This window comes from Aquimarina besae (assembly GCF_042434905.1).
In the GTDB taxonomy this organism is placed as follows: domain Bacteria; phylum Bacteroidota; class Bacteroidia; order Flavobacteriales; family Flavobacteriaceae; genus Aquimarina.
The window spans coordinates 2,423,755-2,539,097 of record NZ_CP170199.1 but is presented as its reverse complement, the minus strand read 5'-3'; the positions used below and the strand labels follow the sequence as shown (position 1 = coordinate 2,539,097).

General features: G+C 33.6%; 109 protein-coding genes and 1 pseudogene (1 of these 110 running past the window's edge). 64 read left to right on the top strand and 46 right to left on the bottom strand.

Annotated features, from left to right (window positions below; all coding sequences use genetic code 11):
- Positions 1-635 carry the 3' portion of a DoxX-like family protein gene (locus tag ACE94K_RS11085; RefSeq protein ID WP_378184117.1) on the top strand. 262 nt of this gene lie to the left of the window's left edge, so only the last 635 of its 897 coding nucleotides appear in the window; its start codon lies off the left edge, out of view; it ends in the stop codon at positions 633-635.
- 146 nt (positions 636-781) lie between these two features.
- On the opposite strand, the gene ACE94K_RS11080 is transcribed toward ACE94K_RS11085, so the two are convergent.
- Positions 782-3,982 carry a M36 family metallopeptidase gene (locus ACE94K_RS11080; RefSeq protein ID WP_378184115.1) on the bottom strand — a complete coding sequence of 1,067 codons (3,201 nt, stop codon included), beginning with the start codon at positions 3,980-3,982 and terminating at the stop codon, positions 782-784.
- A 505-nt stretch (positions 3,983-4,487) separates the two neighbouring features.
- Here ACE94K_RS11080 and ACE94K_RS11075 point away from each other — a divergent pair.
- The 7 genes from ACE94K_RS11075 to ACE94K_RS11045 all read left to right on the top strand — a co-directional run bounded on the left by ACE94K_RS11075 (position 4,488) and on the right by ACE94K_RS11045 (position 9,215).
- On the top strand, positions 4,488-4,970 hold the full coding sequence (locus ACE94K_RS11075; RefSeq protein ID WP_378184113.1) for a YdeI/OmpD-associated family protein: 483 nt from the start codon (positions 4,488-4,490) through the stop codon (positions 4,968-4,970).
- Between the two features lie 333 nt (positions 4,971-5,303).
- The gene (locus tag ACE94K_RS11070; protein WP_378184111.1) at positions 5,304-5,465 is read left to right on the top strand and encodes a hypothetical protein; all 162 of its coding nucleotides are present in this window, start codon (positions 5,304-5,306) and stop codon (positions 5,463-5,465) included.
- Between the two features lie 239 nt (positions 5,466-5,704).
- On the top strand, positions 5,705-6,226 hold the full coding sequence (locus tag ACE94K_RS11065; protein WP_378184109.1) for a hypothetical protein: 522 nt from the start codon (positions 5,705-5,707) through the stop codon (positions 6,224-6,226).
- A 120-nt stretch (positions 6,227-6,346) separates the two neighbouring features.
- Positions 6,347-7,090, top strand: a complete 744-nt coding sequence (locus tag ACE94K_RS11060; RefSeq protein WP_378184107.1) for an LVIVD repeat-containing protein — start codon at positions 6,347-6,349, stop codon at positions 7,088-7,090.
- An 86-nt stretch (positions 7,091-7,176) separates the two neighbouring features.
- On the top strand, positions 7,177-7,779 hold the full coding sequence (locus ACE94K_RS11055; RefSeq protein ID WP_378184105.1) for a superoxide dismutase family protein: 603 nt from the start codon (positions 7,177-7,179) through the stop codon (positions 7,777-7,779).
- A gap of 101 nt (positions 7,780-7,880) precedes the next feature.
- Positions 7,881-8,411 carry an RNA polymerase sigma factor gene (locus tag ACE94K_RS11050; RefSeq protein ID WP_378184103.1) on the top strand — a complete coding sequence of 177 codons (531 nt, stop codon included), beginning with the start codon at positions 7,881-7,883 and terminating at the stop codon, positions 8,409-8,411.
- Between the two features lie 3 nt (positions 8,412-8,414).
- Positions 8,415-9,215 (top strand): anti-sigma factor domain-containing protein, encoded by an 801-nt coding sequence (locus tag ACE94K_RS11045; RefSeq protein WP_378184101.1) that lies wholly within the window; start codon positions 8,415-8,417, stop codon positions 9,213-9,215.
- 208 nt (positions 9,216-9,423) lie between these two features.
- On the opposite strand, the gene ACE94K_RS11040 is transcribed toward ACE94K_RS11045, so the two are convergent.
- The 20 genes from ACE94K_RS11040 to ACE94K_RS10945 all read right to left on the bottom strand — a co-directional run bounded on the left by ACE94K_RS11040 (position 9,424) and on the right by ACE94K_RS10945 (position 27,798).
- Positions 9,424-9,963 carry a hypothetical protein gene (locus ACE94K_RS11040; protein WP_378184099.1) on the bottom strand — a complete coding sequence of 180 codons (540 nt, stop codon included), beginning with the start codon at positions 9,961-9,963 and terminating at the stop codon, positions 9,424-9,426.
- A 93-nt stretch (positions 9,964-10,056) separates the two neighbouring features.
- Positions 10,057-10,434 (bottom strand): DUF2200 domain-containing protein, encoded by a 378-nt coding sequence (locus ACE94K_RS11035; protein WP_378184097.1) that lies wholly within the window; start codon positions 10,432-10,434, stop codon positions 10,057-10,059.
- Positions 10,435-10,575: 141 nt separating this feature from the next.
- On the bottom strand, positions 10,576-11,190 hold the full coding sequence (locus tag ACE94K_RS11030; protein ID WP_378184095.1) for a hypothetical protein: 615 nt from the start codon (positions 11,188-11,190) through the stop codon (positions 10,576-10,578).
- Between the two features lie 133 nt (positions 11,191-11,323).
- Positions 11,324-12,808, bottom strand: coding sequence for a serine hydrolase domain-containing protein (locus ACE94K_RS11025; protein ID WP_378184093.1), 1,485 nt, complete (start codon positions 12,806-12,808; stop codon positions 11,324-11,326).
- Positions 12,809-12,868: 60 nt separating this feature from the next.
- Entirely contained in the window at positions 12,869-13,696 is an 828-nt protein-coding gene (locus ACE94K_RS11020; RefSeq protein WP_378184091.1) for a helix-turn-helix domain-containing protein, read from the bottom strand.
- A gap of 623 nt (positions 13,697-14,319) precedes the next feature.
- On the bottom strand, positions 14,320-14,802 hold the full coding sequence (locus tag ACE94K_RS11015) for an SRPBCC family protein (protein WP_378184089.1): 483 nt from the start codon (positions 14,800-14,802) through the stop codon (positions 14,320-14,322).
- Positions 14,803-14,857: 55 nt separating this feature from the next.
- Positions 14,858-15,463 (bottom strand): SRPBCC family protein, encoded by a 606-nt coding sequence (locus tag ACE94K_RS11010; protein ID WP_378184087.1) that lies wholly within the window; start codon positions 15,461-15,463, stop codon positions 14,858-14,860.
- Positions 15,464-15,532: 69 nt separating this feature from the next.
- Positions 15,533-16,036, bottom strand: a complete 504-nt coding sequence (locus ACE94K_RS11005) for an SRPBCC family protein (RefSeq protein WP_378184085.1) — start codon at positions 16,034-16,036, stop codon at positions 15,533-15,535.
- Positions 16,037-16,170: 134 nt separating this feature from the next.
- Positions 16,171-17,043, bottom strand: a complete 873-nt coding sequence (locus ACE94K_RS11000) for an RNA polymerase sigma factor (protein ID WP_378184083.1) — start codon at positions 17,041-17,043, stop codon at positions 16,171-16,173.
- A 180-nt stretch (positions 17,044-17,223) separates the two neighbouring features.
- Complete coding sequence (locus ACE94K_RS10995; RefSeq protein ID WP_378184081.1) at positions 17,224-18,387, bottom strand: cyanophycinase; 1,164 nt, start codon at positions 18,385-18,387, stop codon at positions 17,224-17,226.
- A gap of 162 nt (positions 18,388-18,549) precedes the next feature.
- Positions 18,550-19,251 carry a hypothetical protein gene (locus ACE94K_RS10990; RefSeq protein ID WP_378184079.1) on the bottom strand — a complete coding sequence of 234 codons (702 nt, stop codon included), beginning with the start codon at positions 19,249-19,251 and terminating at the stop codon, positions 18,550-18,552.
- A gap of 174 nt (positions 19,252-19,425) precedes the next feature.
- Positions 19,426-20,181, bottom strand: coding sequence for a hypothetical protein (locus tag ACE94K_RS10985; RefSeq protein WP_378184077.1), 756 nt, complete (start codon positions 20,179-20,181; stop codon positions 19,426-19,428).
- Between the two features lie 228 nt (positions 20,182-20,409).
- The gene (locus ACE94K_RS10980) at positions 20,410-21,489 is read right to left on the bottom strand and encodes an HpaII family restriction endonuclease (protein WP_378184075.1); all 1,080 of its coding nucleotides are present in this window, start codon (positions 21,487-21,489) and stop codon (positions 20,410-20,412) included.
- On the bottom strand, positions 21,486-21,686 hold the full coding sequence (locus tag ACE94K_RS10975) for a DNA cytosine methyltransferase (protein WP_378184261.1): 201 nt from the start codon (positions 21,684-21,686) through the stop codon (positions 21,486-21,488). The genes ACE94K_RS10980 and ACE94K_RS10975 overlap by 4 nt, the downstream gene beginning before the upstream one ends.
- Before the next feature lie 60 nt (positions 21,687-21,746).
- On the bottom strand, positions 21,747-22,514 hold the full coding sequence (locus tag ACE94K_RS10970; RefSeq protein WP_378184073.1) for an HNH endonuclease: 768 nt from the start codon (positions 22,512-22,514) through the stop codon (positions 21,747-21,749).
- Positions 22,514-22,699 (bottom strand): hypothetical protein, encoded by a 186-nt coding sequence (locus tag ACE94K_RS10965; RefSeq protein ID WP_378184071.1) that lies wholly within the window; start codon positions 22,697-22,699, stop codon positions 22,514-22,516. The genes ACE94K_RS10970 and ACE94K_RS10965 overlap by 1 nt, the downstream gene beginning before the upstream one ends.
- A 21-nt stretch (positions 22,700-22,720) precedes the next feature.
- The gene (locus ACE94K_RS10960; protein WP_378184069.1) at positions 22,721-23,518 is read right to left on the bottom strand and encodes a DNA cytosine methyltransferase; all 798 of its coding nucleotides are present in this window, start codon (positions 23,516-23,518) and stop codon (positions 22,721-22,723) included.
- Positions 23,490-23,921 (bottom strand): very short patch repair endonuclease, encoded by a 432-nt coding sequence (locus tag ACE94K_RS10955; RefSeq protein WP_378184067.1) that lies wholly within the window; start codon positions 23,919-23,921, stop codon positions 23,490-23,492. Before ACE94K_RS10955 ends, ACE94K_RS10960 begins: the two co-directional genes overlap by 29 nt.
- Before the next feature lie 325 nt (positions 23,922-24,246).
- Positions 24,247-26,478 carry a TonB-dependent receptor gene (locus ACE94K_RS10950; protein ID WP_378184065.1) on the bottom strand — a complete coding sequence of 744 codons (2,232 nt, stop codon included), beginning with the start codon at positions 26,476-26,478 and terminating at the stop codon, positions 24,247-24,249.
- 27 nt (positions 26,479-26,505) lie between these two features.
- Positions 26,506-27,798, bottom strand: a complete 1,293-nt coding sequence (locus ACE94K_RS10945; RefSeq protein WP_378184063.1) for a cell surface protein — start codon at positions 27,796-27,798, stop codon at positions 26,506-26,508.
- A 43-nt stretch (positions 27,799-27,841) separates the two neighbouring features.
- On the opposite strand from ACE94K_RS10945, the gene ACE94K_RS10940 reads away from it, so the two are divergent.
- Complete coding sequence (locus ACE94K_RS10940) at positions 27,842-28,000, top strand: hypothetical protein (RefSeq protein WP_378184061.1); 159 nt, start codon at positions 27,842-27,844, stop codon at positions 27,998-28,000.
- A gap of 29 nt (positions 28,001-28,029) precedes the next feature.
- Here ACE94K_RS10940 and ACE94K_RS10935 read toward each other — a convergent pair whose 3' ends face one another.
- Together ACE94K_RS10935 and ACE94K_RS10930 are read right to left on the bottom strand one after the other, a co-directional pair.
- Positions 28,030-28,623, bottom strand: a complete 594-nt coding sequence (locus ACE94K_RS10935) for a DUF4331 family protein (RefSeq protein WP_378184060.1) — start codon at positions 28,621-28,623, stop codon at positions 28,030-28,032.
- Between the two features lie 52 nt (positions 28,624-28,675).
- Positions 28,676-29,350: a DUF4331 family protein gene (locus ACE94K_RS10930; protein WP_378184259.1), complete on the bottom strand. Its 675-nt coding sequence runs from the start codon at positions 29,348-29,350 to the stop codon at positions 28,676-28,678.
- 169 nt (positions 29,351-29,519) lie between these two features.
- Between ACE94K_RS10930 and ACE94K_RS10925 the strand changes: the two genes are divergently transcribed.
- Positions 29,520-30,701 carry an LETM1-related biofilm-associated protein gene (locus ACE94K_RS10925; protein WP_378184059.1) on the top strand — a complete coding sequence of 394 codons (1,182 nt, stop codon included), beginning with the start codon at positions 29,520-29,522 and terminating at the stop codon, positions 30,699-30,701.
- 149 nt (positions 30,702-30,850) lie between these two features.
- On the opposite strand, the gene ACE94K_RS10920 is transcribed toward ACE94K_RS10925, so the two are convergent.
- Together ACE94K_RS10920 and ACE94K_RS10915 are read right to left on the bottom strand one after the other, a co-directional pair.
- Positions 30,851-31,474, bottom strand: coding sequence for a hypothetical protein (locus tag ACE94K_RS10920; protein WP_378184057.1), 624 nt, complete (start codon positions 31,472-31,474; stop codon positions 30,851-30,853).
- A 2-nt stretch (positions 31,475-31,476) separates the two neighbouring features.
- Complete coding sequence (locus ACE94K_RS10915; protein ID WP_378184055.1) at positions 31,477-31,971, bottom strand: RNA polymerase sigma factor; 495 nt, start codon at positions 31,969-31,971, stop codon at positions 31,477-31,479.
- A gap of 209 nt (positions 31,972-32,180) precedes the next feature.
- On the opposite strand from ACE94K_RS10915, the gene ACE94K_RS10910 reads away from it, so the two are divergent.
- On the top strand, positions 32,181-33,479 hold the full coding sequence (locus tag ACE94K_RS10910) for an NAD(P)/FAD-dependent oxidoreductase (protein ID WP_378184052.1): 1,299 nt from the start codon (positions 32,181-32,183) through the stop codon (positions 33,477-33,479).
- A gap of 10 nt (positions 33,480-33,489) precedes the next feature.
- Here the strand turns inward: ACE94K_RS10910 and ACE94K_RS10905 are convergent, their stop codons facing one another.
- Positions 33,490-34,353 carry a GLPGLI family protein gene (locus ACE94K_RS10905; protein WP_378184050.1) on the bottom strand — a complete coding sequence of 288 codons (864 nt, stop codon included), beginning with the start codon at positions 34,351-34,353 and terminating at the stop codon, positions 33,490-33,492.
- Between the two features lie 28 nt (positions 34,354-34,381).
- A complete protein-coding gene (locus ACE94K_RS10900) occupies positions 34,382-35,182 on the bottom strand; it encodes a GLPGLI family protein (RefSeq protein WP_378184048.1) in 801 nt (266 codons plus the stop codon).
- A 183-nt stretch (positions 35,183-35,365) separates the two neighbouring features.
- On the opposite strand from ACE94K_RS10900, the gene ACE94K_RS10895 reads away from it, so the two are divergent.
- Positions 35,366-37,519, top strand: coding sequence for a TonB-dependent receptor domain-containing protein (locus tag ACE94K_RS10895; RefSeq protein WP_378184046.1), 2,154 nt, complete (start codon positions 35,366-35,368; stop codon positions 37,517-37,519).
- 102 nt (positions 37,520-37,621) lie between these two features.
- Positions 37,622-38,047, top strand: a complete 426-nt coding sequence (locus ACE94K_RS10890) for a DUF2141 domain-containing protein (RefSeq protein ID WP_378184044.1) — start codon at positions 37,622-37,624, stop codon at positions 38,045-38,047.
- Positions 38,048-38,089: 42 nt separating this feature from the next.
- Here ACE94K_RS10890 and ACE94K_RS10885 read toward each other — a convergent pair whose 3' ends face one another.
- Positions 38,090-38,836, bottom strand: coding sequence for a GLPGLI family protein (locus ACE94K_RS10885; RefSeq protein WP_378184042.1), 747 nt, complete (start codon positions 38,834-38,836; stop codon positions 38,090-38,092).
- A 241-nt stretch (positions 38,837-39,077) separates the two neighbouring features.
- Between ACE94K_RS10885 and ACE94K_RS10880 the strand changes: the two genes are divergently transcribed.
- The 22 genes from ACE94K_RS10880 (at position 39,078) to ACE94K_RS10775 (ending at position 59,189) form a co-directional block, all read left to right on the top strand.
- A complete protein-coding gene (locus ACE94K_RS10880; protein WP_378184040.1) occupies positions 39,078-39,698 on the top strand; it encodes a tetratricopeptide repeat protein in 621 nt (206 codons plus the stop codon).
- 6 nt (positions 39,699-39,704) lie between these two features.
- Positions 39,705-41,063: a 2TM domain-containing protein gene (locus tag ACE94K_RS10875; RefSeq protein WP_378184038.1), complete on the top strand. Its 1,359-nt coding sequence runs from the start codon at positions 39,705-39,707 to the stop codon at positions 41,061-41,063.
- The gene (locus ACE94K_RS10870; RefSeq protein ID WP_378184036.1) at positions 41,056-41,400 is read left to right on the top strand and encodes a 2TM domain-containing protein; all 345 of its coding nucleotides are present in this window, start codon (positions 41,056-41,058) and stop codon (positions 41,398-41,400) included. Before ACE94K_RS10875 ends, ACE94K_RS10870 begins: the two co-directional genes overlap by 8 nt.
- Positions 41,401-41,414: 14 nt before the next feature.
- Positions 41,415-41,726: a 2TM domain-containing protein gene (locus ACE94K_RS10865; RefSeq protein ID WP_378184035.1), complete on the top strand. Its 312-nt coding sequence runs from the start codon at positions 41,415-41,417 to the stop codon at positions 41,724-41,726.
- 12 nt (positions 41,727-41,738) lie between these two features.
- A complete protein-coding gene (locus ACE94K_RS10860; RefSeq protein WP_378184033.1) occupies positions 41,739-42,053 on the top strand; it encodes a 2TM domain-containing protein in 315 nt (104 codons plus the stop codon).
- 219 nt (positions 42,054-42,272) lie between these two features.
- Positions 42,273-42,587, top strand: coding sequence for a 2TM domain-containing protein (locus ACE94K_RS10855; RefSeq protein ID WP_378184031.1), 315 nt, complete (start codon positions 42,273-42,275; stop codon positions 42,585-42,587).
- The gene (locus tag ACE94K_RS10850) at positions 42,559-42,927 is read left to right on the top strand and encodes a 2TM domain-containing protein (RefSeq protein WP_378184029.1); all 369 of its coding nucleotides are present in this window, start codon (positions 42,559-42,561) and stop codon (positions 42,925-42,927) included. The genes ACE94K_RS10855 and ACE94K_RS10850 overlap by 29 nt, the downstream gene beginning before the upstream one ends.
- A 119-nt stretch (positions 42,928-43,046) precedes the next feature.
- The gene (locus tag ACE94K_RS10845) at positions 43,047-44,177 is read left to right on the top strand and encodes an amidohydrolase family protein (protein WP_378184027.1); all 1,131 of its coding nucleotides are present in this window, start codon (positions 43,047-43,049) and stop codon (positions 44,175-44,177) included.
- Positions 44,178-44,314: 137 nt separating this feature from the next.
- Entirely contained in the window at positions 44,315-45,070 is a 756-nt protein-coding gene (locus ACE94K_RS10840; protein ID WP_378184025.1) for a LytR/AlgR family response regulator transcription factor, read from the top strand.
- A gap of 157 nt (positions 45,071-45,227) precedes the next feature.
- Positions 45,228-46,820 (top strand): tetratricopeptide repeat protein, encoded by a 1,593-nt coding sequence (locus ACE94K_RS10835; protein WP_378184023.1) that lies wholly within the window; start codon positions 45,228-45,230, stop codon positions 46,818-46,820.
- Between the two features lie 499 nt (positions 46,821-47,319).
- Positions 47,320-47,472, top strand: coding sequence for a hypothetical protein (locus ACE94K_RS10830; RefSeq protein WP_378184021.1), 153 nt, complete (start codon positions 47,320-47,322; stop codon positions 47,470-47,472).
- 266 nt (positions 47,473-47,738) lie between these two features.
- The gene (locus ACE94K_RS10825; protein ID WP_378184020.1) at positions 47,739-47,939 is read left to right on the top strand and encodes a hypothetical protein; all 201 of its coding nucleotides are present in this window, start codon (positions 47,739-47,741) and stop codon (positions 47,937-47,939) included.
- Between the two features lie 688 nt (positions 47,940-48,627).
- Positions 48,628-48,810: a hypothetical protein gene (locus ACE94K_RS10820; RefSeq protein WP_378184018.1), complete on the top strand. Its 183-nt coding sequence runs from the start codon at positions 48,628-48,630 to the stop codon at positions 48,808-48,810.
- A 166-nt stretch (positions 48,811-48,976) separates the two neighbouring features.
- Positions 48,977-49,396 (top strand): hypothetical protein, encoded by a 420-nt coding sequence (locus ACE94K_RS10815; protein ID WP_378184016.1) that lies wholly within the window; start codon positions 48,977-48,979, stop codon positions 49,394-49,396.
- 107 nt (positions 49,397-49,503) lie between these two features.
- Positions 49,504-51,234, top strand: coding sequence for a helix-turn-helix domain-containing protein (locus ACE94K_RS10810; RefSeq protein ID WP_378184014.1), 1,731 nt, complete (start codon positions 49,504-49,506; stop codon positions 51,232-51,234).
- A 540-nt stretch (positions 51,235-51,774) separates the two neighbouring features.
- Positions 51,775-52,257, top strand: coding sequence for a hypothetical protein (locus ACE94K_RS10805; RefSeq protein ID WP_378184012.1), 483 nt, complete (start codon positions 51,775-51,777; stop codon positions 52,255-52,257).
- Between the two features lie 591 nt (positions 52,258-52,848).
- Entirely contained in the window at positions 52,849-53,421 is a 573-nt protein-coding gene (locus ACE94K_RS10800) for an RNA polymerase sigma factor (RefSeq protein WP_378184010.1), read from the top strand.
- A gap of 364 nt (positions 53,422-53,785) precedes the next feature.
- Positions 53,786-55,258, top strand: coding sequence for a T9SS type A sorting domain-containing protein (locus ACE94K_RS10795; protein WP_378184008.1), 1,473 nt, complete (start codon positions 53,786-53,788; stop codon positions 55,256-55,258).
- Positions 55,259-55,275: 17 nt separating this feature from the next.
- The gene (locus ACE94K_RS10790) at positions 55,276-57,411 is read left to right on the top strand and encodes a hypothetical protein (protein WP_378184006.1); all 2,136 of its coding nucleotides are present in this window, start codon (positions 55,276-55,278) and stop codon (positions 57,409-57,411) included.
- 66 nt (positions 57,412-57,477) lie between these two features.
- Positions 57,478-57,993, top strand: a complete 516-nt coding sequence (locus tag ACE94K_RS10785; protein ID WP_378184004.1) for a hypothetical protein — start codon at positions 57,478-57,480, stop codon at positions 57,991-57,993.
- A gap of 51 nt (positions 57,994-58,044) precedes the next feature.
- The gene (locus tag ACE94K_RS10780; protein ID WP_378184002.1) at positions 58,045-58,578 is read left to right on the top strand and encodes a hypothetical protein; all 534 of its coding nucleotides are present in this window, start codon (positions 58,045-58,047) and stop codon (positions 58,576-58,578) included.
- 137 nt (positions 58,579-58,715) lie between these two features.
- Complete coding sequence (locus ACE94K_RS10775; protein WP_378184000.1) at positions 58,716-59,189, top strand: hypothetical protein; 474 nt, start codon at positions 58,716-58,718, stop codon at positions 59,187-59,189.
- A gap of 199 nt (positions 59,190-59,388) precedes the next feature.
- Here ACE94K_RS10775 and ACE94K_RS10770 read toward each other — a convergent pair whose 3' ends face one another.
- Together ACE94K_RS10770 and ACE94K_RS10765 are read right to left on the bottom strand one after the other, a co-directional pair.
- Positions 59,389-60,225, bottom strand: a complete 837-nt coding sequence (locus ACE94K_RS10770; RefSeq protein ID WP_378183998.1) for an NmrA family NAD(P)-binding protein — start codon at positions 60,223-60,225, stop codon at positions 59,389-59,391.
- Positions 60,226-60,316: 91 nt separating this feature from the next.
- The gene (locus ACE94K_RS10765; protein ID WP_378183996.1) at positions 60,317-61,168 is read right to left on the bottom strand and encodes a helix-turn-helix domain-containing protein; all 852 of its coding nucleotides are present in this window, start codon (positions 61,166-61,168) and stop codon (positions 60,317-60,319) included.
- Between the two features lie 420 nt (positions 61,169-61,588).
- Between ACE94K_RS10765 and ACE94K_RS10760 the strand changes: the two genes are divergently transcribed.
- Positions 61,589-62,044: a lipocalin family protein gene (locus tag ACE94K_RS10760; protein WP_378183994.1), complete on the top strand. Its 456-nt coding sequence runs from the start codon at positions 61,589-61,591 to the stop codon at positions 62,042-62,044.
- Between the two features lie 81 nt (positions 62,045-62,125).
- On the opposite strand, the gene ACE94K_RS10755 is transcribed toward ACE94K_RS10760, so the two are convergent.
- Positions 62,126-62,929 (bottom strand): lysophospholipid acyltransferase family protein, encoded by an 804-nt coding sequence (locus tag ACE94K_RS10755; protein ID WP_378183993.1) that lies wholly within the window; start codon positions 62,927-62,929, stop codon positions 62,126-62,128.
- 163 nt (positions 62,930-63,092) lie between these two features.
- Positions 63,093-63,692, bottom strand: coding sequence for an NUDIX hydrolase (locus ACE94K_RS10750; RefSeq protein WP_378183991.1), 600 nt, complete (start codon positions 63,690-63,692; stop codon positions 63,093-63,095).
- 38 nt (positions 63,693-63,730) lie between these two features.
- On the opposite strand from ACE94K_RS10750, the gene ACE94K_RS10745 reads away from it, so the two are divergent.
- A complete protein-coding gene (locus ACE94K_RS10745; RefSeq protein WP_378183989.1) occupies positions 63,731-64,489 on the top strand; it encodes a peptidylprolyl isomerase in 759 nt (252 codons plus the stop codon).
- Between the two features lie 410 nt (positions 64,490-64,899).
- On the opposite strand, the gene ACE94K_RS10740 is transcribed toward ACE94K_RS10745, so the two are convergent.
- Entirely contained in the window at positions 64,900-65,061 is a 162-nt protein-coding gene (locus tag ACE94K_RS10740; RefSeq protein ID WP_378183987.1) for a hypothetical protein, read from the bottom strand.
- Positions 65,062-65,142: 81 nt separating this feature from the next.
- Positions 65,143-65,871 carry an RDD family protein gene (locus ACE94K_RS10735; RefSeq protein ID WP_378183985.1) on the bottom strand — a complete coding sequence of 243 codons (729 nt, stop codon included), beginning with the start codon at positions 65,869-65,871 and terminating at the stop codon, positions 65,143-65,145.
- 39 nt (positions 65,872-65,910) lie between these two features.
- On the opposite strand from ACE94K_RS10735, the pseudogene ACE94K_RS10730 reads away from it, so the two are divergent.
- The 7 genes and pseudogenes from ACE94K_RS10730 to ACE94K_RS10700 all read left to right on the top strand — a co-directional run bounded on the left by ACE94K_RS10730 (position 65,911) and on the right by ACE94K_RS10700 (position 72,695).
- A pseudogene (locus ACE94K_RS10730) lies at positions 65,911-66,878 on the top strand (stage II sporulation protein M).
- Positions 66,859-67,782 (top strand): hypothetical protein, encoded by a 924-nt coding sequence (locus ACE94K_RS10725; protein WP_378183983.1) that lies wholly within the window; start codon positions 66,859-66,861, stop codon positions 67,780-67,782. Before ACE94K_RS10730 ends, ACE94K_RS10725 begins: the two are co-directional and overlap by 20 nt.
- Positions 67,748-68,497, top strand: a complete 750-nt coding sequence (locus ACE94K_RS10720; protein WP_378183982.1) for a hypothetical protein — start codon at positions 67,748-67,750, stop codon at positions 68,495-68,497. Before ACE94K_RS10725 ends, ACE94K_RS10720 begins: the two co-directional genes overlap by 35 nt.
- Positions 68,490-69,674 carry a DUF4350 domain-containing protein gene (locus ACE94K_RS10715; RefSeq protein WP_378183980.1) on the top strand — a complete coding sequence of 395 codons (1,185 nt, stop codon included), beginning with the start codon at positions 68,490-68,492 and terminating at the stop codon, positions 69,672-69,674. The genes ACE94K_RS10720 and ACE94K_RS10715 overlap by 8 nt, the downstream gene beginning before the upstream one ends.
- Before the next feature lie 5 nt (positions 69,675-69,679).
- Positions 69,680-70,672, top strand: a complete 993-nt coding sequence (locus ACE94K_RS10710; RefSeq protein WP_378183978.1) for an AAA family ATPase — start codon at positions 69,680-69,682, stop codon at positions 70,670-70,672.
- Entirely contained in the window at positions 70,672-72,006 is a 1,335-nt protein-coding gene (locus tag ACE94K_RS10705; RefSeq protein ID WP_378183976.1) for a DUF58 domain-containing protein, read from the top strand. Before ACE94K_RS10710 ends, ACE94K_RS10705 begins: the two co-directional genes overlap by 1 nt.
- A 269-nt stretch (positions 72,007-72,275) precedes the next feature.
- A complete protein-coding gene (locus ACE94K_RS10700) occupies positions 72,276-72,695 on the top strand; it encodes a DUF2141 domain-containing protein (RefSeq protein WP_378183974.1) in 420 nt (139 codons plus the stop codon).
- Between the two features lie 81 nt (positions 72,696-72,776).
- Here the strand turns inward: ACE94K_RS10700 and ACE94K_RS10695 are convergent, their stop codons facing one another.
- Positions 72,777-73,079: a hypothetical protein gene (locus ACE94K_RS10695; RefSeq protein ID WP_378183972.1), complete on the bottom strand. Its 303-nt coding sequence runs from the start codon at positions 73,077-73,079 to the stop codon at positions 72,777-72,779.
- A 53-nt stretch (positions 73,080-73,132) separates the two neighbouring features.
- A complete protein-coding gene (locus ACE94K_RS10690; protein ID WP_378183970.1) occupies positions 73,133-73,453 on the bottom strand; it encodes a hypothetical protein in 321 nt (106 codons plus the stop codon).
- A 164-nt stretch (positions 73,454-73,617) separates the two neighbouring features.
- Between ACE94K_RS10690 and ACE94K_RS10685 the strand changes: the two genes are divergently transcribed.
- Positions 73,618-74,568 carry a LysR family transcriptional regulator gene (locus ACE94K_RS10685; protein WP_378183968.1) on the top strand — a complete coding sequence of 317 codons (951 nt, stop codon included), beginning with the start codon at positions 73,618-73,620 and terminating at the stop codon, positions 74,566-74,568.
- 17 nt (positions 74,569-74,585) lie between these two features.
- Here ACE94K_RS10685 and ACE94K_RS10680 read toward each other — a convergent pair whose 3' ends face one another.
- The 3 genes from ACE94K_RS10680 to ACE94K_RS10670 form a co-directional block, all read right to left on the bottom strand.
- On the bottom strand, positions 74,586-74,783 hold the full coding sequence (locus ACE94K_RS10680) for a hypothetical protein (RefSeq protein ID WP_246615842.1): 198 nt from the start codon (positions 74,781-74,783) through the stop codon (positions 74,586-74,588).
- Between the two features lie 131 nt (positions 74,784-74,914).
- Positions 74,915-75,715, bottom strand: coding sequence for a TIGR00266 family protein (locus ACE94K_RS10675; protein WP_378183966.1), 801 nt, complete (start codon positions 75,713-75,715; stop codon positions 74,915-74,917).
- Between the two features lie 124 nt (positions 75,716-75,839).
- Positions 75,840-76,295, bottom strand: coding sequence for a DUF4442 domain-containing protein (locus tag ACE94K_RS10670; protein WP_378183964.1), 456 nt, complete (start codon positions 76,293-76,295; stop codon positions 75,840-75,842).
- A 154-nt stretch (positions 76,296-76,449) separates the two neighbouring features.
- On the opposite strand from ACE94K_RS10670, the gene ACE94K_RS10665 reads away from it, so the two are divergent.
- The 8 genes from ACE94K_RS10665 to ACE94K_RS10630 all read left to right on the top strand — a co-directional run bounded on the left by ACE94K_RS10665 (position 76,450) and on the right by ACE94K_RS10630 (position 82,978).
- On the top strand, positions 76,450-76,902 hold the full coding sequence (locus ACE94K_RS10665; protein ID WP_378183962.1) for a DUF4870 domain-containing protein: 453 nt from the start codon (positions 76,450-76,452) through the stop codon (positions 76,900-76,902).
- Positions 76,903-76,908: 6 nt separating this feature from the next.
- Positions 76,909-77,442, top strand: a complete 534-nt coding sequence (locus tag ACE94K_RS10660; protein ID WP_378183960.1) for a hypothetical protein — start codon at positions 76,909-76,911, stop codon at positions 77,440-77,442.
- Between the two features lie 55 nt (positions 77,443-77,497).
- Positions 77,498-77,839: a PadR family transcriptional regulator gene (locus ACE94K_RS10655; protein WP_378183958.1), complete on the top strand. Its 342-nt coding sequence runs from the start codon at positions 77,498-77,500 to the stop codon at positions 77,837-77,839.
- Positions 77,836-79,590, top strand: a complete 1,755-nt coding sequence (locus ACE94K_RS10650; RefSeq protein ID WP_378183956.1) for a PspC domain-containing protein — start codon at positions 77,836-77,838, stop codon at positions 79,588-79,590. Before ACE94K_RS10655 ends, ACE94K_RS10650 begins: the two co-directional genes overlap by 4 nt.
- A 64-nt stretch (positions 79,591-79,654) precedes the next feature.
- Complete coding sequence (locus tag ACE94K_RS10645) at positions 79,655-80,374, top strand: head GIN domain-containing protein (RefSeq protein WP_378183954.1); 720 nt, start codon at positions 79,655-79,657, stop codon at positions 80,372-80,374.
- 153 nt (positions 80,375-80,527) lie between these two features.
- On the top strand, positions 80,528-81,064 hold the full coding sequence (locus ACE94K_RS10640; protein WP_378183952.1) for a hypothetical protein: 537 nt from the start codon (positions 80,528-80,530) through the stop codon (positions 81,062-81,064).
- Positions 81,065-81,127: 63 nt separating this feature from the next.
- Positions 81,128-81,904: a DUF4440 domain-containing protein gene (locus ACE94K_RS10635; protein ID WP_378183950.1), complete on the top strand. Its 777-nt coding sequence runs from the start codon at positions 81,128-81,130 to the stop codon at positions 81,902-81,904.
- Positions 81,905-82,117: 213 nt separating this feature from the next.
- Positions 82,118-82,978, top strand: a complete 861-nt coding sequence (locus ACE94K_RS10630; RefSeq protein WP_378183948.1) for a GIN domain-containing protein — start codon at positions 82,118-82,120, stop codon at positions 82,976-82,978.
- Between the two features lie 57 nt (positions 82,979-83,035).
- On the opposite strand, the gene trxB is transcribed toward ACE94K_RS10630, so the two are convergent.
- Entirely contained in the window at positions 83,036-84,004 is a 969-nt protein-coding gene (gene trxB / locus ACE94K_RS10625) for a thioredoxin-disulfide reductase (protein WP_378183946.1), read from the bottom strand.
- A 172-nt stretch (positions 84,005-84,176) separates the two neighbouring features.
- Between trxB and ACE94K_RS10620 the strand changes: the two genes are divergently transcribed.
- On the top strand, positions 84,177-84,797 hold the full coding sequence (locus ACE94K_RS10620) for a trimeric intracellular cation channel family protein (RefSeq protein ID WP_378183944.1): 621 nt from the start codon (positions 84,177-84,179) through the stop codon (positions 84,795-84,797).
- A 338-nt stretch (positions 84,798-85,135) separates the two neighbouring features.
- Positions 85,136-86,329 (top strand): enoyl-ACP reductase FabV, encoded by a 1,194-nt coding sequence (gene fabV, locus ACE94K_RS10615; RefSeq protein WP_378183942.1) that lies wholly within the window; start codon positions 85,136-85,138, stop codon positions 86,327-86,329.
- Between the two features lie 85 nt (positions 86,330-86,414).
- Here fabV and ACE94K_RS10610 read toward each other — a convergent pair whose 3' ends face one another.
- Positions 86,415-88,721: a tetratricopeptide repeat protein gene (locus ACE94K_RS10610; RefSeq protein ID WP_378183940.1), complete on the bottom strand. Its 2,307-nt coding sequence runs from the start codon at positions 88,719-88,721 to the stop codon at positions 86,415-86,417.
- 241 nt (positions 88,722-88,962) lie between these two features.
- Here ACE94K_RS10610 and ACE94K_RS10605 point away from each other — a divergent pair, with 241 nt between their 5' ends.
- The 9 genes from ACE94K_RS10605 to ACE94K_RS10565 all read left to right on the top strand — a co-directional run bounded on the left by ACE94K_RS10605 (position 88,963) and on the right by ACE94K_RS10565 (position 103,347).
- The gene (locus ACE94K_RS10605; RefSeq protein ID WP_378183938.1) at positions 88,963-90,846 is read left to right on the top strand and encodes an OstA-like protein; all 1,884 of its coding nucleotides are present in this window, start codon (positions 88,963-88,965) and stop codon (positions 90,844-90,846) included.
- Between the two features lie 105 nt (positions 90,847-90,951).
- Positions 90,952-92,151 (top strand): aspartate aminotransferase family protein, encoded by a 1,200-nt coding sequence (locus tag ACE94K_RS10600; RefSeq protein ID WP_378183936.1) that lies wholly within the window; start codon positions 90,952-90,954, stop codon positions 92,149-92,151.
- Positions 92,152-92,566: 415 nt separating this feature from the next.
- On the top strand, positions 92,567-93,964 hold the full coding sequence (locus tag ACE94K_RS10595; RefSeq protein ID WP_378183934.1) for a tetratricopeptide repeat protein: 1,398 nt from the start codon (positions 92,567-92,569) through the stop codon (positions 93,962-93,964).
- Positions 93,965-94,086: 122 nt separating this feature from the next.
- A complete protein-coding gene (locus ACE94K_RS10590; RefSeq protein WP_378183932.1) occupies positions 94,087-95,052 on the top strand; it encodes a DUF368 domain-containing protein in 966 nt (321 codons plus the stop codon).
- 4 nt (positions 95,053-95,056) lie between these two features.
- Positions 95,057-96,085, top strand: a complete 1,029-nt coding sequence (locus ACE94K_RS10585) for a DUF368 domain-containing protein (RefSeq protein ID WP_378183930.1) — start codon at positions 95,057-95,059, stop codon at positions 96,083-96,085.
- Positions 96,082-96,810 (top strand): shikimate dehydrogenase family protein, encoded by a 729-nt coding sequence (locus ACE94K_RS10580; protein WP_378183928.1) that lies wholly within the window; start codon positions 96,082-96,084, stop codon positions 96,808-96,810. Before ACE94K_RS10585 ends, ACE94K_RS10580 begins: the two co-directional genes overlap by 4 nt.
- Before the next feature lie 141 nt (positions 96,811-96,951).
- Positions 96,952-99,012, top strand: a complete 2,061-nt coding sequence (locus tag ACE94K_RS10575; RefSeq protein ID WP_378183926.1) for a DUF349 domain-containing protein — start codon at positions 96,952-96,954, stop codon at positions 99,010-99,012.
- Positions 99,013-99,021: 9 nt separating this feature from the next.
- The gene (locus ACE94K_RS10570) at positions 99,022-99,648 is read left to right on the top strand and encodes a class I SAM-dependent methyltransferase (RefSeq protein WP_378183924.1); all 627 of its coding nucleotides are present in this window, start codon (positions 99,022-99,024) and stop codon (positions 99,646-99,648) included.
- A gap of 255 nt (positions 99,649-99,903) precedes the next feature.
- Positions 99,904-103,347, top strand: coding sequence for a starch-binding protein (locus ACE94K_RS10565; RefSeq protein WP_378183922.1), 3,444 nt, complete (start codon positions 99,904-99,906; stop codon positions 103,345-103,347).
- A gap of 221 nt (positions 103,348-103,568) precedes the next feature.
- Here the strand turns inward: ACE94K_RS10565 and ACE94K_RS10560 are convergent, their stop codons facing one another.
- From ACE94K_RS10560 to ACE94K_RS10540, 5 genes are all read right to left on the bottom strand, one after another.
- Entirely contained in the window at positions 103,569-104,930 is a 1,362-nt protein-coding gene (locus tag ACE94K_RS10560; protein WP_378183920.1) for a RagB/SusD family nutrient uptake outer membrane protein, read from the bottom strand.
- A 12-nt stretch (positions 104,931-104,942) separates the two neighbouring features.
- Complete coding sequence (locus ACE94K_RS10555) at positions 104,943-107,918, bottom strand: SusC/RagA family TonB-linked outer membrane protein (RefSeq protein WP_378183918.1); 2,976 nt, start codon at positions 107,916-107,918, stop codon at positions 104,943-104,945.
- Positions 107,919-108,593: 675 nt separating this feature from the next.
- Positions 108,594-110,000 (bottom strand): RagB/SusD family nutrient uptake outer membrane protein, encoded by a 1,407-nt coding sequence (locus tag ACE94K_RS10550; RefSeq protein ID WP_378183916.1) that lies wholly within the window; start codon positions 109,998-110,000, stop codon positions 108,594-108,596.
- A gap of 26 nt (positions 110,001-110,026) precedes the next feature.
- Positions 110,027-113,050 carry a SusC/RagA family TonB-linked outer membrane protein gene (locus ACE94K_RS10545; protein ID WP_378183914.1) on the bottom strand — a complete coding sequence of 1,008 codons (3,024 nt, stop codon included), beginning with the start codon at positions 113,048-113,050 and terminating at the stop codon, positions 110,027-110,029.
- A 352-nt stretch (positions 113,051-113,402) separates the two neighbouring features.
- Entirely contained in the window at positions 113,403-114,836 is a 1,434-nt protein-coding gene (locus ACE94K_RS10540) for a helix-turn-helix domain-containing protein (protein WP_378183912.1), read from the bottom strand.
- Positions 114,837-115,343 lie beyond the last annotated feature (507 nt).

Below are 115,343 nucleotides of genomic sequence, written 5' to 3'. Positions count from 1 at the left end.
TTATTAAAAAAACGAACTTTAGATTATATAGATTACCCATTCTTTTGGGTGGCGTTAGTTTGGTCATACTTACCCTTTTAATGACCAAAGAAAAATTCTATCACGTTGCACAGTTTTTTGAACATAGTATCCAATTTGGATTACCTTTTATGCTACTCTATAGTTATTCTAACAAAATAAAAACAAATCGATTCATCGTATCACTCAAGGTTCTAACCGCTGTTACTTTTTTCTCACACGGATTGTATGCTTTTGGATTTTATCCCGTCCCCGGAAAATTTATAGATATGACCATTCATATATTTGGTTTTTCTGAATCTACTGCTATTGCTTTTTTATATGTAGCTGGTCTTTTAGATTTCATCATTGCAGTTTTAATTTTTATCCCGAAAATTAATACGTATGCTTTATGGTATGCTGTGCTTTGGGGATTACTTACAGCCTTTGCAAGATTGGTGGCAAACTTTTATTGGGAGTTCCCCTTGCAATCCGTTCATCAGAATTTATATGAAGTTTTATATCGACTACCACACGGATTGACTCCTTTACTGATTATTTTGATTTCTATAAAACACGGAACAGAAGTAAACAATCTTCCTCTCAAGCTTCGTGATATGAATCAAAAATCCCATTGAAAAATCAGGATAAACCTGCCTACCAACAGACAAATAGGTTCAGCTATATTTTTGGAATACACTATTATACAACGTTTCAAAACAGAGTTTTACAAATAAAAAGGCTGTCCGTTATGGACAGCCTCCCTACTAACTCAAGTTGTAATTTACTTAATTACAAATCTTTGTGTTTCACCTTGTACTTGTAGTAAATACATACCTGCTTCAAGGTTTCCAACGTTGATAGTTTTACTAGCGCTGATAATTCCTTGTCCAACAACCTGTCCTACCATATTCATAATAGTATAAGGGTTATTAGTGTTCTTAGCAGTTTTCATAGAAACCTGTAACGCTCCCCCTCTTTGCAATGGATTAGGCGCAATTGTAAATCTAGAGATATCCTCTTCATCTTCTGTTCCTAATATCGGAGTGGCAGGACCAAAATCAGTAGCCACCACTGCAGATCCACATGAACCTTCATAAATCTTCACATTAGAGAATATAGAGTTATTTCCTGATCCGGCATCGTTATCATTAATGAATACCAATCGATCCATACTTCCTGTGTAGAAAGTTCCAACCGGAATTACATACGTAGTTGTTCCTCCTGCGTAGTTATCATAATTTGTTACTCCATAATTTTGAGTACCATGAACTTTGAAATATCTATTAGCTGTTAATGTATTATCATTTTCGAAACCAACTGCATGAATTTCTCCCTGAGAGGTACTACTAAAGTCAAATTCTATAACCGTATTAGAAGTGACTGTATAATTTAGTGCAATATACTTCCAGGTGTTATTAGACATTGATAATCCAGCTCCTCCATTAACGATAGAGAAATTACCTGCCGCATCTTGGTTAGAGAATGGAGTGATTGAGAAATCATTAAAATTAATAGCATCACAAGTAGGACCCGGATCAACTGTACCATTGGTAATACTTAAACCATCAATAGTAACATCACCTTGCCAGCTTGTTCCTGTAACTGTGTTAAGACGTAATTGTACACTTGCGTTTCCTGCATAGGCAGAAAGATCAATATTAGCAGTATTCCAGTCAGTTCCTTGAGCTCCTGATCTACTAAACACACTTGTCCAATCTCCGGTATTATCTGTTCTTGCTTCTACATCAAATGTACCAACAGCGTTTCCTACCATATGGTATTGGAAACTTAGTGTGGGCGATGTTAATCCACTGAAATCTAAACAAGGAGAATTTAAAATCGCTCTCTTATTAGGATATCCTGTCCCATTTCCAGAAGCTTCTACATAGATATATGAGTTCCCATCAATAGCACTACTTGGTCCTGTTCCATTAGAAGGAGTACCGTTAGAATCTACAGTCCAATCTAAATCATCCCCAGAACCTTGAGACCAATCTCCGATATTTCCTTCAAAACTTTCACTGTAAGGGAATGAAGCGATGTCTCCTGTGCACTCATCACCACCTGGACCAGGTCCTCCTCCATCACAAGGATTCACGAAGGATACTGTCTGGTCTGTTTGACCATTCGAACCACCGTTATTATTTTCATTAGCATCCTGACCCACTCCACGTTCTGCAAATGCTTTCCAAATAATACACTCATATTGTCCTCCGTAAAGATCTTGATCTGCTTGTAGAATACCATCTCTACCTGATACAAATCCAGGATTATTAGCAGTGTTCTTTAATCCTTCTATAACTAGGGCCATTGCGATATTATTACCACCTGTTCCGTTATAAAAGTCAGGATCAAATCCTTCAGCATCAATAAGTCCCCAAGTCATGTCCCATAGAATAGTAGCAAAAGCATACCCTACTCCGTGCGGTCTTGCCAATCCACCTATATCTGCGTAATCTGTGTTATTAACTGATCTATCAATAGAATAAGGAGTCGGACGAATACCATCTCCGGTAGTTGGTTGATTTAATGCATAAGTTCCGATTCCTCTAGAGTCTGTTCCTGTATCTCCAGCTTTCATAGTTAGCATTAATCCAAACCAATCAGACCATCCTTCACCCATTTGCTCAGAACCTCCTAGTGTATTAGAAGCTGGACCACCTACCAATCTTATAGAGATACCGTGCCCATACTCGTGAGCGATGATTCCATTATCCAAATCTCCATCTCTGTCAGGGTTTGGACTTGTCCATAAAAACATCTGCATTCTGGGATTACCACCGTCGCCCGGTGTGGCAAAATTTGCATTATTGCTTCCACTACCATCTTGTGCGTCAGCGTTTACAGAATCGCCTCCGGCTCCACCTCTACCATAGTTGTTTTCCTGGAAGTTACCACTAGCTTCATCAAAACCGTACTGATAAAACACATCGTGCATGATGTTGTTCCAATAGAACAGATTTGTTATAGCCGCATCGTCATAAGTTATAGGACCTTGGGTAAGATCTATCGGGAAATTAAAATCTAAGCTTGCTCCGCCATCTGGGGAGAAACCAGTTCCGTTATTTCCATTTCTATCTTCTTGTGCCCATACATTGTTTCCTCTGGTAATGGTAAACTCTGCACCTGCACTACCATTAGTATCGTGCCATCCAAATGGAGATGCAGTTGGGTCAGCAGGATCTGTTACTATAGAACGATTTCCGTGACTAGGACTTTCTACGGGCATTGCATATACATTATACGAATCCGGAGCTAATGCAGCGTTTGCTTCTGCTTCTGTTGGTACCGTTGGGATCGCTTTATCAAATAACACAGAGTCCCCGTGATTATGAGATTCGTGATCAGGGGTTCCAAAGTTACAGGTAATTACCCAATCCTCTGTATATAAAATTTTACCTGTAGCTGCGTCCACATTAGCATTCCACCAGTGCTGACCATCTTTCTGATAAATGCTCACCCGCCAAGTTAAAACTAGTTGATCATCTTGTTTAAGGTATACCTGTTGTGCCTTTATGGGCTCTAATGAAATACCGGAATTATCATAAACCAATGCCCCATCAGTGGTACTTTTTGATCTTACCAATTGAGGAGATTGTAAATTATGTGCCCTCGCAACATTCATAATTGCATTCTCAGGAGAAAGTGATGCTTTTGCAGAAATTACTTTGGATTTAACATCCTTTACAAACTGATCTATTTCCCAGGTTACTTTCTCCTTATTTTTTACAGTAAGTTTATAAGTCGCATACTGTATTGGAATTCCTTGATAATACTGCTGAACATAAACGTGCTGTATCGCAGGATTTAATGATGGAACTACATCGGTTACTTTCCACTCTGACACATCTTCTGTGGTCAGAGATGATTTAGCTGTCGTGCTGTTGAGATGATTTTTCACAATACCATCCATGATGTTTTGTGCAAACATTGTTTGTCCTATAAAAAGTGCGAATAGAACAAACGAGTACATTTTTTTCATATGTATAAATTTTGAATTTGTGTTAACTAAAATTAACAAAATCAAAAGTATTAATCACATAAATACCATATCATTGAAATAAGTTTAACGATTTCACATTTTTGATGAATTTTTTTCACGCTTAAAAACTTGTTTTTTTAATCTAACTACCAATTGTTAGTTAGCCTACATAAACACTAGAGTTTATAAATTTTTTTCAATCAAATTATCTATAAAGCCTGAAAATCAGAATAATAACTATACCTTTTGTTTATTACGGGATATCAGTAGTATTTTTTTTAACTTTTTTTTAAAAATCGATACTTTTGAAGCACTTTATCCGTCTTTTGATTAACGAATCAAAAAAATAATTAAACAACTTATTCTTGACGTAAATCTTTTAGCCTTAAAATATTTCTATATTTTTAGGTTTGTATAATGGTGAAATATCTATTTAATTTGACAATAACTAGAAATTACTGAAGATGATTTATATTTCCATTAAGAACATCCTATATTCCTAAAAATGAAAAGTCCCGTCTTTGAATCTTGCTTACAATCCACTCACAGCATATTGATTCCCAATGAAATTGTTACACCCTTTGTGATCCAGAAACATAGAAGAATAGTTGTTTACATTCAGTTTGAAAGTAGATCGGTTCAATTTCACGCCGCTTTGCAAAGAAGAAACGAGCTGTACTTTGTTATGTTCAGTAAAAAAAATCAAAAACAATTAGATATTTTTCCAAGTGATTATTTTAAGGTTCAATTGCTTGAAGACACCTCAAAATATGGCGTAGAAATGCCGGAAGAATTGGAAGCTGTATTACAAAGTGATCCTGAAGCTTCTGAAATTTTCGAATCTTTTACCGATGGTATGAAAAGAAGTTTGATTTACTATGTACTAGGATTTAAAAATTCCCAAACCCGTATTGATAAAGCTTTAATGATCACAGAAAATATAAAGCTTGGTATCAGAGATAAAAAACAGATTCTAAAAAAAATATAATGAACATTAGTTAAGATTTACATATTAAAATACTATTCTATGACTAATGATAAAAAAGGAATTCATTTTAATGGAAGCATACAAGAATATTTATCCCTTGGATATTTTTTTACCGTTACTGGGGATCGTTAGCAATTCCATTTATTATGGTTTGATTGGTATCAACATTATCAGCTATTCAAATATTTTAGATGTTTTGTTAAGTCCAGTAATTATTTTTAAGTAGGACATTGCAGTTCCTTTAGCCATTATTGGTTTTACCATTATAATCTATCTTCTGATCTATCCATCGCAAAAAAATCCATTAAAAAGAAAGAAAAAATGCTTGCCAAAATGGGAAAAGAAAAATACGATACATTACTATTACAATTAAAAGGTTTGAAATCTACTTTTCCTGCCATCATTCTTTTCAGTTTTTATATTGGTTATGCTACTGGAGGAGGTGCCAAAACCAGAAGTAAAATAGAAAACAAGACCTATAAACCGACCATCTAATTACCTTCACAGATGGAGAGACAACAGACATAAAGCTTATTGGTCAGAACAGTTTTTATCTATTTTATATTCGGGAGAACTCTTCAGATATTATTATTTCGCCAATAGAAAGTAACATTAAAAAAATCCATAAAAAGAAAACTAAAGAATGATCTTTTTATAACTGGATGATATACAGGAAGTAATTCCTAACGCAACCATTCTAACCTTTTTTCATCTTCCTTTTAAACAATCAAAAGATGAAAAAAACAAAATTATTAGTATTAAGCGTACTCATAGTATGTTTACAAAGTTGTTGTCCTTTCCTTGTGGATTGCCAAAACGATGACGATTTTCCTATAGAACCAAGATTTACCCAATATGAACCCGTATTACTAGATCGTAGCGATTTTGAGAGCTCAGTTGTTCTTGAAGATCCTATGGCTATAGAAACTTCTGGAAAAATCTACATTAAAGACAATTTACTTTTTATTAATGAAGTCCACAAGGGATTTCATATTTATGATAATACAGATCCAACATCACCAACTCCAATAAAATTTCTTAAAGCTCCGGGGTCTACAGATCTAGCCGTTAGAGATAATATGATATATATCAACCAAGCAACAGATCTAATTGCCGTAGAATATAGTAGCACAAATGAAATAACGCTCACAAAAAGAGTAGTTGATGTATTTCCGGAGTTGCGTTCTCCAGACGGTTTTTTACCCTATGGTACCCCTGAAAATAATGTAGTAATAGGGTGGACACGAATTAATTAATAAACAAAAAAATGGAATGAATTGTGGTTACTAAGTTGATACTGATTGTAATGATTTTTGACCAATCCCATCTGCCCGTCGATAGCAGGTTCACTAAACAAAAACTTTAAAAATAAACCAATGAAAAAATACATCTATATGATCCTCACTTCCTTTATCGTATTCAGTTGTGATTCTGAATCTAGCGGTGATTCTTCTACTCCTACTTCTGATGGTCAAGGGGGATCGTTAGCCACTTTTACATTAAAAGGAGACTATTTATATACCGTTGATAATACTGATCTTACAGTTTTTAATATCACCGACATCAAAGATCCCGTACAAGTCAATACGATCCCCATTGGATTTGATATTGAAACACTATTTAGTTATAAAAACTACTTATATATTGGATCAAGAAATGGAATGTTCATATATGGACTAACAAACCCAGAATTTCCAGAAAAACTATCTCAGGTAGAACATTTTACAGCCTGTGATCCAGTAGTTGCAAATGATACACACGCTTTTGTCACACTACATTCTGATACATTTTGTGGCAATAATATCAATGTTTTAGAAATATATGATGTTACCTCAGTGACAGAGCCGATCCTGATTAATTCCAGAAATCTTAACTTTCCCAGAGGGCTTGGTCTTTACGGTGATTTTTTAATAGTTTGCGATGATGAAATCAAAGTATTCGACATATCAAATCCTGCAACATCCAACTTGGTAACGTCTATTGATCAAAATGCGTTTGATGTGATTATTTCTGGAGATCTCCTTATCGCTATAGGAGAAACCGGTTTGTATCAATACAGGCTTGCTCCAAATACAAATTCTGGTATGAGTATAACAGAATTAAGTACGATTAACATATAACAAAATCTAAAAACCTCTTAAATCCTTTGCTTTGAGCTAAAACTGCACTATATTGGTTACTCTAAAACTTAACAAATCATTAAATTATGAAAACGCTAAACCTAGTAGTAATTACTATTTTATCGACGGTAATTCTTGGCTGTAAAGGAGATAAGAAAGAAGGAAAAGAATACGAAAACAAAGTAAATGAGGTAATAACAGAAGAAACTACTCAAGAAAAAGAAGAAATTAGTGACGCAAAAACATTAGCTATTTCGCTTTCTCCAAAAAGTGAAAGTAATGTCTCAGGTAACGTAACTTTTACTGAAGATGGAGGGATGGTAACTATGGTGGCGTATTTAAGTGGATTATCTGAAGGAGAACACGCAATCCATATCCACGAAAAAGCAGATTGCTCTTCTGAAGATGGTAAATCTACTGGAGGACATTGGAATCCGACTATGGAACCCCACGGAAAATGGGGCGCTTCTGAAGGGTATCACAAAGGTGATATAGGAAATTTTAATGCTGCAGCGGATGGTAAAGGTTCTATTACTTTTGCTACCAATGAGTGGTGCATTGGATGCGGAGACGATAAAAAAGATATTGTTGGAAAGGCAATCATTGTTCATCAAGGAACTGATGACTATACATCTCAACCATCAGGTGCCGCTGGAAGCAGAGTAAGCTGCGGAGGCATTATTCAATAAAATACCTATTAAATAAAAAAAAGAGTATATGCATCCAGATGATATACTCTTTTGGCTTTTTTATAAAAACAAATTAATAGTAGTATCCTAACCAATTTTACATGCAGCCCAACGAATTAATCTCGCAATTACAACAAAAAAATGAAAAAGCTTTTCAACGTATTTACGAAATGTATGCAGAAAACATTTTTGGTGTAATTTATACTATTTTAAGAGATGAAACTTTATCTGAAGAAGTGCTGCAAGACGTATTTGTAAAAGTGTGGGATAAAGCAGATTCTTACTCAGAAAAAAAGGGGCGTTTCTTTACCTGGATATTAAACATTGCCCGTAATGCAGCTATCGATAAAACAAGATCTGTAGCGTTTAAAAATGCAAAACAAAACCAAAGTGCTGATTATTTCGTAGATATATTAGAAGAGAAAAGTAATTTTTCAAATAAGATAGATGCAATTGGTATCAAAAAATACATAAACGTGCTTGAACCAATTTGCAAAAAAGTAATTGATTTATTGTTTTTTAAAGGATTCACACAAAAAGAAGCCTCAGAAGAATTAGACATTCCTCTGGGAACAATTAAAACACGGAACAGAATTTGCATTAATAAATTAAGAGAAGTCTTAGCTGTATAACTTATGGACATAAAACAATACATATCATCAGGAATATTAGAGCTCTATGTGTATGGTGCATTATCAGAAAAAGAAAATGCCGAAGTTTACAAAGCATTAAAAGAACATCCGGAAATTGAGGGTGAAGTAAGAGAAATAGAAAAATCTCTTATGCAATTATCCACTGCTACTGCTCCATATAATCCAGAATCTGTTTTTAATCGGATAAAAGATAAGTTGAGTTTTACTGACCGTGAAGTAGATGTGATTCCAATAACACGAAAACGTACTAATTGGCCGGCATTTATTGGTTGGGCTGCATCTGTTGCATTACTCATTGGACTATTCTTACAGTTTAATAAGAATAAAGAATTACGTCAACAAATAGTAGAATCACAAATAGAACAAAACTTATTAGAAGGGAAAATAAATGTTGCCGAAGAAGATTTATCTAAAGCTAAAACATTGTTAAGCGTGCTTCGTGATAAGGACATACTTCAGATCCCATTACAGGCTCAGAAAGTAGATCCAACCGCATATGCTGCGGTATATTGGGATAAAGAAAAACAAACCGCTTATATTGATGTAGCCGGATTACCTACTCCTCCACCCGGCAAAGTTTATCAAGTATGGTCTTTAAAACTGGATCCGCTTACTCCTACCAGCTTAGGAATATTGGATAAATTTTCTGAAGAGGAAACAAAAATCTTCTCTCTTACAAATACAAATGAATCTGAAGCTTTTGGAATCACTTTAGAACCCGAAGGAGGAAGCGAATCACCTACCTTGGAACAATTATACACGCTAGGTGTTGTAGAATCATAGGTTATCTTTGACTTATAAAAAATGTTTTGATTAAGCATCTTTGGGAGAGATTATCAGCTCAATGTTAGAGAGAGAGCTAGATAGATTACCGATTTCAGTGTTTCTGTCTATTCATTTTAGATAACTATCAAAAAAGAACCAAATAATTTTCTTTAGATAATTCACGTTTTAGACTTTCTTTTTTAGCTTGGTTTACTATTGTTCACTTTTAATTATCAATATCTTGTATCTCATCTGTAATCCAACCATAGAATTTTTTCTTTTTCTTAGAGTTGTATAGTAATCCGAATCTTCCGGTAATCTTTTTCTTTTGCTTCGGATTTTCAAGAACTGCTTTAAAATATACGGTGTTTAATCGCACCGCATCATAATGCACTTTTTTGATAATTGCTGTATTTAAGAAATCATAGTGAAGAGAATCCTTTAGTAACACCGTGGTATTAGAATCGATTAATATATCTTTATTCAGTTTTTCGGATGTTGCTATGTTTGGAATATCATGAAGTAAAATTAAAAAATCACTATCGATCAATTTTCGATTTTTAAATGTTCTAACACCTATAACGCGTATGGTTCCTTTATCATTACCGATCCCAACAGGAAAGGTCTCATCAATCGTATCCATCACAATTTTGTTAGATACTATCGGATCTTGTTCATAGGTTTTAGAATCTTCTTTTTTAGTACCGGATCTACTCGAACAGGAAACTAAAAAAAAAAGACCTATAATTTTAATGATAAGTTTCATACATCCTGAATTTTATGTACAGCACTATGGTTTATTTTGAAATCCAGTAGCAACAATAGTGTACTGTTTAATTCACAAAAACACTTTAATTGTTCATTTCTTTTCTTCTCGTAAAATTTTCTCCATTTTACGACCTTTTGCCAATTCATCAATCAGTTTTTCCATCTGTCTACATTGTTTGTATACTTCAAATTCATCCTCTATATCCTCAATTCTATAACCACAAACGACTCCTTTAATCATATGTGCGTTCTGGTGTATTTTTGCTTTTTGAAAAAATGTTCTAAAAGTTACTTTTTCGTCAATCAATCTTTGTAATTTTTCTTCATCAAAACCTGTAAACCATTCTATTACCTTATGGAATTCTTCTTTTGTTCTACCATTCTTCTCCAGTCTATTCCAGTAGAGTGGATAAATGGATGCAAATATCATATTGGCAACTTTTTCATTTTTTTCGACTGTAACTTTCATTTGTATTCGTTTAGAATTGAATTATGCTATAGCTTAGCGCTAAAATTATAATAGGTATTTCCAAAAGAAGATTTTCGGAGAATTACTAAGGTAGGAAATATGTAATAAATGTTCAGGATTTAATTGAGCATGTTACTATTTTTATTTTTCCTTTTTTTCGTTCTCTATATAGTTTTTAATCAACTCTAGGAACTGTTTTTTTGTATAAAATTGATTCAGAAATTCTTCAAAAGTTCCTTCGTTTGTTATTTCTTCAAAATATACTTCGTGATCAGTTCCAAATACAGTTGGGTTATCGGGGTTTGGATCAGACAAACAAATATAATATCCATCAGGAAAACCGTAAGAGAATGCAATTTCCATAAATTCCATGGTACCATCTCCAACAATTTTTTTGATTTCAGTAAGATTGGTCATTTCTTCATCTTCAAAATCAGCGCCCCATTCATTAAAATCATTTGTACCTTTGGTGAGCGGAGTAAATATTCTTTTTCTATAAAAAGTTTGTCCGTAAGGTATTTCATGGTCAGAAAAGAAATGAGAAACCAAACTTTTATAAAACTCTTTTTTATTCTCTTCATAAAGATCTTTGTATTTCTCATAAAAATCATCTACACCGTATAGCTCCTCGCCCCAGGGTTCTTTAGGGTATAAAGGGTGCTTAAATTCTATGCCCTCGATATATTCTCGTAATGAAGTTCCTTTTTTGAAGCTTCCTCCCAAATCTGTAATTCTATCCAGTATTTCTTTTTTCATTTATTATTATCGCCTAAGGTTTACTAGAACAAAGATGACTAATTTTTAAAAAAACATTTACATCTAAGTACTCTATCATTTTTATAGGTATATATAAAGAATGATACCACTTTTATTTGGTATTCTTTTGAGGTTATATCTTGGTATAGTTATATTTATCATCATAAATTGCACCTAAAACCTTATCCCCGTCAATTTTGAATTCAATCTTATTACCATCAATACCGTCTATAAAGACATTTTTTGAAATTGGAACCAAGGGATATTCATAAGTGTTTTCTTCATCAAACTCTTGATAATACAATTGCCCATTTTTTATAAGAACCTTGATCAAATAATCTTCTTCTTCGTTATCTTCTTTATAATCTCCAATATAATTTTTGTATTCTTTTATGTCGATGTCAATTCTCGTAATTTTCTTAGGTTTCCAAATGTCAAAATGAAAAGTATTAGCGGTAGCACGTAACATTTCTCTAAATAAGTCATCAACTCCATCGGAGTTTACTAACATCACAAATCCGTTTCCTTTTTTTGGATCCATAGCCATAAAGCTATAAAATCCAGGAACTCTACCAGAATGAGAAAAGAGAAAAAGATTATCCTTTTTTATTAGATCAAACCCCAAACCGTATTCATTTCCTTCTAATATTTGCTTAGCTGTTTCTGGTTTTAAAAATGTGTCATTACCATTAACAATATGAGCAACTTTAACACAGAATTTTGCTAAATCATGAGACGTCGAAAACAATCCTCCTCCACATTTTTCAATAGTGTTTTTATATAAACTCTCATGCACGACTTCATCTTTATATGCGTAACAAAAACTAGTATTGCCAGCATCTGGAAATACTGTCTCAAAAGTACTGTTCCGCATATCAAAAGGAGTTAAAACTAATTGATGGGCAATATCTATAAATGATTTTCCTGTTATATCTTCTAACACCTTTTGAATTAAATTATACCCTTGATTAGAATATTTAAAAGTGTCTCCCGGTTTGGTGTCAAAAGATACCGGCTGTAATGGTGACTTACCGTCTAACATTTCATTGAGCGTGTATATTTTAGCACCTTTTGCAAATCCTTGATCTCCAAGTTTCATACGTTGTTGTCTTTTTAAACCAGATGTGTGTTGAATAAGTGTTCTTAGTGTAACAGGAGTGTCTTTAATGAACTCACTATCTGGCAACTCCCAGGTCTTTAGATACTTTTTAATATCTGTATCTATGTCTAAAACCCCATTGTCCTGAAGTTTTAAGATAACCATTGCGGTTACGGATTTACTAATGGATCCAACTCTAAAAACCGAACTATCTTCGACTGCTATTGAATTTTCTTTTTGACATAATCCATAACCTTTTGTCGCCTCAATCTTAAAATCTTTTATGGTAGTTAAGGAGAAACCAACTGCTCCATAATGCTTCATTCTATCTACTAGCTGATAATACACAAGATCGTTTTCGATTTGAACGGTCGGAATTAATCCATTTTCTATTTTAGATAAATAAGTGCTTTCCTTTTTTTTAGTTTCTTGACTATCGCAGGAAATACTGAAAAAGAAAATAACAGTGAAAAAGAAGGTGAGAGTAGCGTTACATTTGATAGTTGTAAAAGTATTCATAATAAGTGTTTTTTGTAAACTTAAAACATCTTTAATATTTATAATTGGAGAATTGAGACACTATTCTATTATTTGTTTTAGCTTCCAGAAGTAACTAGTCGTATCAGGATTATTTGCAATATATTTTAGTAGTTTTTTAGGAGATTCTCCGGCCAGAGTTTTGAAATGATTTATAAAATCAGATTGATCATAATAGGCTATATCAGCTATTAAATCAGAAGTGTTTCTGTTCTGACCAGAAAAATTTTGGATAGCTAATCTAAATCGAACCGTATTTTTGTAATCTTCAAATGAGCAAAATAGATATTTTTTAAATTGTCTTAAAATCGTTCTTCTACTCAAACTTACTTGATTTTCTAGCTCATTCATTCTAATGTTTCCTTTCGACTTGTGTATTAGTTTTATTATCCTTGAAAGTTTATCTAATTTACTGTCTCTATTTTTATAGGTATTCTGAAAAAAACTTTCTAAAGCATCAATTCTGTTTTCAATACCTTTTGTTAAACTAACTTTATTAAACTCTTTACTATTACCAAAACCAAATAGACCAACTTCAATCATTGAAAGCATTTTAACATCAAAAAAATTATGAATGGCCAGAGGGAAAAATTGTATACCGATTATATCATATGCATTATTTATTAGAGCAGTTCTAAACTTTGTTTTAGCAGCAGATAAAATTACTGTGTTCTTGTTTTGTTCCTTTTCTACATTAAATACGTTGTCACTAATGTTGACCGAAGAATCAGAGAAGATATTTATGGTTTCAATAAAATGCGGATAATAAATAAATTCTGTTCTTTTATTATCCTTTGATTTGATGAAATAAAAGGAGTTAATATATTTTTTTAATAAATCTGATTTAGGTTTAAATTCTTCGATTACCATAGTATGATTTATAATTTGATTTTCAGAAAAATCAACTCAACTTATTACCTGCGTCGTCAAATCTATGAATCAGGTTAAGGCAAGTATGCCCGAAACATTCAATATAAGCTCAACTACCTTAAAGATGGTGCAGGCAGATAATGATTCTTATTTCTTGTTTAATTTATAAAAATTTGGCACTACTGAAAAAAGCAAATGACTTTTTAATTTTGTAGTTAAAAAGTATGCCTGATCTGAAGTGTTATATTTAGACATTTTTAGATAATGAATTTTTCCGATTCAGACACAGAAATTTCATATTCAATTTTATCAAATACAAGTGGTTGAAGACTCATTTTATTATCGGGCTTGTCACCTGTTTCTGGATATCCATCACTCCAAATGAAATGAGTCCATTTAACAATATTTTCAGTTTCTTAAATTTGAAACATTGGTACTCCGCAGCTTTTATGCTGAGATTCTGCACAGAAATTAGAGATAAATAATTTATCACTTATTCAGTTTTTTTGAAGTTTTAAAACTACCGTTCTTTCAGTTAAGATGAAAGTATAAAAAAAGCATAAGTTTTAATGACTTATGCTTGATTTGCTTTTCATACGATACTACCTAGTTTTGATCTGGCTTTATTTCACCAACTTAATTATATTTTCAACCATTTCTGCTCTTGCAGTAGTTAAAAAATTATTGAATTGGTCTTTAGTCATATTAGGATTTTCAATAAATTCAAAACTTGATGTCCAAACAATCATTGATTTCTCATAACCTAAATCTACTACTTTGATCATATTGTTCATATTCTTTGCCGGAACACCTTCAACAACTTGATAAGAATAAGTTCTTGTTTCATCATTGAAACCTGTAATTTTTTCTTTAAAATAACCGTTTCCATCTGAAGAAGTACAAACTCTTTCGCCACCTATTCCTTTTGGTCCTTTCCATTGCACTTTAGATACAAAAGACGACAACTCATCAATGTTATCCATTTTACGAATTTGTTCCCAGACTTCATCTGCAGAACTTTCTATTTTAGTTACTAAAGGGATTTGTGCTTGTAATACATTAGTAGTAGAAATTAATAGGATAAATAAAATTACTGCTTTTTTCATTGTATTGATTTTTAGGATGTTATTAAAATTATTTGGTTTTTGTAATTTGAGTGGTTTAAGTTTTTATTACTGTAGCCTTTGGGTAGTTCTTCTTTATTTTTTTGTATTTGTCAGTTCCACCGGTAACGCGTTCCCCTGTCTCTATATAGTGCTTTAGACCAACAAGAGTTCCAGACATTTGCTTTTTAAACCCTCCTTTTGCAATGATCCCGAGAAAGGCAGGTTTTGTTCTAAATTGAAACTCGTAGGATGCTGTTGATGTACCATCCCCATTATCTTTTACTCTATAAAAAGCTTGAGAATTATCAAAGTTTAAAGGAAGTTTTGCTCCGTCGATAACTACATTACGCATTACCATATTCTCGTTGTCAATTTCAGCGATACGTTCTTTAGACCATTGTGCCCCTTTTGCATCGAAATTACATTTACGCTCTGCACCTAATTCCCCTTTTAGAGATCCATTGGTATATTCTGAAGTAAAGATATAGGGTGAAAAATTTGATATTTCTCCATAATCCAAAACCATCGCTTCCCATACTCGTTCGGGTATTGCGTTTATTTTCATTTCTACTTTAACTGTACGGAATTTCTTTTCCATACTTTGAGCTGATACATTAATATTCATGATGCTCATAAGAGCGATTACAAATATTGATTTCATTGTGATTTTCATGATTTAAAATTTAAATACTAATTCTTTGATACCGTATTTGAATTGGTGTTACAAAACTTAAGCAACTTTCTGTGACAATTTTTGCTGTTCTTTCTCTTTGTTTTGACTTGGTTTTCCTGTTTCGACAAAGTGCTTTAAATCGTTAGGAATATGTACAAGCTGTTTGTTCAATTGCATTCTCATCATAGGATTCATGATACTACCTATTAATCCCCTGGTTTTTACAACTAAATGCATCTCCACTTGAGTTCTATCAGCGCTTATCTTGGTGAGTTGCCAGTTGTTGATTGCTGTATCTACAAAAAATGGAAAGCCTTCGATAACTTCATATTCCAGGATATGTTTATTAGCATCAAATTCTCTGATGACTTCCTTAATTTTGCCAGATGGTAATTCGCAAGAACGATTATTTGATGGTGCACCATTGATTGTCGGAGGACTGAATGCTTTAGAATGATTTAGCCCTGACGCCCATTTATAGGCATCACCAAATTGATTCCCCAGTACATCCCAAACGGCTTCTATTGGTTTGTTGATGATGATTTCTTTTTTAAATTCCATATCAATAAATTTTTAAATGAATAAATATTTACTGTTTTGATGCGAGAATATTGAATGTGTTACAAAAGCAAAAAAAGTTGCTCCAAAATGAAGCAACTTTTTTAACTGATGAATACAAAAGAAAGGATCTCTGGTTATAATCTGAAATATCCTGATAACTTATCATTATTTATAAGTTCTTTAATAATTGTATCCTTATCAAAATTATCCTTAACTGGGTGTTCCTGAAACAATTTGGTATATGTGCTTGTAAAATCATCTAAGGCTTCTACGTGATTCTCCTCTACAAAATCTTTTACTTTCGTTTTAGTTTTAATATTGAATAGCATTTTTTCATCATCCAGAACTCCCATTTGTTTTAAAGCTTTTGCTTTTTTAGGACATCGACATGGATTATCTTTATTTACTAATCCACACTTATTGTTCATATAGTTGAACAAATCTTTTCTCGCTCTGTGAAGTTTTATCCTAAAATTTTGAGGACTTATGTCAAAAATAGCTGCTCCAAGAGCATGGTCAATTCCAAAACTTCCACCTAGAATAAATATGAGACGTTGTTCTCTGTTTAAACACATAATCATACCACTCATACACTGAATTTGCATTTCTTTCGATAATTCTTGATAGTTAATTTCTTCCTCAATACTTAGATCAGGATTTGGAACTTGCTCTAAACGTTCTCCATAATCATCAAAATCAGAAAATTGAGTTTCACCTTTTCTTCTTTTAGATTGCAAAAATTCATTAACGACAATACGATATAGCCAGGTTCTAAATTTACTTTTGAAATTGAACTGACCTAATTTGGTTATCACTTTAATCAGAACTTCTTGAGTTAAATCCTGCGCATCTACAGGATTATGACACATTTTCCAGGCCACGTTATAGATAAAAGGTTGATGATAGCTTATAATTTCATTCAAAGCTTCTTTATTACCATCAATAGCTTGTTTCACCAAGATTTGCTGTTCTGTATCCGAATATGTTTTACTGAAAGGAAACTGCATAATAATAAGAGTTTTTTTGGTTTGATACAGAATAGTTGAAAGTGTTACAAAAGTTCGTAATTTTTAGCAACTACTCAACAATTTGAATGTAGTTAACATTGAAAAAGATCTTTCTTTTAAACAGCAACCTGAAATCAATTATACCGTTTATTGACAATAGTTACTTTTCGTCAAGAATTACTACTGTTTTATCCATTCTGTTAAGCCATGTTGAAATTGAAAAAATGTAAAAGCATTGATAAGACCATTTTTGTTTTTTGTAAAATGATATGCTGAAATACTATTTGGCCGAAAAAATGTAGTCAAATAATGGTATTCTACTTTATACTTTGTATTATTCCAAGATTGTTCAAAATACAAATCATTTTTTTCAAAAGTCACTATTATTTTTAAATCTTGACCGTGCTTTAGTCCTTCAGTTTGCTGATAGGTTCCAGTAATATTTTTAATCATCTCTTCATCGTAAGATGCTATCTCTCTATCTTTTTTACTAATGAATTTTCTTTTGGTTATGTCATATTCATAACCTCTAGAGAGCGTATAAAATTGTTTGTTATTTTTTTCTAATGGATAGATCGTATCTCTTTCTTCAGACCATCTCGTAGCATCATATATGGTAACATAACTTTTACCTATCACTCTAAATTTATTTTCATTTAAAATAATACCAGTGTTTTGATCAATTCCAATACCTAAAATATCTGGTCTTTTATTTTTTAATTCAAACATATCAAATTGTCTATTTCTAGCAATATGATGCTGGTCAATAGCAAAATTGCTGATGAACCCAAATCCCGTTTGATAATCTCCTAGCATCTTGGTTGAATCCTTAGAATCACCTCTAACAAGAATATCCCCCATAACAGAAGCTCCAGCGGAAGTACCTGCAACAACTTTTCCTTGATTTAAAAGTGATTTTAGAGAACGTTGAATTTTTGTACCGTTATAGGCCATGGCCAAACGCCATTGCCTACCACCGGTGATCCAAACTCCATCAGCAGATAATAGTATTCTATTTAGGGAGTCACTGTTGGCAACATCAAATTCTCTGGTATGAACAACATTAATGTTTTTAAAACCAATATCCTTAAATGGTTTTTTCAAAAAGTCCATATCGCGTTCTGAGTCGATATATTTATCTTCCATCGCTGTAGGAATGATAACTATATTGCTCTCAATGCCACCTGCTAGACCTGCAAATTCTGAAATAAAGAAATCGTTGGTACAATCACCACCCATAATTAGCATAGTACCCCTTGTTGTCATTGCGCTGTTCTTTTGAGAAAACAACGATATGGAAACTAGCGTAGTAATAACCAATAATACCAAATGCGTGAATTTCATTTTTTTTAATTATAGTTTACGCATTCGTGTGCGGTTTGTTACCTATTGTATACAACTAAAGTAGCAAATAAATTCGAATAAAAAATCCACAAAGATTTTAGTACATAGACTAGCACTAGTAATGAAATATATGTAATGTAATATAATCAATAACCTTAAAATTTAATAATAAATGGTCCTTTCAGATTTTGAAAGGGTCAATGCATTATTTCCAGGATAAAAACCATTCATAGTAGGTAACGTTTCCAATTTTCTAATCATTTCTTCTTTCTCTATTTTTGAATTTTCATTCTCACAATCTTCGGTTTCTTTTTTGTAATGTATCTTACCATTTGATAGATTATAGTCAAAAATGAAAAAATAATCACAGGGAGAACCAAAATTTACGGTTGCTCCGATTAACTCAAAAGCTCCATTTTGATATCTAAATCGATGCGTGTAATTCCATTTTTGACGACTTCCTCCAAAATGATTAATTACAATACAATTTCTTTCAACTGAAATTCCTACAAAAGGATCTCCCATCATTCCGCCGTGTTCACTGGGTAATATTGCTCCAACTGATTTTTTCCATAATTGCCATCTGTCCTTGTTTTTCTTGTAAATATATATTTGTCTCTCTGTTCCAAAATCAGTGTTCTTTTCTGTATCGTAGACTATCACTTTTTCAGGAATTTCATCTTTGTCTAAATCGCCTTCTGTTTCATCAAGAATTCTAAAGTATTTTGGTGTATTTATGGTTTCATTTTTTTCATTTTCCTGACTTATACAAGGTAAAAACGAAAAAATGAATAGTATTAAAATAGATGTGGATATTCGTTTATTCATGTAATTGGCTGCACTTAAATATTTTAAAGTAATCATTATGAAGTAATTAAGACAAAAATTTCAACAATAAGAAAGTAAGCTATTGATTTTTGAGAATAAAATTCAATAAAGCAATCCCAAAAAAATAAAAACGAAATTTTATTATTAACGTTCTGAATTTGACTTTTGTCATATTATTGCAAACACTTTGTTTGTGAATAGAGTATTATCTTATCCTAAGGGATTATTAAAAGTTTTCCAATCAGTTGTTTTCAAAGACTTTCCGTCTATGTTCATTGGCGTAAACCTTACTTTATATTTACCTTTACTTTTATAGGTAAACGCTCCTGAACACATTCCGTGTCCAACGTTAAGTTTGCCATTTGATTCTTTAAGATAAAATACATTTTTACTATTGGTGCTTAAGTCAACAACCTCTGTCTTATACCAAATTTCAGAATTCGATTTGTTTTTCACATTAAAGATCGCATTGACAGATGGACCACCACCATAATAGATAGCTTCGGTCTTTTCAAATTCAAGATTCAGATTGGAATTAAGCGGTTCAAATGTTTTTTTTTCCGTTGTTTTCCAGTAAACTTTTTCTCTTTCTTTTTTATCACTACCATATTCTCTAATTGCGACCCTTTCATTTTCTTTGTGGTCAGAGTATTTAAGAAAGTAAGTTGTATTGGGTTTTAATTCGGAAACCGGTCGAAAAATGGCTTGAGTCAGTCGCATTTGTCCTTTTAAAATTTCTTGAAGGTCTAACTCAATTAATTGACCATTTTCACTTTGAAGGTAAATTGTTGTGGTTTTAAAACTATTAATTGTCTTTTGGCTTAAAGCATAACCTTGAATAATAAACATCGAATTCAAGCTAATTTCTTTTGTTGAAGGAAAGAATTGCATACCCGTACCCATACAATCCGCAAAAGCAGATTTTGCACCCAAAGTAAAGAACAAAATAAAAATGATTTTTTTCATGATGTTAGTTTTCTAACTTTTATCAAATATCGTTCCATTTAAATTATGTCTTACATCGATTGTCCGTTGCGTTTGCTTTCATAAGGGAGCAAATGAACTATATACCTTGTATGCTTGCTGTTTTCATTCTCGGTGAGCGTTAGCAAAGACATACTTATTGGCAAGTTTAGTTTTGAGTGGTTGATTACTATGGAACTTGCAATATGTATGGCTTTTAGCGTAGGTAATTTATTTAATAAACCTGATTTGCAAATTCAATTTGAAAAAGATTTGTGCATCTTCTTTGTAAATCAAACCAAAGTCGTGTCTGGTGCTACTTGCAGTTTCAAGTTTAGTATTGCTTAGCAAATAATCTTCAAATTCGTTTCTATTATAAATATGATAGCATAAAATCTCTCCGTCCTCTTTTACAACCAAGTATCCTCCAGTTGCATCAAGTTCTCCTTTCCATACTTTTGATGGCATCATTCCTAAGGCTATGTCAGTTAAAAAACGTTTGATTTTGTATAAATAGAAAGGATGATTTGTTTCAAGATTGTAGCCAAGTGGATTTTGGGATGAAATTTCAGTAACTAAGTCAACTGTTTTAGAATTCATTGAAGTAAAGAAAGTATAGATTATCTCAGAAAGAATTCTCGGAAGAGAACTGTCAATTAATGTCAAATTGTTGCCAAATACTGAACTTTCAGTTCTTGTGAAAACTAAAGTTCCCGATAAGTCTTTAATCTTCTCAATTCGGTCTTTTATTTTACTTCTGGTATCTATTGCATTGATTTCATCAATTTGTGTTCTTGATAGATTTGTTCCGTTAATTTTATAGATAAAATTAGTTGTCTTTCCCGCGTTCAAAAGGGTAGAAGCACCTCCAAGTTGAGATTTAATACTAAAACCTAATTCAGGAGTTGTACCTGTTCTTTGATCGTGAATTACAATACGAATATCACTTTTAACAGATGACTTGGCTTTAAGGGAAAAACAACTAAAAGAATGGATGAAAGTTTCAATTTCAGGAATTGAAAAAGTAGCTGATGTTGTTTCCTTTAGTTTTGAAAGTAAGAAAACAGTTTGTTCCTGAAATTCACTAATAGGTATTCTAAATTCTTCCTCATTACCTGAAATTATGACTAAATCATTATCATATGTGTAACAATAAGTTCCGTTTGATTCGTCAGGGAGAATTTTTATGATAGGAAAAATTAGGTTTTCAATTTTGTTCAAGTCGCTATCTCCAGCGCAAAGTTTTTTGTCTGATATTATTTTGAGAAGTGCATAAATTTCGCTCCACTCGCCTTTATTACCTGTAATCATTTACCGTTTAATTTATCAATGATTTTTTCCGCTGTTGCCTGAATGGCTGGAACGGCAACTGAATTACCAAATTGTTTGTAAGCTTGAACGTCTGATACAATTATTTTGAAGTTATCAGGGAATCCTTGAAGTCTTGCCCACTCTCTTGGGGTCATTTTTCTAAAATACTTGGGGCGTGCCCAAAAGGGTCGGGCTATCCGCTACAAGTCCTCGCTCGTACCTCGCTGTAGGCTTTCCACTAATATCCCTCACGCAACTTATCCGCGAAAAATATTGTCAGAATGATATTTAAGGAACTCTTGAGAAGGCAAGAATTTATCGGGAAGTGAGATTTTTTGTTTGTTATATTTCAGAAAAAAATCTGCAATTGATTCATTTTCTTTGTTTTCAAAGATTGCATCAGAAATTTTAACCTCATAATCAGAAGTTACGGTTAAAAATCCTTTATCAAAGGCCTGGTCGTGGATAGAATTCAAACACAAGCCATTTCTAGGGTTCATTCTTTCTTCTTTTTTTATTCGCCAAGGAATAATATGGCTAGCAACTAAAAATTCCGAAATATTGATGCCTGTTATGCAACATTTTTGGTAATAAGAAGATAAAACTGAAGAACGAAAAAAGTTTTGGTTTACTCTAGTTTTTACAAGTCGTTCGAAATCTTTTCCCTCTGGCAAATCTATTAGGTCAATTTCATTAGTTTCAAGTATAGTTTTATTTTGAAATTCAGAAATTAACTTTTCGCTTTCATAAGCCAAATCATCCCAATTACCGTGAAATTCATCCCAAATAATTTCTTCTAATTTACTGCCATTTGCAAGACCTTTAATTCCTCTTTTTTTTAATTCAGGGTCTAATCTACCAAAATTACCAACTTTCATATTTAAAGCTGATGGCGAACGACCTATGATATTGGCATATTTTATTATTTTTGGATGTGTTTTGCTACTGTTTTTAAATGGAATTTTACAGTAAACATTAAATGCTACAATAGTTTGTTCTCTTGTCCAATTATTTGACTTTACCATTATTTAACTTGACTTACTTCTAAATTACTTACTTGATAGTCACTAATTAACTCGTTTAAAAGTTCTTTTGTAATATCTGAACCACCTGGAAGTATTTGTAGAAATATTTCAATTCTATCATCAGCTGAAAGTGTGCTTAACTTTTCATCATCACGAAAGAAATTCATAAAATCTTCTCTAGTCATATTTTTTTAACTTATCGTTCATTATGCTGCGAGTTTTAGCGTTAGGGATTGTAGAGGAAATCCTTTTTGTGAGGAAAGAGCTAAAAGATTGGAACGGAAAGCACGAACCGATAGGGTAACGCCTAAATCTTCACGAAGCGCATTTAAAATCGTTGCTAATGTTTTTCCTTTGTCGTGGTTTCTTAGTCCTTTAACTTTTTCTAAGAAGAACGCTTTCGGTTGTTTTTTCTTTATTATTTCTGCTACATCAAAAAACAAAGTACCTCTCGTGTTTTCAAATCCACCTCTTTTTCCGGCTATTGAAAATGCTTGGCAAGGGAAACCGGCACATAAAACATCAAATCCATCTGGTATGTAGCTTTTTGTTTCAGGCTTAGTTATATCGCCAAATGGAACTTCTCCGAAATTAGCTTCATATGTCTTTTTCGAGTATTTGTCCCACTCGCTTGTGAAAACGCATTTTCCACCTAAGTTTTGCAAAGCCATTCTAAATCCGCCAATGCCTGCAAATAGGTCAATAAACTTGAATTTTTGCGTTTTTGGTTCTGGGAAAGGAACAGAATTTTTGAAGTCAAAAAGTAAGTATTGTAACGCTTCCTCGGCAACTTTATTAGTAATGTTGCTTTCTGGATACTTGTAGGACAAAATTTCTTTTACATATTCTATTGCGTCTTTTTTATAGAATTGAGAAACTCCATTTTTCTGATTGTGCAAGTAGTGGGTAAAAGCAGATTTATTCTGGTTTTCGGGCTCTACAATACGAATTTTGAATGGTTGTCCGCTAAAATCTTCAATCGTTATTTTTTCTTTTAGCTTCATTTATTGTTGTTTCAATTTTATTTACGCAAGATACCAAGTCTTGTTCAATTTCTTTACCCCAGAAACGAATAACTTTCCAACCGTTTTTTAACAATTCAGCATTTACCTCTTTGTCCCTTTCAATGTTCCTTTCAATCTTTTGATGCCAAAATTTGATATTGCTCTTATGGTCGTGTTTTTTCGTTTCCCAATTCTTACCGTGCCAAAATTCACTGTCACAAAAGATGGCAATTTTTAGTCCCTTAAAAGTCAAGTCTGGTTTCCCGAAAACAGTTTTATCATTCTTTCTATACCTGTGTCCTTTTTTCCAAAGAGCATTTGCTAGTTTCTGTTCAATTTTTGAGCCTTTGCTCTTGACAGCTTGCATATTTTTTCTACGTTGCTCTTTCGTCAATTTGTCCATATCACAAAGTTAAAACTCTTTTGAGCGTTAGACAAAATTTAAGTTCTCTTGGTTTTCAAGATTGGTTTTTGTGTTGCAAACTAAATCTTCTTAAATGTGTGGTTGGCAATTCTTCACTTGCATATAACACTGTAATATTACACATATTTCTCTTATATATCCAACTACAACTGTTTACAAACGTATAAACCTACGACTAGATTTTTAGATGAATAAGAAAAACTTGTTTGCTACCACACAAACAAGCTCTTCTTAACAACATCAAAAAAACAAAACCAATCACCTCAAGACTTTTTTCTTATCTTCATTTATATAAGATTTACAATCAAAACTTATAGCTAATGCCAGCTTTGGCAAAAAATGGTGTACCGGGTGTGAAATGGATTTCTTCCACCGATTGGGTTTCATTAGCTAATCTGGATTCTGTAGCAAATTGTGTTTCATTCCACTCGGTATCAAACAGATTTTCAATACTTACCAAAAAATCAAACTGCTTCCATCTATAATTTAATGACATATCTACTACAGTATATCCTTCTGCGACAATACTATTATTTTCGGTTGCAGCACGATCTCCCAAATATCGGTATCGTATCCCTCCAGAAAAATTGCGAAAATTCTCTATGCTTATTCCTCCTGCAGCAGTCACTTTTGGCGCTAATGGAATATAATCTTCTCCATTGGGCGCTTCAATACTTCTGGCGTGAGTATAGGTTACATCTGTGTCTAAAAACAACCAGTCGTTCACCTGATATCTTCCACTAAAATCTACTCCAACTCTTCTTGTTTCACCACTAGGTTCCACCACTCCTTCGTCTCCTACATACACAAATTCTTGTTCCAAACCTAAGTACCAAAGTGTAGTGTTTAGAAACACTTTCGAGAAAGGCTTCCAATTCGCACCCACATCTATTCCATAAGACTTAGGTAAAATTTCATTCCCTTCTTGTGCTACTACTACTCGGGTATCGTTACCGTGAAAACCAATTCCTGATTTTGCAAAAAGATGTAAATTATCTGTTGGATCATAGGAGATTCTTAATTTTGGTGTAAAAATGGCCTTCGTTTCAGATTGGATCTGAAATGGTATTAATAGTGCATCTTCATAGATATACTTAAAATAATCTAAACGAGCGATTGGTGTAATTTTTAGTTTCCCGAAATCAAAAGTAATGTCTGCAAAAGCATAGGCATTTGTTTCGTTGACGTCTCCCAAACTTACATTTTCTAAAGTTTCATTTCGATTTGCAGTTCTGGACAACTCATTGTCTTTTACCGCATCATTTCTTAGACCGATTCCGGCATTAAACTCTAATTCAATATCGTCCAGATATTTTCTGGAGCTGAAAACACTATTGAAACCAAATAAATTTCTTTGTTCTCTTTGTCTTATCTGATCTCCGTTAACAGGATCGTTCAGAAAAAAAGTGAAGTTAGAATACAACTCAAAATTATAAAGGTTATAGAACACATTGGTTCTAAATGAAGTATCATCGTTTATAAATTTGTTATAGGTGATATTAAAATTCGTTCGGGATGTATTTCCTCCTTCGGTATCATCGATAGCGCCGAAGCGGTTAATAATTCCTTGTTCCACCGCTCTATTTGGTATTTGACCAGAAGCGTCCCACCGACTACTAAAATGTGAAGCTGCCAGCGATAATTTAGTATTGTCCCTTAACTGAACAGTATATTTACCAGCCATATTGATCCTATTAAAGTTTTGAGGAGACTCAAATGGGCCATCACTTTCTAAATATTCTAATGCCAGGGTTGCGCTTTCTTTTTTTGAGGCTTCCAAAAAATTAAATAATCCAACTGTTCTGACCGTATTAAAATTACCTGCTTCTACTTTAATCTCATTATCAGCGAATCTTTCTTTTGTTTTGAATGCCACGAATCCGGCGGTATTAAAATTCCCTTGATCGGCGGTATAAGCACCTTTTCCAAAACGTATCTTGTCGATGGTTTCAGGAATGATAAAATGTAAATCCGCATATCCCTGTCCGTGTGCGTGAGATACCATATTGATAGGCATACCATCAACAGAGATAGAGACATCTGTTCCGTGATCGACATCAAAACCCCTTAAAAAAATTTGTTCTGCTTTTCCTCCTCCGGCGTGTTGACCAATGAATAAGCCCGGGACTTTCTGTAATAACTCTTGAGAAGAATTTACCGGATTTACATTCATATCCAGCTTATTGATCAATTGTAATGGATTGATTTCTTGGGTAAGTACCAACTCATCCAACTGGAATATTTTATCTTCTAACACAATGATAATACCACTTTCAAAATCTTCTTTCCTTGTGATGATAGATTTAGTTTCAAAACCTAATAAACGTATTGTTAATGTATCGCCCGCATCAATTTTAGTAAGCACAAAAGTTCCATTTTCTAGGGTATGAGTATGACTATCTTTCTGATTATTATACACGTATGCTTCAGAAAGCGAGTTACCAGAAGCGTCAACGATCTTTCCTTTCAACGTTTGATTTTGAGCGTAGCCATATACACCGAATATCAGTGTAAATAATATAAGAATGTTTTTCATGGGATGTTAATTAGAGATTGGGGATATCTACAGATTCATTATTTTTTGAGAAGTAACAGGTCCTAGCTCGAAACTGCTTTCCATCAATTCCCCAATGATTGGTTTTGCTTTTACCTGCAAATTATTTGCTTTATAAATCTGTGCAATATGCAGGTTTACCATCGGTTCAAAGGTTTTATTGACAATATATTTTTCAGCGATATCCAATGCTTTTTTATGCTCACCTTTTAAATAAAGTATATATGCCTTTAAATCGTAGGATTGTGGCGTAGGACGATTTTGGATTTCTTCTTCTGCAATTTCCAATGCTTTATCAAATGCCTGATGCTCTTCTGCCATTAATAGCGCTGTGTGCGTATGATACATACTTCCGTATGCTTCATTTTCTACTGCAACTTGATATCTCTTTAGGTTTACATTTTTGATAATTTCTTTTTTCTGAAATTCTGCTATTTCTGCTTTTAACAAAAAATAATCAGGACTGTGATAACTCTTTGTCGTGATATCTAAAATTCTCATAGCCTCTTCCGGGTTGTTCTCATAAGAATATACAATCCAGGCTATTCCTTTTTTAGCGTAGGCATTTGAGGGATCTATTGCTAATGCTTTTAAATAATGATCATACGATTCTTTAATTCTTCCTGCATGACCATAATAATCGGCCAAATTGGTATATGACCATAAGATCAAACTTGGTTTTTTACTGCTTTCTGCAATCTTTTTGGCTTTTTCCATATTTCTGATGGTAGCATCCAGATTACCTTTATAGTCATTCCATTTTGCCAAACGGATCAAAAAATTAAAATCACTATGGTTTACTAAGCTTTCTAAATATTTCTCGGCGCTTTCATATTCACCTAATTCCATAGCAACATCAAAAAGTACCATCTCTGCAGCCTTTGTACTCGTTTTTAAAGAATAAGCTTCTATCGCAGCTTTTTTAGCTTCTTTAAATCTATGCTGAGAAATATAATTACGTGCCAAAGCCAATAGATGTCCTGATCGTCCAACAACTGCCACGTCTGAGGATTTACGCAATGCTATTTCTGCTTTTTTGAGATGTTGTACAGCCCCTGTTGATTTAAATAGTTGTGAATATGCTTCAGCGGCTGGCAATAATGCGGTAATCTGCAGACTGTCTTCTTTGATTTTAGAATTCCAGAACTGAAGCCTTTTTGAGGCGGCATCCACTAGATTGTTTTGATATTGATCCAGATATATATTATAATCTTTGGCATTCGTGATCTTATTCTCGGTGGTGTTGCAAGACGTAATGATTAAACTTATCAATACGACTTTTATGATAGTGTAGAATTTCATTTTTTATGGTTTTGTTTTTTTGAAATTTGATTATAAGGTTCTAATGAACTCTTGTCTTAAATCGACGATGGTAGAGAATTCATTAGACCCGGAGCTGTTGCACATATCTTATGTACAAACTGGTCTTGATGTATTTGCCAGAGTCTGCCCAAATAAATTAGGGCAAAAATCACTTACGACATATGGCCAGGCAGACTCTTAAGACAAATAAAAATTATAAATGAGTTGGCTTTATAGGCTATGAGGAGCTTCTAAATAAGGAAAAATTGCTAAAGGTGTTTCTCCCGATGCACTTACTCCATCCGTCACTAAAATGGGTAAAGTACCACCGTTGCCATCGTCCTGACCGTTAAAACGATCTCCGTTTTGTCCTCCAAACAATAATATCAAAGAGATATCGATAACATCATCTGTAAGGTTTCTTCCGGTTAACACATTAGTTCCGTCAAAATATGTTGTAGGAGCATCGGGTGCCACTTGCAATACATCTGAAGCTAAAATCGTAGTTAACGTAGTTGCATCTAATCCTAAAATATTCGTTTCATACTCTGCTCCGAAAGCGGCGTGTAATGCAACCGCCTGATCTAAAAAAGATTGTTGGAATGCGGCTCCTTGTTCTGAGGGTATGGTAACATTAAAATCGTTTTTAACAGATCCACCTAAGACGGTATTAATACCAGGACGTCCCATTTGATCTTCCTGTGCAAAATTTCCGCTAAAATCTACAGAAGTTACCACCCCACCATCATCATCACTACTACAACTGGACAGACCTATAATTACTGTGACTACTGCTGCTATATATTTTAAACTATTACGTTTCATATTTTTTATTTTTATGTTGTACTATTCTTTTTGATTTTACTTATTTCCTTTTCTATTGTTTTCTTTTGGCTTCTACCCAGGCATTAAATACTTGTACTCCTGTTCCTGCTGGATGGGCAAATGTGCTTCCCAATAAAGAATTAGGAACCTCTACAGTAATTGATAACACATTAGTTCCATCAAAATCATCATTTCCCGGATTATTAAATCCATTAGGTGCCATTCCACCTACAACTGCATTAAACTGATTGAAATCAAAGAAAAAAGCATCTTCTCGTACACCAGCAAAATAAGAAATACCATTATTAGAAGAGGTAGTGGCTGTGGCTCCTGTACTGATCGCAACCTGCCCTTGATATTGAGTGTTATCGTCAATAGAACTGTTCAAACCAGTTTGTGAAGGTGCATAAGGACCAAAGAAATACATCACTCCGTTTCTGGGAATTGCCTGTATTACTAAATCTTCCACCAGATCCCCATCATTATCGATATTAATTTCTACCAATACGTTTTCATCAAATGTTGCCGAACTTCCTGCCGGAGCTAAAGAACTTTGTACATTGGCAACAAAAACCGTGTTATCCGGATTGGCTCCTTCAAAAGCATAAAAATCCGTAATATCTGCCGTAGTCCCTCCTACTGCTGGAGCATCTAAATGATCTGCTGCCATTAACACTACTCCTAAACCGAATAATCCGCCAAGGAGAAATAAATTTGTTTTTTTAATCTTGTTCATTTTATAAAGTTTTAAATGTTTACGACGATACTTACGAGGGTTAGACGGCATTGGTTTTCTTAAGGGTGTTAAATATTTGTTAACAACAAAATTTTCAATTTGAATAAAAGCAACAGTATTTTTATAAAAAAAAGTAACTTTGTTATAAACTAATTGACCAATGAACCCTTCAACTTCTGGTTGGATCGATAAATTTTTAAGAGATTTTGATATAGACGCTCTTTCTCTATATTCGTTGGATTCGCTATATCCTAAACTTAGAGACGTCGGGTTCATATATGGGACATCTGTGGATATTGTCTTAGTACAAGATTCTGAAATCATTTATTCTGAAGCAGAAAAAACAAAGATTAACCTTTTTGCTGCATTGGTAGTTACCTATTATGAAACTATCGATCGTGGAGATGCTAAAGACTGTGTAAAGGCACTTATTGAGTTTTACGAATATTTGGATACAAAAAAATCCTTCTTTTCTTTTATTAATTCATTAGCTACCGGTAAGAGTGAAAAGTTAGAAAAGATAATTAATACACGTATTCAAACCAATGAATCCATTTTTAAGAAAAACTTTAGTCATTTATTAACCAATGCTTTGTTGTTTATTGATGTATTGGCTTTTGAACACTTTCTAATTCACGATAAGAATCCTATTGAATATGCAGCAGCATTAGAAGAAACATTAACCAATATTGTTTTTCTGGCTTTAAACTCTAAAATTGAAAAGGATAATTATGACGAGCTTCTTGTTAAGTTGTTTGCCTCTTCTGTACGCTATACTCAGGTAAATACTGAAGAAGATGCTAGCTTTGATCAAATCAACCTAGAAGAATACACCGATGAGTTAGAAAAACGATATATTCTTGATCTCACCAGCCTGGCGGTATGGAATGATAAAGAGATTGATCTTGGAGAACAGGATTTTATCCGCGCATTGGGTGCAGAATTAAAATTATCAAATCAATGGGTGATGGAATCTTTGCATTCTGTACAATCTTTTGTAAAAGAACATAAAGAGGATATTTCTTTTTTCAATTATTCTAATCCAGCTCATCACTTTTACAAGCAAACATCAAGAACGGTAAGCGTGTTGATTCTTAGAAATAAAAAACGACTGATTAAAGAAATTTCTGAAAGTAAGGATTTAATGATTTTATTAGGGCAATCTGCGGTTAGGGACTTATCTAAAGAAGAAAAACAAAAGGTAAAACAACAACTTCTGGATGTTTGTAAAACAATACCATCACTTGCCATTTTTATATTACCCGGTGGAAGTTTATTAATGCCCTTATTGATTAAGTTTATTCCTCAGTTATTACCATCAGCTTTTAATGAGAATAAATAAAAGAGGTTGTCTAAAAAAGCCTTTAACACCTGAAATTGTCAGTATGAGCCTGTCGAAGACATTTTGAAAATCAAAAAGTTAAAACTTCGACAGGCTCAGTTTGACATTGTAAAATTACTTTTTATACCTTAATTTTTTAGCTTATATTTTTACACTTCCAGTTTTTGAAGCTCATCATAGTTTTTCTTAAGTTTTCTTGTCAGAATACCATATATCAATCTATATAATAGTGCAAGAAGTCCAAGAAAGGCTGCTATCATAAACAGTGAAGTAGCAATGATCAAATAGGTCGGCACTTCTTTACCCTCAGACTGGCTCGTATAAACATCTGTATAAAACGTCATGTACGTTATTATAATCAAAGTAGTCAGCGCCAAAAAACCAATATTTATCCAAACATATTGTTTTACTGTTTTTCTGGTCTTCAGTATATTTTTCATCAATACCGAAGCAGAATCTGTTGTTTGTATGTTTCTATAATTCAAATAAAACCGGACCATAAAATAGATCAAGATTCCATAAGATAATACTGTTGATATTACAGAGAAAACTTCTAATCCGTGAACCTCGAGTTCATCATAATGACCAGTTAGTCTAACGATTATATCTATAGAAGACCATAAAATAAATTCTAGTACACTAATGATAAAAATCCATTTTACCATAGACGATGATTTCTTTAAAATCATCTTATAGATTTCGTTATATGATAATTTTGGAAGCCCTTCGTCCTGATTCTTCCAGTCTTTTTTTAATAATTCTAATTCATCCATGCTTATGGGTTTAATATTTTTTTCAATTTCGTTTTCACCCTATTCATTTTCACTCTTGCATTTACTTCAGAGATTCCCATCGTCTCTGCAATTTCTTTATATGATTTGTCTTCCAGATATAAGAAAACTAGTGCCTTCTCAATATCATTCAATTGTTTTACTGCCGCATACATTAGCTTAAGTTGTTCCTCTACCTCATCATCATATTCTTCTGTTTTAATTCTAAAATCCATAGCATCAAAATCAGTAGTTTTAATGCTTCTCTTCGATTTCCGATATAGGGTTATCGCCGTATTTAAAGAAACCCTATACATCCAAGTACTAAATTTAGAATCTCCTCTAAACTTAGGGTATGCTTTCCATAATTGAATCGTTATCTCCTGAAACAAATCATTGTGCGAGTCCGGATCATTAGTGTATATCCTACAGACCTTGTGCACAATATTTTGATTTTGCTCAAGATTCGTTACAAAACTATGTTCTAATTTTTTATTCACTTTGGTCAGTTACATCTTATAAGTAGACAATAAAATAAATCTGTTACACATTAAAAATTATTTTTTTTACCGCTCAATAATTCTATTTAAAAAAATAACGGATTTATTATTTGATTACCAGATATTTACACAGTAGTATTTCACAAAAACAAATATTATGTGGTCTAAGTAACTTTATCATTTTATCTTTGTGACACAACATCATATTTATGAACATTCCTTATACTAATTTACCAAGATTAGTGATCATCGGAGGTGGTTTTGCAGGGGTTGCACTAGCCAGAAAAATGGTAAAAGAAAATGTACAACTCATCTTGTTAGATCGACATAATTATCACACGTTTCAACCTTTATTATATCAAGTTTCCACGGCTTCTTTAGAACCGGATTCTATTGCATATCCGCTTCGGAAAATTGTAAAAAGAGGTAAGAATACGTATTTCCGTATGACAGAAGTGACTTCTATTGATCCAGCAACAAAAAAGGTTCATACATCAATTGGCAGTATTACCTACGATTATCTGGTGATCGCTACAGGTGCCAAGACCAATTTCTTTGGAAATGAAACCATCGAAAAAAATGCGATGCGGATGAAAAATTTACCGCAGGCATTGAATTTAAGAAGTTTGATGTTGGAAAATCTGGAACAGGCAGTCATCACAACGGATGCTGAAAAAAGAAAAGAATTATTACGTTTTGTATTAGCTGGTGCCGGTCCAACCGGAGTGGAGTTAGCTGGTGGAATTGCTGAGCTAAAACTTAACGTACTACCACGTGACTATCCCGACATGGATTTTAGTGAGATGGAAATTCACTTAATCGAAGGTGCCGATCGCGTTTTACCTCCTATGAGCAAAAATGCTTCAGAGAAAGCAGCTGGTTTTTTAAAAAAGATGGGGGTGCATATTCACACAAATACCCAAGTAACGAATTATGAAGCAAACCTGGTTTCCACCAATACAGATCTCCAATTAAAAACAGCCACTTTTATTTGGTCTGCTGGTGTTACCGGAGCTCCTGTAGAAGGTCTGAAGGCAGATGCCCTGATACCAAGAGCTAATCGATACAAAGTAAACCAGTTTAATCAAGTTGAAGGATATAATGATATATATGCGCTGGGTGACATTGCTCTAATGGAAACCGAAGATTTCCCAAAAGGACATCCTATGGTAGCACAACCGGCCATACAACAGGGAAATCATTTGGTAAAAAACCTAAAACGACATCTAAAAGGAAAACCTATGGTTCCGTTTACGTATTTTGATAAAGGATCCATGGCGACTATTGGTCGTAATAAAGCTGTAGTGGATATTGGTAAATTTCGTTTTGGAGGCTTCTTTGCCTGGTTTATATGGATGTTTATCCATCTTTGGTTTTTAGTAGGGTTCAGAAATCGGTTGGTTACATTTTTTAACTGGACCTATAATTACATTAATTATGATAAAGCAGCAAGATTAATTGTACGACCTTTTAAGAATAAAGATGAAAAAGCTTTAGAAAGAGTATAATTATTATTTGCTAATACTGATTAAAGAGTTTAGCAGGTAGATCTTCCAATTCTTGTCTGGTTATTTTCTCACCTTCTGTGGGCGGTCTTACTTCAAAACCTTCTTCAGGAGCTAAATGAATTTTATGAAAACGAACCGTTTTTTTACCTTCTGTTAGTTCTAGAATCAGCCCTGGCAATCCATAATAGCCTTTTGGTCCGTGACTAGCTTTGATATCTTTGGTATACCAGGCTTCTATCTTTTTATCTATGTTTTTCAACACTGCTTTATAACATAGATATTGATCAATTTGTTTGGTTTCCTCGGTCAAGATCCATTCTAAGTCTTCCAATTCTTCATCTATTAAAAATTCTCTATCCCTTTGATCAAACTCATATACCTTCAATAAGCTAACCTTTCTCTTTTCGGACATATCCAAGAATATGATTTCGGAGTTATTAAAATGGATACGTTCTCGTTTAAACTCTCGGCCTTTTTTATTGGTTCTTGTCTCTGATACTGTATCATTACCAACTTTTTCCTGAGGATAGTATAAAGATTTCTCTTTATCAATTTTTAAAACGGTTATATAGTCATACGCGGGAATCTCTAATGGTTTACGTTTTATTTTCTTAGAATCTGCAGACATTTTATCTGCTATCTCCTGTATACGCTTTCGGTTATATTCAATTGAATCTTTATCCTTATCAGCGTTAATAGCAGCCTTGATCATGGCGATTTCTACTGCGTATTTATCAAATAGATCCATATCGGGTGCCTCCTCTCTAGTAGACACTTGAGCGGGTTTTCTTTTTTCTTTGTAAAATACTGTGAATTCTTGACTCTTTGCAGAGAAAGTAAAAAGCATCAGTACAATAAATAGTTGAATTCTCATAAGTTAAGCTTACAATAAATATAAATTATTAATGTTTATTAAACATTAACATAGGAATATCCTCTAAACCTTCTCTGGTAATTTTTTCTCCTGTTTCCGGTGGTTTTACTTCAAAACCGTCTAAAGAAAATAATACTTTATCAAGACTTATTACTGCATCATCTTCTACGACCTTTACAATCAATCCAGGTAATCCCCAATATCCGGAAGGGCCAAATTTACTCGATATTTCTTCTGTATACCAAATTACAATTGGTTTTTTATTTTTAGTTAAATATTCCCCATAAACACCTGTAAAATGTACTTCCTCTTGTTTATGGAGCAAAGCTTTTTTACACCTATAACCAAACATTGTCTTTGTTTCATTAGTAATTTCCCAGGATTCTTTGGATAACTCCTCCTCTATCAAGTACTCCTTTCCATAAGCGTATTCTACACTGGATTTCTGATTAGATTTTAAATCGATATAAACGATTTTATATTCTTTTTCAGCAGTTTCCCGACTGATAAAAATCTGCTTTCCCCCGTTACCATACATCACAGAACTATTGATAGTATCGTTGTACTGTCGTTCTAATGGATAGTATATAGATTTATTATTTGATATCCTTAACGCACTCTGGTATTCATATTTAGCAAGCTCTTTACTATGATCGCGAGCCTTGTCTTTGATAAGAGCTAAATCTTCTTCTTTAGTTGTTTTAGCAAAAACATAAGATCGTAATTGATGATAATCAGCTTTTCTTTCCTCCTTATAAAAAACACTCATCTCTTGAGCGTTTGTCATTGAAAAGCACATAAAAGTGACTAGTAGGTATCGTTTTTTCATTTTTTGATTGACTTCGATTGTAAAACTAAAAAATTAGTTGAATAATTCAACTAATTTTTTAGTTTATTTTTTTACCGCTTTACAATCCGTCCTATTTTTTCTACAGTTCGGTCGTATTCAATTTTATCCTCTCATTCTTTGTTTGACTTTTGAACCATCAATCAAAACGATAAAAACGACTAAATGAAATCAATACTAACCATCCTACTACTCTTCACCCTAACAATTTTAAACGCACAAACCACAGTTTCAGGAATTGTCACAGAATCATCAGGAATTCCAATTCCGGGCGCTAATATCTATCTGGACGGAACCTATGATGGTGCCTCTTCTGCAGATGACGGAACTTTCAATTTTTCTACTTCAGAAACCGGCGAACAAACTTTGGTCATTTCCTTTCTTTCCTTCGAAACCTATTCATTACATACCTCGGTAACCCAAATGAAAGATCTTAAAATCACTTTGAAAGAAGACGTAAATTCATTAGGAAGCGTAGTTCTTAATGCCGGTACTTTTTCGGCAGGTGACAATAGTAAAGTTTCTGTATTAACGCCCTTAGACATTGTTACCACCGCAGGAGCCGCCGGTGATTATATCGGTGCGTTTCAAACATTACCGGGCACTTCTACAGTTGCCGAAGATGGTAGACTATTTGTACGAGGTGGAGATGCTAATGAAGCAAACGTATATATTGATGGATTGCGAGTGTTTCAGCCTTTTGCAGCAACAGCTAATAATATTCCAACACGTGGTCGCTTCTCGCCTTTCTTATTTAAAGGAACTAATTTTTCTACCGGTGGATACTCTGCAGAATATGGTGATGCTTTGTCGAGTGTGTTACTGCTGAATACTATCGACGAGCCAGAGCAGGAAAAAACGGATTTATCTTTCATTAGTGTGGGGTTTGGCGTGGGAAACACCCAGAAATGGAAGAAAAATTCACTGAGCATCAATGCCTTTTATCTCAATCTAAAACCTTACCAGGAAATTATCTCACAGCGTGTGGATTGGGTAAAACCTTTTGAATCGCTATCTGGAGAAGCTGTGTACAGACACCAATTAGGTAATGGGCTGTTCAAACTATATGGCGGGTTAAATTATACAGATTTTGAATTAAATCAAGAAGATATCAATATCCCTGAGGGTATAAATTTTGGACTCAAAAACAGGAACTTATACATCAATGCGTCTTATAAAGGTGATTTAGGAAACGATTGGACCCTAACCACCGGAGCAAGTTTTGCCAATGATCATAACGATATCAAAATCGAAGAAACCAATGTCGATAATGATGACAATGCAGCGCATCTAAAAGTAAAACTGAGAAAAAGATTTAGCAATCGTTTTAAACTAAGCTTTGGTGCGGAACAATTTCTTGGAAATTTTAAAGAAGAAGCGACAGATATCTCGTTTGGAAGTTTCCAAAATACCTTTAAAAATAATAGCACCGCCGCATTTTCTGAAGCTAACATATTTTTTAATAAGAAACTGGCAATGCAAGCAGGAATACGAGTAACACATAATGCATTACTAGACTTTACAAAAATATCACCAAGAACTTCGTTAGCTTATAAAATCACCTCAACATCACAATTTTCTCTGGCGTACGGAGACTTTTATCAAGCCCCACAACAAGATATTCTAAAGTATGATAGCAATCTAGATCCCGAAAAATCATCTCACTACATTCTTAATTATCTCTATCAAAATGACGGAAGAACCTTACGAGCAGAAGCGTATTATAAGGGATATAACAGACTTGTAAAATTCGACACCCAAGTACCTGAGTTTAGCAGTATATATTCTAATGATGGTGACGGATATGCTACAGGATTAGATTTATACTGGAGAGATAATAAATCGATTAAAAACTTTGAATACTGGGCTAGTTATTCATATCTGGATACAGAAAGAGATTACAGGAATTATCCGGAACGCGCTACTCCAAATTTTGCTGCCAAGCACAATTTATCTGTAGTGGGTAAATACTGGTTACCGGATTGGAAGTCGTTAATCGGAGCTACGTATAATTTTGCTTCCGGTCGACCTTATACGGATCCAAACACAGGCAACTTTTTGGCAGAAAAGACAAGAACATTTAATGCTCTTAATCTCAATTGGGCATATTTGATAAGTCAACAAAAAATTCTTTATGTATCTGTAACTAATGTATTAGGGTTTGATAATGTGTTTAATTATCAATATGCTAATACTCCCAATGCAGATGGCAATCTTGCCAGACGAGCTATCCGTCCCACAGCGGATCGTTTTTTTATTGTAGGGTTCTTCTGGACGATCAGTGATAACAAAACCAATAATCAGTTGGATAACCTTTAGGAGTATCTCTTTTAATTCATAAACACGACCAAAATTATTCATAAAAAGCAACACATATCAATCACTTAATAAAACATATGCTTAATTTTATAAAAAAAAGTAATGAAAACAGTAAACTATTTCACCTTCTTCCTATTTTCTTTTCTATTAATTTCTGAAGTAAAAGCACAAAACAATACGAGTATTCAAATACGTATTTCCAATATTGAATCATCAAAAGGAACCATATTGATTGGTTTATATAATAGCGAAAGTAATTTTTACAAAAAAACATTCAGATCAGCAGCTGTAAAAGCAAAAAAAGGATCTATACAAACTTCATTTGAAGATATTCCTGCCGGAGAATATGGGATCACTCTTTATCACGATGAAAATGACAACAAAATACTAGATACTAACTTTTTAAAAATACCTAAAGAACCTTACGGTACTAGCAACAACGCAAAAGGAAATTTTGGACCACCTAAATGGGAAGACGCTAAATTTTCTGTATCAAATACTGAGGTAGTTCAATCTATTAAACTGTAGAATAATTTATCTACAAATCCATTTATGTTTTAAGGGTACTATTTAGTTTTTTTTCACATTACCAGATTCGACCTCGATAATTCTTGTGGACACACTACCATCCTTATTTTTGGTATAAATAAAGGTTGTTCCTTCAGGATATTTGTACTGGTCTGCTACAATTTTGTTATACTCGGCTCTACTTATGCTAGTTCCCCAATCTGGTTGTTTAATGTTAACCTCTTTATCAAAATCAATTTCTTCTACAAAGAGATGACTGCGTGCTAGATGATATTCTAGTATAAGTCCGGGTAAACCTGTGAGTCCGTTTGGATTGGTTGAAACCGGGATTTCTTCTGTAAACCAAGCTTCGATTGGAAATCCGTTTTTTTCAGAAATTGCTAAACGACAGTTATAGCTCTTGATCTTTTTGGTTTCATTTGTAATCTCCCACTTCATTATTTCCAGCGGTTCCTTAACCATATAATCCTTTCCTGCAAAATGATGAATCGTGGTTTTTTCCTTAGCATTCACATCCATATAATAAACTTCATAATTTATATAGTGTGTTGAAGGAGCTTTATACCTTTCTCCCATTACTTCGAATTCCTTTGTCCAAGAGGTATCTCTTATTTTACCAACGGGTCTATATAAAGAAATATCATCGTTTATTTCTAAAATCCAATCAGCTTCCGAATTAAAATCTTCGCGGTCAATATTGATAATCTTCTTGTTATATTCTATTGAAATTGACTGTGAATGTATTAATAGACCATACATTACCATAGAAAGAAAAAGAAACTTTTTCATCATAAATCTTTACGCATTAAAATGCCAATATACCCTTTTCTTTTTTCAATGTCATCTTCATAACACAATTCATCCATCATAAACTACAGTTCGGTAAGATATACTTCTAAAACCCTCTGTTTTGAAGGATCTTTACACTGTAAAACAAAAACAGCTGTCACACTGAGCTGTCACACTGAGCTGTCACACTGAGCCTGTCGAAGTGTAATCAATAATTAAACAAAACCTTAAAACACAACAAATGAAAACAATTATCATCATACTAAGCTTCTTTACAATCACAGCCGTAAATTCTCAAGCAGCTTACGAAAAAGGAATGGGAAAAGCCTTTGAGTTATGGGGAAATCAAAAAAACGACGAAGCTGCCAATTTATTCGAACGTATTGGTAAAGCAGAAAAAGACAACTGGTTACCATATTATTATGCTGCACAAATACATATTGTAAAGACTTTTAATACCAAAGATGCCGAGGAAATAGAATCTCGTTTAATGAAAGCACAGAATTACCTTAATGAGGCTAAAACTTTTTCTAAGGACAATGCAGAAATCCTGATTATGGAAGCTATGTTAAATACAGCCTATGTAGTATATGACGGTGCAAAATATGGGATGACACATTCTGGAAAAGTGGAAGAATTATACCAAAAAGCTAAAATTATAGAACCTGAAAACCCAAGAGCTATATTATATCATGCAGAATGGCAAATGGGTGCTGCAAAATTCTGGGGTAAAGACCCAAAAGCCTTTTGTTCTGAGATAGAAAAAGCTATCTTGTACTTTGAAAAAGAACCTTCTAGCATACCATTTTACCCGGATTGGGGAAAAAACCAGATCGCAAGGATTCAGGAAAATTGTAAATAAAAATAAATGAACATTTTTAAAGAAATAGGAAAAGGTATTTTAATCGGAACCGCAATATTTATAGCATTCCTCATTGTATATTATTTCAAAGGGATCGAAATAAATTTTGACCGAGAGTTACTAAATGAGTACTTAGAGAATGTGATGTTTTCTATTATCATTTACATCGCCAATGTATACCTGTTCTTATATCGAAGAGAAAAATGTAAAGAAAAGTTTTTTAGTGTAAGAAATTTAACCGTAAACATCATTCTTGCAACACTGGTATCGGTGATCGCAATATTTATTGCTAGACTATTTTACCACGTATTTGTTTATGAAAAAGGATTATTTGAGTTTTTGAGTGCAGAGAGGCCTCAGTATTATTTGGTTTCTCTTTCTATAGCGACCGTAGTAACCTTTCTGTTTTATGGAGCCTTCTATTGGAAACACAGACAGGAAACCAAAGTTACCGAACAAAAAATAATAGCAGGAACAGCCTCGGCTAAGTTTGCCGCTTTAAAAAATCAGTTGGATCCACACTTTTTGTTCAACAGCCTAAATGTATTGACATCGCTAATAGATGAAAATCCAAGAATGGCGCAAAAGTTCACCACTTCGTTGTCTAAAGTATACCGATATGTTTTAGAACAAAAAGACAAAGAATTAGTAACGGTAGATGAGGAATTAAAATTTGCAAAAACCTATATGACCTTATTAAAATTAAGGTTTGAAGACAGTATTATTTTTGAGATACCAGAGCAAGCCTCTAATCCCGAAGCCAGAGTGGTGCCATTGTCTTTACAGATTTTATTAGAAAATACCATTAAACATAACGTGGTCATGCCAGACAGGCCATTGCATATTAAAATTTATGAAGATGACGGTTTTCTAATTGTAGAAAACAACCTGCAGCCAAAAGAAGTAATTAAGCAAAGTAGCGGTGTAGGTTTAGGAAACGTAAAACAACGATACGGATTACTGACAAAAAGAGAGTTCTCTGTATTTAAAACAGAAAATGCTTTTATCGCTAAGCTACCCATATTAACTAAAAGAATAACATCAATCGATATGACAACATCTCAAAACATAGCAATCGCAAAAGACCTTAAATATAAAAGGGCTAAAGATCGAGTAAAGAAAATGAAAGAATTCTATGGTAGTTTAACCGCTTACTGTATTGTGATTCCATTTTTAATATTTATCAATTACAGAACTACAGGCTTTGACCTACCCTGGGTTATTTTTCCTATGGCAGGCTGGGGATTAGGGTTACTCTTCCATTATGGAGAAGCCTTTGATCGACACCCAATATTTGGGAAAGACTGGGAAAAAAGAAAAATCAGAAAGTATATGGAAGAATCTAAAAGAGGTAATTATGAATGATTTTGAGAAAAGAAAAGCCTACAAAATAGCAGAAAAAAAGATCCAAGAAGAAAGAGGTTTCTACACACACCTAACAGTATACGTGGTAATGAATATCGTAATCTTCATTTTTAAAATACAAATTGGTGATTATGTGAATAGCGAAGGATACCATAACTATCTACCGTGGAACTTGATTATCACTCCGATTTTATGGGGATTGGGTCTTATAGGACACGGATTATGGACATTCAGAGATAACAACGGATTAGGAAAAATCTTTAATCGATCTATTTTTAGTAAAAAATGGGAAGAACAAAAGATTAAAGAGTTTATAAATAAGAATAACTACTTCTGATAAAGAATAAAACAATGGAAAATTCTGAACAGCTAAAAAATTATAAAAGAGCCGCAAAAAGGGTAGCAGAAGAAAGAAACTTTTATACACATCTGGCAGTGTACATAGTTATTAATGTTATCATATTTGTAGTTATCCTTCAGCTCAAAGAGCATATCTATGATGGTTACTTATGGATAAATTTACTTAGTACTCCGGTACTATGGGGAATTCCTCTATTAATTCACGGAGTATGGGCATTTAGAAAAGGAAACAAATTTACACTTTTCAAAAAATGGGAAGAACGAAAGATCGAAGAATACATGAATGAACAGGATAATTTTTAAAAGAATAAAGTGATGGAAAATTCAGAGCGAAATAAGAAATATATCAGAGCCAAAAAAAGAGTGCAAGAAGAAAAAGGGTTTTACAGTCATCTCACAGCTTATGTAATTGTAAACATTTTTTTACTATTTATAAATTCAAACTTTATAGACGAAGGATTTAACAACTGGTTAGAATGGAATTTATATCTCACTCCTTTGTTATGGGGAATAGGATTATTTTTTCATTGGGTGAAAGTTTTTAATCCTAATATCATTTTTAGTAAACAATGGGAAGAGCGAAAAATCAAAGAAATTATGGATAACGATGATACTAAGGATTTTTTATAGATGGTGACTTCAATAAAGTGATTGAGAGAAAGTGGTATTTACAATGAAATTGATACTTCTCATATCTTTTTTAGTTTGCTTGTCTCCAAAATAAGATTTATTACAAAAGAAATAGATTCCGGCCTTAGCCGGAATGGCAGAAAAAGTAAAAAACAATAGATTGTTGTCATTCCAGCGTAGGCTGAAATCCAAAAAACAACCATTTAAAAACCAATCATCATGCAAGATTCTGAAGAAGAAAAAAGATATAAAATCGCTAAAAAAAGAGTAGACGATGAACGAGGATTTTACACTCATCTCTCTATTTACATTGTTATTAATCTTGTGATACTTTTTATCAATACTAATTTCAAAAGTCAGGGATTCAAAAACTGGGGTCAATGGCATCTCTATATCACTCCCGCTCTTTGGGGCATAGGACTATTGTTTCACGGATTAAGTGTTTTTAAACATAATTTTATTTTTGGAAGAAACTGGGAACAACGTAAAATCAAACAATTAATGGATGAAGATGATACGATGGACGTATTATAACATCAATCAAAACATAAACAAAAAACTAATCATCATGAAAGATTTTGAAGAACAAAAAAGATATGAACGAGCAAAAGAACGCGTAGACGAGCTTAAGAAGTTTTATAACAACCTTTTTTCTTATGTATTAATTATTGGATTCTTGGCAGGGCTCAACTATTATGTAAACGAATGGCGATATGCGTGGTTTCTATGGGCTGCTTTTGGATGGGGAATCGGACTGGCATTTCACGCGGTAAAAGCATTTAGAATTAATCCTATGTTTGATAAAGATTGGGAAGAACGCAGAATCCGAAAGTATATGGACGAAGAGGATAAAGAAAAACAATTGTGGGAGTAAAACGATTATTAGATTCCTGAATTAGTAAATTATTGGTTTACAAGGATACAAGTTCAACGAATCAAATCAATCTAAAGATCTAAAAATTTAAGAATCTAGTATCGAAAAAACTTAAGAACATGAAAAAACACATTCATCTTATCTTTTTATTCTGTATAGCCTTACTTCAAGCACAGGAATCTTTTGTAATAAAAGATGTGACACTTTTTGATGGCAAAAATGTAGTGAACAAAACATCAATACTTGTAGAAAATGGAATAATTTCTAGAATAGGGCCATCAATTAGCAAAGACGTTCCGGTAATTGATGGAACCGGAAAATTTTTAATGCCTGCAATGACCAATTGCCATGTTCATGCCTGGGTACCAAACGCTCTAGAACAAGCAGCAAGAGCGGGTGTATTAAACGTATTGGATATGCACGGAGTAGAGCCCTATCAGAAAATGATGAAATCCTTGAAGGATTCTACCATTTATGCTCGCTTTTTTGTGGCAGGATATGCGGCTACTGCACCAGAAGGACACGGAACCCAATATGGGTTTCCCGTTCCAACACTAACAAAACCAGAGGATGCTGTAAAGTTCGTTGAGGACAGAGTCAAGGCAGATGTGGATCACATAAAAATCATTGTAGAACCATGGAAACCAACGCTATCTCACGAAACTGTAAAAGAGATTATAAATGAAGCCCATAAAAACAATAAAAAAGCAGTAGTTCATATTTCTAAGGTCGAAGATGCTTTTCAAGTACTTACTAATAATGCAGATGGTTTGGTACATATCTGGACTGATAAACCAATGACAGATGATCAACTGAACCAATTGGTAAAAGACAAAGACTTTTTTGTGATTCCTACCTTACTGACCAATATTTTAGTACAAAAAGTATATTTTAAAAAAAGTGATGAAGAAACAGATAAAGTTGAGAAGTTTCTTAAAACCGAAGTAAAAAGACTATACGATGCAAAAGTGCCAATATTAATGGGGACAGATCCACCAAACGCTAATATTAATCACGGTACTGATCTGTATAAAGAATTAATTTTAGTTTCTGAAGCAGGTGTTCCTAACACAGAAGTTCTTAGGGGAGCTACCTCTTATCCTGCTGATCGATTTGGTTTAGGAAAAATAGGATATATAAAAGAAGGATATATTGCAGATATTTTATTACTTGGTAAAAACCCTATAAACGATATCCAAAATATTAAAACTATTGAAACCATTTGGAAAGCAGGAAAGAAAATAGAATGAGTTAGATTATTTAGATTCTTGGATCGTTGGATTCTTTAAAACTTTGATTCTCTATACCTAGCAACGCTCTAACTCTGAAACTTTGTAACTTTACAGCGTTGTGACTGTTTAACCATATAACTTTGTAACTTAAAAACATGAACGTACTAATCATAGAAGACGAAAAACCAGCTGCCAGAAGATTAAGTAGAATGCTGGATGATTTGGACATTAAGGTGAATACCATGTTACATTCTGTGAGTGAGTCTATAGAATGGTTTTCTAACAATGAACATCCTGATCTTATATTTCTGGATATCCAATTAAGTGATGGCTTGTCATTCGAAATATTTGACACCATTACGATCAAAAGTTCTATCATTTTTACAACCGCTTATGATGAATACGCATTAAAAGCTTTTAAACTTAATAGTATTGATTATCTCCTCAAGCCAATTGATGATGAAGAATTAGAAGCTGCAGTGACAAAATATAAAAACCAACTCCCTTCTACCCAATCGCTAAAGGTTGATTTTGAGGATATCAAAAAATTGCTAATTAATCCTATGGATCGGGTGTATAAAAAACGGTTTACAGCTCGAGTGGGTCAACATCTCAAAATATTCTCTGTAGAGGATATTGAATGTTTTTATTCTGAAAACAAAGGCACCTATTTACATACGACGGATAATCGAAATTACCTTATAGATACAACTTTAGAATCATTAGAAGATGAACTGAATCCTCAGCAATTCTATCGGGTAAACCGCAAGTTCTATATTAATATTAATGCCATTAAAGATATTATATCTTATACCAATTCCAGACTACAGATCAAACTACATCATTTTAATGAACAAGAAATCATTGTAGCCAGAGAACGTGTCAAGGATTTTAAAGAATGGTTGGAGTAATCGATACATCCATTTCTTATCCGTTCTACGCTCTTTTACTTCTTACCTTTTTAAACGTAAATACCAGCGTAGGGTGGTAACATTTTATGGTCTTGATAGATAAACTATAAAAAAATAAAAGTATTACTTACTTTTGAAGACACACATCTCTATCACAATGACAACTCATCATAAAGCCATTTTCGGCAAATACTTCTTTTTTTTAATTTTCTCTTTATTCTTTGATCCATTTTCTATTGATGCACAAGAGAATAGTATCAAAGATGCGTTAACATATTTGAAACAAGCAAATAGCTTTTATGATATAGAGAGTTATAAAAAAAGTATGGAGTATTATGTAAAAGCAGAAATAATAGCTAAAGAATTGAAAAATGATTCTTTAGTGTCTATCATTTACACCAGAAAAGGGCACGTACATCTTAGGGATGGAAAAAATAAAGATGCTCTCGAGGCCTATTCAAAAGCTCTAGATATTGCTCAACTAACAAAACATAAAGAATTAGAAATTAAAGCAAAAGCAGGACTTATAATTATCCTAAGAAGAATGAATAGGTTAGATAAAGCTTTAAAAACCGCCCTCCATTCACTTAAGTTAATACCAAATACTAAGTTTAATAAAAAAGGAGCTCACGTCAGTATTTTGGTTCTGACCAGTGAGGTATATCTGGATAAAGAACAATATGATTCAACCTTATATTATGCAGAAAAAGCACTGGAGATCAGTAGAGAGTTAGATTATAAAGAAGCTATTTTGGATTTATACATTAAAAAGGGAATGGTGTATTATTACCAAAAAAAACATGAAGAATCTCTAAATTATTTATTTAAAGCAAAAGACATTCTATCCAAACAAGAAATAAACAATAAATCATTTCCTACGATAAACACCAACTATTTTATTGCAAGTTGTTACTACCAACAGCAACGTTATCAAGAGGCTATTGAGGTTCTGGGAAACAGTATCGCAAACTTTGAAGAAAATGATCTTTATAAACCTCCGGCAATTCGATCTCATTTGTTACTAGCCAATTGTTATAATGAAATAAAAGAATACCAAAAAGCAAATCTGTGGCAGCGTCAATATGTAATCCTAAATGATTCTTATCAAAAAGATAAAGATCAAACTATAGATATCATTCATGAAAAAGAAATTGCTGCACTTATGTCCAAACAGGCAGAAAATGAAAGCCAAACATTCTTGATTATATTAATCATCTCCATCCTATTCATAGGTGTTATATTCTTATATTTTAAAAAACAACGATCCAATAAAAACTTGTTTCACAACTTAATGGAGGAAATTAATATTTTAGAATCCATTCAAGCAAAAACAAAAGCTAACGAAGAACCGAAAAAAGAACTAACTATTGATAATCATACCATAAACGATATTATAAAAGGACTGGAAAAATTAGAGGTACAAGAATATTTTTTGAAATCTGAATGTAGCCTTCGATCTATGGCCAAGAAGTTAAAAACCAATGCTACCTATTTATCCCAAACTATAAACACACACAAAGAGAAAAACTTTACCGAGTATATCAATGACTTAAGAATTGAGTATGTATTAAAAAGATTAAAAGATGATAAAAAATTCCGGTCCTTTTCTATACAATCCATCGCTTCAGAAATTGGATACAAAAGTAGTTACTCCTTGGTGAAGCATTTTAAAGCAAAAACTGGGATCAATCCATCGTATTATATAAAGAGTATTGACAAACAGCACAAAGCATCAGAAATAGAGGTGTAAATCATGACTATTTTAAACAATTTAGCCATATGCAATTAGTACAAACCCAAAAAATCAAATATATTTCTACGAAATACATTTTTATACTTCTGATAAAAACAGAAATACTAACAAATCAAAAAATCATTTTACAATGAAAAAAAACAAAACACAAAACATCAGTCTAAAAAAGTTAAACATAGCAAGGATCAGTACGGATTCAATGAAACGGATAGAAGGGGGAACTAGTGTTGTTACAAGTCAACAACCAGAAGATGGAGAAATAGTAGGCTATTGTTATGACATAAAATAAATAACGGTATTTTCAAAACACCTATTACCCTGCTTATATGCAGGGTTTTTTTATGGCTATTTTGTTTAAAATGGTCACATTCCCCTTTTATTCTCCCTGATTACCTTCTACATTCGTAACCGTATCAAAATGCAATACACACTATATTTTGATCAAGGGGCCACCGAAAACCTTATGGACAGAGTAGGTAATTAAAAACATAATATCATGCTTAATAACATTTTAGATTTAAAAGGAGTTACAACATTAAACAAAAACGAACAGCAATCCATTAAAGCCGGAACATACTACGGTGATCAGTGTCTTAGTCTTTGCAGTGGTCGTTGTTCTTTTGGACGCTGTTTTGAACAATTAGACTAGTAATAACCGAAACTTTTTTAGTCTCCTCTCCCATTGGGAGAGCCAGCCTGCGGTAGACCGGGATTAAGGTGAGGGTTTTGATGTGAAAATCCCCTCATCCTAATCCATAGGCGCAATCTCGCCCATTGTTATTACAATGTCGTCCTAGGAGAAGGAACTTTAAAACACTGAAAACAAGGATAATCATTCCGAATTCACGTGGATTCATATAATTTAGGCTTAGAAATATTTAAAAAAGAAACTACATTTTTAAACATCAACACACAATGATTCAAAAAATTCTAAAAGTAAACGGAGTAACTGTTCTCAAAAAACAACACCAAAAATCAATTCATGGTGGCATCTATGGATGCCAACAAGTAGCCAGAAAATGTGTAGATGATAGTGATTGCTGCTCCGGAAGTTGCGGCGTAGAAAAAATCATTAACGGAAACGTTGTAACACTTTCTATTTGTTCATTTAATTAAATAGTTCAAAAAGCGTCAACCTGTCTGCCATCAGGTAGATTCGAGACATCTAATAAAAATTTTATCCAGTGGATATACAGACGTATTTTACTAATGATCCTTGTTGTCACCCTGAGCCTGTCGAAGGGATTTTATATAATAATTTGCTTCGACAAGCTCAGCATGACAAAGGTCTGAAATTCAAACTGACACAAAATACACCAATGGTAGTATCCGCTCGAGGCGGATTGCCTGCCCGTCTCTGGAGGGTATCGAGAATAGCTTTTTGAACCAAATGTTTCTATTCTCATTAGTCCTGCTGAGCTTGTCAAAGCATACTTCTATTTGGGGGTCGAAGCACTCGGATGAATTGGCTTTTGATTAAAAAAACACCCCTATAATCCCCTCAAGGGGATATTATAAAAAGTAAAGTTTCCTACTTGAGGGAGCCTACCTAGCAGTCAGGCAGGGATTAAGGAGCGTATTTTAGATTCATAACAAAACATCCATCACCAGTCCTTCCTTCAAAGGAAGGGAGCTCAATAGTCTCCTCACTTTGACAAAGAGCTATAGAAGGATGTTTGATCTATCTATAAATTTCAATGATAGGATACACCAAACGCTTACAAGTTTCTATACAACGCAGACAGAAAACCACGACTGTCTTAAAATGCTCGTGGTCATCTTAGAATAATTAACTTTTAACAACATGAAAAAATTAATGCAATTAAAAGGAGCTCAGATTTTAAATAAAAACGAGCAAAAAACTATTAACGGCGGTAACACAGGGATGCAGTGTAATACTCACGCCGATTGTAGTGCTCTAAACTCATTACCATGGGGCGAAAATGAAAAATTCTTTTGTCGCTGGGGCTATTGCCAGATTATGTAATCATAGGTTTTCATAACCATAGAATTCACTTAAAAAAGCCAAGAGATCATTCGATCTTTTGGCTTTTTTTGTGCTAAAGTCACCCTTTAGACAAATAGCATGGTTTGTAACTCGTGATTTTTACACAACCCTATAAACATTAGCACATCTTATAAAAAAGATAAAAATGAACAAACCATTTAAATCATTAGTAATATTCATGACTTTATTATTAGCAAAAGCACAGACCTCTTGTGATAATAACGATGATTGTGAAGATGCAATTTGTACGTTAGTATTGGTCAGAATTTCGGTATCCATAACCGATCAGAATCAAAATCCTGTAGCGCTAGACTCCTACGAAGTGATTAACCTCGAAAACAGAGAGAATATTACCGTTTCTCTAACACCAACCGAACTGGAAGAAGCATTACAATTTGGAGAATATCCATTGATCGAAGATGATATGATTGGAGTAAATCAGCAACAACAAATTAGATTTAGAGGATTTATTAATAACCAAGAAGTCGTTAGCAGTGACTACACGGTTAGTAGCGATTGTTGCCACGTTAGCTTAGTATCCGGAAATCTGGAACTTACTATTTAATCTGAGGCGTAAGAAAATTTATACATTTGTTCTTAAATTTAAACCCATGAATCAAATTTTTCCGAGTCTGTGTTTAAATTCATAACTAGAACTAAAGTTAGATTAGCATGTCTCTTTCGAAAAAACCAATTCACTTCATTCTTTTTCTTTTATTTTTCTTTATAAATTTAATTGATATTTCCGCTCAGGAAACAACATTCAAAGTGCCTGATAGTCTGAAGAGCAAAACATCAAGACAACTGATTGATTTAATTAAATCTTCTGATTCTAATAAAATCAAAATTTATGAAAATACATTTTTGAAACTGTATCAAACTAAGAAGGATACGACAACCGCAATGTCATATATTAGATTAGGGTGGTTTTATTTATTAAAGGAAGATTATACTAAAAGTTACAAATATTTTCAAGTAGCAGGTCTTATTTCTAAAAAATTAAATAATCAAAACTTTCTGATAATTGTTCATATCTGTATTGGTCATACTCATTTGTATAATGCTAAATATCAAAATGCACTAGATTCCTATTTTTATGCTTTGGATTTAACAGAAAAAGTTAATGACTTAAATAGAGAAATTGTTGTACTATCAGGTATTGTTACTACATTAAAAAGAATGGGGCAGTTAAATAGGGCTTATAAGCTAACACAAAGAATGTTAAATTTAATAGAGAAATCCTCATATAAAAACAAAGAGAATCACGCACGGCTGTTAACTACAACCAATGAGGTCTATATGGCCCTAGAAAAATATGATTCAATCTTATATTTTGCCGATAAAGGAATCAAAATAAGTAAGTCACTAAAGGACAAAAGCATTATAGTTCTCCTATATATTCAAAAAGGAATGGTCTATTATTATAAAGGGAACTTTGATAAAGCTTTTAATTACTTATTTAAATCAAAAGAACTACTAGAAAAAGATGAAATTAGCGTGCAGTCTTTTCTTAATGAATTGACTAATTACTTTTTAGCAAGTTGTTATTATCAACAAGGCCTTTATGACCAGGCGATTGAGTACCTCTTAAAAATCACAACCACAACCAAAGAAAATGATTTTCATAAAGTTTCCGTAATCCAACCCTATTTACTATTAGCCAATTGCTATGGAAAAAAAAGGGATTTTAAAACAGCGATGGATTGGCATGATAAATATTTGATATTAATGGAGTCTTACCAAAAAGAAAAGGATGAAACGGCTAATAAGATTTTTGAACGAGATGCAGAAAAGCTTCAAAATCAAATTGGAGACTTAAAAAACAAACATGCTGCTAGTGAAAAGTTAAAAACCTATAGTTATTTGGGTTCAGGAGTATTAGTATTGTTATTACTCTTAGGAGGATATGCATATCATAGAAAACAAAAATCTAACTCGCTAAAGTTTGATGAATTGATGGGCAAAATTGATCATTTAGAGAATCTTAAACGAGAGCCCGATTCTTTACAAACACTACCTAAGAAAGTCGCTATCGATGCATCTAAAGTACACCAAATTTTGGTTCGTTTAAATCAATTAGAAAAGCAAGAATATTTCTTACGTCAGGATTGTAATTTAAGTTCATTGTCCAAAAAAGTAAGTACCAACTCTACATACCTTTCTAAAGTGATCAACACCCATAAAGAAAAGAACTTTAGTACCTATATCAATGATCTTAGAATTGATTACATCGTGCACAAATTAAAAAATGATCCAGTATTTAGAAAATATACTATTGATGCCATTGCACAAGAAATCGGTTTTACAAACGCCAAATCCTTTTCCTCCATCTTCCATAAAAAAACAGGAATATACCCATCCTATTTTATTAAACAATTAGAAAAGAATTCAAACGCTGCGTAATTTTTGACCTTTAAATAGTTTATGCTGAGTTAGCGTCAATAATAAGCTATACGCTTGGATAATTTTCACAATAAATATTGCTGAATTTCTTTAGTATGTTATAATTCATTTTGTCATCCTGAACTTGATTCAGTATCTCATCTATGACAAATAAATAAGAGTGAGGAGAGATGCTGAAAATGAATTCAGTATGACAAATAATCGCCTTTATTTAATGAAATGGGTGATCCAATAAATATCATTTCAAAACACTGAATAGTAAAAAGTTAATCCTATGTGATTAGCTAGCAGAAATGCTTATTTCGCTAGGATTAAGTAGGCTCTAATTCGCCTACTTTATAAGGTCAGAATTCATAAATTCCGACTAACTTTCCTTGCATCCAGCGTTTTCTCTCCATTACATTTGCCCTGATCCAGAACAACAAGTGCACTTATCAAAAATCAGGGTCATCCCCCTCTCCCGATTACCATCGGGATCTCCCCCTGCAATGGGGAGAAGAAATATATGGATATACAGTAAAAATTAGAAAAATTAAAAACATGGCATTAGAGAATTTGATAAGCGTAAGCTTTACAGAAGAAGAATTAGCACAATTAGACGGACACCTATTAGGAATACGTCAAATCCTGCAAGGCAAGACCGTAAACCTAACTCCCGATCAGCGAAGACAATACGGGCGCATCGCCAACCAAAACAAACTGATTGTGGACAAAGCCAAAAACTACATGGAACAACATCCTGATTGGGTACCAAGATTTGTGGATAAGGATGAGTTTGATAGAGATTACACCTCACGTGAGCAAATAGAAAGTAGAGTCCAATTACTAGAGAATCTATCCACCCAACTTATAGATACTAAAACTTTATTAGACCACGATAATTATAACAATGCATTAAGTTTTTATCGAATGATCCGATTCCTTGCTGGAGAAAATGAACCCGGCGCTAAAGCAGTTCATGAGGATATGAAAGTATTGTTTAATCGTACGGGGACATCCGGCACTTCCAATAGTGAAGAGTAAAGGGTGATCAGTATATTGTCATTCCGGCCTTGAGCTGGAATCCAAAACTGAACAATGAAGTTAATGGATTCATTACGGAGTTTATCCTGAGCGACAGTCGAAGGGCAGGAATGACAAATTACAAGAACTATTTAGCATCCAACATCCTATTTTTGGATTACATCGATCCATAGTTAGACTTCCGATAAGGCTCTGAGCCCTATCGGTAAGGGGTTACCCCCTCACCAAAGTCTAAATTTAGGGATCAACAGGCAAAATTTAGGGTATCATTGAGGGTCTTAGCTATTATAATAATCCAAAGATAGATTAAAACGATCCAAAAATGGGGTCTGACAACCCAAATATGGGTTACATCCAAAAAAAATGATCCCCCTAATGCCTGGTCCCAAGCCTGAACACCTACTTATGTTTATTTAGTGTATAGAAATAAATAAAAAGTACTAAATAGTATATAGCCCTGAAGTTGCAAGCAAGTTCTCTACAATTATACCTTAACACTACTGTTTACCGGCTAGGTAGGCTCAGTAAACTCGAAGTGTTAGATATAAAACTAAAAATATAATAGATCTAAAAAAGTAAAGAAAAACCAACATGAACTCAATAAAAAAACAACAAATAATTGATGGAATCGTCGCTGGAGATAGTGAAATTCTTAAAGCATTTTATAAAAAGAATTTGCCCTATGTAAAGAAATACATTCTGAAAAATCAAGGAACCATAGAAGATGTAAAGGATATTTTTCAAGAAGGCTTGGTATTATTATATCATAAACTGCGCTCTGACCACCTGAAACTTCCTGTATCTTCCATTCACGCTTACTTCATTGGGGTTTGCAAAAACATGTGGAGGAATAAATTACGCAAACAACTTAAGATAGAACATCAGGTTCTCAATAAAAAAAATGTAATAGACTTATCCGATTCTATAATCGAAAGCATAACGTATGAACATCAATTAGAGATATATCGTAAACACTTTAGCAGGCTTAGTAATAGTAGCAAATATATACTGGACCTCTTTTTTGAAGGAAAAAGCATGCGAGATATAGCCAATATCAATGGTTATTCAGAAGGTTATACCCGAAAAAAGAAATACCTGATCAAAGAACATTTAAACAAGATGGTACAAAGTGATCCAATATATAATGAATTGGTTATGTCTTAGTCCTTGTTGGAAAATTACTAGAACATTATTGATTCTCCTAGTCTAAAACTCAAAAAAAATACTTTATAACTCACAAATTTTAAAAAAAGTAGAAAAAGGCAGGTAACAATTCAATTATTTAAGACACATAATAATAACCAACCTTTATTATATGATATAAAAACCAATTGAAAACAACGATCAGTTAAGGACTTACAGATAAAGTTGCTACACCACTAAACTGATCACAATACCCCAGCATTTAAGTTCGGTTTTCCGTTGAAAGCCAAAAACAGCCTTTTTACGAGGCCTGGAAATCTATTGTCTAAACTCATAGTAAAACAATTAGTAAGAAACGAATCAATAACTATTAAATCATCAACTTATGAAAAAACTCATTTTATTTGGATGTATAAGTATATCTCTTATAGCCCCTCATACAAGTGCACAGGAAACATTGATAACAGATTGTCAAAAACAAATTGATAACGCAGTGTATTACTTCTCTAATATAGATAAAATCGACCCGGATACTATAGAAGACATAGCAACATTGACCAAAAACTGTATTGAAAATAATGATCCGCCAACATTATTTGTAAAAGGTATGCTTTACGGTAATAGCACTTCTATAGAAAGACAAAAAGAAGGTTTTCGTCTGATTACATTATCCTCGCAAAAAGGATATACAGAAGCGACTTATACATTGGGGCTATTGTATAAGAAGGGTATAGGATGCCAGCTTGATTTTAAGAAAGCTTATTACTGGTTTGAGCAAGCAGCACAACTTGGGCACCAAAAAGCAGCTTTTAACCTTGGTTATATGTATTTTAAAGGATTAGGCACTGTCGATCAGGATTATCAAAAAGCTATTACTTGGTTCAAACAAAGTAATTATCAATTAGCAAAACACTGGTTGGCAATATGCTATAAAAACGGTTATGGAATCAAAAAAGACACGGTCAAGGCGACATCATTGTTATCTGAAAACTATATAAGCAATAGCAAAACATTGTTAAGCCAAATTAACAAAAAGGAAATCTCTAAATCTCCGGTCGAAGAATCAAACTCACAAGATTCCAAAAACAATAATTCACAAAAAGACATGGATTTTTCCGACATTGAACAATCACAAAATGTACTGAATTTAAACCAACATAATATATCGGGCAACTACAAAGGTGAATTAGTTCAATATGACTGGTCTGGTAAAACTATCAAACGCTCGATTCCTATTTCACTTTCATTAGATTATTCATCCTACGAAGACGAATTAGCATACCAATTAACGTACGATAAACAGCAGTTTAATGGTATCGCAAGTTTTTATGAAAACAATATCATTTTTGATAATCTTAGTTTGGTAGTAAACAAGCTCTGGGAAGAAATGGATGATCCATTAGAAGATTCTTTACATCTTGAAATCGTATCCGCTTCGCTAATGAAAAAAACAGAAATTAATACTGATATAATCATCGGTAATGTGACTACAAGAATTACAGAGTGGAAAGAGCCGGGATTGCCAACTAAACTTGTCTTAAGTAAAGCATCGGATCAGACGATTTCTCAAGAAGCACTTACTGCTCTAGCTTCTCAACATAGGGATTTTATAAAATTATATCCGGTTCCTTTTAAAGATAACCTGCTTATCAGTTACGAGTTAGAAAATTCTACGAACACTTCTGCAGAGATTTCTGATTTTCAAGGAAATAATACTATAGTGATCAGAAAAAATGATCGTCAATCATCAGGAGAACATTTACTTCATTTTAATGGCAATAGCCTGCCCAAGGGTATCTATGTCATACGGGTAATAGCAGAGAACAAACAATACACCAAACTTGTTATAAAAGAATAAACGTAAAAAGTCACAAAATGAAATTACAGCATATAAAACTAATTTTAACAGTATTCATACTACTATTACCATCACTGGAAGTGATCGCACAAGATGAAATCATAGCTCCATACTCAGAATCACTTCAAGAACCAAGACCCATCACACCGATTGGGGATGAAGACAAATCAGAAACAATTAGACAATTTCCGTCCTATTGTTATTGTCAATATTCGTCAGATTATAATGCCTTCATTAATATATATAATTCTTTGGCCGCTAGAGAACAGGAAGAACTACTAAGACGTCAGGAAGTATTGATAAAAGAACGCATAGAAGAGGTGATGAATAGGCAATTCAATTCTTATGGTGATGCAAGAAACTATGTATTTAAAAGATTTTCATTACCGACAACTGAGAAATTGTACAGGGATATTAGCAATGAATACAGACAACAATTGAACAGAAATGCACAAGAAGCGAGATTGGCTAAAAAATATGAAAGCAGACTTTATGAAATACGGCGCAGAGAACTTAACAACAATATCAACCCTAGTCTTCTTGGGGATTTAGCCATTAATAATCGTTTTATTACAAGTTTATCAAGTGCGGAAATCAATAACAATTTAAATACTACTAATAACTCAATAGTAAACAGTGAAAACAACTATAAAGATGCTTATAGAATAGTGCACGGTATTCCATTGGTAGAGTCGGCAGAAATATTAGAAAATGCCTTTGTGTCAAATATGGTTTCTCATTTTAATCAATACAACTTTGTTAATAAGGTATTTCTTATGACAAAATATATGATTTATCTTAATACAAATAGCCCGGTACAAACCGCCGCCAGTTATGGTCCGGCAACATTTAATCCTGCACCCTATATTCAAAACTACGAGAATACAGCAATTTTTGGCGCAAGACTTAGGGTGGGAGCTCCGTCGATAACTTATCCACCGATTACAGATGCTATTGCAAAATTACAGCACGCATTAAATACGGATTTAAAAGATGCAAAATCTTGGTTTAACTTAAATAATGACAATTATTCTACACTAAATACATATCTCCAATCTAATAATTTTGGAAATGGTACGTTGAGCACTGCAGGAAGAATATTTTCAAACTACTACGATGATCAACATACCGAGTTTTTAGGTCATTTTACCTGGAAAAGTGACGATGCACCTCTTCTTCCCAGTAGCAGAGATAAGGAAAGAATATTTTCCATTAAACCAAATATACAAGGGTTTTTATCCGGATTAAAAGGTGTTGGTAATCTTTTTAACCAACTTTACTTTGCAGAAAACACTCGTAACTTTACCTTATCCGGTTCTTTAATCAAAGACATCTTTAGACATAATGGGATTTCCATACCTGATGCTATTGATGTAGAAGACATTGGTAGAATGTTTCGATTTGAACCAGGTATTAATGACTATGGAAACCAAACAACAACTGCATACAGAACTGAACTTAGGTTTAGAACCGATGGTGTTGCTAGTACGATGTATTTTGGTAGATCGGGTAGAATTACCCTTCAACAAATTTTTGGTTCCTTCGAATCGTTTAAAGTAATTTTGGATATAACTCTTGCATTTAAAACAGGGATATTAAATTCTACAGAAACTGCGGCTTATCTTAGATATCTCCATAGAAATGGATTCTCTCCGGATTCTATTGATTTGCTACAAAACGCTATCAATGTTTTAAATATTAATTCTAACGTAAACCCACTTTTAGGAGCAGACTGTCGAAGTTTTGAATATGCCAAACCACCTGGAGCTTTACAAAGAGCAAGTGCAGTTAAAAATTTTGATCATACATTTTATACAGCAGGTGTTAGATCTAATGGAAGTCCCTATTATGGGGAAATTGATATTCCTGTTAATATTTTATATTTCACTGCACCCAATTGGATGACCAATGGTCAGGCAGCAAATGCTACAGCGATCGCTGTAACCACCGCTATAAAAAAAACAGATGTACATTTTTATAGAAATCCAGATATTACCAAAGAGAGTTTGGCTACTTTCTTTAAAAGAGAAATCGAAATACAAATGGCATTATTTGGTGGTGGGATAACTTCACAAGAACCATTTCCTATTCCAAGTCCAGCTCCGTATATAAATTACCTATTAGGAATAGGAAACCCTTTTGATTGTGAATGATTAAGAAGTTTTGTTAACTTAGACATTTAAATAATAGATATGAATTTTTTGCTATTAATGCTAAGCATGCACACAAATTTAGCTGATCCTATACGATTTGAGCAATTATTGATCAAACCTATTTCTGTTTTTGAAGATGAGATAGGAGATGATTTTGAAAATAACATGTTCGGAAAAGACTTTTATTATATTTCTGATGAATTTATCCAAAAAAACTTCTACGGAATGTCATATAATGTTATTTCAGTACAAAGAGATGATTATCAAATTGTTCAATCTATATCTATTCATTTTCGTGAAGTAATCGATCAAGATTTTTATGACAACTTTATCGAAGTATATGGAGAGCCCAACCATATTCACGTGATCCAGAAAAGAACAGTCATTAGCGAAGGTAAGTATGTCAGTGATGATGGTGATTTTATTTCAAATGTTCGAAAAAGTGAAGTTGATGTAAGAGAAGGTACTTTTGATGAAAAGCCTTTGTTCATAATTTGGAATAAAGAGTATTATCAAATTAAAGCCTATTTAAGGCACAAACAAAACATAAGTGAAATCATTTTTAGTACTATAGAAAAGTAATTAGGTAATCTTGTGGTTGATTTTAACCAAAATCCACCGTTAAACCATAACATGAAATTTGAACAATTATTAGGAAAAACTATTCCTGCTATCGAGGATAGAATAGGCAGCTCATTTAAACCTTCAATTGTAAAATTTGAAGATTGTTCTATGTATAGTAACTGGGATTATTTTAATTCAGATTTCTTCGGATATACAATAAGATATCTCTCGTTAACAACAGATGACAAAGGTATAACAAGTTCGATATCTATTCATTTTCCAAGTGTTATCGCCCAACCTTTTTACAATTCTTTTACACAAGAATATGGCGAACCGGATACTATTAAAGTAGTTGATAAAACCACAGTTGTTAGTGAAGGAAAATACGTTAGTGAAAATGGCGATTTTGTATCAAATGTAAAAAAAAGGGAATCGGATTTAAGAGATGGCACGTTCGAAGAAAAACCACTATTTATGATTTGGGAAAAGGACGGTTTCTATATTCAGGCATATTTAAGGCATGAAATGAATATTAGTGAAATTATGTTCAGTATTGACAGTCCTCCTTTTAACATAAAACCAACTAAAAAAAACAAAAAGTAATCCAGAACGAAAAGAGCCAACTATCCATTTGGCTCTTTTTTATAAAATAGTAAAATATAGCTATTATATTAATTGATTATAACTAAGAAAATGCTCCTCAAAAATCTGGAGGTTGCTAACTTTTAAAAAATAGATTTATGAAAAAATTAAAAATAAGTGTATTGCTATTTTTAACTTCCCTTATGTTTTGCTATTGTAGTGATAACAAAGAGCCAACTAATGAAGAAATGATTGATTTATTTTTTAGTGAAATTTTCAAACAGGAGAATACTAGTTCAAAAGATTTATATTCGAAATACTTATTTGAGGATAAAGCTGCAACAAAACTTAGAGATACTTTACAAAATATGTTTGATAAACATATTTCTAGTTTAAAAGTCAAAAAAAGTCATCTCTTAAATAAGGACATCAAATTTATTGTTCATAAATATGAAGACAGTAATAGAGATGATTTAATCCAATTTGTTTCAGATGATACGGGAGGAAAAGATATTTATGTTATCACAGTAGATAATAATGTCGAATTTTATGTACTTCTTAAAAAAGATAAAATCTACTCCTTTGAATATGTAATGAAAGGAGATGAGGGACTATTTATAACATATTATTAAATTCTTTATACTTTAATTAAAAATCTAAATTCAAGAGACTGTCCAAAAAAAGACAGTCTCTCTTTTTTATTATCTTTCGATTATTATCACATAGTTCTTGAAAAATGTAAGCTTTACTGTGCATAGTCTTTAATTTAATAAGATCACAGTGTAAGTTATTAATGAACGTTACCCAATGAACCCTTAGACCACAGCATTATTATTCCGTTAAAACCTGGTTCCAAATTCCGGTTTTGGCAGTTTCCTGAGCATATGCCAAAAATGTTTTTGCTTTTCTACCTAAAACACGTTCGATATCGTAAACCACTACCTGATTGTTAGGATTAGTTAACACGTGACTAAACAAATACTCCAGTAACCAAACCATATCACCCGGTAGCTGCATTTGTTTCATACCAGCAATATACTCTTCTAAAGTAATGTCATGAAAGTTCAAATGTCTTTTACTTGTTTTAGAAATTATCGCAACAATATCCTTAAAAGTAATTAACTCCGGTCCAGTAACCTCAATGATTTCGCCATCATAAGAATCATCTAGTAAAACGGTAGCAGCTACTTCTGCGATATCATCGGCATCTACAAACGGAACTAAAACATCCGATGATGGTAACGCTACTTCACCCGATAAAACAGCTTCTAAAAAGAAACTTTCGCTCCAGTTTTGGTTAAACCATGAGGCCCTGACGATAGTATAATTCATATCGGAATCCATAATGATTTTTTCACAGGTTTCTGCTTCGGTTTCCCCTTTTCCGGATAGTAAAACCATTTTTTCAACTCCTGATTCTTTGGCTAAATATGTCAAACTCTCTATGGCTTCTTTAGCTCCGGGAACCGCCAGATCAGGATAATAAGTGACATACATTTTTTTGATACCAAGTAAGGCATCTACCCAGGTATCTTTATCATCCCAATCAAAGGCTGGTGATGCATTTCTGGATCCAATCCTAGGCTCGATTCCTTTATTTTTCAACTGTTCTGCTACTCGGCGACCTGTTTTTCCGGTTCCTCCGATGATTAAAATGTTACTGTCCATAATTATATGATTTTGAATTATGATACAAATCTATAATGGATGCGAACTAGCGACTTATTCGAAAAGAATTATGATTTATTTGAGAAGAATTTTATACCTGACTGGGTCTGTAGCCAAACTTTTTTTCGAAGGCATTAGAGAAAGAGCCCAAACTGTCATAACCCACAGTCCACGCAGCTTCCTGAATCGTTTTTTGCTCGTTTTTAATTAAGTTATAGGCTTTTTTTAAACGTTCGTTTTGTAAATACTTAAAAACAGGAACACCAAACTGTGCTTTGAATTCTATCTTCAATTTATTGGTGTTGGTTCCGATCCTTTGGGCTAATTCTGTTAAGGATGGAGGGTTTTCTAAATTGGATTGCAGAATTTCTTGTGCCAGATTAATTTTATCAAGCAGTCTAGTATCAAGTTCTGTATGATGCTGTTTTGCTAATTGTCCAAAATAGTGAGAAAGTAAAGCCGTGATATGGCTTTTATAAAACAGCATTTTTATTTCGTTTTGATAGGTATTAATAAAAAACTGTTCAACAATTTGAAACATTTCTGGGCTCATGTGAAACACCGGACCTTCCACATAATGATCTTTTGGATGCACCAACGGGTATAAAAATTTTTCTAAAAACCGACCTTCGCCATTGGGTAATTTATCAATATTTCTAAGGGTTGTGGCGATGACAAGACATTGTAGCGATTTTAATTTGTAGACGTAATGTTCAAATTCCACTTTACTATCTGCGTAAAATGATAAGACCATTCCTTTGGTGTGATGAAATGTTTTGGTGTTACCATCAAACTTCACTTTAAGCCCTACATCACCCTTACCATAAAAGGCAATAGCTATGACAGGCTCATCAAAAAAACAAGAATCGATTACCTTCGTATCGGTCGAAGCTTCTTCCAATAAAATGGTATAATCCTTTATGTCTATCATTTCGCGATTCATCCTTTGGCAACTCTTGTTTTATTTTTGTATTACTGGCAGTATTGCGCAAGCTTTATATAGAAATCCGCTATGGTTTACACTACAACCGAAAGATAGGAAATTGCAATGAATTGTGATAAAACGTTCTAAAGATAGTAGTGCTAATTTCTTTGAAGATACTTTCTTTGCGAATATTCTTCCACAGACAGATAGGTGAAGCTTCACCAAATGATTTTTGCTGATGCATTTTAAATACCTTCAAAGATCAACTAATCGCATGGGCTGAGGTGTCACACTGAGCCTCCGCCGTAGGACGATAAATGTCGAAGTGCCCTCGAAGCCCAATTTAGATGTATGTAAAAAAATAAAAAGCAACCCAGGTAATTTGCATTCATCAAACCAATTATAGTACTTTGTTTTACTAATCTTAAATCAATTTTTATGAAAATAGTAAAGTTTTTTCTCGCCTCATTGATATTACTATCGTTTGCCTGCAGTAGCGATGATGACTCTACTACCAATAGTTTGATTGATGGTGATCTACTCATTGGTACCTGGCAATTAACAGCCTCTGTAAGTAACGGCGAAATTATAGAACTTGACGAATGTGATCTACAAAACACACTGGAGTTTACAGAAACCGGAGCGCTTAACGCTACCGTTAATAATAGTTCTGTTACCATAGATGGATCCTTAATCTGCCAAGCTTCTCTTACGTTAACCCTCGATTATACCTTGCAAGGCAATCTACTGACGATCCAAACAGGAACTGACGCTAATATAGGTACGATCGTAACATTGACCGAAACCACGCTTATTCTGGAATTTAGTTATGAAGAAACTGATGGAACAGATACCGTATTGGTTACCGATAGAGAAACCTATGAGCGACGCTAAAGTTAACGCCATAAATAACAAATACCCCTCGACTATAGATATAATCAAGGGGTATTTTTTCACTTCTACCTTATTGTTCTTTTAATACTCCCAGCGTCTTTTCTTGTTCAACTCCTCCTCTGCTTCCAACTCTTCTTGTGGAATTACTTTAAGAAATGAAGGATGTTGCTCTATCGCATATTCTAGTTTGGCCACCACTTCATCTATTGAATCATTTTCATAATCAATATCTAAGGGTTCTTTGATCACCATAGATTGTAAAATCCCTCTTTTTTTAATTCGGATTCCCTTCTTATCAAATGATCTTCTAAAACCGTCGATAACAATTGGTATTACAATTGGCTTGTATTGTTTGATGATATGTGCCGTTCCTTTTCTAATCGGTTTAAACGGTTTTGTAGTTCCTTGCGGAAACGTAATCACCCATCCATCTTCTAGCGCTCTTTTGATATTAGTAATGTCACTCATTTTTACCTGGCGATTTACATCCTGTCCCTTTTCTCTCCACGTACGTTCTACGGTAATGGCTCCGGCATATGCCAGTACTCGGGCTAACAATCCTGCATTCATGGTTTCCTTTGCCGCCACATAATATAGATTTAGTTTAGGTTTCCATAAGTAGCCAATATTCTTAATCGAATCGGTACGTCCACTTAGACTAGCATTAAATACGTGAAACATGGCCACCACATCAGCAAAATAGGTCTGATGATTCGATACAAAAAGCACATTATTATCCGGAAGGGTCTTAAAAATTTCGCTTCCTTCAATTTGAAGTTCATTAAATCCTCGGTATCTACGATGTGTCATGGCTCCCATAATACGGATAAGCCATTTTTTTAAGAATAGTATATGACCAAAAGGATTTCTTTTAAACAATCCCATAAATGAATTCTGGTTTAATTAGTTGTTTAGTGTCGATCGTTATATCATTTTTCAATAATTTCCTGATTATCAATGAAAATAATAACAAATGATTAAATAACCGATAAAATATTCGATAAATTCTTGTGAAAATTTCGAAAAAACAGGAATCAAATATACAAAATCATGAGGCCAAAGCTTCTTTTAGAAACACTTTAAGTTCGCTAAGCATCATAGCGGTTGCACCCCAAACTACGTAATCATTTAGTTCAAAGGAGGGTACCTCAATATTTTCTGCATACGAAGTTGATAATTTTTTGGAGGTTACCTTTTGTTCGTCTAGTAAATCTTCGATAGAAACCTCTATTACCTTCTCCACTTCTTCTTCCTGACGTACAAAATTGGGTAAGGTATTCGTAAAGCCCAGAAAAGGATGTACCCAAAAATTAGAAGGAGGAATATATACTTTGGTCAGTGATTTCAGCGTATCTACAGTATCCGGTTTTACTCCTATTTCTTCCCAGGTTTCTCTCAACGCAGCATCCTGAAACGTTTTATCAAAGGTTTCTACTTTTCCTCCTGGCAATGCTACTTGTCCAGAATGTACTCCTTCGTACGTAGGGCGTAAAATCAAAGCCATAAACGTTCGGGTTTCTTTGGGATACATCAACATAAGTACCGCTGCATTCCTGGGATTTTGCTCTTCTATTTTGATGTTATAAAGCTCCTGCTTTCTGACCTCGGGAGCCATAATAAAATGAGAGGATGCTCCAGGTACTGACATTTTCTGTATTTTTGGAATCAAACTTTTAAATGTTTCGAATGTCATTTACCAGAGTAGTTTTTATATATAGTTGTATTGTTTTTCTTGCGTTCTGTAGTTGTGAAGATACACAATCTAAAAAAACTAAACAGCCTGTTCAAAAAAACGAAAATAACGTTTCTAAGGAAAATACTGAAAATCAAAATGATACATTAAAAACAAAAACAGAGGATAAAAATCAAACTCCAGAAGTACTGGATGAAGAGCCTTTTAAGCTCACCAATGAAAATATGAAGGGATTTTTGCTAGAGTATGGTAAAGAAAATCCTGAAACACTGGTAAAAGTGATTACTAAATTTGGGGATATTCATATCCAGCTTTACAAAGAATCTCCTCTGCATCGCGCTAATTTTATTTATCTGGTCAAGGAAAAATATTTTGATGAAACCTTCTTTTATCGCGTAGCTAAAGGTTTTGTTATTCAAGGGGGCAATAGTGATCGAAGACAAATGGCTCAAAAACGTCACGATATTGGTGATTATACCTTACCACAAGAACCCATTAAAGGTCTTACTCACGAACGCGGTGCTGTGGCTCTTTCCAAACAATGGGTGGACAATCCTTCGAATCGTTCTACACCTTATGAGTTTTTTATTGTGATTGCAAAACAAGGAGCACATCATCTGGATGGAGAACACACTATTTTTGGCAAAGTTGTAAAAGGAATGAATGTGGCTGACAAAATTTCTAACGTACCTGTAGATGGTAGCGAATGGCCTAAAGAAAATATATTTATTAAAGCAGAGGTGATTAAATAATGCTTGTTCCAAATACGTACTAACCTGAGATAGACTCATCCAAAATATTTTAGTTCAGGTGATCCAATGAAATTATATTTAATGTTAGAGCTAAAATGGTTTAGATCGTCTGTTCGAGTGATTTTTAGTAATTAAAATAAAGAAAAATCCTACCGAGAACCTTTTCAAAGTTGATAAATAAATTACATCTCTATAGTTCTCCCGAGCTATTAAGAATAGGCTTTTTATTACAAAATGCTTGCCTGTTTGCCATCCGACAGGTAGGCTTATTTTCGGCACAATCGGGATTACCAACGGAATCACTCTAATTGACGCATTTTGTATTGATTAAAGTTAAATTACTTATAAGAATACATAACTGTCTTAAAAAGTCATTAGTTTACCCTTTAAGACAGCTATCACCATTACCTCTAGCAAGGATCTGCTATAGTTTCGCACTGACAAGTGTTACGAGTCCCTACATACCACTTTACGCGATCCTTATACTCACCCATAGGATGTGCCTGCCCTCCTTTTAATCGCGAAATGGTTTCTTTACGTAATTGTAAATGTTTGAAATTCTTTGCTTTCATGATATTATGATTTATGATTATATCTTTATATCAATTATCACAAAAAATTGTTACCCTAGATAAGAAAAATAGATAGTTTTATTAACTTAATTTTTGAGTGAAATAATTATAATCCTTTAAAACCGTATCCAAAAACTGACGGTCATACAATTCAGATTTTACCTGAATAACGTCTTCAACCTTATTTCTTAAAGCAGTAAGTGTATGAAAGTCATTTGATTTCCTAGCAATGTGATAGGTCTCTTTTATTAATCTAACATCTTTATCCGTCAGCTTGGTTACATTAAGAAATTTTGGCTCATAATCTTCATTCAAATCTTCTAAAATAGTATGAGAAATTTTCACTTTCTGTTTTGTATATATAACAATAGTGCCTGCAGCAGCATCTCCTAATCGTTGATGCTTATCCGAAAAGATGATACTTAATGTGCCAATAGAGGCAAGAAAAATCCAAATATCAACCAATCTAAGCATCCATCTCACTAAATAATTACTCCAGTGAACCGGTAAACCATCAACTCTAACTACCCTGATTTTTAATATCATCTTACCTACCGTTCGTCCATTAAAAATGATATTCATATAAAGAGAATAAAACGAAACTGGTAAAAACAATAGGGATTGAATTCCAAAAACCGTCCAATTATCCGAAAATGCAGTTCCTAAAATCGACGTTATATAATTTACGATAAACAAGTAAAGCCAAAATATAGCAACATCAATTACAAAGGCAAGAATTCTCTCGCCAATGCCTGCGGTTTTATAATCTAGGTTTACGTTTTGTGTTGTATTGATTGCTATATTTGCCATTTATATATAAGTAATTATATTTGAGTAAAAAATTGATAGATGCGGGAAGCAGCTTTTGTGAAACAAAATAAGGAAAAATGGATCGCTTTTGAAAAAGCAATCACACAAAATTTAAGGATTAGTCCAGACCAACTTGCTGATTACTATGTGCATTTAACAAATGACCTATCATATGCCCAGACTTATTATCCTGACAGCAAAACGCTGTTATACCTTAATTCACTAGCTTCTCAGGCACATCAAAAAATCTATATAAATAAAAAAGAACGCAAAAACAGGATCCTAGAATTCTGGAAGATTGAGTTCCCTCTTTTTTCTATCAGCATCAAAAGACACTTTTATTTACATTTTTAGTGTTCTTTCTTGCCTGTTGTATAGGTATTATTTCTGCAATTAATGATGCTTCATTTTTAAGACTTATACTTGGTGATGCATACGTAAATGAAACTTTAAACAATATAGAAAAAGGAGATCCCACTGCTATTTATAAAAGTGGTAGTATGATTGGTTCCTTTTTAGGAATTACAATTAATAATATAAGAGTAGCCTTTATAGCTTATGCTTTTGGAGTAATCACCTCCTTAGGCACAGTATACGTGCTGTTTAGTAATGGAATTATGCTAGGTGCTTTTATGACTTTCTTTTATACTAAAGGATTACTTTTTGAAGCCTCTAAGTCAGTTTGGTTACACGGCACTATAGAAATTTCGGTTATTGTTATTGCTGGTTGTGCAGGTATCGTTATGGGGAATAGTATTTTATTTCCTAAAACATATTCTAGAAGAGTTTCTTTTATGAAAGGAGCTAAAGATGGATTAAAAATTGTAGTAAGTACAATACCCTTTTTTATTATTGCAGGTTTTATAGAAGGTTTTATTACCAGATACTCTAACATGCCTGTTTGGTTAGCAATGACGATTATTTTTAGTTCGTTAGCCCTGATTGTTTACTATTACATTATCTACCCTATCTATTTAAATAAATTATATGAACGACAAATACATTGAATTAAAACAACGAAGAGATCTTGGAAGTATTATAAATACGTATTTCGAGTTTTTCAAGTTAAACCTAAAAAGTTTTACAAATATATTTATAAGCTATAATGGTGTTTTTATTTTTCTGCTTCTCGGTATTAGCTACCTAATGGTTACCGGATTTATGGGCATGTACAATACTCAAACAGGATTTGGCAATTCTACCGAAGAAAATTCTACGATGCTTGTTGGCTTTGGAGTTATATTATTTTTTTTAGTATTTATAATTATTGCTGCACTAAATTACAGCTTAGCATCTTCATATATGATAAAATATGACGAACAGAAAAAAGTAATTACGGATAAAAAAGAAGTTTTAAACCTTGTTAAACAAAATATTGGAAGAATATTACTTTTTATCATTTTGCTCGCCGTAATCTATGTCATATATATGATCATATCATTGGTATTATCTTTTATACCTTTGATTGGATTCATTGCTCAAAATGTAATTGGTTTTGGATTAACTGCTTGGTTTGGGGTTTCTTTTATGGTAATGTTAAATGAAAACAAAAATCCGGTAGATGCTTTTGGAGAAGGGTGGGATTTAGTTAGAAACAATTTTTGGAAAACTGTAGGAGTTAATTTCATTTTAGGACTTCTTGTAGGATTACTTTTTCTTTTGATTTTAATAGTACCTAGTGTAATTGTAGGAGTCTATACATATCATGCCGTTAACGTTAATACTGTCATTGGAGAATCTGTTGTTGCTAAAGTTATTTATACATTTAGTTTATGTATCTTTTTTATTCTTGCAGCCTACTCGCAATCCCTTTCGCAGTTTATTAATGGAGTCTTGTATTATTCGTTACACGAAGAAAAATACAATATACATACACGTGAAAAGATTGATCAAATTGGAGCTGGTGAATAAAAGCGTTCTTTACATATTTGTTATATTAGGAATTTATTCTACGTCAGGTCAAACCGATTCTCTGACCGTATCAGTGGAAACTTCGAATATAATTATTCATGAGTTTAAAGAAAATATTCCTACGCGATATACTGATGGAGAATTTGATTATGGGGCAGCAGAAGGCGAAGCAGAGAACATTCTTGCACGAATTATTAACTGGTTTTTTAATGGTTTACAAGATATCTTTGGAATAGAGATAAGCCCCGAACTTGCTGAGGTACTTAAAAATTTAATATATCTCATATTTATAGTAATTGTAATTTATATCCTAATTCGAGTTTTAGTCGGAAAAGACGCTTCTTCATTTTTTGGTAAAAAGAATAAAAGTGTTGCTCCAATTAACTTCTCTGAGGAACATATTGAAAATATAGATCTGAATAAACTGATACAAGAAGCATTATCCATTAACGATTATCGACTGGCTATACGCTATATGTATATGAAAACATTACAAGATCTTTCTCTTCGAAAATTAATAGATTATCATTTCGAAAAAACGAATAGCGACTACCAAAGAGAAATACATAATGATCAATTAAAACTACATTTTAATGAAGTTTCTTATCTATATGATTATATCTGGTATGGAAAATTTGATCTTAATGAAGAGAAGTACCATAATGCCAAAAAGTCTTTTGATCAATTACATCTAAACATGGAAAACCTTGGATAAGAAATCAAAAAACATATTACTCCTTTTCGGATTAGCCTTCCTTACTATAATTATAATAGAGGTAGTAAGACCCAAACCGATAAATTGGAATCCAAGTTATTTATCCAGTGATAAAATTCCGTTTGGCAGCTATATTGCTTTTCAGGAATTAAAGAACTTTAATGAAAATAGTGAAGTAACTTTAATAACAAAGAATCCTTATGATTTCTTAGCTGGCTCTAGTCATAAAGAGCATTCTGCATATGTGTTTATAAACTCTGGAATAAATTTAGACAAACGATCTTACCAAAAACTAATAGAGTTTGTAAGATCCGGAAATAGCGTATTTCTAGCTGGCGCAAGTTTTGGGCAGGTATTTAAAGACTCACTTAATATTGAGACGGATATTGATTATCAATTAACTGAAGAAGAAATTACTCCTAGATTTTTTTCTAATACATTTAAAAACAGTGATTCTGTTAGATTCAAAAAGAAAATATACAAAACTGTATTTCAAAGTTTTGACACCTTAAAAACGAAAGCTTTAGGATATTACAAAAACGATCTTGAACCTATTGAACAGGTTAATTTTATAGAGGTCTCTGAAGGAAACGGGAAACTTTATTTCAGCACGCTACCAGAAGCTTTTTCCAATTATTACATGCTAACCGATAATGCAAGTTATACCGCTGCTTTGATTTCTTTTTTACAAACTAACACCTTTTATTGGGACGATTATATTAAATCTGGTCGTAAAGTAATTGATTCTCCCATGCGATTTGTCCTAAATCAGATTCCTTTGCGCTGGGCCTACTACCAATTAATAATAGGAATTTTAGTATTCATCATTTTCAAAGGAAAAAGAGAGCAAAGGATCATTCCTGTGGTAAAACCCTTAGAAAACACATCAGTAGAATTTACTAAGACAATAGGAGATTTATATTTTCAGCATAAAGATTTTAGCAACATTATAGCTCAAAAAATAACATACTTCTTAGAAAAGATAAGAAGCAAATATTATATAGAAACGCATAAATTAGATAAAGACTTTATCAATCGACTTGCTATTAAAAGTAATACATCGGTAACTGATACTAAAGTATTAATTGATTACATAAATGGTTTAAGGAACAGAACGCTTCATAATGAAGAAGATTTAATCGAATTAAACAAAAGAATTGAAGAATTTAGATTATAAAAACTATGGAAGAAAAGACAGAAAACCCTTTAGAATTCAATAATAGAATTGATCTAAAAGATTTACAACAGTCTGTACAAAAAATAAAGGAAGAATTGGGTAAAGTAATCATTGGACAGCATGATATGATTGAGTTATTGATCATATCCATTTTAGCTAATGGTCATTCTTTAATCGAAGGTGTTCCTGGAGTTGCTAAAACAGTTACAGCAAAACTTTTGGCTAAAACCATGGATGTTGATTTTAGTAGAATACAGTTTACACCGGATTTGATGCCTAGCGATATTCTGGGAACTTCTATTTTTAATGTAAAGACTTCAGAATTCGAGTTTAAAAAAGGACCTATATTTTCTAATATGGTTTTAATCGATGAAATCAACCGTGCTCCGGCAAAAACCCAGGCTGCACTATTCGAGGTGATGGCGGAACGTCAGATTACTATAGATGGAATTAAAAATGAAATGAAAGCACCCTTTCTGGTATTTGCTACTCAAAATCCAATTGAACAAGAAGGAACGTATGCGTTACCCGAAGCTCAATTAGATCGTTTTTTGTTTAAAATAAATGTAGGTTATCCATCCATTGAGGAAGAAATAAGCATACTGGAAGGTCATCATAACAGAAAAAATGATATTCCTACAGATAGTATTGAATCTATACTCACAGCAAGTCAAATTTCAGAATATCAGGGAATCATTAAAAATATTATTATTGAGAAAAACTTATTGAGCTATATTGCATCTATTATAAGTAATACAAGAGATGACGGCAATATATACCTTGGGGCTTCGCCTAGAGCTTCTATTGCTATTATGAATGCTTCTAAAGCACTTGCTGCTATAAATAGTAGAGATTTTGTTACACCAGACGATATCAAAAAAGTAGCTCCTTCAGTATTAAGACACAGAATTATATTAACTCCAGAGCGCGAAATGGAAGGCTTTACAACAGAAAAGGCCGTATCACAGATTATAGAAAACATAGAAATTCCTCGTTAGTGAAAACCTTTTTAAAAAGTTTATATTTTAAAAAATTGTTTTTTGTTGTATTTTTTTCGATTACAGCACTTTTCATTATTTCATATTTCTTTGAAGATTTCTTTGGGGTCGCTAAACTTTTGTTCTATGTCCTAGTAGTTATTACTGTTTTTGATATTCTACTACTTTATAGAAACAAATTCGGTATTCAAGGTACTAGGATTCTTCCCGAAAAATTATCCAATGGAGATGAAAACCCTATCCAGATTCAGGTAGCAAATAGATATCGGTTTAACACCGGGATTCGAATTATTGATGAAATACCTATTCAATTTCAACAAAGAAACTTTGAAATAGCTTCTAAGCTAAAACCATCCGAAGAAAAACAATTTAACTATAATGTAAGACCTGTACAAAGAGGTGAATACCATTTCGGAAATGTAAACATATTTACCAGTTCACCTATTGGGCTTGTGGAACGTAAACAAAAATTCTCTAATGAAGCCATGGTTCCCAATTATCCATCATTCTTACAGCTAAAAAAATATGAATTCATAGCATTCACGAATAGATTGAAATTATATGGACTTAAGAAAATCAGAAGAATTGGTAATACTTTAGAGTTTGAACAAATCAAAGATTATGTCTCTGGAGACGACATTCGTAATATAAACTGGAAGGCCACTGCAAAACGAAATCATCTTATGGTAAACCAATACCAAGATGAAAAGTCACAACCTATATACTCTGTGATTGATTCCGGTCGTGTAATGAAAATGCCATTTAACGAGTTAAGCCTTCTTGATTATGCAATAAATTCTACATTAGTTATTTCTAATATTGCAATAAAAAAACAAGATAAGGCAGGAATATTTACTTTTTCCAGAAAAGTAGAAAATACAGTTGTTGCGCAAAGAAGAAAAGGTCAAATGAATTTAATTCTAGAGACTTTATATAATATTAATACTGATTTTGCTGAATCCGACTATGCCAGACTTTACATAGATATAAAAAGAAGTATTACCCATAGAAGTTTACTATTACTATATACCAACTTTGAAACCTTGGATGGACTTAACAGACAGTTGCCATATTTACAAGCTATTGCAAAAAATCATTTATTGGTAATCATTTTTTTTGAAAATACCGAATTGAAATCCTTTCTGGATAAAGCAGCTCATTCTACACGGCAAATTTTTGAAAAGACAATCGCCGAAAAATTTGTTTATGAGAAAAAAATGATCGCTAATGAATTGAGCAGACATGGGATTCACTCTATATTAACTTCACCCGAAGATTTAACGGTAAATACGATTAATAAATACCTGGAAATCAAAGCTAGAGGACTTCTGTAATTACGAATAATGAATTTAGAATTACGAATTGTGAATTATGATTATTCATATACTAGTTTCAAAATTCAAAAGCGACTCCCGGTTATAAATCAAAAACCTTTTTTGAACTTCTCCCCTTTTAGGGGAGATGTCCACCGTATGTGGACAGAGGGGTTACACTTCATCCATTAAATTCTACAGTTGAGTTAGATACTTTATAAATACGCATAGGATTTTTAGACTTTTGACTCATCAAAACGAAATAATAAAAATCAAAAAACTAAACTCTTATGAAAACTCTAGTATTATTTTTAACAATGACCGCAGTAAATTTTGTTACTAACGCCCAAGATACCGATGGAGTTACTATCACCGTAACTGTACCAAATGTTGCTAACTCTGACGGTGCTGTACTTTTTGGATTATATGATGAAACAACTTTTATGAAAGCTGCTCCTATAAAATCAGCAAAAGGTGAAATTGTAAATGGTGTAGCTAAAATTACATTTACCGACATTCCTGCCGGCGAATATGGAATCTCTTGTGTACACGATGCTAATAATAATGAAAGAATGGATTTTGAGGAAAATGGAATGCCAAAAGAAAGTTATGGAGTGTCTAATAATAATATGAGTTATGGACCACCCATGTGGAGTGATGCTAAATTTCAGGTCGGTGCCGAAGATATGGAACTGGAAATTAGATTTTAATATAACAACAACTCATCAATCAAAAAAAGGGTTTTGCTTTTATTCTCAAGCAAAACCCTGCTTATAGTTAATGAACACTTATTAATCTGCTGTTTCGCAGCTTGCCTCACTTGTATCTATTAATGCCCCTTCTAATTCAGAATCACCGATAAGTGGGCAGTCATCCAATGCCCTTAGATATGAAATGGATGCATTTTTCAAAGCTTCACAGTTTTCAACCGTCGGATCATTAGAATAACGTTCTAAAGCTGCACTGTAATTCTCTACTGCAGATAATGGAACACATCCGCCGGAAAGTTCTTCTATGATATCTTCCTCTGAACAAGAGATTAGTGTAGTCACACCCAAGATTAACAATAATATAAATTTAGTAAATACTTTCATGTTTTCAATTTTTAGATAATTATGGTTTGTTTTTATAAATTATGTAGATCGCCCTAGTTTCCTCCTCCGTCAGAACAATCAAGTTCTATAGTACTTTGTAAATCTTCTCTAAGATCTTCTAAATCTTCACTGCTTAGCAATGGACAATCCTCTAACGCACGTAAGTATACTATGGCAGCTTGTTTGGCGGCTTGGCAGTTTTCTGGAGTAGGATTTTGAGACCAAACCTGAGACGCCATTGCCGAAGCTTCTGCCTCTTCTTGATAAACACAACCCGCTAAAGGATTTAAAGGATTATCGTCCTCTGAACAGGAAACCATACTTGCAAAAATTATTGCTCCTACAATCAATTTACTTTTTCTAACTAATTTCATTTTCTTGGATTTTATTATTAAAGTTTTTTTCAAGTATTTGTGTCTGTACCACAGTAGAGGTTAACATTTCTGAAAAAAACTTCAATAGAAAAAACAAATTTTTAGCAAATACTTAATAAATTTTATCAATAGCTTTTCTATTTTTGTGATCCAAAAAAAACAACATGACCATCACACAATTACGCTATGTATTAGCAGTTGCAGAACATCAGAACTTTACAAAAGCAGCAGAAAAAACATTTGTTACGCAGCCAACTTTGAGTATGCAGATTCAAAAACTGGAAGAAGAACTAGACATCCTTATTTTTGATCGAAGTAAAAAACCCATAGAACTCACAGAAGTGGGTAAGAAACTTGTACAACAAGCCAGAAATATTGTAAATGAAAGCGAAAGGATTCAAGATATAGTAGACCAACAAAAGGGATTTATAGGTGGTGAATTTAAGTTAGGAGTCATACCTACAGTAATGCCTACCTTATTGCCAATGTTTCTGCATAATTTTATAAAAAAGTACCCAAAAGTAAAGCTCAAAATTGAAGAGCTTACCACAGAAGCTATCATAGAACAGCTACAAGATGGGCATCTGGATGCCGCTATTGCCGCTACACCATTGCAAAACGAAAATATAAAAGAAAGAGTACTCTATTACGAACCTTTTGTAGGATATATTCCACCAAGTCACCGACTAAATCAAAAGAATAAAATCGATATTGCCGACCTGGATATAGATGACATGCTGTTATTAGAAGACGGTCACTGTTTTAGAGATGGCATTGTTAATCTTTGTAAAACGCAAAAAAGCTATGATGATGATCATTTCCAGTTAGAAAGTGGAAGTTTCGAAACTTTAGTAAAGCTTGCTAATGAAGGATTAGGAATGACACTTTTACCGTATCTCCATACACTGGATATTAATGATAAAGAAAAAGGAAACTTACATTACTTTAATGAACCATCTCCTGCTAGAGAAGTTAGTCTTATTTATCATAGAAGTGAACTAAAAATGCAAATTATTGAAGCTTTACGCAGTACTATCGCAGGTGTGGTAAAAGGTGCTATTACATTTCAAAACGTACAAATTATCAGCCCTTTATCAAAAATAAAAAGCGACTAAGAAGTCGCTTTTTTGTTTTATGATTTTAAATAGATTAAACAAGGTTCTAACTCTGGTTTGTTTACTGCTAAAGATTGAATCCAAAGTTTTAATTCTTCAATCTCATGCGGAAGTAATCTGTTAAGTGCTTTGATAACTTCCTTTGTAAATAGATTTACATCAAAACTTACTTTTTTTAGTACAGTTTTAGTGTAATCAAACATCGCTCTTGCCATAAATTAATAGGGGTTTAAATGTTAGGTTTAAACAAACAGTTGTACGATTATACTTACAGTTTTTAAAGTTGTTATAGCTAATATAGTCAAATAAAACTAAAAAAACGTTCTTTAACCCTTATTTAACTCAATTAAAAATTATTATCGCCATCTAGGAGATCACCTAAACCCCCTAAAATACTACCCTCTCCTCTACTTTTACCACCACCTCTGGGAGCTAAGGCCAATACTCGATTAGCTAACCTACTAAAAGGTAATGATTGGATGTATACCACACCAGGACCTGTTAGATTAGCAAAAAACAGTCCTTCGCCTCCAAAAATGGTATTTTTGATTCCGCCTACAAACTCAATATCGTAGTTAACTCCCTTAGAGAATCCGATGATACATCCGGTATCAATTTTTAGTTTCTCACCAAGTTTTAACTCTTTTCGGGCAGTGGTTCCTCCTGCATGTACGAATGCCATTCCGTCTCCTTCTAGTTTTTGCATAATAAATCCTTCTCCTCCAAAGAGTCCTCGTCCCAATTTTCTAGAAAATTCAATCCCTACAGAAACTCCTTTTGCGGCACAGAGAAATGCATCTTTTTGGCAGACAAACTTACCTCCGTATTCGGTTAAGTCGATAGGAATAATCTTTCCGGGATATGGCGATGCAAAACTCACCTTCTTTTTACCAATTACTTCGTTGTAAAAAGCTGTCATAAATAAACTCTCTCCGGTAAGCAAGCGCTTTCCTGCCCCAAAAATCTTTCCCATAAAACCCTTATCTTTCTCAGAACCATCACCAAAAATGGTATCCATTTTGATCCCATCTTCCATCATCATAAAACTACCTGCTTCTGCGATAACACCTTCTTGTGGATCCAATTCTATTTCTACATATTGCATTTCTTCACCATAAATGGTATAGTCAATTTCGTGTGCTGTCATTTTTTAATTATTAATTTTTTGATTAATGAATAGTTTCAAGATATAAGTAATCTGTTTTTAAAAAGTGTTACAAATTGTTTTCATAAACTGAAATTCAAAATAGGTCTTTATAGCTACGAATTAGTTACCGTTTTACTTTTAATGTCCATTCAAAGTTAAATGTAGAAACCTCTACACCTTCTTTATTCGAACCTACAGATTTCATCCAAACAGTTTGTCCTTCACCAGTTTCGACTGCTTTTTGGATGGCTTCTTTGATAAGTAGTCCATCCTTACAAACAAATGTGATCCTACCGGTTGCTTTCTTGGTAAATGTAGCATTGTTATTAGCCACCAGCATAGAAATCTTTTTACCACTCATTCGTATCTGAGCAATTACCATGGCACCAGTACTTAGCTCTGCCGCCATTCCCTGTACCGCCCAAAACATAGAATTAAAAGGATTTTGGTTTATCCATCGATGTTTAACAGTGGTCACACAACACTCTTCATCAATAGTCTTTACGCGTACTCCACATAACCAAGCAGAGGGTAACTTAAACATTGAGAACATATTAAACTTTCTCGGAGTAATTTTCATAATATCATATTTGTTTTCCCTAAAATATTGAAAAAGAATAAACATACAAAATACTTTAAAATCTTAAATTTATGTTAAATTATGGTACTATGTTTTGCATAATACCTTCTTTTGGATATATATTTGCATAAGAAACTATTATATACTTTTTAAAATGTCCACTAACAATCACAACAATATCGCAACATTTATGCACTTAGGAGTATTTAGCAAATACTTTATTCCATTTGGAAATTTTATAGTACCCATACTTTTATGGACAACAAATAAGGAAAAATCAGATTTTATTGACACACACGGCAAGGAAGCTATTAATTTTCAGTTGAGTGTCTTGTTGTACACTGTAATTCTAGGAATGATCTCCTTTCCGTTCTTTATGTTCAATATTTTAGGTGATGCTTCTTTATTTGATTTATTTAATCACAACGGATTGGATATTAACTTTTCTACAGATGGAGGATTTAGAACGTTAATAGGTGCTTCTTTTGTAGGTGTCATTGCATTGATAGGTTTCTTTTTAGAAATCATTTTTATTATTTCTGCAGCGTTAAAAGGAAATAAAGGAGAATTATATCGATATCCATTAACCATAAGATTTATAAAGTAAATTAGAATGAACTCATCAATCAACATATCATATATTCTGATTACTGCCCTAGCTGTGGTATCCTCCTTCTTTTTTCATGAGTTGGCCCATTTCATCACCGGGAAACTCTTAGGATACGAAATGGGAATGACACTTAATTCTGCATTCCTATTAGAAGGAGAGTACCAAACAGCTTGGCATCAGCAATTGGTAAGTGCTGCAGGACCCGCTTTTACCATATTACAAGCATTTGTCATTTATTATTTCATTAAAAAAACGAATAATAAATATTGGTATCCATTCTTGTTCTTTGCCTTTTACTCTAGAGTATTCGCAACGATCATTTCCATATTCAATCCTAATGATGAGGCTCGAATTAGTGCGTGGCTTGGACTTGGATATTGGATACTACCCCTATTGGTAGGATTTACATTATTAATTCTTTTAATCAAAACGTCAAAAGAGCAGCGATACAATTTAAAATTTAATCTAATCAATTATCTTTTAAGTACAGTGTTTATAGCTGGAGTTGTATTCTCTGATCAATATATATTTTATTAACCATCAATCATTAATCAAAAAATGAACAGTTTAACTTTTTAAAAAATTCAGTTTTATGAAGATCGAAAACACAAAAGCGCAAATGCGCAAAGGTGTTCTGGAATATTGCATTCTTTCAATTCTTAGGGACGATGATGCTTATGTAGCAGAGATTTTGGAAACCCTTAAAGATGCAAAGATGTTAGTTGTAGAAGGCACAATATACCCCTTACTAACCAGACTTAAGAATGCCGGACTACTCAGTTACCGCTGGGAAGAGTCGACATCAGGACCGCCACGTAAATATTACGGACTTACAGAAACAGGAAAGCTTTTTCTGAGAGAATTGAATACCACTTGGGACGAATTACAAAATGCAGTAACCATAGTTACTAAACAAAAAAAGAAACAAAAATGAACAAGACAGTCAATATAAATTTAGCAGGCATATTTTTTCATATAGATGAAGACGCTTACTTAAAGCTGCAGCGCTATATTGAGGCAATAAAACGTTCATTTACTGACTCTCAGGGAAGAGATGAAATTATTGCTGATATCGAAGCACGAATTGCAGAGCTTTTCAGTGAAAAGATAAAAGACGAAAGACAAGTTATCGGAGTCAAAGAGGTAAACGAAGTGATCGAAGTGATGGGACAACCCGAAGATTATAGATTAGATGAAGAAATTTTTGAAGATGAACCAAAATCATCCTATCAAAGAGCTACAAAATCTAAACAATTATTTAGAGACACCTCTAATTCTTATGTAGGTGGTGTAAGTTCTGGCTTAGGCCATTACCTGGGTATTGATCCCATTTGGTTACGAATCGCGTGGATACTTTTTACTGTGTTTTCCAGCGGAGCATTTATTCTTATTTACGTTGCCTTCTGGATCTTTGTGCCCGAAGCAAAAAGTACAGCAGATTATCTTGCGATGAAAGGAGAAGCTGTTAATATTAGCAACATCGAAAAAAAAATTAAAGAGGGATTTAATGATGTAGCAGATAAAGTAAAAGATGTTGATTATCAAAAATACAGTGATAAAGTAAAAAGCGGATCAACTAGTTTCTTTGAGGCAGTTGGAGATGTGCTACTGGTGATCTTAAAGATATTCGTAAAATTAATAGGGGTGCTGCTCATTTTGGTAGCTGGAATCACCTTAATAAGTTTATTCATCAGTCTTTTCACTGTAGGAACCTTTGGTTTTATGGATACTCCATTTACAGAGTATATTGATGTAGTAAATCATCCCAATGTGCCATTATGGCTAGTATCATTGCTTACTTTATTTGCAGTAGGTATCCCATTCTTCTTTTTATTCATTCTTGGGTTAAAGATTGTAATTAATAACCTGAAATCTATCGGCACACCTGCCAAGCTAGCATTGTTGGCTGTTTGGATTATGTCTGTTATTGGACTAACTGTAGTAGGAATACAACAGGCAACCCAAGAAGCCTATGACGCAGAGATAATAGAAGACACAAGAAACCTGTATCTCTCATCAAATGATACACTAACCATAAAAATGGTAAGTAATAACAGATACGCAAGAAATTTATATCATAGAAATGATTTCAAAATAAAGAGAGATGAAAATGACAATAAGGTAATTGTGATTCAGGATATTGAAGTTTTTATTAAAGAAAACAAAGAAGATTCTATTCCGAAGATTACTATCAGAAAGAATGCTGAAGGAAGTAGTTATGATGAAGCTAAAGAAAGAGCAGCAGCAATTAAATATAACTATGATATTAAAGGAGACACGTTATTATTGGATGGATATGCGCTTACTGATTATGCAAATAAGTACAATGATCAGGAAATAGAAATCATTATCTCTATACCAGAGGGTATGACTTTATGGGCAGATGATAATACATCTGGATTTAATAACTCTTGGAAATACGATGATTATCTTACTATCGATGGGAGAGAAGGAAAGTATCTACAATTGATAGATGGTAAACTTAGGTGTCAGGATTGTCCAAAAGATGAATGGCAATATAATGAGTGGGAAGATGACGATGATAACACTGGTGTTAAAATCAATATCAACTCGGATGAAGATAATGCCAATCTAAAGATTGACGAAGATGGAGTACAAATCAAAAGCGAAGAAGTAGATATAAAAATAGACGAGAACGGAATCAAAATCAAAACCGATAATTAATCAATCTGTCCGCCTAAGGCGGACCAACAAAACGAACAGTTTAACAAATTAAATCACTCTTATTATGGCCACAGTAGCTAAAATCATCGTAACCCTTTGTCTCACAGCTTTATGTTGTTCTTGTAACATCGCATTTGACGGAATTAGGGGAGAAGGAGAAGTAATCCGAAAGGAAAAGACCATTAACGAAAACTTTGACACTATCAAATCAAGTCGAGGTTTAGATGTAGTATTGACAAATAAAAAAGATCGAAAAGTAATTATTGAAGCTAACGAGAATCTTCATCAACACATTGAAGTTTATGTAGAAGGAGAAACACTTTATATCACATCAGATAAGAATATTTATTCTGCTGATGAAAAAACAGTGTACGTTTCATATGATAAATTGGGTAAAATATCAGCTACTAGTGGTTCCAGAGTTACATCTCAGGGAGCTGTTGTTCAAAAAGATCTTGCAATTAGCGCGACAAGTGGTGCAGACGTAGAACTAAAAGTAAAAGCAGAAACATTGACTACTTCTGTAACCAGTGGAGCTATCATGGACTTATCCGGAAAAGTAAATAATCATAATGCCAGTGCTACAAGTGGTGCTAATATTAGAGCAGATGAATTATTAAGTCTTAACTCCAGCGCAAAAGCTACAAGTGGAGCTTCCATAAGAATCCATGCTAAAGATCAATTTACCGGAAAAGCAACAAGTGGTGCGGATGTCGTATACTACGGTAATCCGGAAAAAGTTTCTGAAACAGATAATTCTGGTGGAAACGTTAGGAGAAACTAGATTCGTAAACACCTAGCCAATCAATTCAACCATCCGACCACAACCAACCGAAAAAAGAATCACCTGAAAAGCACCCCCTTTGTTGACAAACAAGTTATTTAGATATTGATGCTTTTTGGGTGATTTATTTTTGCTCTTTTCTAAAAACTCACAATGATCACACAAAAAATAATTCAGAATAAAGCACTTTTTTTAGTGTTCATAACTACACTGATAGGGTTACATATTGCTTGGGATTATTTTAACGAAGGCGTACCCACACATTATGTGCTTCATAGTAAAGACATGCCTGGTTTCTCAAACTGGTGGGGATTACTTACAATTCCTATATCCTCATTTATATTACTTTCTATAATCCAAAAGCAATATAAAAAAGATCCAACTCCTCAAAAACTATCGAATATAACCAATGGATTTATAAGTGGATTGTGTTTTGGTATATTACTGAGCGTTCTGTGGGTATTAGATTTACATGAGATCATGCCTTATGTAATATGGTTGCCTGTCCTAGTTTCTTTTTTCATACCAATACATTATCCGCAATACTTATTAGGGTTTATATTAGGAATGGCTTACACTTTTGGAGGAGTTTTGTCTATTGGAATAGGTACTATTCTAATCATAGGATCATTCCTGATCTGGACTATTTTCAGAAAAGGAGTGCCCTACATTTTCAAGAAAGTATTCTAAAAAAATCAATCAAAAATTTAATTAATCTATTCTGCTTAAAAGCGGAATAAAAAAACGAATACTATGTTTAAAACAATTTCAATCAAAATCACTTTATTTCTTTTTGTAGTATTTATATCACTTATTTCAAATGCACAAGAAAACAAATCACTTCAGCAAACAATTCTGAAACTGGATGCAAAATTCTGGAAATCCTATAATACTTGTGATATCGAAACATTTCGAACATTCTTTGTAGAAGATTTTGAGTTTTATCATGATAAAGGTGGACTTACATCCGGACTCACAAACATGATGTCTAGTATAAAAAATGGATTATGCAACCCTAAGGGTCCACGGGTTCGAAGAGAAGTGGTGGAAGGAAGTGTCGAAGTATTTCCTCTTAATAATTATGGAGCTATCATTACTGGCAAGCACGTTTTTTATGTTTCAGAAAAAGCTAAAAACGAAAGATTGACAGAAGTTGCAAAATTTACGCACGTTTGGCAATATAAGGATGAAGAATGGAAAATGACACGTGTTCTGAGCTATGATCATCAGCCTGCGCCACAGAATGTAGATAAAAAAGAAATTTCTCTATCCAACGAAATCTTGAATACTATTATAGGAACATATCAGGCTCCTCAAACCGGAACCGTTGTCATAACCAAAAAAAACAATCTTTTAGAAATAAAAGCCGGCAAAATGCAAGCCTTGGTTTATCCGCAAACCGAAAATTTATTTTTTCATAAACAAAGCCCATTAACCTTTGAGTTTGTAAAAGATAATGAAGGAAAGATTTCTAAAATGATTGTTCGAGAAAATGGGCTAATAGCAGAAGAAGCTAAAAAAGTGAAATAAACACGGGTTCTCATAATGTCCTAAACCATAACCATTCTTTGCCTTAAGCAAAGTATATAGTCTTTTAACAGAGACTATATTTTTTTGGTATATCTTTTGAAACCCAAAAGTCTGTAACGGTTTTTGAATAAATTAGTCTTTTTATCTATATTTTTAACCTTATGATATACTTTATCATTTAAAAAAATGTTTAAAATCTAAACTACACATACAATGAGAACACTTTTGCTATCATTATTTGCAATTTTTGTCATAGGAAACTGTAATGCTCAAAAGAAAAAAGTAAAGGGAAATAAAATCGTTATGACCGAAGAAAAGATTGTAGATGCTTTTCATACTGTTGAGGTATATGACAATTTTGAAGTTGCTATCAATGAAGATAGCGATCCTATTGTAAAAGTCGAAGCTGATAGCAACCTACAGGAGTTCATAGATGTAACCGTACAGGATAGTATTTTAAAAATCAAAGCTACTAGAGATCTTAGACGCGCTAAAGCATTAAATATTACGATTTCTTATGCTTCAGAATTGAAAAAAATCAAGATTTATGATAAAGTAAATCTCAAATCTTTGGTGCTTATAAAATCTTCAGAACTTACGGTTGAAACGAATGATAATTCAGAAGCTTTCTTATCGCTGGAAACTGGAAAAATAACCGCAATTACCAACGGAAAATCAAATATAGACCTGCATACCGATTCAGAAGAGGCTTTTTATCAAGTAAATGAAAATTCAGAATTAAAAGGAATCATTAAAGCAGATAGTCTAAAGATTGATCTATATCAAAAAGGCTACGCAAAATTGGAAGGTGATGTAAAATCGATGCTGGTAAGAGCTGATGGGGATACAGATTTTTATGGAGAAAAATTAACTTCCATTACAGCTTCTATCATTGCAGAGGGATCCAGTGATTGTTATCTCCTAACTAATGAAGAAATTACCATCGAAGCTAAAGATGAAACAGAAATTTATTTACTGGGAGAACCTAAAATAAATATGACACTATTTACCAATGAAGCAACTCTCTATAAGAAAAAGATAGATTATAGTCCTGGAATATTAAGGTTAAAATAAAAAGTAAGACCTTGCCATTCATATTGACAAGGTCTTAAATCATATTTTTATTTAATACTATGCAGAAACTTCTTCACTGGTTTCTACAGTAGCTAGATATCTTTCTGCATCCAGTGCCGCCATACATCCAGTACCAGCTGCTGTAATTGCTTGTCTGTATTCTTTATCTTGGACGTCGCCAGATGCAAAAACACCTGGGATATTAGTTTTAGTAGACTTACCTTTTGTAATAATATACCCGGTATCATCCATATCTACTTGTCCTTTAAAAATTTCAGTATTAGGCTTGTGCCCTATCGCTATAAACAGACCGGTAATAGATATTTCAGACTTCTCTCCTGTCTGGTTATTCACCATACGTAATCCTTCAACTACCTGATCTCCTAAAACCTCATCAACTTCTGTATTGAATAATACTTTTAAATTAGGTGTATTATTAACGCGATGTTGCATTGCTTTAGATGCTTTCATATAATCTTTACGCACCAACATAGTAACGCTAGAACAAATATTTGACAAATAGGTAGCTTCTTCTGCTGCGGTATCACCTGCACCAACGATTGCTACATCTTGTCCTTTGTAAAAGAATCCGTCACAAACCGCACAGGCAGAAACTCCACCTCCACGTAGTTTTTGCTCACTTGGTAATCCTAAATACTTTGCTGTGGCACCTGTGGAAATAATCACAGCTTCAGCTTCAATTTCTTTTGTGTTATCTACAGTAACTTTGTGAATTCCTCCTACTTCTTTACTGAATTCCACAGCAGTCACCATACCGATACGGACTTCTGTGCCAAAACGTTCAGCTTGTTGTTGTAATTGTACCATCATTGTAGGTCCATCAATACCTTCAGGATATCCGGGAAAATTATCAACCTCTGTGGTAGTTGTTAACTGACCACCTGGTTCCATACCGGTGTACATAACTGGTTTAAGGTCAGCTCTGGCTGCATATATAGCCGCAGTATACCCTGCAGGTCCAGAGCCTATAATAAGGCATTTTATTCTTTCTATAGTATCTGACATAATCTTTTCGTTTTTACTGATGTAAAAGTAGCAATTTGCAGATAAACCTTACAGTAAAGTTATTAAGAATTGTTATTAACTAATAGAGAACTCATATGGTAAACTTAAAACCTTTAAAGAATACTATTATATAAAAATGATATATCCTACTTTTATTCTAAAATATAAAAAAATGACACTTTTTGATATATTGGATATTTTAGGAACCATCGCTTTTGCTATTTCAGGAGCTTTAAGTGCGATGAATAGAAGATTAGATCTTTTTGGGATCTTTATCATCGCTTTTGTTACGTCTATTGGCGGTGGAACATTAAGAGATGTCCTTATCGGAGCAACACCGGTAGCATGGATGAAAAACACCTTGAACTTGTATCTGATTGGAGGTGTTACCGGTTTGTCAATTATATTTAGGAATAAACTAAACTACTTAAAAAAATCACTTTTCCTATTTGATACCATAGGATTAGGAATTTTCACGATAATAGGTGTAGAAACCGGAATACAGTCAAATCTTGATCCTATTATATCCGTAGCATTAGGAACGATGACCGGATGTTTTGGAGGAGTCATTAGAGATATTCTATGTAATGAGATCCCAGTTATTTTTAGAAAAGAAGTCTATGCAACCGCCTCTATTGTCGGTGGTGTTTGCTTTATGATTTTGTTTTCTTTAAACATTCCTTTGAACATTATATATATAACCACTACCCTATTAATTATTATCATACGATTGTTAGTAGTAACTTATAAAATTTCATTACCTATATTCTCGGTTAGAAATCAGCAAACCTGATAGTAGTAACATAAAGATCCGTTTTAATTTCACCTATTCTGAATGCTAAACACGTTTTACACATGCTATCTTAAAACTTCAAACTTTACCACAAAGGGTTTTAAAAATTGTTTTCTTAGAACGTTACAAATAGTTTGATACACAATAATGGAAGACGCTAAAAAACATCTTCATAAGCATTAGAAAACAAGTTATTTGTACCAAATAATTTCATCTAAAGATTATCCAACCTAATTAGAATTGTACAGAAGAAGAAAAAACAATGAACATCTCTATTTTTTCTTTGGAATTCGATACTTTTTGGACTATGTTCGTATGCTTAGAAAATAATTTACACAATGATCATAGAACCTAGAACTCGCGGATTCATTTGCTTAACCGCACATCCTATTGGATGTGAACAAAACGTAAGACATCAAATAAATTATATTAAATCCAAAGGAACAATTAACGGTCCGAAAAAAGTACTGATTATCGGGGCTTCTACCGGTTTTGGATTAGCCTCCAGAATTACCGCAGCATTTGGTTCTGATGCAGCCACTATTGGGGTATTTTTAGAAAAGCCACCAAAACCTAACAGACCTGCTTCTCCAGGATGGTATAATAGTGCTGCTTTTGAAACTCAAGCACACCAAGCTGGTCTTTATGCAAAAAGTATCAATGGTGATGCCTTTTCAAAAGAAATCAAACAACAAACCATAGAGCTGATCAAAGAGGATTTGGGACAAATAGATCTTGTTATTTATAGTTTGGCATCTCCGGTACGTGTACATCCTGAAACTGGAGTGAAGCACAAATCAGTATTAAAACCCATTGGTGAACCATATACCAATAAAACGGTTGATTTTCATACAGGAGATATATCAGAAGTATCTATCGATCCTGCCACAGAAGAGGATATAGAAAACACGGTAACGGTTATGGGTGGAGAAGATTGGAAATTTTGGATCGATGCATTGCAAAAAGAAAACTTGCTTGCTCCAGAGGCAAAAACAATTGCTTATTCATACATAGGGCCTAAACTAACAGAACCAGTATATAGAAAAGGAACTATAGGTCGCGCAAAAGATCATCTGGAAGCTACTGCATTTGATATTACTAAATCCCTAACAGCTATTGATGGAAAAGCCTATGTTTCTGTCAATAAAGCATTAGTAACACAAGCTAGTTCTGCGATTCCCGTCATTCCATTGTATATTTCTCTGTTGTATAAAGTAATGAAAGAGCATGAAGTACACGAAGGTTGTATCGAGCAAATACAACGATTGTTTGCTCAAAGACTTTATAACGGTCAGGAAATTGATACTGATAATGAAGGTAGAATAAGAATTGACGATTGGGAAATGCGCGAAGATATTCAGGCAAAAATAAAAGAGCTATGGAATAACGCTACCACCGAAACATTAGTATCCATTGGTGATCTTGAAGGTTATAGCAATGATTTCTTCAACCTTTTTGGTTTTAAAGTACCTGGAGTAGATTATGATCAGGATGTAAACGAGTTAGTTGAGATACCTGGGTTGCAATCCTAATAAGCCTTATATTTTCATAACAACAAAAACTCCCTTATTTTATTTGTTTAAGGGATTTTTTATCTGTCCATAAATATTGATAAGGCTATAAAACCGTTAATCGTTGTGCCAACTCATTCGCTCGTTGTAGAGGAATATAGTTCTCGTCTGCATTAGCCCAGAATTTTAATGCTGTTTTTAAATATTCAAGCGCCTTAGTTTGATCTTCATTTTCTAAAATTAGCGCCATCTGGTAATAATAAATAGCATCGTCATCTTTTTGATCAATCATTTTTTGTAAAATCTCTTTAGCTTCTTTCAAGTTACCGGTCTTCCTATAAACCTGAACTAAAAAAGACTTATTAGCAAATAGCTTTTTGATTCTACCATCATCTTCATTTAAAATTTTAGCACAGGTATCATAATCCTCTGCTGCAAAAGCGTACAACAAATCAAAATACTGTTCATATCCGTCTCCAAAGGATTGATATTGTTTATCACAATTAGCAAATTCTTCACGATTCATATGCGTTTCATATCCTCTTTCTACAGCAGAAGCTGCTGCAATACAGCTATAATGCGAAAGATATTCAGGAGAGTATTTCTCTATTTCTCCTAAAAGATCAGATACTTTTTCAGATCGACCAATAGATTGATATAAATCTGCTTTTGTTTTAAAAGTTGATGTGATCATTCGGTTAAGCGGTGTTCTCTTGATTCCGTATTTTTCTATTTTAGCCATTGTACTCAGGGCATCTTTGATCTGGCCAGACATACGTAAAAAATGCATTTTATAGGACAAAAAATTGAGGCTGTCGGTCAGTGTAGTAGCCTGTTGTATTCCTTGTTCAATTCTTTCCGCAGCTTTTTTGATGTTAAGATCCCTGTAGTCTAAATATGCAAGTCGTCTTTGAATATCTGTACTAAGGGGATTAAGTGTCTCTTCCCTAAGCAATATTTCCCGCGCCTCATCTAATTTCCCCTGACTTTCATAAATAGTAGCGTATTTTACCTTATCAACCTCTCTTCCCGGGAACTCTTTTATTAAGCGGTCTAATGTACTTTTCGCTTCCTCAAAATCTTCATTCTCCATTTGTAAGTCATACAACTTTAACAAACCTTTTTCGATATTACCATTAGCAATCGCTTCTTGCATCAACTTTTTCGCTTTATCCATACCATATTTGGATTTATATAAGGAAAGTAATTGATTATAGGGAGCAAAATCATATGGAAACATTTTGCGATGCATTTCTTGAAGCTTTAGATATGCATCCATATTGTTTGTTACGGCATAAAGTGTTGCCTTAGCTCTAAACTGAAGCCTTTTAGGTAACGAAGCCCCATATTTTATGGCATTTTTAATATAAATTAAAGATTCATCTCTTTGACCCAAACCGTACAAAGGATCACCTACATAAAAATGGCATTGAGCGCAGGTAGGATCAAGTTCGATTGATTTTTTAGCAAAACCAACTACTTCCTGTAACGCTGTAGGGTCCTTATAGTATGTAATCCTTGATAGGGTAAAGTTCTTTAAGGCTTCAATATTACTGGTAATCAATGCAGAAGATGATAAATCCACTCTTTTTTCAATATCTGAAAGAGCATTCGGGATATTTTTAAAAATCTGTTCTTTGATTTTATCAATAGCCACAAAAGGATTTGAATCCTGCACTTCTATTTCAATAATACTTTTACCGTTTAAAGTATTGTGTAGATCACCACGAAAAACAAACACCTCATCCTCTTTGATATAAGAGATCCTTGTAAAGTAATCATTACGTGACTTCTGTGCGATCTCCCTTTGCATTCCCATATTAGGCACTTTAAACGAAGGCAGACCCAACACATCGTAATAGCTATGTAATGCATACGCAGAGGATGTATAAAACTCTGAACGTTGGTCTAAATTGAGTTCCAATAAATTCGAAAACGCCACTCCCCACCAATCAAGTTCCTCTATCCCTGTAAGATTTTCAAATTGGAAACACGCTATTGTTTTTACCTTGTTTAGTGATGGAACAATGGCTTTTATTTTATTGCCTTCCTCATCTGTAATTTCAATGACCTCACTCTGAGCCATCGCTTTACCATTAAACAATAGAGCCCCAAGCAAAAAAGCGATCCCCACATTTCCTATCACTAAAATCTTAGGCCATTTTAATGCTTTGGGCTTAGAAGACGAATTGAGTTGTGTGCTGAAATATGCAATAATTACAATAGCTGGTATCAATGCTAGCCATACCAATAAATATTTGTCGACCCAAAACTCGCTGAGTTCGTATCGTTTTGTAATAAATTCCACAAACTGCAATAACCCAAAGCCAAGTGCAAAATAAGTTCCTAAAAATTGCGGAACTTTTCGATCCCACAATTCTGTAATCCAAGTCTTTTTTGTTTCCGTTCCCATAACTTCAATAAAAATACAAATATATAATTCAAAGAAAATTATCTATTATAATTTCAAGAAAATCCAAGTCCACTAATTATTATCGGATTACTATCGATGAAAAGTTTACATGATTAACACTTCTAATTTATTTTATATCTAAAAAATTGCAACAAAACAATAACACTACAGTATTTTATAAAAGAACGGGTACAATCATTACATACAATTTTCGTTATTTTGCAGACAAATATTTAAATACTTGAAAAATACTTTTTTCTATATAGTTTTCACGCTGTTTTTTTCTGCCATCATATTTGCACAAGAAGGTAAAAAAATCAAAGTTCAATCAGACCGTACTATCAAAAACGAAGAACGTTTTCCTGGTGCCACTATACTTGCGAAGGTAAACAAGCAAGTTTACATAGAGCACGATGGTATTGAAATTTGGTGTGATAGAGCTATTCATTACGGAGAAGATAAGTTTGTAAGAGCCCTTGGCAACGTTAAAATGAAGCAAGGAGATACACTAACCATGACTAGTGCTTATGCAGAGTACAATGGTAATAGCCAGTTTGCCTATGCTAGGGAAAAAGTATTTTTGGAAACTCCATCCAATACTTTAACAACGGATACTCTATTCTTTGATCGTTTGCGCCAACAAGCCTATTATCGAAGCGGTGGAACAGTAAAAGACTCTTCTAATACCTTGACGAGTAAAATAGGGAGATATTTTATGGATAGGAAACAATATTCATTTAATACATCAGTAAAAATTGTCAATCCCGAAAACACAGTAGACTCAGATCGACTAGACTATTATACCGATAATGGTCACGCGTATTTGTATGGGCCATCTACAGTAAAAGGAAAAGAAAGTACTTTGTATTGTGAACGTGGTTTTTATGACACCAAAGTAAAAACAGGATACGCTATCAAAAATGCCCGTATTGATTATGACAATCGAACGGTTTTTGGCGATAGTATATTTTACAACAGTGCCATACAATTTGCATCAGCAACAAACAATATCAAAGTATTGGACACCGCCAACAATTCTGTTATTACCGGACATTATGCCGAAGTTTTTAAAGACAAAGATTCTGTATTTATTACAAAACGTGCATTAGCTGCAACCCTGCAAGAAAAGGATTCTATCTATATCCATAGCGACACCCTGATGGTAACCGGAAAACCTGAGCATAGGATTATGAATGGTTTTTACGATGTTCGGATTTTTAAAAGTAATATGAGTGGTAAAAGTGATTCTATCAATGTCGATCAAACCACGGGATATACCAAAATGATTGGGAAGCCTATTATTTGGTCACAACGCAATCAAATGACTGGAGATACCATTAAAATTATCTCTAATACAGAAACCGAAAAATTAGATTCGCTAGTTGTGTATCAAAACGCATTTTTGGTACAAGAAGACACGCTTAAAGCAGGATATAATCAGGTCAAGGGTCAGACGCTTTATGGATTATTTAAAGACAATGAAATTTATCAGGTAGATATCGATAAAAATACAGAAACTATATTTTATCAAAGAGAAAGTGAAGGTGAGCTAAAACTTATCGGTATAAACAAAGTACTCTCCAGCTCTATTAAACTATTACTGGAGCAACGTGAAATTGTTGATGTATATTACTATCAAAATGTAGATGGAACCCTATATCGGGAAATTGATTTACCCGAGAATGCCAGAGAATTATCAGGTTTCAGATGGCGTGGAGATGAACAAATATTAAGTAAAAAAGATCTCTTTAGAGGCGAAAAACCACCTAAACTAACTAAAATTACCGGAATACCATTGCCGGTAGAAGATGATGATTTCTTTGACGAAGAGACTATAAAGCGACTTGAAGATAACAAATCTGAAGGCTCACGCTTATTAGAACAAAAGTTAGAGGATGCCGAACTAAAAGAGACCAATGAAGAATTGGACTCTATTCCCAATCCGAAACCACAAATCAAGAAAGGGTTAAAAAGCAAGAAAAAAGATCGTACTTCTGTAAAAAAAGCATCTAAAAAAACTGCTTTCATAGATTTTAATCTAAACAGATCGGCCAAACAACGCGATAGTATTACTGTAACTACCCTGAAAAATCAAAAGACGGATAGTATTAAAATAGAGAAATAAACTAACCGAATCTTCTAAAACAGTATGTTTTCTAAAGAATTTAATGCATAGAAATTTTTATATTCAATTATAATAACTTGATCTGATTGACGTAACTTAGCAATAGTGAAAAAAGATTTTTTTACATATCAAGCTCAGACCACTCCGCACCCACTGGCGATGGAAATCTCTCACGCAGAAGGAAGCTATATTTATGCTACAGATCACAAAAGATACCTCGATTTTGTAGCCGGAGTTTCGGCCTGCAGCCTTGGCCATAAACACCCTAGAGTTGTAAAAGCTATCAAAGACCAACTGGATAAATATCTACATGTAATGGTTTATGGAGAATATATTCAAAAACCAGCAGTAGAGCTAACCAAACTTTTAGCATCCCTTCTACCTCATCCTTTAGAGAAAACATATCTCACTAACTCTGGAACAGAAGCAATTGAAGGATCACTTAAATTAGCAAGAAGAGTTACCGGAAGAAGTCAGATCATAGCTGCAAAACTTGCTTATCACGGTAACACAATGGGATCCATGAGCGTGATGGGTTATGAAGAACGAAAACAAGCATTCAGACCTTTGATTCCAGATGTATCATTTATAGAATTTAATAAATCAGAAGATTTACAATATATTACCGAGAAAACAGCTGGAGTAATTTTAGAAACGATACAAGGAGGAGCAGGATTTATCAAACCAAAAGATAATTACCTGAAAAAAGTCCGTGAACGTTGTGATGCAGTAGGCGCAGTACTGATTTTAGACGAAATTCAACCTGGATTTGGCCGCACAGGAAAACTATTTGGATTTCAGAATTATGAGATCATTCCTGATATAGTTGTCATGGGAAAAGGTATGGGCGGAGGATTACCTGTAGGTGCATTTACTGCATCTTCTGTGATGATGGATCAATTACAAGACAATCCAAAGTTAGGACATATTACTACCTTTGGAGGCAATCCTGTGATTGCGGCTGCCTCTTTGGCAACATTACAAGAGATATCTGAAGGTGACTTAATGGCAGAAGCTTTAGAAAAAGAAAAATTATTTAGATCTCTATTGGTTCATCCGTTGATTCAAGAAATAAGGGGTATTGGATTAATGCTTGCTTTAATAACCCCATCGGCAGAAATCACTAATGAAATAGTATTAAAATGTCAGGATAAAGGATTGATCCTTTTTTGGTTACTTTTCGAACCAAAGGCAGTCCGCATTACGCCTCCGTTAACAATATCCAAACAAGAAATTAAAGAAGGCTGCCAAATAATAATTGACTTACTCGATGAGATGCAGAGACGTAAAAAGTTTGTACAATAAGAGTTGAAAATTCACTTAAAATCCTTATCTTTAAAAGACTATCTTACCTTTTTCACAAAACCATTTTTATGTATAGGCTTATAATATCTTAAAACACTAAACCGTTAGTAATTAATGGTACATATTTTGTTAATTAGTTTGTTAAAAACAATTGATTGCTGAAGTAGTATGCTACAATTTCATTTGTAATTTTAATACAGAGGAAATCAATAATGCTAAAAGTAAATTAAGTAATGAGGATAAATGCAATACGTTAATTTGTTGGGGAAAACAAAAACAGCCTTGCGTCGCATTCTGATTTATATAGCATCTTTAATCAACGTGTATGAAATGAGCATACTTATGAATTTCAGAAATAATGAAATAATTGATATGCGAATTTCATCTGATATTTATTTAAAATAAACACGAACGGATGAAATTTAACCACGAAGAATTCGGAGATAATGATCTATCAATTACTCGTTATGAGTCTATGTTAAGATCCAATGATGTAAAGTTTTTTGATTCTGATGAGTTTGAATCCATTATTCATCATTATTTGGAGAATGGAAAAATCGCCAAAGCAAAAAAAGCAATTTCGTTAGGGCTTTCGCAACATCCGTCTTCTATAAATTTAAAGTTATTACAAGTTGAAGTTTTAGTTTTTGAAGATCGTTTGGATAAAGCTGATAATCTTTTGGCTCAACTTCACGCATTGGAGCCAGAAAATGAAGAAATCTACATCCAAAAGGCGAATATTCTTTCCAAACAAAATGATCACGTTAAAGCCATCGAATTATTGAGTACGGCCTTACAATATACTGCTGATGAAGCGGATGTCTATTCTTTAATCGGAATGGAGTACCTTTTTATGGATGATTTTGAAAACGCAAAAATAAACTTCATGAGATGTCTAGAAACAGACGATCAAGATTACTCTGCACTCTATAACATCATTTATTGTTTTGATTTTTTGGAACAACACGAAGAAGCCATTACTTATCTGAATATGTTTTTAGATAAAAATCCATATTGTGAAGTTGCTTGGCATCAGGTTGGTAAACAATACTATGACCTAAAAGATTATGAGAAAGCCTTAGCAGCTTTTGATTTTGCTATCATAAGTGATGAATACTTTATTGGCGCTTATCTCGAAAAAGGAAAAGTACTTGAAAAATTAAAACGTTATAACGAGGCTATAGAAAACTATCGTATAACATTAGAGCTTGATGATCCTACATCTTTTGCACTCTTACGAATAGGAAAATGTTATGAGAAACTAGGAAGTGATGATCTTGCCATACAACATTATTCTAAAACTGTTCACGAAGATCCATTATTAGATAAAGGTTGGATTGCGATCACTGATTTCTATATGAGAAAACGTAATTATCAAAAAGCACTTTATTACACCAATAAAGCCATTAGTATTGATTCTGAAAACGTATTGTACTGGAAACGATATGCCAAAATCAATAACAGGCTAGCCTTTTTTGAAGAAGCAGAACGTGGATATAGAAAAGCATTAGAGCTTGGTAATTATGAATTAGAAACCTGGCTTAACAGATCTGATATTTTAAAATTTATTGGTGAGTCTGACGCAGCTATTCAAAATATGCATCAGGCAATGGAATTTTATCCTGAAAATGCCGAAGTGCAGTTTAGGTTAGCTGGATTATATTACGAAAAACAGGAATTTGACAAAGGCGAATTTCATCTTAGAAAAGCGCTAGAATTAGATACAGAATACATTATTGTGCTCGAGGAATTATTTGAACAGATTTTTAATCTTTCTCTAATTCAGAATATCATTTCTGAATATAAAGGTTAATGTTCAGTTTTCATTCTTGTTTCAAGATATGATCAATACACTAATTTCACTACAGTAATCATATCCTTTTACAATAAAAAATACATACATTTGTTTGTATAACAATTGCTAAACAAAAAAGAATGCGAAGAAGTCTTAAGCACTATCTGGTTATCTCTCTAAAAGGGATAGCTATGGGAGCTGCAGATGTTGTTCCGGGAGTTTCGGGAGGAACAATAGCTTTTATCTCGGGGATTTACGAAGAACTTATTTCCACCATTAACAATTTAGATTTCAATTTTTTCAAATCCTGGAAAAAAGATGGATTTAGTAATGCCTGGAGCTCCTACAATCTTTCTTTTTTGTTGGCGCTGTTTATAGGTATAGCAATTAGTATTCTTTCTTTAGCCAAATTAATCAAATGGCTTTTACATAATGAACCACTGCTATTATGGGCATTTTTCTTTGGTTTGGTTTTAGCAAGTATTTTATATATCGGTAAACAGATAAGCTCGTGGAATCCAAAAGTAGTTCTTAGTATTATTATTGCCGCAGTCTTATCTTATTTTTTGACAATTGCAGAGCCTATAGCATCTCCAGAAAGCCTTTGGTATCTGCTTTTTTGCGGTTTCATTGCAATCATCGCTATGATTTTACCTGGAGTTTCAGGAGCATTTATTTTATTAATTTTAGGAGCCTACGAAACCTTTATCGGTATTCTTAACCAACTAGGAGAAGGCTTAACATCATTAGATTTTGAACTTCTATGGCAAGCCTTTTACAAATTACTTTTTATAGGTGTCGGAGCAATTACAGGACTAAAATTATTTTCTAAAGTATTAAACTGGATGTTCACTCATCATAAGAATATGACCTTGGCATTACTGACAGGTTTTATGATAGGTTCTCTTAATAAATTATGGCCCTGGAAAAAAGTATTGTCTTGGAGAACAAATTCAGAAGGAATTGAAGTTCCGTTTATAGAAAAAAGTATATTACCTGCTAACTTTGATGGAGACCCAAGGATTATCTGGACGTTGTTATTTGTTACTATCGGTTTTTTATTAATTCTTATATTAGAACGTCTCGCAGTAAAAAAAGAGCATTAGTACAATGTCAGAAAACACAAGAACGTTTAGCGATAAGTTTTTTTTAGTCATCAAGGGATTGGCTATGGGAGCAGCTAACAAAGTACCTGGGGTTTCTGGTGGAGTTGTCGCTTTTGTAGCAGGTTTTTATGAAGAGTTTATTTACTCCTTACAAAAAATCAATCTCAAAGCGTTTAAACTCTTTATAAATTTCAGGTTCAAAAGTTTTTGGAGATATATTAACGGTCGGTTTTTGGCACTGTTAATTTTAGGAATGTTAATTAGTTACTTCAGTGTTTCTAAAATTCTAGATTACCTGATCATCCATTACGAACTATATGTTTGGGCAGCTTTTTTTGGGATGATCATTGGGTCCATTTACTATATCGTAAAAGATTTTAATGACTGGAGCAGGCGTAACATTGCCTTTATACTTATTGGAACTATTGTAGGTATTAGTATTAGTTTATTAGAACCTGCCAGAGAAAATGATAATTTATTTTTTGTGTTTTTCTGTGGTATTGTTGGGGTTTCGGGTATGACATTACCAGGGTTATCAGGTTCATTTATTCTGATACTTTTTGGAAATTATGTACTATTACTAGTAGATGCTGTAAATGCTCTTTATGATACGATAGCAGATCTCATTCAGTGGGATCTATCCTTTCTTGAAAACGCTGAGAGAATTCGATTACTTAAAGTACTTGTCGTATTTAGTTTAGGATCTATTACAGGATTAGTAACATTATCTCATTTTTTAGGATATGTTTTAAAACATTATAAAAATGCCACCTTTGCTGCGATAATTGGATTTATAACTGGGTCTTTAGGCGTAGTTTGGCCATGGAAACATAAAATATTTAAGCAAAATGAATTTGGTAAGACCTTGATTGATGCACAGGGTAATCCTATTCTTGATAATTATGATCGATATTTACCAGATATGACTATTGGGCCCACATATATCGCCTTCTTTTTTATTCTAGTGGGTATCGCAATTGTTTTATGGCTTGAATGGTACGGAAAAAGAACTTTAAAAACTAAACCCGAATGAGTATATATGGATTACTGGGTAAGAATATTGGTTATTCTTTTTCCAGAAATTATTTTTCTGATAAATTCAAAAAAGAAAACCTTAATCACCAGTATAAGAATTTTGATCTTGAACAAATCAGCGAATTACCATCAATCATCCAAAATACTGAAATAAGAGGAATGAATGTAACCATTCCTTATAAAGAAGAAGTGATTCCATATCTTGATAAACTAGATTCAGTTGCCCAAGAAATTGGAGCCGTTAATGTAATTAAGTTTGAAAATAACGGAAAACTTACAGGTTATAACAGTGACTATTATGGTTTTACCGAATCCTTGAAACCTCTACTTAATAGTACTATCAAAAAAGCACTTATTCTGGGAACCGGCGGGGCTTCAAAAGCAATTGCCTATGCGCTAAGCAATTTAAGCATAAAATATTCCTTTGTCTCCCGTAATCCTGATGTTCAGGAATTAGCTTATCACGATCTTGATGAAGACATTATGAACGAATTCAAATTAATCATCAACTGTACACCATTAGGAACACATCCAAACATAGAAAATTACCCAAATATACCTTATGAATACTTAGGAAAGTATCACGTTTTATATGACCTTATCTATAATCCTGAAGAAACTACATTTATGAAAAAAGGTAAAGAAAAAGGAGCTACTATTTCTAATGGACTGAAGATGTTAATTTTACAGGCAGAAAAATCCTGGGAAATCTGGAATCAATAATTTTTCTGTTTCCAGATCTAAAATTACGCTACAAAACTCCCCTAAGGAATTCCTAAAAGCACTCATTTGCTTTGAGTTTATATAAGATGTTAGTATCTTAGTCAATAGTTAAGCTCAGACAAACAAAAAACATTTTATATAATGTCCACACACGATAACCTGCCCGAAGCAGATGGAAATAAAGATCATAAGACAAACACTTTAGAGAAAAAAACAGAAAATCCAATTTCTGAAGTACCAGCAACAGAATCTGAGTCATCAGAATCTCAAGACGCAATGCCCGATCAAAACGCTAACGTAGAACCATTGTCTATTCAAGATAGTAATTCGATTGAGGACACAGCCGCTGGTGAAGATATACCAAATACTGTGGTAAAAGAAGAAAGTAATGAGGTTGCTACAGCACATAACGATGAAATCCAAAGTGAATTGGATGAGGCCGTTGCTGATGATAGTGAGGACGCTAGTAAATTAGAGCGTCATAATATCGAGAAAAAAGATTATCACGCAATGAGCAAAGAAGAACTCATTGCAGAATTAACGCATCTCATTAAAAATGAGAAAATTCAGGCTATTAAAGAACACGTTGAGGAAATCAAAACAGAGTTTAACGAAAAATTTAACGAAGAAGTAGAACAGAAAAAAGACGAGTTCTTGGCTGATGGTGGTGACATTATTGATTTCTACTACTCTACTCCTCTTAAAAAACAATTTAATTCAGTTTATTTTGATTACAAAGAAAAGAGAAATGCCTACTATCAAAACCTTAAAAAAGACCTTCAGGCAAACCTACAGAAAAGATTAGATATCATTGAGGAACTAAAAGGTTTACTTAATGTTGAGGAAAATATCAACACTACCTACAATCATTTTAAAGAAATTAAAGAACGATGGCATAATGCAGGACCGATTCCCAGAGATAAATATAATCTTGTATGGAATACCTACCATCATCATACAGAGAATTTTTATGACTTCTTGCACCTCAACAGAGATTTTAGAGATCTTGACTTCAAACATAATTTGGAGCAAAAACTTAAGATCATTGAACGTGCCAATGAGTTAGCTCAAGAAGCAGATGTAAACAGAGCATTTAGAGAATTACAGATTCTTCATAAAATGTGGAAAGAAGACTTAGGACCTGTTGCAAAAGAATATCGCGAACCTATCTGGGAAAAATTTAGCGCACTTACCAAACAAATTCATGAAAATCGTCAGCAATTTTTTAAAGTACAAGATAAGGTCTATGAAAAAAACCTTGAAGTAAAGCAAGGTATTATCGAAAAGATTAGGAATGTTGCTTCTGATCACCCTAAAAACCACGCAGGTTGGCAACAAAAGATTAAGGAAATAGAAGCTCTTAGAGAAGAATTTTTTAAAGCAGGAAAGGTACCGTCTAGCGCTAATGAAGAAACCTGGAGTCAATTCAAAAGTGCTGTTAGAGATTTTAATCGAAATAAAAATGCTTTTTACAAAAGTCTTAAAAAAGATCAGTTTGAGAATTTAAATAAGAAAATGGAGCTTATTAAAATCGCCGAAGACAACAAAGACAGTGATGACTTTTCGGTTACAACTCCGTTGATGAAAAAAATTCAGGCAGATTGGAAAAAAATTGGTCACGTACCCCGCAAAGACAGTGACAGGATATGGAAAAGATTTAAAGACGCTTGTAATTATTATTTTGATCGTATACACGCAGAAAAAAATGAAATTAATAAAGAGGAGTTAGAAGCTTATGACAAGAAATTAGCGCATTTAGAATCTTTGAAAAACTTAAAACTATCAGGTGATCCTGAAAGTGATCTCGCTACCATCAAAGAGAATATTAGCGCCTGGAAGACCTTAGGTCGGGTTCCTTATAAAAAGAAAAATATTGAAGCTGATTACAATAAAATCTTAGATGGTTTTTTTGAACAACTTAATTTAAGTCGACAGCAAACCGACATGATCAAATATGAAAACAAACTTAGTTCTTTAGCCAACCAATCAGACGATAGAGCACTTAGAAATGAACAGAATTTTATAAGAAAAAAGATTGAAGAAGTACGTAATGAAATACGACAGTTAGAGAACAATCTTCAATTCTTTAAACATGCAGATGACGACAATCCAATGGTTATAGAAGTCCGAAAAAATATCAATAAGCATAAAGAGACTCTGGAGGTTTGGAAAAATAAATTGAAGAAAATAAAAGAACTATAATCCTAAATAATGGTTTGTACACTCTGTACTGCAAAAACCACTGAATTTTCTATTGTAAAAGGAAAAACTTATTATCATTGTAGCAACTGTGATGGTATTATGTTACCTGAAGCGTGTTTTCTTTCTAAAGACGAAGAAAAAAAAAGGTATGACACACATAATAATGATATTACCGATCCTGATTATCAGAATTTTGTTTCGCCAATAGTAGATTCAATTGTAATTGATTATAATAAAAATCACAAAGGGTTAGATTTTGGAAGTGGTAGCGGTCCTGTTATAACTGAAATGCTAAGAAATCAGGAATATGACATTCAAACCTACGACCCATTTTTTGATCCGAATCCCCAAGTACTTCATACTACCTATAATTATATAGCTTGTTGTGAAGTTATGGAACATTTTTTTAACCCAAAGAAAGAATTCAAGCTACTGTACTCATTATTAAAAAGAGGAGGTCGTTTATATTGCAAAACTAATCTTTATGATAAATCCATTGATTTTGACTTCTGGTGGTACAAGAATGATCCTACTCACGTATTCTTTTATACTAAAAAGACATTAATTTGGATCAAAGAATATTTCAATTTTAACGAGTTAATAGTATCCAAAAAGCTTATTACCTTTAAAAAATAAATTTCTCGTTTATAGCTACTAAAAACTCTGCTTAAGTATCTATAACAGAGGCTCCCACAAAATCTTATCAACACGAAAACGTTTGAGTGATTTAAACTCCGTTTAGGTGAATAATTATTACCTAAATTGCTAATTCAATATATTTTTTGCTAAAAAAATATCATTGTGTCAATAATTTCTAATTTTTTATTTATAAACAACAACACACATTAACTTCTAAGTTCACACAAGACACAAACGCAAACACTAAAATTCATGAAAAACTCACTACCTAAAATCATAAGCCTTTTATGCTTATGGATCTCTTTACTCAACTCTCATATAACAAACGCTCAAACAGATTTTAGAGAAGAAACAATTTATTTTTTGATGACTACTCGTTTTTTTGATGGAGACTCTAGTAATAATGCCCCAACCGAATGGTCGTCATACAATCCTGATCCTACAATAAATCCAACGATTACAGATCCCAATGATGTAACCTGGAGAGGAGATTTTAAGGGTCTTATACAAAAACTAGATTATATCAAAGATCTCGGGTTTACCGCTATTTGGATTACTCCGATTGTTCATAATCGTAGCCCTCTGGATTATCACGGATATCACGCCTGGGATTTTACAAAAGTTGATCCAAGGTTAGAATCGCCTGGAGCCACATTTCAGGATTTAATAAATGAAATTCATGCAAGGGATATGAAAATTGTTTTGGATGTTGTAACTAATCACGCAGGGCGTTTCGGGATAAAGGATGTAGCAGAAATAAAATATAATACCGATCCAACCAAGCCTTGGTTTGCTCCGGATAACAGTGATTGGGAATATGATGGTTTGACTCCAAATCCTGAAGACGGTTTACTTTGGAGTAGAGCTAATTTGGCAAAAATGCCTCCTCCCTACAATCAAGATTTATCACAGCATAATTTTCCTGGAAAAGAAAGTTATGTAGATACTTCTGATCCGGATTGGTACCATCATTCCGGTAATGGTTTTGCACAAGGTTTTGATGATATAGAAAATCTACAAAACAGAGCACTTGCCGGAGACACACCTGACCTCAACACCGGAAGCCAGGTTGTAAGAGATTATCTGGTGAATGCCTATGCTACTTTTATTAATATGGGAGTAGATGCTTTTCGCTGGGATACAGTTAAACATATGAGCAGAGAGGATATTATCTATTTTTATGACGCATTTAAAGCAATTAATCCTGATCTCTTTATTTTTGGGGAAGTAGCACAAAAACGTCACGAATTACATCCGGTGGATGAAATCAATCCCCATTATTATACGTGGAGAGGTGAAGTAAACAATTCTGAACCGTTGGATCTTGCAGTCATTGACTTTTTTGGAGAGGCAACTTTTCACGGTACTTTTGAAGAAGGACAGTCTTTTCCTTCTGTAAAAGCTGCAGCACGTTATGATCATTTATACAGTGATCCTTCTACATTGGTAACATGGTTGGACAATCACGATTTTGGTCCTAATAATGATTGGAACAGACGTTACGGAGGTTCTGATGAAAATTTGGCTGCTTGTATGAATTTTATGTTCACCTGGCGTGGAATACCAACAGTATATTATGGTACCGAGATGCGATTTAAAGCTGGTGAATATAATGATATTCACGATGCTTCAGGAATTGAAAAATCTATCAATGAGACAGGTAGAGCATATTACGGAGATGTGATGGATCAAGCGCCTAATCATAAAATATATCAACATATTAAGAAACTTAATGCTATCCGAAAAGCTGTACCTGCATTGCAAAAAGGTGACTGGGACTGGAAAGAAGCTCCTGGAAATGCGGTTTCTTATCGCAGGATTTATCAAAATAGTGAAGTTGCTGTAGGATTAGCTAAAGACGGAGACGCTTCCTTTAGTATTTCAGGAATGACCAATGGTTTATACAGAGATGCTGTAACCGGACGTGAAGTTGTAGCCCAAAATGCAGTGTTAAACTTCACCGTTACTTCGGGATCAGCTGGAATTTATGTATTAAATGGACCAGGTCTTATTGGCGGCTGTGGAGGTGGATTCTTCGAAAACTGTGTCAATGGTCCTGGCAACCCCGTAGTTATTATTAATCCAGACACTACCAACTCTGAAAATCCTATAAACATTACTATGGAAGCCGTCGGAGGAGCCGGTTCACCTTACAGTATTTTTTATACCGTAGATGGATCAAACCCCAGTGCGTCCAGTTTTTCATATAACGGATCATTTACCATAACTGAATCCACTACGATCAAAGCAATAGTTTTTGATAAAGATGGGACTGCATCTGATGTTCTCACAAAAAATTATCAGATAGGTCCTATAGAAGGGTTACACGTTTACTTTAAAAAACCATCTTCGTGGTCACAAGCTAATGTGCACTATTGGAATGAATCCCCGGATGTTTTACCTCCAAGTAATTGGCCAGGTCCACAAATGAACCAAATTGATAACTCAGAGTGGTACGAATATATTTTTGAAGGAGTGGAAAGTATAAACTTACTATTTAACGATAACGGAGGGACTAAAACTGATGATTTGACCCGAAATAGAAATGGCTGGTTTGACGAGGGAATCTGGTATGATGCGGATCCTAGAAATACCTCAAATACCCCACCAGTTCTATCTATGACTCCAGAAGGTGGTTCTTTTACCGCAGGAGAAACTATTAACGTGACCTTAAACGCAACAGATAATTCTTCTCAAGGTGTTGAAATTTATTACACGCTGAATGGAGAGGAACCAAGTACTTCATCTATTAGGTATACCTCTCCAATTTCTTTGACGTCAGATACTAATGTAAAAGCTATAGCATATGACACAGAAGGATTATCATCTTCTGTGATTAGTAATTCATTTACATTTTCGGATACAACAGATGTTATGACCATTTATTACAAAGGTCCATTGTCTGATCCATCTATTTATTATTGGAATACCTCTCCTACTGCGATTAGTGTACCCTGGCCGGGTGGGAGTATGACCTACATAGGTAACGGCTGGTATTCATATGTATTTAACGGAATTAATTGTGCTAATATCATCTTCAGTGATAATGGAGCTAATCAAACCGGAGATCTTCAAAGATGTGGTGATGGATGGTACTATAACGGAACCTGGTACGATAGCAATCCCGAAGAAAGTCAGGATCTGACCATATATTTTAAGCCAGAAACCTATTCATCTCCTACGATTTATTTTTGGAACACTACTCCATCAGTACTTACAACTTCCTGGCCAGGAGAGTCTATGATTGCTGATGCAGATGGTTGGTACCGATATACTTTACAGAACACGTCTTGTACGAACCTTATCTTTAGCAATAATGGAGCTTCCCAAACATCTGATCTCGACCGATGCCAAGATGGATGGTATTATAATGGTGCTTGGCACGATCAAAAACCAGATACCAATAGACTGAACACTAATGAACCAGAAGATGAAATTCTAAACAGGAGCATTAAATTATTTCCTAACCCTTTAACAGCAAACACAGTATTACAATTAAGTACTACGGAGGCAACAAGCAATCTCAGGATTGAACTTGTTAATGTATATGGAGCCTATCAAACCGTTGTAAATAAGAAAGTTAATCGAGGTCAGCATCAATATAATTTAGGAAAGAGATCCCTAGCAAGTGGTATTTACTTTTGCAAGATCACTATAAATGGTAAATCGGTAACCAAAAAGATAATAAAACAGTAAAACACCCAATAAAATAATTTTTGAATATAATTACCCGCTTAAATAAATACTTAAGCGGGTAATTTTATATATAAACAAGGTTGGTGATCAGTTTAGCTTGTTTCTACAAAAATTAAAACTGCCTGAAAAACAGGATTGGATTGATTGTATTCATTCCACTCTAAAGATGAAATCGAATCCGATTACCAGGCAGTTTTAGAAAAGTATAAAAAACTCAACAATTAATTCCCGTATCCCGGGTTTTGCATTAAATTAGGATTTGCATCCCGCTCTCTCTGTGGAACGGGCATCACCAAAAAGTTATCATCATAATTTAATGTTCCAACAGTACCTTGTAAACGTTTGATATCGTGCAATGCAAAACCTTCGAAAGCTAGTTCTCGCTTTCTTTCATCTATTATATCCTGTAGAGTAATAGCTCCAAGTACAGCAGCGTTGGATCTTGCTCTCAAGGCATTAATTTCTGTTATTGGATCCAACCCTGTCGTACTTGCTAATCTAAAATTTGATTCAGCTCTTATCAAATGCATTTCTGCGATACGCAAAAAAGGAATATTAGCAAACTGAGATTGCCATTTTGTTGTAGCCGTGCCTCCAGAGGTACTATAGAAAAATTGTGCCCTAGCATCGTTGGCATCATCAAAAATGCTAAAAAAAGATCCATTAATGGAAACATCAGGATTGCCTGATCGACCTCCAAAAGCCTGACCCGCCCAAAAAGTATTCATTTGATTGACACCATCCTGACTGGTAATTTGCCAAGCAAAAATATCTTCACTAGAATCGCCATCATTATTAAAGGCAGCACCATAAGTTGCTGTTAGTGAATGCCCGCTGTTTTGTAGCACATCATCTGCTGCATCTCTAGCCCCAATATAATTACCTTGTTGCAAATATACTCTTGCTAAAAGTGCTTGCGCTGCATATTTATCTGCAAATATTCCATTAGAATCAGGGAGCAAATTAACAGCATCCTGTAAATCTAAAACTACCTGAGCATATACTTCTTCGACAGTATTTCTAGAAGGAGAAGCGATGTCAGCAGGATCCAGTACAGCTGCAAGGATGATCGGAGCTGCTAGTTGAGAGTTTCCACCACCACTAGCATAAGGTTGACCAAACAATCGCGCCAAATCAAAATAAACTAAAGCTCTTAGAAATTTGCATTCACCTTCCACCCGATTTCTTTCTGATTGCTCTTCAAATACATTCAGATTGGCTAGAACAATATTGGCCTGGTTATTTACTTCATAGGCATTAAGCCAATAATCCCTAACGAATGTATTATCAGGCACCAGTTGTTTTTCAATCAACTGGGCCGGTTGCTCAAAAGTGCCGTTCCAGGAAAGATCTGTATCATTGCCCAGTAACTCTGCAGCCAGATTGATCTGTCCTCCATATGAAACAACCTGTCCGGCTTCATCATACACACCAGTTAGTATATTCTGTAAATTTGCAGGACTTGAAACCGCTACTTCAGGCAATAAACTTTGCTCTGGCTCTAGCTCCAAATTATCCTCGCACCCAACAATTGAAATTGCTGTTATGAGCATTGTTAGCATTATATATTTTAATGTTTTCATATCCATTTGTTTTTAAAAATCAATATTTATACCTAGTGTATATGTTTTAGCAGGAGGCGCAGAATAAAAAGTTTCGCCAACCTGAATATTATTATTACCATTAAAGTCTGCTGTAGACTCTGGATCGTAACCATCAAAATCTGTAAAAGTTAATAGATTAAACCCGGTAAAATATACCCTAACACGTTCCATATAAAACTTTTTGGTCACATCTTTTGGTATGGTATATCCTAAAGTCAGATTTCTTAGTCTTATAAAATCTGATTCTTGTAAATATCGGGTAGAAGCTTGCTGACCATTTGTACTAAACAATCTAGCCTGAGGAACATCTGTAATATCACCTGGTTGTTGCCATCTACGCAATTGATCTGTAGTTTGGTTATCAAAAAATCTTGCGTTACCTGATTGAAAACGTCCTGCATTGTTATATATAGAAGCTCCCCATTCACCTTGAAATGTAAAAGAGAAATCAATACCTTTATAGCTTACATTATTCGTCAATCCAGCAATGAAATCCGGATACGGTTTTCCGGCAATAATCCTATCCGCTTCATTAAAATTATTTGTAGTACTTCTGTCAACGGTACCATCAGGATTTACCGTATTTCTGATGAATAATGCATCTCCATTGGCAGGGTCAGCTCCTGCAAATTCTACTAAATAAAATGAAGAAACGGTCTCACCTTCTCTTACAATATTTCTTCCTGCGATAATATCTCCGCCAGGCAATTTGGTAACTTCATTATCAATTGTAGAAAGATTTATCGATGTACTCCAACTTGCTTCCTGAGAAACAATATTCTTTGTGTTTATAATAAACTCAAATCCTTTATTTTGCATCTCACCAATATTTCTGGTGATATTAGGAAAACCCGAAGTTCCTGGAACCGGTTCATTTAATAATAAATCATCAGTATCTTTTAAGTAATAATCAATTTCTCCTGAAATTCTATTATTAAAGAAGCCAAAATCCAATCCTATATCTACTTGAGTAGTTCTTTCCCATTTAAGGGCCGGATTACCTAATTGTGTTGGAGCCAATCCAGCTCTTTGATTATATGGAGATCCTTGAAACAAACTCAAACTGGCAAAGTTTCCAATCTCGGCATTACCCGTAACACCCCAGCTTCCACGAAGTTTTAAAAGCGAAAGTATTTCTGAATTGCTTAGGAAAGCTTCTTCTGAAACAATCCATCCTACAGAAGCGGCAGGAAACCATCCAAATCTATTTTCAGCACCAAATCTGGACGAACCATCATAACGCAAACTTGCATTTATTAAATATTTATTAGCTATGGCAAGGGTAGTCCTACCGAAGTATGAGAGAAAGTTGAACCTAGTACGACTGGATCCTCCAGCAACAATTTCTGCTGCACTATTCAATGTTTGCAAATCATCTGAAGGGAAGCCTTGCCCTTGTAGAAATTGAGATCTCCTAAAACTATCCTCATAACTCATCCCCAAGGTTGCCTCTATGTCAAAATTGTTATTAATAACCCTGTTATATGTAAAATAGTTATTTAAGTTGTACTTTTCTGTTTGTACCGCATTAGTGGTCCCAAACCCGCCAACAGAAGCGGATTCTGTAAGACTTCCTGAGAATCTTTCTGCCACCTGAGATAGAAAATCATATCCAATTTCTGATCTAAAATTTAAATCAGGAATAATTTGATACTCTGCATATGCATTGGCCAGTACTCTCCAAATATTAGTTTTAAAATTTCCGTTAAACTCTTCTGTTAAAAAATTATAATACTCTGTAGTTTCATTGTTAGGAGTAATACCATCAGCCAAATATGCTGGCGATAAAGGAGTCTGTGCGATTGCTTGCAAAGGAGTTGCAAATGCATTATCATTTGATATTCTATCTATTACGGATTTAGAAACGCTGGCATTGGTTCCTACTCGAAATTTTTCTGAGAGATTATGATCTATATTTGTTCTAAAAGAGTATCGCTCTAACTGATTTCCTCTTACGATACCATCTGTATTATTATAGGCCGTAGAAATAAAAAATCTCGTCTTTTCACTTCCTCCAGATACGGATACACCGAAATCTTGCACCGATCCATCTACCAGAGCGAGTTCCTGCCAATCTGTATCTACTTCTCCATTTCTCCAGTCCAATCCGTTAGCGTAAAAATCAAACTGCCCCTCAATACCAGCTTGACTGAACCCTGCATTTAAAGCAGATTCAGTAAGCAGTTCTACATATTGGTCTGCATTAAGCCAATCTCTTGTATTGGTAGCTGTACTCACACCGTAGGATGAGTTTAGAGACACTTTGGTTTTCCCTTGTTTTCCTTGCTTTGTTGTTATTATGATAACCCCATTCGTTCCTCTCGCTCCATAAATTGCCGCAGATGATGCATCTTTAAGAATATCAATAGATTCTATATCATTTGGATTTAATGCAATCAGTGGATTAATCGGAGAATTATTTATGGACTCGTCAGTATTTGTAATCGGAATTCCGTCTACTACATACAGAGGCTCCTGAGAAGATGATATGGTTGAAATTCCACGTACTCGGACTTTCACACCTCCTTCGACTTTACCATTTAACTGGGTAACTTGCACACCGGCAGCTTTTCCGGTTAGGCTACTTTGCAAACTTGGTGTTGGTATGTCGTTAATTTCCTCAGAGCCGATAGAAGCTATGTTAGCTGTGATTTTTCTTCTGGATTGTGTACCGAAACCTACTACCACCACTTCTTCTAAAGCACTCACATCTTGTTCCAGGACTACATCAATCTGATTTTGACTGGTTACACTGATCTCGCGTGTTACGAAACCAAGAAAAGAATATATAATAATTTCTCCTGTTGCTGCTTCAATAGTATAATTACCGTCAAAATCACTTTGTGTCCCTCTGTTAGTGTTTTTGATGATTATGTTAACTCCGGGCAACGGTAGTCCGTTACTGTCCGTGACAGTCCCGGATATAGATCTTTGCTGTGCTAATGCTATACTCGATAAAAAAAACATAAGTATGAGCAGTTTGTAATGATTTACTTTCATAGATAAAATTTTTCAAGATTTATACTCCAATTGTTAGTTACAATACAAAAGGAAGGCAAGAGTATATTGAAGGCTAACTCAATACTACTACCAATAAGAATAAACTATAAGATTGTCATTAGTAATCTCTTGCCCGTTCTTTTTGCATCTGTATTGTAAAGGAATATATAGAGGCTGAGAAGACAGGTAATGCCTATAAACGTTTACTCTCCCGATAAACGCTTCCCCTTTACCCTAGAAAGTTATTGGAAGAAGAAATGATTGTAAATCCTTGTAATATTAACTTTTATGGAAAAATATTTATGATTTTTTGGTAGAAATCACGGAGAAGATATTTTTTCTTATTCGTTCTGTTATCAATTTACAAACTGAGCAAAAAAAGTGAGCTGCGAAAGTTTAGAACTCAACACCATTAATCTATTGGTTTTTTCTTTAAACCTTCTAAACTATCTGGAGTTTTATTACGAAAAGAAATAAAGTATTTATAAAGTGTAAACCTATACATACTTCAGGATTATGCATCTATTTGAATAAAAAAGATCACCGCAGATACTATGCTCACGGTGACCTTTTAACTATTAATCAATAATATAGTTATTATATCTTTAAAACTTCTGACAACGTTATTGTCAAAATTTTATATTAATAACCGGGATTTTGCTCTAGAAAAGGAGACAAATCTCTAACTCCTTGGGGTATTGGATATATTGTTTTATCTGCACCAGGAGCTGAAGCGGCTTCGCTAGGCTGTCCAGGTCTTCTTAAGCTCAAATTATTTCTCAAAAGATCCATTCTTCGTTGTCCTTCAAAAGCTAATTCCTTTCTGCGTTCATTTAAAATAATATCCAAATCAATACTTGTTAAATCAGGCAAACCTGCTCTATTTCTAAGTCTGTTAATATCATCAAGCGGTGTTGCACCTACTACCGAACCTCCTCTAAAGTTGGCTTCCGCTCTGGTAAGGTACATTTCAGTTACTCTAATCACTGGGGCATCATCAGAATTATTAACTCCATCCGGAAATTTATTGGTAAATATACGATCATCACCTTCGGCTCCTGCTCCTATTTGAGTTAAATTATCAAATCTCAGATCTCCCGGTTCTTCCGCGTATGCATCTAGCAAATCTTGAGAGAAAGGTACATCACCTCTACCCTCCGGAACTGGATTACTTAACCCTGAAAAACCTTGTCCGGAGTCCTGACCATTTACGGCATCATTGACTAAGGTAAAAATATGCTCTGGTGAATCAGGTGAATCGTAAAACGTATAATCCGTGGCTAAGCTATAAAAAGGATCATTTATCACGTCATTAGCAAAGTTTGCAGCATCATCCCAACGCTCTTGATACAAATACAATCTTGCAAGTAAAGCTCTCGCCGCACCTTGATTAGCTAATATTCTTGTATTAGAAGGCAAATCCGAAATAATATCTAACAACTCCGTTTCTACAAAATCGTATACTTGCCCTAAAGTTGCTCTTGGTAACTCCTGACCAAGTTCAGATGATACCACAAGAGGTACACTTAAGTTATTGGCTCCATCTTCAACTTGTAGCGGTTGCCCAAAAACTGTAGAAATATTAAAGTACACCAAAGCTCTTAAAAACCTGGCTTCTGCTATCGCTAGCGTGCGTTGTTCTTGAGTAAAACTCTCATCCGGAACTAACGAAACATTATCAATAACTACATTAGCCGCACCAATCACTTCGTAATTATCATCCCACATACCAAAAATTGAAGTATTGGCGGATAATGTTGCATAGTCTCTTATTTGTCCGAATGTTGTAAATGTACCTATAAACTCTACATTATCGGCTTGCCATTCTGTACTAAACTGTAACGTTCCGTTCAATACATCATCTTGTTGGGCTCGATTGTAAATTCCTGTTACAGCACCCAATGCCAGCGTACCATTTGAAAATACAACTGCGTCCACTGTATCATCTTCAGGTAATAATTCTATTCTATCTTCGCAAGAAGTAATAAGTATTACTAATAAAATGAATAGTAAACTAAATTTATTGTTTTTATTTATACTTGTTTTCATACGTCTGTATTATATCATTAAACTGTTTAGAAAGAAAAATTAATTCCAAAAGTATAGGTGGATGCTTGTGGTAGGGTAAAGAAATCTTGTCCTATTGCTCCGGCACCGTTTGATCCATTGGATACTTCGGGATCATATCCTTCTAATCCTTCACTTTTAAAAGTTATTAAGTTTGTAGCCGTAGCATATAGTCTTATTTTACTAATAAAAGTCTTGTCGAGAAAACTATCAGAAAGTGTATAAGCCAAGGTTACGTTTTTCAATCTTACAAAAGATCCGTCTTCCAGCTGAGCGGTTGAGTTTTGGTTAAATGTATTTATGGTTGCACTATCCGGGCTTGGTATGAAAGCCTGATCACCAGGTTGTTGCCAAACATTTAAAACTCTTGTTGATTTATTAAATCCACTAATTGGATTTTCGGTAAATGTTCTGGAAGTTAATAATATATCATTCCCAAAAGAAAAATTAAATAATGTATTTAACGACCAATTTTTATAGGTAAAGACATTTGAAAAACCTCCTATTACATCTGGATTTGCCTGCCCTACTATTCTTCTATCCGCATCTGTTGGTGTAGTAGTAGGGTTACCAGCAGCATCCAGCCACTCAGCATCTCCTGTCTGGGGGTTCACCCCAATGTATGGTATCAAATACCAGGAATTTGCAGAAAACCCTTCTATTGCCCTTTGCCCTGAAAATGCGAGAGATCCACCTGCTTGAGCAACAAACCTGTTTCCTAGCTCATCCACACTTGATGTTTCAGGAAGACTTGTTACTTCATTTTTATTAAATCCAAGATTTAAACTAGATGTCCATTTGAAACCATCGTTTGTACCATCAAAAATTACTGCATCCATAGAGAAGTCAACACCAGTATTCGTTAATTCTCCTATATTTTCATTCTTTCCGTTTAAACCAATGTTAAATGTTGGATCGACCGGAACAAATAATATTAAATCATCGGTAACTTTTTGATAATACTCTACATTAAAGGATAATCTTCTATTGAAAAAAGCTGCTGTCAATCCCACATCCCAAGTTGTAGTGCTCTCCCAACGCAAATCAGGATTCCCCAATGCTGAAGGTGTTAAACCCGGATTACCGTTATAATTATTACCTGTAAAAAGACCTAAAGCAGGAAAAGTTCCTATTCTGTCATTTCCGGTTGTACCATAACTCGCATTTAATTTAAGTCCCTGAACCCAGTCTACATTTTGCATAAAGGCCTCATCAGAAATATTCCAACCTACTGCTGCCGACCAAAATGTTCCAAATCTATTATTCGCACCAAACCTGGAAGAACCATCTCTTCGTATAGAACCTTCTAAAATATATTTCCCATTTGCATAATCATAGGAAACTCTACCTAAATAAGATACTAGCCTAGTTGCATCTCCACTGGAGGAAGTCAAAGGGAATTCTGCAGCTGATTCTATATTTAATTGCGCATCAGATAGAAATCCAGTACCCTGAGTCTGTACATTTCTAAAAGCGTTATCTTCAAATGAATATCCCGCTAATACGCTTAAGTTGTGTGAGTCACCGAAGCTTTTGTTATAAGAAAGTAAACTATTAAGGATATATCTATTTTGCTGGAAAACCGAATTGGCTGCAAATCCGCCTGGTGTTAATAATTCAACATTTCTTTGTTGATTTTCTGTAAAAGTTCTATCGATTCCTAAATCTTGTTTAAAACTCAAACCATCTATTAAAGAAGACAAATTGAATTCTAAAGATCCATTTCCTACTATTCGCGTAGTTGTAGATAAATTAAGGTTTAATAACTCCTGTGCTATCACATTACCTCCACCAACATTACCTGCGGTAGTAAAATTACCTTGATCATCAAATGGTTCTACATCCGGTCTTTGTAGTAAGGCAATCGTATATGGAGAGGCAAAAGCGTTTTCTGCCGGAACCCTATCGAATCGATTGTGAGATATATTGGCGTTTAAAGTTGCAGTCAACCAATTTCCTGCATTAGTCTGAATGTTAGACCTAAAACTAGTTCTCTCCAAATTATCGCCTACTCTTATACCTTCTTGATCTTCACGAGTAGCTCCGATAAAATAATTGGTTTTTTGAGTTCCACCACGTACACTAAAATTATAAGATTGTGTAGAAGCCGTTCTTAAAACCGCATCTAATGCATCAAACTCACCACCAACATCGGTCAAAGGATTTGCTGATACCGCAGAACCGTTTCTTACAAGTGTTGTGAAATCAATAAACTGTTCTGAATTCAATAAATCCGGTGAATCAGTGATTGAAGCAAATGAAGTGTTAATATCTATATCCACCGTCACTTTTCCGTCCTTTCTTCCACTTTTAGTAGTAATTAATACAACTCCATTACCTCCTCGAGAACCATATAGTGCAGCCGCTGCCGCAGATTTTAAGACAGATATATTTTCAATATCATTAGGGTTAATATTGGCCAAGGGATTAATACCTTGCCCCGAACCCTGACCGAAGGTAGTAAAATTATCCCCCAGAACTACTCCATCAATAACAAACAACGGTCTAGTATTGCTACCAATAGAGTTTGTTCCCCTTATATTAATGGTTGGTGATGCTCCAAGACCACCAGAACTAGAAAATACCTGAACCCCAGCTGCCTGACCTTGTAGTATATTTTGAGGAGAATCTGCTATAATATCTTGAATATCATCGCTAGAAACCGTGCTAACACTTGTAACTAATTTTTTCTCACTCTGTGATCCATAAGCAACTACCACAACTTCCTCTAATTCGGCTGCAGAAGCTTCTAGTTGCACATTGATATTGTTTGAATCCCTTACAACAATATCTTTGGTAGTGAAACCTACATAACTAAACGATAATACCGCCCCTCTATTTGCACTAATACTGTAATTACCGTCAAAATCTGATTGTGTTCCGTTAGCGGTATTCTTAACCACTATGTTAACCCCAGGTAAAGGTAATCCTTCGCTATCTGTTACTGTACCGGTAACTGTCTTTTGCTGTGCAAAAATAAATCCGGAGACAAAAAACACAAATAACAATAATTTGTAATCAAGTTGTTTCATAAATAAAATTTCATAAATTAAACCTCAGTGAGAAATTGAGAAAAGAGAAAGGGTATATTGAAAATGATGGCTAATTCAATTTATCTAATGATTGATATTTTATAAAATGATATCATAATTTTGCAGATAAAATAATTCCCTATCTCTTTTCTACAATTTTTAAACAAAACAAGTGATTATAGGACATGAAGAAGTTAAAAGTGATCAAGATTTACCTATTTACTGATAAAATTTTACTCATTTATCTAGGGTTTATTGATAAGAGTATATTCGAATCAATTTTCACCCATTATTTATTGTATTCCTTAAGCTTAAATGGATAGAATTGAACCAAAAAGATTAGTATTACGATTTATATACTAAAACTCCTTACGTATTCTGAAGGTGTAACTTGGTTGTACTTTTTGAAAGACTTATTAAAGGTAACCTTATTGTTGAAACCTACTTCATAAGCTACATCGATAATGTTAATTCCTTTGGATTTATCTTTTTTAAGAATATTCTTTGCTTCATTAATTCTATATGAATTGATAAGATCAAAAAAATTAAGACCAAAATGTTCGTTTATAACCTGAGATGTATTGTGCCTATTAGTATTCAGAAGGTCAGCCAATTTTTGTAAGGTAATATCATTATCTCTATAGATCTTTTTTTCATCCATTAAATAGACGAGCTTATCCTTTAATTCGATTGATAATTCGGTAGTTAAACTCGATGAACTATATTTAAAAGTGTTTAATAATTTATCTTCTTCGATCTTGGCACTGCTCTTGACTCTGACCATTGCCAAATTGAAAAATGTATTATAACTGATATATAATACCAATAGGGTCATGATGAAAATTTGTAAATTGAAAAGTAAGCTACCTAATTCATATTGTTTAAAGATAAAAGCATAAAAAGCGTAAGAAAAAGTATAAAGACTGTAAAACACAATCAAATTTCTCCTCCAATTTTTTTCTAATTTGGCTATGCTATGATTACTGACTCTTCTCCGTTTCAAATAAATAGAAACTATCAAAACACCATAAATTGTCAATGAGATTAATTTTCCGATCATAATCACATCCAGATACGGCCGCTCATTGTGAATAATCATATGTAGTTTCTCGTCACCGGATAAAGAATATATTGGCAACATACAAATGATAAATAAAAACGTAGGTGTCAGGTGCAATGCATCTATTTTACTGAATTTGTATTCTTCATAAACTCTTTTGAAATAGAAATAAATGAGAGGACCGTATAAAAACGAAAAAGAGGCAGATACATATAACAAGTGTGGCAGGTTAAATTCATAATTTGTGATGAATATACTTACTCTTAATATAAAAAGGGAGTGAAGTAATAAAAAGCAGCCAATTAAAAACTTAGGGATTCGATCTTTACCTTTCCTAAACATTAAAATTGTGGAAATAAATACGCCAATAAATCCAACATACAAACAAAGCAAAGACCAAAGATCCACTTTTTGTTGATACTTTTCCTGTAATATTATAAAGCTTTCTGCATCTGTAATAGTTTCAAAATAGCTGTGATTAACAAATGAAACATCTAACGTTGCAAATATGTATTTTTCGATATAGATAGTTGCTTTTTTGGCTTGATTGGTTTTTGCAAAAGAAAAAGCAAGTTTTTTATATAAATACGTGGAATCTTTAAATTTTTGGTTCAGTAATTCTTCATAGAAGAAAATGGCTTCGCTATATCTATTTAAGTGAAAAGAATTGTCTGCTTTTTCCAAAATATCGTTGGTGTTTTTGGAAAAATCATAAGGTTCCTTCATATTCTGGCCTTCATTCCCCAGAATATTTCCTCCCCACAAAAAAAATAGAAACAGAATCTGCCAGTAAGTCGTAAATAAGGTTTGTTGAGTTTGATACATAATAAGCTGAAAAATCAGTATGGCTAAAAATAATACTTGTATATAATTTTTTTCATAAAATTATTTGAATACTTAACGGTTCATAACGCCCTGATTATACTTTTCAAAAATACAAAACCATAGAAATCAAATACTTAAATCACAAACGGTTGTTAATTAATTTAACATCAAAGCGTGTTAATTAACATTATATTAAAAATTTAATAAAGCATATAGATAATTTTTAAATCCAAAACACCCCTAAAAAATTAATGTAATCATAAAAGGATGCCAGAATATTTTGATGGCTAACTCAAATATACATTTCATAAAACTTGAACAAAGTCTATATAGAAATTGCTCATCCTATTTATGACTACAGTATAAAAGAAGTGATAGAATTCAGAAAGCCGGGTAATCCTTATCAAA

Coding starts and splice junctions, on each gene's coding strand:
- ACE94K_RS10545 (WP_378183914.1), bottom strand. CDS start 113,050: ATGAAACAACTTGATTACAAATTATTGTTATTTGTGTTTTTTGTCTCC.
- ACE94K_RS10995 (WP_378184081.1), bottom strand. CDS start 18,387: ATGAAATTCACGCATTTGGTATTATTGGTTATTACTACGCTAGTTTCC.
- ACE94K_RS10700 (WP_378183974.1), top strand. CDS start 72,276: ATGAAAACTCTAGTATTATTTTTAACAATGACCGCAGTAAATTTTGTT.
- ACE94K_RS10540 (WP_378183912.1), bottom strand. CDS start 114,836: ATGAAGGAACCTTATGATTTTTCCAAAAACACCAACGATATTTTGGAA.
- ACE94K_RS11030 (WP_378184095.1), bottom strand. CDS start 11,190: ATGAAAAAAGAAATACTGGATAGAATTACAGATTTGGGAGGAAGCTTC.
- ACE94K_RS10875 (WP_378184038.1), top strand. CDS start 39,705: ATGAACATTTTTAAAGAAATAGGAAAAGGTATTTTAATCGGAACCGCA.
- ACE94K_RS10835 (WP_378184023.1), top strand. CDS start 45,228: ATGACAACTCATCATAAAGCCATTTTCGGCAAATACTTCTTTTTTTTA.
- ACE94K_RS10850 (WP_378184029.1), top strand. CDS start 42,559: ATGAAGATGATACGATGGACGTATTATAACATCAATCAAAACATAAAC.
- ACE94K_RS11080 (WP_378184115.1), bottom strand. CDS start 3,982: ATGAAAAAAATGTACTCGTTTGTTCTATTCGCACTTTTTATAGGACAA.
- ACE94K_RS10710 (WP_378183978.1), top strand. CDS start 69,680: ATGGAAGAAAAGACAGAAAACCCTTTAGAATTCAATAATAGAATTGAT.
- ACE94K_RS10810 (WP_378184014.1), top strand. CDS start 49,504: ATGTCTCTTTCGAAAAAACCAATTCACTTCATTCTTTTTCTTTTATTT.
- ACE94K_RS10815 (WP_378184016.1), top strand. CDS start 48,977: ATGAACAAACCATTTAAATCATTAGTAATATTCATGACTTTATTATTA.
- ACE94K_RS10645 (WP_378183954.1), top strand. CDS start 79,655: ATGGCCACAGTAGCTAAAATCATCGTAACCCTTTGTCTCACAGCTTTA.
- ACE94K_RS10960 (WP_378184069.1), bottom strand. CDS start 23,518: ATGAAGCTAAAAGAAAAAATAACGATTGAAGATTTTAGCGGACAACCA.
- ACE94K_RS10760 (WP_378183994.1), top strand. CDS start 61,589: ATGAAAATAGTAAAGTTTTTTCTCGCCTCATTGATATTACTATCGTTT.
- ACE94K_RS10640 (WP_378183952.1), top strand. CDS start 80,528: ATGATCACACAAAAAATAATTCAGAATAAAGCACTTTTTTTAGTGTTC.
- ACE94K_RS10910 (WP_378184052.1), top strand. CDS start 32,181: ATGAACATTCCTTATACTAATTTACCAAGATTAGTGATCATCGGAGGT.
- ACE94K_RS10670 (WP_378183964.1), bottom strand. CDS start 76,295: ATGAAAATTACTCCGAGAAAGTTTAATATGTTCTCAATGTTTAAGTTA.
- ACE94K_RS10935 (WP_378184060.1), bottom strand. CDS start 28,623: ATGAAACGTAATAGTTTAAAATATATAGCAGCAGTAGTCACAGTAATT.
- ACE94K_RS11035 (WP_378184097.1), bottom strand. CDS start 10,434: ATGAAAGTTACAGTCGAAAAAAATGAAAAAGTTGCCAATATGATATTT.
- ACE94K_RS11040 (WP_378184099.1), bottom strand. CDS start 9,963: ATGAAACTTATCATTAAAATTATAGGTCTTTTTTTTTTAGTTTCCTGT.
- ACE94K_RS11060 (WP_378184107.1), top strand. CDS start 6,347: ATGAAAAAATACATCTATATGATCCTCACTTCCTTTATCGTATTCAGT.
- ACE94K_RS10575 (WP_378183926.1), top strand. CDS start 96,952: ATGTCCACACACGATAACCTGCCCGAAGCAGATGGAAATAAAGATCAT.
- ACE94K_RS10570 (WP_378183924.1), top strand. CDS start 99,022: ATGGTTTGTACACTCTGTACTGCAAAAACCACTGAATTTTCTATTGTA.
- ACE94K_RS10900 (WP_378184048.1), bottom strand. CDS start 35,182: ATGAAAAAACGATACCTACTAGTCACTTTTATGTGCTTTTCAATGACA.
- ACE94K_RS11045 (WP_378184101.1), top strand. CDS start 8,415: ATGGACATAAAACAATACATATCATCAGGAATATTAGAGCTCTATGTG.
- ACE94K_RS10855 (WP_378184031.1), top strand. CDS start 42,273: ATGCAAGATTCTGAAGAAGAAAAAAGATATAAAATCGCTAAAAAAAGA.
- ACE94K_RS10740 (WP_378183987.1), bottom strand. CDS start 65,061: ATGAAAGCAAAGAATTTCAAACATTTACAATTACGTAAAGAAACCATT.
- ACE94K_RS10555 (WP_378183918.1), bottom strand. CDS start 107,918: ATGTTTTTTTTATCGAGTATAGCATTAGCACAGCAAAGATCTATATCC.
- ACE94K_RS10860 (WP_378184033.1), top strand. CDS start 41,739: ATGGAAAATTCAGAGCGAAATAAGAAATATATCAGAGCCAAAAAAAGA.
- ACE94K_RS10610 (WP_378183940.1), bottom strand. CDS start 88,721: ATGGGAACGGAAACAAAAAAGACTTGGATTACAGAATTGTGGGATCGA.
- ACE94K_RS10880 (WP_378184040.1), top strand. CDS start 39,078: ATGAAAACAATTATCATCATACTAAGCTTCTTTACAATCACAGCCGTA.
- ACE94K_RS11070 (WP_378184111.1), top strand. CDS start 5,304: ATGGGAAAAGAAAAATACGATACATTACTATTACAATTAAAAGGTTTG.
- ACE94K_RS10870 (WP_378184036.1), top strand. CDS start 41,056: ATGAATGATTTTGAGAAAAGAAAAGCCTACAAAATAGCAGAAAAAAAG.
- trxB (WP_378183946.1), bottom strand. CDS start 84,004: ATGTCAGATACTATAGAAAGAATAAAATGCCTTATTATAGGCTCTGGA.
- ACE94K_RS10805 (WP_378184012.1), top strand. CDS start 51,775: ATGGCATTAGAGAATTTGATAAGCGTAAGCTTTACAGAAGAAGAATTA.
- ACE94K_RS10665 (WP_378183962.1), top strand. CDS start 76,450: ATGTCCACTAACAATCACAACAATATCGCAACATTTATGCACTTAGGA.
- ACE94K_RS10735 (WP_378183985.1), bottom strand. CDS start 65,871: ATGGCAAATATAGCAATCAATACAACACAAAACGTAAACCTAGATTAT.
- ACE94K_RS10830 (WP_378184021.1), top strand. CDS start 47,320: ATGCTTAATAACATTTTAGATTTAAAAGGAGTTACAACATTAAACAAA.
- ACE94K_RS10695 (WP_378183972.1), bottom strand. CDS start 73,079: ATGAAAGTATTTACTAAATTTATATTATTGTTAATCTTGGGTGTGACT.
- ACE94K_RS10970 (WP_378184073.1), bottom strand. CDS start 22,514: ATGGTAAAGTCAAATAATTGGACAAGAGAACAAACTATTGTAGCATTT.
- ACE94K_RS10620 (WP_378183944.1), top strand. CDS start 84,177: ATGACACTTTTTGATATATTGGATATTTTAGGAACCATCGCTTTTGCT.
- ACE94K_RS10770 (WP_378183998.1), bottom strand. CDS start 60,225: ATGGACAGTAACATTTTAATCATCGGAGGAACCGGAAAAACAGGTCGC.
- ACE94K_RS11010 (WP_378184087.1), bottom strand. CDS start 15,463: ATGAAATCAATATTTGTAATCGCTCTTATGAGCATCATGAATATTAAT.
- ACE94K_RS11005 (WP_378184085.1), bottom strand. CDS start 16,036: ATGGAATTTAAAAAAGAAATCATCATCAACAAACCAATAGAAGCCGTT.
- ACE94K_RS10745 (WP_378183989.1), top strand. CDS start 63,731: ATGTCATTTACCAGAGTAGTTTTTATATATAGTTGTATTGTTTTTCTT.
- ACE94K_RS10785 (WP_378184004.1), top strand. CDS start 57,478: ATGCACACAAATTTAGCTGATCCTATACGATTTGAGCAATTATTGATC.
- ACE94K_RS10630 (WP_378183948.1), top strand. CDS start 82,118: ATGAGAACACTTTTGCTATCATTATTTGCAATTTTTGTCATAGGAAAC.
- ACE94K_RS10560 (WP_378183920.1), bottom strand. CDS start 104,930: ATGAAAACATTAAAATATATAATGCTAACAATGCTCATAACAGCAATT.
- ACE94K_RS10790 (WP_378184006.1), top strand. CDS start 55,276: ATGAAATTACAGCATATAAAACTAATTTTAACAGTATTCATACTACTA.
- ACE94K_RS10985 (WP_378184077.1), bottom strand. CDS start 20,181: ATGAAAAAAATCATTTTTATTTTGTTCTTTACTTTGGGTGCAAAATCT.
- ACE94K_RS10950 (WP_378184065.1), bottom strand. CDS start 26,478: ATGAAAAACATTCTTATATTATTTACACTGATATTCGGTGTATATGGC.
- ACE94K_RS10840 (WP_378184025.1), top strand. CDS start 44,315: ATGAACGTACTAATCATAGAAGACGAAAAACCAGCTGCCAGAAGATTA.
- ACE94K_RS11050 (WP_378184103.1), top strand. CDS start 7,881: ATGCAGCCCAACGAATTAATCTCGCAATTACAACAAAAAAATGAAAAA.
- ACE94K_RS10955 (WP_378184067.1), bottom strand. CDS start 23,921: ATGGACAAATTGACGAAAGAGCAACGTAGAAAAAATATGCAAGCTGTC.
- ACE94K_RS10940 (WP_378184061.1), top strand. CDS start 27,842: ATGAACTCTTGTCTTAAATCGACGATGGTAGAGAATTCATTAGACCCG.
- ACE94K_RS10865 (WP_378184035.1), top strand. CDS start 41,415: ATGGAAAATTCTGAACAGCTAAAAAATTATAAAAGAGCCGCAAAAAGG.
- ACE94K_RS10595 (WP_378183934.1), top strand. CDS start 92,567: ATGAAATTTAACCACGAAGAATTCGGAGATAATGATCTATCAATTACT.
- ACE94K_RS10655 (WP_378183958.1), top strand. CDS start 77,498: ATGAAGATCGAAAACACAAAAGCGCAAATGCGCAAAGGTGTTCTGGAA.
- ACE94K_RS11025 (WP_378184093.1), bottom strand. CDS start 12,808: ATGAATACTTTTACAACTATCAAATGTAACGCTACTCTCACCTTCTTT.
- ACE94K_RS10780 (WP_378184002.1), top strand. CDS start 58,045: ATGAAATTTGAACAATTATTAGGAAAAACTATTCCTGCTATCGAGGAT.
- ACE94K_RS10755 (WP_378183993.1), bottom strand. CDS start 62,929: ATGGGATTGTTTAAAAGAAATCCTTTTGGTCATATACTATTCTTAAAA.
- ACE94K_RS10585 (WP_378183930.1), top strand. CDS start 95,057: ATGTCAGAAAACACAAGAACGTTTAGCGATAAGTTTTTTTTAGTCATC.
- ACE94K_RS10820 (WP_378184018.1), top strand. CDS start 48,628: ATGAAAAAATTAATGCAATTAAAAGGAGCTCAGATTTTAAATAAAAAC.
- ACE94K_RS10945 (WP_378184063.1), bottom strand. CDS start 27,798: ATGAAATTCTACACTATCATAAAAGTCGTATTGATAAGTTTAATCATT.
- ACE94K_RS10565 (WP_378183922.1), top strand. CDS start 99,904: ATGAAAAACTCACTACCTAAAATCATAAGCCTTTTATGCTTATGGATC.
- ACE94K_RS10885 (WP_378184042.1), bottom strand. CDS start 38,836: ATGAAAAAGTTTCTTTTTCTTTCTATGGTAATGTATGGTCTATTAATA.
- ACE94K_RS10980 (WP_378184075.1), bottom strand. CDS start 21,489: ATGATTACAGGTAATAAAGGCGAGTGGAGCGAAATTTATGCACTTCTC.
- ACE94K_RS10895 (WP_378184046.1), top strand. CDS start 35,366: ATGAAATCAATACTAACCATCCTACTACTCTTCACCCTAACAATTTTA.
- ACE94K_RS10680 (WP_246615842.1), bottom strand. CDS start 74,783: ATGGCAAGAGCGATGTTTGATTACACTAAAACTGTACTAAAAAAAGTA.
- ACE94K_RS10905 (WP_378184050.1), bottom strand. CDS start 34,353: ATGAGAATTCAACTATTTATTGTACTGATGCTTTTTACTTTCTCTGCA.
- ACE94K_RS10765 (WP_378183996.1), bottom strand. CDS start 61,168: ATGAATCGCGAAATGATAGACATAAAGGATTATACCATTTTATTGGAA.
- ACE94K_RS11055 (WP_378184105.1), top strand. CDS start 7,177: ATGAAAACGCTAAACCTAGTAGTAATTACTATTTTATCGACGGTAATT.
- ACE94K_RS10685 (WP_378183968.1), top strand. CDS start 73,618: ATGACCATCACACAATTACGCTATGTATTAGCAGTTGCAGAACATCAG.
- ACE94K_RS11075 (WP_378184113.1), top strand. CDS start 4,488: ATGAAAAGTCCCGTCTTTGAATCTTGCTTACAATCCACTCACAGCATA.
- fabV (WP_378183942.1), top strand. CDS start 85,136: ATGATCATAGAACCTAGAACTCGCGGATTCATTTGCTTAACCGCACAT.
- ACE94K_RS10795 (WP_378184008.1), top strand. CDS start 53,786: ATGAAAAAACTCATTTTATTTGGATGTATAAGTATATCTCTTATAGCC.
- ACE94K_RS10675 (WP_378183966.1), bottom strand. CDS start 75,715: ATGACAGCACACGAAATTGACTATACCATTTATGGTGAAGAAATGCAA.
- ACE94K_RS11015 (WP_378184089.1), bottom strand. CDS start 14,802: ATGAAAAAAGCAGTAATTTTATTTATCCTATTAATTTCTACTACTAAT.
- ACE94K_RS10690 (WP_378183970.1), bottom strand. CDS start 73,453: ATGAAATTAGTTAGAAAAAGTAAATTGATTGTAGGAGCAATAATTTTT.
- ACE94K_RS10775 (WP_378184000.1), top strand. CDS start 58,716: ATGAAAAAATTAAAAATAAGTGTATTGCTATTTTTAACTTCCCTTATG.
- ACE94K_RS10965 (WP_378184071.1), bottom strand. CDS start 22,699: ATGACTAGAGAAGATTTTATGAATTTCTTTCGTGATGATGAAAAGTTA.
- ACE94K_RS10590 (WP_378183932.1), top strand. CDS start 94,087: ATGCGAAGAAGTCTTAAGCACTATCTGGTTATCTCTCTAAAAGGGATA.
- ACE94K_RS10750 (WP_378183991.1), bottom strand. CDS start 63,692: ATGTCAGTACCTGGAGCATCCTCTCATTTTATTATGGCTCCCGAGGTC.
- ACE94K_RS10725 (WP_378183983.1), top strand. CDS start 66,859: ATGAACGACAAATACATTGAATTAAAACAACGAAGAGATCTTGGAAGT.
- ACE94K_RS10800 (WP_378184010.1), top strand. CDS start 52,849: ATGAACTCAATAAAAAAACAACAAATAATTGATGGAATCGTCGCTGGA.
- ACE94K_RS10890 (WP_378184044.1), top strand. CDS start 37,622: ATGAAAACAGTAAACTATTTCACCTTCTTCCTATTTTCTTTTCTATTA.
- ACE94K_RS11000 (WP_378184083.1), bottom strand. CDS start 17,043: ATGCAGTTTCCTTTCAGTAAAACATATTCGGATACAGAACAGCAAATC.
- ACE94K_RS10920 (WP_378184057.1), bottom strand. CDS start 31,474: ATGGATGAATTAGAATTATTAAAAAAAGACTGGAAGAATCAGGACGAA.
- ACE94K_RS10580 (WP_378183928.1), top strand. CDS start 96,082: ATGAGTATATATGGATTACTGGGTAAGAATATTGGTTATTCTTTTTCC.
- ACE94K_RS10925 (WP_378184059.1), top strand. CDS start 29,520: ATGAACCCTTCAACTTCTGGTTGGATCGATAAATTTTTAAGAGATTTT.
- ACE94K_RS10660 (WP_378183960.1), top strand. CDS start 76,909: ATGAACTCATCAATCAACATATCATATATTCTGATTACTGCCCTAGCT.
- ACE94K_RS11065 (WP_378184109.1), top strand. CDS start 5,705: ATGAAAAAAACAAAATTATTAGTATTAAGCGTACTCATAGTATGTTTA.
- ACE94K_RS10825 (WP_378184020.1), top strand. CDS start 47,739: ATGATTCAAAAAATTCTAAAAGTAAACGGAGTAACTGTTCTCAAAAAA.
- ACE94K_RS11020 (WP_378184091.1), bottom strand. CDS start 13,696: ATGGTAATCGAAGAATTTAAACCTAAATCAGATTTATTAAAAAAATAT.
- ACE94K_RS10990 (WP_378184079.1), bottom strand. CDS start 19,251: ATGATTACTTTAAAATATTTAAGTGCAGCCAATTACATGAATAAACGA.
- ACE94K_RS10635 (WP_378183950.1), top strand. CDS start 81,128: ATGTTTAAAACAATTTCAATCAAAATCACTTTATTTCTTTTTGTAGTA.
- ACE94K_RS10650 (WP_378183956.1), top strand. CDS start 77,836: ATGAACAAGACAGTCAATATAAATTTAGCAGGCATATTTTTTCATATA.
- ACE94K_RS10550 (WP_378183916.1), bottom strand. CDS start 110,000: ATGAAAACAAGTATAAATAAAAACAATAAATTTAGTTTACTATTCATT.
- ACE94K_RS10845 (WP_378184027.1), top strand. CDS start 43,047: ATGAAAAAACACATTCATCTTATCTTTTTATTCTGTATAGCCTTACTT.